General features: G+C 71.4%; 109 protein-coding genes, 1 tRNA gene and 7 pseudogenes (2 of these 117 running past the window's edge). 46 read left to right on the top strand and 71 right to left on the bottom strand.

Annotated features, from left to right (window positions below; translation table 11 throughout):
* The 4 genes from ACQEWB_RS43155 to ACQEWB_RS43140 form a co-directional block, all read right to left on the bottom strand.
* A protein-coding gene (locus tag ACQEWB_RS43155; protein WP_432841203.1) for a thiamine pyrophosphate-dependent dehydrogenase E1 component subunit alpha crosses the window boundary here: on the bottom strand, nt 1-709 show its 5' portion. It extends 269 nt beyond the left edge of the window; only the first 709 of its 978 coding nucleotides appear in the window; it begins with the start codon at nt 707-709; its stop codon lies beyond the left edge, outside the window.
* Nucleotides 709-2067, bottom strand: coding sequence for a M24 family metallopeptidase (locus ACQEWB_RS43150; RefSeq protein ID WP_432841201.1), 1359 nt, complete (start codon nt 2065-2067; stop codon nt 709-711). The genes ACQEWB_RS43155 and ACQEWB_RS43150 overlap by 1 nt, the downstream gene beginning before the upstream one ends.
* Nucleotides 2068-2119: 52 nt before the next feature.
* Nucleotides 2120-2800, bottom strand: a complete 681-nt coding sequence (locus tag ACQEWB_RS43145) for a helix-turn-helix domain-containing protein (RefSeq protein ID WP_432841199.1) — start codon at nt 2798-2800, stop codon at nt 2120-2122.
* 121 nt (nt 2801-2921) lie between these two features.
* Nucleotides 2922-4076 carry a sensor histidine kinase gene (locus tag ACQEWB_RS43140; RefSeq protein ID WP_432841197.1) on the bottom strand — a complete coding sequence of 385 codons (1155 nt, stop codon included), beginning with the start codon at nt 4074-4076 and terminating at the stop codon, nt 2922-2924.
* Between the two features lie 169 nt (nt 4077-4245).
* Here ACQEWB_RS43140 and ACQEWB_RS43135 point away from each other — a divergent pair, with 169 nt between their 5' ends.
* The 4 genes from ACQEWB_RS43135 to ACQEWB_RS43120 are packed head-to-tail and all read left to right on the top strand — an operon-like array spanning nt 4246 to nt 8100.
* A complete protein-coding gene (locus tag ACQEWB_RS43135) occupies nt 4246-4617 on the top strand; it encodes a DUF4333 domain-containing protein (protein ID WP_432841195.1) in 372 nt (123 codons plus the stop codon).
* A 20-nt stretch (nt 4618-4637) separates the two neighbouring features.
* Nucleotides 4638-5321, top strand: coding sequence for an ABC transporter ATP-binding protein (locus ACQEWB_RS43130; RefSeq protein ID WP_432841193.1), 684 nt, complete (start codon nt 4638-4640; stop codon nt 5319-5321).
* Between the two features lie 26 nt (nt 5322-5347).
* Nucleotides 5348-7363 (top strand): FtsX-like permease family protein, encoded by a 2016-nt coding sequence (locus ACQEWB_RS43125; RefSeq protein WP_432841191.1) that lies wholly within the window; start codon nt 5348-5350, stop codon nt 7361-7363.
* Between the two features lie 41 nt (nt 7364-7404).
* Nucleotides 7405-8100: a response regulator gene (locus tag ACQEWB_RS43120; RefSeq protein ID WP_432841189.1), complete on the top strand. Its 696-nt coding sequence runs from the start codon at nt 7405-7407 to the stop codon at nt 8098-8100.
* A 13-nt stretch (nt 8101-8113) separates the two neighbouring features.
* Here ACQEWB_RS43120 and ACQEWB_RS43115 read toward each other — a convergent pair whose 3' ends face one another.
* The gene (locus ACQEWB_RS43115; RefSeq protein ID WP_432841187.1) at nt 8114-9526 is read right to left on the bottom strand and encodes a cytochrome; all 1413 of its coding nucleotides are present in this window, start codon (nt 9524-9526) and stop codon (nt 8114-8116) included.
* Nucleotides 9527-9664: 138 nt separating this feature from the next.
* The gene (locus ACQEWB_RS43110; RefSeq protein ID WP_432841185.1) at nt 9665-10132 is read right to left on the bottom strand and encodes a potassium channel family protein; all 468 of its coding nucleotides are present in this window, start codon (nt 10130-10132) and stop codon (nt 9665-9667) included.
* Between the two features lie 204 nt (nt 10133-10336).
* Here ACQEWB_RS43110 and ACQEWB_RS43105 point away from each other — a divergent pair, with 204 nt between their 5' ends.
* The 7 genes and pseudogenes from ACQEWB_RS43105 (at nt 10337) to ACQEWB_RS43075 (ending at nt 16805) form a co-directional block, all read left to right on the top strand.
* Nucleotides 10337-11176, top strand: a complete 840-nt coding sequence (locus ACQEWB_RS43105; protein WP_432841183.1) for a hypothetical protein — start codon at nt 10337-10339, stop codon at nt 11174-11176.
* A gap of 109 nt (nt 11177-11285) precedes the next feature.
* A pseudogene (locus tag ACQEWB_RS43100) lies at nt 11286-12094 on the top strand (SAM-dependent methyltransferase).
* Between the two features lie 40 nt (nt 12095-12134).
* A complete protein-coding gene (locus tag ACQEWB_RS43095) occupies nt 12135-13538 on the top strand; it encodes a glutamine synthetase family protein (protein ID WP_432841181.1) in 1404 nt (467 codons plus the stop codon).
* Nucleotide 13539: 1 nt separating this feature from the next.
* A complete protein-coding gene (locus ACQEWB_RS43090; protein WP_432841179.1) occupies nt 13540-14670 on the top strand; it encodes an amidohydrolase family protein in 1131 nt (376 codons plus the stop codon).
* Nucleotides 14671-14685: 15 nt separating this feature from the next.
* Nucleotides 14686-15222 (top strand): NUDIX hydrolase family protein, encoded by a 537-nt coding sequence (locus ACQEWB_RS43085; protein ID WP_432841177.1) that lies wholly within the window; start codon nt 14686-14688, stop codon nt 15220-15222.
* Nucleotides 15223-15238: 16 nt separating this feature from the next.
* Complete coding sequence (locus ACQEWB_RS43080; RefSeq protein WP_432841175.1) at nt 15239-16159, top strand: sigma-70 family RNA polymerase sigma factor; 921 nt, start codon at nt 15239-15241, stop codon at nt 16157-16159.
* A gap of 79 nt (nt 16160-16238) precedes the next feature.
* Nucleotides 16239-16805, top strand: a complete 567-nt coding sequence (locus ACQEWB_RS43075; protein ID WP_432841173.1) for a dihydrofolate reductase family protein — start codon at nt 16239-16241, stop codon at nt 16803-16805.
* A 19-nt stretch (nt 16806-16824) separates the two neighbouring features.
* Here ACQEWB_RS43075 and ACQEWB_RS43070 read toward each other — a convergent pair whose 3' ends face one another.
* Both ACQEWB_RS43070 and ACQEWB_RS43065 read right to left on the bottom strand, forming a co-directional pair.
* The gene (locus ACQEWB_RS43070) at nt 16825-17160 is read right to left on the bottom strand and encodes a DUF2218 domain-containing protein (RefSeq protein ID WP_432841171.1); all 336 of its coding nucleotides are present in this window, start codon (nt 17158-17160) and stop codon (nt 16825-16827) included.
* A 92-nt stretch (nt 17161-17252) separates the two neighbouring features.
* Nucleotides 17253-18071: a hypothetical protein gene (locus ACQEWB_RS43065; RefSeq protein WP_432841169.1), complete on the bottom strand. Its 819-nt coding sequence runs from the start codon at nt 18069-18071 to the stop codon at nt 17253-17255.
* Between the two features lie 215 nt (nt 18072-18286).
* Here ACQEWB_RS43065 and ACQEWB_RS43060 point away from each other — a divergent pair, with 215 nt between their 5' ends.
* Nucleotides 18287-20260 (top strand): hypothetical protein, encoded by a 1974-nt coding sequence (locus ACQEWB_RS43060; protein ID WP_432841167.1) that lies wholly within the window; start codon nt 18287-18289, stop codon nt 20258-20260.
* Here the strand turns inward: ACQEWB_RS43060 and ACQEWB_RS43055 are convergent.
* The 13 genes from ACQEWB_RS43055 to ACQEWB_RS42995 all read right to left on the bottom strand — a co-directional run bounded on the left by ACQEWB_RS43055 (nt 20230) and on the right by ACQEWB_RS42995 (nt 36111).
* The gene (locus ACQEWB_RS43055; RefSeq protein WP_432841165.1) at nt 20230-21213 is read right to left on the bottom strand and encodes an aldo/keto reductase; all 984 of its coding nucleotides are present in this window, start codon (nt 21211-21213) and stop codon (nt 20230-20232) included. The genes ACQEWB_RS43060 and ACQEWB_RS43055 overlap by 31 nt on opposite strands.
* A gap of 72 nt (nt 21214-21285) precedes the next feature.
* Nucleotides 21286-21951: an NUDIX domain-containing protein gene (locus ACQEWB_RS43050; RefSeq protein ID WP_432841163.1), complete on the bottom strand. Its 666-nt coding sequence runs from the start codon at nt 21949-21951 to the stop codon at nt 21286-21288.
* Between the two features lie 57 nt (nt 21952-22008).
* Nucleotides 22009-23457 (bottom strand): alpha-amylase family glycosyl hydrolase, encoded by a 1449-nt coding sequence (locus tag ACQEWB_RS43045; RefSeq protein WP_432841161.1) that lies wholly within the window; start codon nt 23455-23457, stop codon nt 22009-22011.
* Nucleotides 23454-26207 (bottom strand): MGH1-like glycoside hydrolase domain-containing protein, encoded by a 2754-nt coding sequence (locus ACQEWB_RS43040; RefSeq protein ID WP_432844317.1) that lies wholly within the window; start codon nt 26205-26207, stop codon nt 23454-23456. Before ACQEWB_RS43040 ends, ACQEWB_RS43045 begins: the two co-directional genes overlap by 4 nt.
* An 86-nt stretch (nt 26208-26293) precedes the next feature.
* The gene (locus tag ACQEWB_RS43035; protein ID WP_432841159.1) at nt 26294-27589 is read right to left on the bottom strand and encodes an ammonium transporter; all 1296 of its coding nucleotides are present in this window, start codon (nt 27587-27589) and stop codon (nt 26294-26296) included.
* A gap of 102 nt (nt 27590-27691) precedes the next feature.
* Nucleotides 27692-28297 (bottom strand): helix-turn-helix domain-containing protein, encoded by a 606-nt coding sequence (locus ACQEWB_RS43030; RefSeq protein ID WP_432841157.1) that lies wholly within the window; start codon nt 28295-28297, stop codon nt 27692-27694.
* A 9-nt stretch (nt 28298-28306) separates the two neighbouring features.
* The gene (locus ACQEWB_RS43025; RefSeq protein WP_432841155.1) at nt 28307-29392 is read right to left on the bottom strand and encodes an FAD-dependent oxidoreductase; all 1086 of its coding nucleotides are present in this window, start codon (nt 29390-29392) and stop codon (nt 28307-28309) included.
* The gene (locus ACQEWB_RS43020) at nt 29389-30708 is read right to left on the bottom strand and encodes an FMN-binding glutamate synthase family protein (RefSeq protein ID WP_432841153.1); all 1320 of its coding nucleotides are present in this window, start codon (nt 30706-30708) and stop codon (nt 29389-29391) included. Before ACQEWB_RS43020 ends, ACQEWB_RS43025 begins: the two co-directional genes overlap by 4 nt.
* Before the next feature lie 16 nt (nt 30709-30724).
* Nucleotides 30725-31399, bottom strand: a complete 675-nt coding sequence (locus ACQEWB_RS43015) for a glutamate synthase (protein WP_432841151.1) — start codon at nt 31397-31399, stop codon at nt 30725-30727.
* A complete protein-coding gene (locus tag ACQEWB_RS43010) occupies nt 31387-32253 on the bottom strand; it encodes a class II glutamine amidotransferase (RefSeq protein ID WP_432841149.1) in 867 nt (288 codons plus the stop codon). The genes ACQEWB_RS43015 and ACQEWB_RS43010 overlap by 13 nt, the downstream gene beginning before the upstream one ends.
* Nucleotides 32254-32264: 11 nt before the next feature.
* The gene (glnT, locus tag ACQEWB_RS43005; protein ID WP_432841147.1) at nt 32265-33572 is read right to left on the bottom strand and encodes a type III glutamate--ammonia ligase; all 1308 of its coding nucleotides are present in this window, start codon (nt 33570-33572) and stop codon (nt 32265-32267) included.
* A gap of 156 nt (nt 33573-33728) precedes the next feature.
* Complete coding sequence (locus ACQEWB_RS43000) at nt 33729-35147, bottom strand: purine-cytosine permease family protein (protein WP_432841145.1); 1419 nt, start codon at nt 35145-35147, stop codon at nt 33729-33731.
* A 25-nt stretch (nt 35148-35172) separates the two neighbouring features.
* Nucleotides 35173-36111 (bottom strand): flavin reductase, encoded by a 939-nt coding sequence (locus ACQEWB_RS42995; protein WP_432841143.1) that lies wholly within the window; start codon nt 36109-36111, stop codon nt 35173-35175.
* Nucleotides 36112-36291: 180 nt separating this feature from the next.
* Here ACQEWB_RS42995 and ACQEWB_RS42990 point away from each other — a divergent pair, with 180 nt between their 5' ends.
* The 6 genes from ACQEWB_RS42990 to ACQEWB_RS42965 all read left to right on the top strand — a co-directional run bounded on the left by ACQEWB_RS42990 (nt 36292) and on the right by ACQEWB_RS42965 (nt 41701).
* Entirely contained in the window at nt 36292-37446 is a 1155-nt protein-coding gene (locus ACQEWB_RS42990) for an LLM class flavin-dependent oxidoreductase (RefSeq protein WP_432841141.1), read from the top strand.
* A complete protein-coding gene (locus tag ACQEWB_RS42985; RefSeq protein ID WP_432841139.1) occupies nt 37443-38057 on the top strand; it encodes an amino acid synthesis family protein in 615 nt (204 codons plus the stop codon). The genes ACQEWB_RS42990 and ACQEWB_RS42985 overlap by 4 nt, the downstream gene beginning before the upstream one ends.
* On the top strand, nt 38054-38605 hold the full coding sequence (locus ACQEWB_RS42980; protein WP_432841137.1) for an amino acid synthesis family protein: 552 nt from the start codon (nt 38054-38056) through the stop codon (nt 38603-38605). Before ACQEWB_RS42985 ends, ACQEWB_RS42980 begins: the two co-directional genes overlap by 4 nt.
* Nucleotides 38602-39360 carry an alpha/beta fold hydrolase gene (locus tag ACQEWB_RS42975; protein WP_432841135.1) on the top strand — a complete coding sequence of 253 codons (759 nt, stop codon included), beginning with the start codon at nt 38602-38604 and terminating at the stop codon, nt 39358-39360. Before ACQEWB_RS42980 ends, ACQEWB_RS42975 begins: the two co-directional genes overlap by 4 nt.
* Before the next feature lie 83 nt (nt 39361-39443).
* The gene (locus tag ACQEWB_RS42970; RefSeq protein WP_432841133.1) at nt 39444-40931 is read left to right on the top strand and encodes an aldehyde dehydrogenase; all 1488 of its coding nucleotides are present in this window, start codon (nt 39444-39446) and stop codon (nt 40929-40931) included.
* A 74-nt stretch (nt 40932-41005) separates the two neighbouring features.
* Nucleotides 41006-41701, top strand: coding sequence for a GntR family transcriptional regulator (locus ACQEWB_RS42965; RefSeq protein WP_432841131.1), 696 nt, complete (start codon nt 41006-41008; stop codon nt 41699-41701).
* A 19-nt stretch (nt 41702-41720) separates the two neighbouring features.
* Here ACQEWB_RS42965 and ACQEWB_RS42960 read toward each other — a convergent pair whose 3' ends face one another.
* Nucleotides 41721-42215, bottom strand: coding sequence for a PaaI family thioesterase (locus tag ACQEWB_RS42960; RefSeq protein ID WP_432841129.1), 495 nt, complete (start codon nt 42213-42215; stop codon nt 41721-41723).
* 108 nt (nt 42216-42323) lie between these two features.
* On the opposite strand from ACQEWB_RS42960, the gene ACQEWB_RS42955 reads away from it, so the two are divergent.
* Nucleotides 42324-42797 (top strand): winged helix-turn-helix transcriptional regulator, encoded by a 474-nt coding sequence (locus ACQEWB_RS42955; protein WP_432841127.1) that lies wholly within the window; start codon nt 42324-42326, stop codon nt 42795-42797.
* 9 nt (nt 42798-42806) lie between these two features.
* On the opposite strand, the gene ACQEWB_RS42950 is transcribed toward ACQEWB_RS42955, so the two are convergent.
* Together ACQEWB_RS42950 and ACQEWB_RS42945 are read right to left on the bottom strand one after the other, a co-directional pair.
* Entirely contained in the window at nt 42807-44990 is a 2184-nt protein-coding gene (locus tag ACQEWB_RS42950; protein ID WP_432841125.1) for a heavy metal translocating P-type ATPase, read from the bottom strand.
* Between the two features lie 46 nt (nt 44991-45036).
* On the bottom strand, nt 45037-46752 hold the full coding sequence (locus ACQEWB_RS42945) for an LCP family protein (protein ID WP_432841123.1): 1716 nt from the start codon (nt 46750-46752) through the stop codon (nt 45037-45039).
* A 178-nt stretch (nt 46753-46930) separates the two neighbouring features.
* On the opposite strand from ACQEWB_RS42945, the gene ACQEWB_RS42940 reads away from it, so the two are divergent.
* Nucleotides 46931-47143, top strand: a complete 213-nt coding sequence (locus ACQEWB_RS42940) for a twin-arginine translocase TatA/TatE family subunit (protein WP_432841121.1) — start codon at nt 46931-46933, stop codon at nt 47141-47143.
* Here ACQEWB_RS42940 and tatA read toward each other — a convergent pair.
* The gene (gene tatA, locus ACQEWB_RS42935; protein ID WP_432841119.1) at nt 47131-47313 is read right to left on the bottom strand and encodes a Sec-independent protein translocase subunit TatA; all 183 of its coding nucleotides are present in this window, start codon (nt 47311-47313) and stop codon (nt 47131-47133) included. The two genes, ACQEWB_RS42940 and tatA, sit on opposite strands and share 13 nt — an antisense overlap.
* A 130-nt stretch (nt 47314-47443) precedes the next feature.
* Here tatA and ACQEWB_RS42930 point away from each other — a divergent pair, with 130 nt between their 5' ends.
* Both ACQEWB_RS42930 and ACQEWB_RS42925 read left to right on the top strand, forming a co-directional pair.
* Nucleotides 47444-47833, top strand: a complete 390-nt coding sequence (locus ACQEWB_RS42930; RefSeq protein ID WP_432841117.1) for a BlaI/MecI/CopY family transcriptional regulator — start codon at nt 47444-47446, stop codon at nt 47831-47833.
* Between the two features lie 6 nt (nt 47834-47839).
* Nucleotides 47840-48772 (top strand): M56 family metallopeptidase, encoded by a 933-nt coding sequence (locus ACQEWB_RS42925; protein WP_432841115.1) that lies wholly within the window; start codon nt 47840-47842, stop codon nt 48770-48772.
* A 17-nt stretch (nt 48773-48789) separates the two neighbouring features.
* Here ACQEWB_RS42925 and ACQEWB_RS42920 read toward each other — a convergent pair whose 3' ends face one another.
* Nucleotides 48790-49335: a hypothetical protein gene (locus ACQEWB_RS42920; protein ID WP_432841113.1), complete on the bottom strand. Its 546-nt coding sequence runs from the start codon at nt 49333-49335 to the stop codon at nt 48790-48792.
* A gap of 236 nt (nt 49336-49571) precedes the next feature.
* Between ACQEWB_RS42920 and ACQEWB_RS42915 the strand changes: the two genes are divergently transcribed.
* The 5 genes and pseudogenes from ACQEWB_RS42915 to ACQEWB_RS42895 all read left to right on the top strand — a co-directional run.
* The gene (locus ACQEWB_RS42915) at nt 49572-49820 is read left to right on the top strand and encodes a hypothetical protein (RefSeq protein WP_432844315.1); all 249 of its coding nucleotides are present in this window, start codon (nt 49572-49574) and stop codon (nt 49818-49820) included.
* 10 nt (nt 49821-49830) lie between these two features.
* Nucleotides 49831-51006, top strand: coding sequence for an SPFH domain-containing protein (locus ACQEWB_RS42910; RefSeq protein ID WP_432841111.1), 1176 nt, complete (start codon nt 49831-49833; stop codon nt 51004-51006).
* Nucleotides 51007-51124: 118 nt separating this feature from the next.
* Nucleotides 51125-51901: a DinB family protein gene (locus tag ACQEWB_RS42905; protein ID WP_432841109.1), complete on the top strand. Its 777-nt coding sequence runs from the start codon at nt 51125-51127 to the stop codon at nt 51899-51901.
* Between the two features lie 5 nt (nt 51902-51906).
* Nucleotides 51907-52194, top strand: a complete 288-nt coding sequence (locus ACQEWB_RS42900) for a DUF1905 domain-containing protein (RefSeq protein ID WP_432841107.1) — start codon at nt 51907-51909, stop codon at nt 52192-52194.
* A gap of 28 nt (nt 52195-52222) precedes the next feature.
* Nucleotides 52223-52551, top strand: a pseudogene (locus ACQEWB_RS42895) (LysR family transcriptional regulator); the annotation flags it as partial.
* A gap of 9 nt (nt 52552-52560) precedes the next feature.
* On the opposite strand, the gene ACQEWB_RS42890 reads toward ACQEWB_RS42895, so the two are convergent.
* Nucleotides 52561-53784, bottom strand: coding sequence for a DUF418 domain-containing protein (locus ACQEWB_RS42890; protein ID WP_432841105.1), 1224 nt, complete (start codon nt 53782-53784; stop codon nt 52561-52563).
* Nucleotides 53785-53958: 174 nt separating this feature from the next.
* On the opposite strand from ACQEWB_RS42890, the gene ACQEWB_RS42885 reads away from it, so the two are divergent.
* Both ACQEWB_RS42885 and ACQEWB_RS42880 read left to right on the top strand, forming a co-directional pair.
* Complete coding sequence (locus tag ACQEWB_RS42885; RefSeq protein WP_432841103.1) at nt 53959-54624, top strand: response regulator; 666 nt, start codon at nt 53959-53961, stop codon at nt 54622-54624.
* Entirely contained in the window at nt 54621-55733 is a 1113-nt protein-coding gene (locus ACQEWB_RS42880) for a sensor histidine kinase (protein WP_432841101.1), read from the top strand. The genes ACQEWB_RS42885 and ACQEWB_RS42880 overlap by 4 nt, the downstream gene beginning before the upstream one ends.
* A 170-nt stretch (nt 55734-55903) precedes the next feature.
* Here ACQEWB_RS42880 and ACQEWB_RS42875 read toward each other — a convergent pair whose 3' ends face one another.
* Together ACQEWB_RS42875 and ACQEWB_RS42870 are read right to left on the bottom strand one after the other, a co-directional pair.
* The gene (locus tag ACQEWB_RS42875) at nt 55904-57088 is read right to left on the bottom strand and encodes an NAD(P)-binding domain-containing protein (protein WP_432841099.1); all 1185 of its coding nucleotides are present in this window, start codon (nt 57086-57088) and stop codon (nt 55904-55906) included.
* Between the two features lie 73 nt (nt 57089-57161).
* Nucleotides 57162-57782: a hypothetical protein gene (locus ACQEWB_RS42870; RefSeq protein WP_432841097.1), complete on the bottom strand. Its 621-nt coding sequence runs from the start codon at nt 57780-57782 to the stop codon at nt 57162-57164.
* Nucleotides 57783-58090: 308 nt separating this feature from the next.
* On the opposite strand from ACQEWB_RS42870, the gene ACQEWB_RS42865 reads away from it, so the two are divergent.
* Nucleotides 58091-59062, top strand: coding sequence for an NAD(P)-dependent alcohol dehydrogenase (locus ACQEWB_RS42865; protein ID WP_432841095.1), 972 nt, complete (start codon nt 58091-58093; stop codon nt 59060-59062).
* A 193-nt stretch (nt 59063-59255) separates the two neighbouring features.
* Here the strand turns inward: ACQEWB_RS42865 and ACQEWB_RS42860 are convergent, their stop codons facing one another.
* The 5 genes from ACQEWB_RS42860 to ACQEWB_RS42840 all read right to left on the bottom strand — a co-directional run bounded on the left by ACQEWB_RS42860 (nt 59256) and on the right by ACQEWB_RS42840 (nt 65463).
* On the bottom strand, nt 59256-60743 hold the full coding sequence (locus ACQEWB_RS42860; protein ID WP_432841093.1) for an aminobutyraldehyde dehydrogenase: 1488 nt from the start codon (nt 60741-60743) through the stop codon (nt 59256-59258).
* A 1-nt stretch (nt 60744) separates the two neighbouring features.
* Nucleotides 60745-61701, bottom strand: a complete 957-nt coding sequence (locus ACQEWB_RS42855; protein WP_432841091.1) for an ornithine cyclodeaminase family protein — start codon at nt 61699-61701, stop codon at nt 60745-60747.
* Nucleotides 61702-61704: 3 nt separating this feature from the next.
* On the bottom strand, nt 61705-62601 hold the full coding sequence (gene dapA / locus ACQEWB_RS42850; RefSeq protein ID WP_432841089.1) for a 4-hydroxy-tetrahydrodipicolinate synthase: 897 nt from the start codon (nt 62599-62601) through the stop codon (nt 61705-61707).
* Between the two features lie 37 nt (nt 62602-62638).
* Nucleotides 62639-64027, bottom strand: coding sequence for a flavin monoamine oxidase family protein (locus ACQEWB_RS42845; protein WP_432841087.1), 1389 nt, complete (start codon nt 64025-64027; stop codon nt 62639-62641).
* Nucleotides 64028-64092: 65 nt separating this feature from the next.
* Entirely contained in the window at nt 64093-65463 is a 1371-nt protein-coding gene (locus ACQEWB_RS42840; protein WP_432841085.1) for an MFS transporter, read from the bottom strand.
* 233 nt (nt 65464-65696) lie between these two features.
* Between ACQEWB_RS42840 and ACQEWB_RS42835 the strand changes: the two genes are divergently transcribed.
* From ACQEWB_RS42835 to ACQEWB_RS42820, 4 genes are all read left to right on the top strand, one after another.
* Nucleotides 65697-66365 carry a GntR family transcriptional regulator gene (locus ACQEWB_RS42835; protein ID WP_432841083.1) on the top strand — a complete coding sequence of 223 codons (669 nt, stop codon included), beginning with the start codon at nt 65697-65699 and terminating at the stop codon, nt 66363-66365.
* Between the two features lie 243 nt (nt 66366-66608).
* A complete protein-coding gene (locus tag ACQEWB_RS42830) occupies nt 66609-67544 on the top strand; it encodes a transporter substrate-binding domain-containing protein (protein ID WP_432841081.1) in 936 nt (311 codons plus the stop codon).
* On the top strand, nt 67544-68515 hold the full coding sequence (locus ACQEWB_RS42825) for an amino acid ABC transporter permease (protein WP_432841079.1): 972 nt from the start codon (nt 67544-67546) through the stop codon (nt 68513-68515). The genes ACQEWB_RS42830 and ACQEWB_RS42825 overlap by 1 nt, the downstream gene beginning before the upstream one ends.
* Before the next feature lie 22 nt (nt 68516-68537).
* A complete protein-coding gene (locus tag ACQEWB_RS42820) occupies nt 68538-69344 on the top strand; it encodes an amino acid ABC transporter ATP-binding protein (protein ID WP_432841077.1) in 807 nt (268 codons plus the stop codon).
* A 93-nt stretch (nt 69345-69437) separates the two neighbouring features.
* Here the strand turns inward: ACQEWB_RS42820 and ACQEWB_RS42815 are convergent, their stop codons facing one another.
* The 12 genes and pseudogenes from ACQEWB_RS42815 to ACQEWB_RS42760 form a co-directional block, all read right to left on the bottom strand.
* Entirely contained in the window at nt 69438-70457 is a 1020-nt protein-coding gene (locus tag ACQEWB_RS42815; RefSeq protein ID WP_432841075.1) for a DUF6454 family protein, read from the bottom strand.
* A gap of 130 nt (nt 70458-70587) precedes the next feature.
* A complete protein-coding gene (locus tag ACQEWB_RS42810; RefSeq protein WP_432841073.1) occupies nt 70588-71829 on the bottom strand; it encodes a cytochrome P450 in 1242 nt (413 codons plus the stop codon).
* The gene (locus tag ACQEWB_RS42805; protein ID WP_432841071.1) at nt 71826-72899 is read right to left on the bottom strand and encodes a fatty acid desaturase; all 1074 of its coding nucleotides are present in this window, start codon (nt 72897-72899) and stop codon (nt 71826-71828) included. The genes ACQEWB_RS42810 and ACQEWB_RS42805 overlap by 4 nt, the downstream gene beginning before the upstream one ends.
* A 19-nt stretch (nt 72900-72918) precedes the next feature.
* A complete protein-coding gene (locus ACQEWB_RS42800; protein WP_432841069.1) occupies nt 72919-73215 on the bottom strand; it encodes an acyl carrier protein in 297 nt (98 codons plus the stop codon).
* Nucleotides 73202-74155: an acyl-CoA desaturase gene (locus ACQEWB_RS42795; protein WP_432841067.1), complete on the bottom strand. Its 954-nt coding sequence runs from the start codon at nt 74153-74155 to the stop codon at nt 73202-73204. The genes ACQEWB_RS42800 and ACQEWB_RS42795 overlap by 14 nt, the downstream gene beginning before the upstream one ends.
* Before the next feature lie 18 nt (nt 74156-74173).
* Nucleotides 74174-75076, bottom strand: coding sequence for an acyl-CoA desaturase (locus tag ACQEWB_RS42790; RefSeq protein WP_432841065.1), 903 nt, complete (start codon nt 75074-75076; stop codon nt 74174-74176).
* Entirely contained in the window at nt 75066-76808 is a 1743-nt protein-coding gene (locus ACQEWB_RS42785; RefSeq protein WP_432841063.1) for a fatty acyl-AMP ligase, read from the bottom strand. Before ACQEWB_RS42785 ends, ACQEWB_RS42790 begins: the two co-directional genes overlap by 11 nt.
* Before the next feature lie 178 nt (nt 76809-76986).
* A tRNA-Pro gene (locus ACQEWB_RS42780) sits at nt 76987-77060 on the bottom strand.
* Nucleotides 77061-77141: 81 nt separating this feature from the next.
* Nucleotides 77142-78454: pseudogene (locus ACQEWB_RS42775) on the bottom strand (MFS transporter).
* A gap of 85 nt (nt 78455-78539) precedes the next feature.
* On the bottom strand, nt 78540-78899 hold the full coding sequence (locus ACQEWB_RS42770; RefSeq protein ID WP_432841061.1) for an MmcQ/YjbR family DNA-binding protein: 360 nt from the start codon (nt 78897-78899) through the stop codon (nt 78540-78542).
* A 72-nt stretch (nt 78900-78971) separates the two neighbouring features.
* Nucleotides 78972-79487 (bottom strand): N-acetyltransferase family protein, encoded by a 516-nt coding sequence (locus ACQEWB_RS42765; protein ID WP_432841059.1) that lies wholly within the window; start codon nt 79485-79487, stop codon nt 78972-78974.
* The gene (locus ACQEWB_RS42760; RefSeq protein WP_432841057.1) at nt 79484-80068 is read right to left on the bottom strand and encodes a helix-turn-helix domain-containing protein; all 585 of its coding nucleotides are present in this window, start codon (nt 80066-80068) and stop codon (nt 79484-79486) included. The genes ACQEWB_RS42765 and ACQEWB_RS42760 overlap by 4 nt, the downstream gene beginning before the upstream one ends.
* Before the next feature lie 383 nt (nt 80069-80451).
* On the opposite strand from ACQEWB_RS42760, the gene ACQEWB_RS42755 reads away from it, so the two are divergent.
* A complete protein-coding gene (locus tag ACQEWB_RS42755; RefSeq protein WP_432841055.1) occupies nt 80452-81465 on the top strand; it encodes a caspase family protein in 1014 nt (337 codons plus the stop codon).
* A gap of 2 nt (nt 81466-81467) precedes the next feature.
* On the opposite strand, the gene ACQEWB_RS42750 is transcribed toward ACQEWB_RS42755, so the two are convergent.
* The 6 genes from ACQEWB_RS42750 to ACQEWB_RS42725 form a co-directional block, all read right to left on the bottom strand.
* A complete protein-coding gene (locus tag ACQEWB_RS42750; protein ID WP_432841053.1) occupies nt 81468-82370 on the bottom strand; it encodes a LysR family transcriptional regulator in 903 nt (300 codons plus the stop codon).
* Between the two features lie 43 nt (nt 82371-82413).
* Nucleotides 82414-83613, bottom strand: a complete 1200-nt coding sequence (locus tag ACQEWB_RS42745; RefSeq protein WP_432841051.1) for a glycine C-acetyltransferase — start codon at nt 83611-83613, stop codon at nt 82414-82416.
* A gap of 14 nt (nt 83614-83627) precedes the next feature.
* Nucleotides 83628-84656 (bottom strand): L-threonine 3-dehydrogenase, encoded by a 1029-nt coding sequence (gene tdh, locus ACQEWB_RS42740; protein WP_432841049.1) that lies wholly within the window; start codon nt 84654-84656, stop codon nt 83628-83630.
* 147 nt (nt 84657-84803) lie between these two features.
* Complete coding sequence (locus ACQEWB_RS42735) at nt 84804-85193, bottom strand: YybH family protein (RefSeq protein ID WP_432841047.1); 390 nt, start codon at nt 85191-85193, stop codon at nt 84804-84806.
* A gap of 32 nt (nt 85194-85225) precedes the next feature.
* A complete protein-coding gene (locus tag ACQEWB_RS42730) occupies nt 85226-85939 on the bottom strand; it encodes an SDR family NAD(P)-dependent oxidoreductase (RefSeq protein WP_432841045.1) in 714 nt (237 codons plus the stop codon).
* A gap of 128 nt (nt 85940-86067) precedes the next feature.
* A complete protein-coding gene (locus ACQEWB_RS42725) occupies nt 86068-86997 on the bottom strand; it encodes a LysR family transcriptional regulator (RefSeq protein ID WP_432841043.1) in 930 nt (309 codons plus the stop codon).
* A 109-nt stretch (nt 86998-87106) separates the two neighbouring features.
* On the opposite strand from ACQEWB_RS42725, the gene ACQEWB_RS42720 reads away from it, so the two are divergent.
* The 3 genes from ACQEWB_RS42720 to ACQEWB_RS42710 are packed head-to-tail and all read left to right on the top strand — an operon-like array spanning nt 87107 to nt 89233.
* On the top strand, nt 87107-87397 hold the full coding sequence (locus ACQEWB_RS42720) for a muconolactone Delta-isomerase family protein (RefSeq protein WP_432841041.1): 291 nt from the start codon (nt 87107-87109) through the stop codon (nt 87395-87397).
* Between the two features lie 56 nt (nt 87398-87453).
* Complete coding sequence (locus ACQEWB_RS42715; protein ID WP_432844313.1) at nt 87454-88614, top strand: YbfB/YjiJ family MFS transporter; 1161 nt, start codon at nt 87454-87456, stop codon at nt 88612-88614.
* A 13-nt stretch (nt 88615-88627) separates the two neighbouring features.
* Nucleotides 88628-89233: a GOLPH3/VPS74 family protein gene (locus ACQEWB_RS42710; RefSeq protein ID WP_432841039.1), complete on the top strand. Its 606-nt coding sequence runs from the start codon at nt 88628-88630 to the stop codon at nt 89231-89233.
* Here the strand turns inward: ACQEWB_RS42710 and ACQEWB_RS42705 are convergent.
* The 8 genes from ACQEWB_RS42705 to ACQEWB_RS42670 all read right to left on the bottom strand — a co-directional run bounded on the left by ACQEWB_RS42705 (nt 89230) and on the right by ACQEWB_RS42670 (nt 95891).
* A complete protein-coding gene (locus ACQEWB_RS42705; RefSeq protein ID WP_432841037.1) occupies nt 89230-89823 on the bottom strand; it encodes a TetR/AcrR family transcriptional regulator in 594 nt (197 codons plus the stop codon). The two genes, ACQEWB_RS42710 and ACQEWB_RS42705, sit on opposite strands and share 4 nt — an antisense overlap.
* A gap of 57 nt (nt 89824-89880) precedes the next feature.
* Complete coding sequence (locus ACQEWB_RS42700; RefSeq protein ID WP_432841035.1) at nt 89881-90462, bottom strand: GAF domain-containing protein; 582 nt, start codon at nt 90460-90462, stop codon at nt 89881-89883.
* Between the two features lie 55 nt (nt 90463-90517).
* The gene (locus tag ACQEWB_RS42695; protein WP_099932743.1) at nt 90518-91117 is read right to left on the bottom strand and encodes a GTP-binding protein; all 600 of its coding nucleotides are present in this window, start codon (nt 91115-91117) and stop codon (nt 90518-90520) included.
* A complete protein-coding gene (locus tag ACQEWB_RS42690; RefSeq protein WP_351469148.1) occupies nt 91095-91466 on the bottom strand; it encodes a DUF742 domain-containing protein in 372 nt (123 codons plus the stop codon). The genes ACQEWB_RS42695 and ACQEWB_RS42690 overlap by 23 nt, the downstream gene beginning before the upstream one ends.
* Before the next feature lie 2 nt (nt 91467-91468).
* A complete protein-coding gene (locus ACQEWB_RS42685; RefSeq protein ID WP_432841032.1) occupies nt 91469-91903 on the bottom strand; it encodes a roadblock/LC7 domain-containing protein in 435 nt (144 codons plus the stop codon).
* A gap of 97 nt (nt 91904-92000) precedes the next feature.
* Nucleotides 92001-94628, bottom strand: a complete 2628-nt coding sequence (locus ACQEWB_RS42680) for an ATP-binding protein (protein ID WP_432841030.1) — start codon at nt 94626-94628, stop codon at nt 92001-92003.
* A gap of 396 nt (nt 94629-95024) precedes the next feature.
* Nucleotides 95025-95435, bottom strand: coding sequence for a VOC family protein (locus tag ACQEWB_RS42675; protein WP_432841028.1), 411 nt, complete (start codon nt 95433-95435; stop codon nt 95025-95027).
* Between the two features lie 63 nt (nt 95436-95498).
* Nucleotides 95499-95891 carry a helix-turn-helix domain-containing protein gene (locus tag ACQEWB_RS42670; RefSeq protein ID WP_432841026.1) on the bottom strand — a complete coding sequence of 131 codons (393 nt, stop codon included), beginning with the start codon at nt 95889-95891 and terminating at the stop codon, nt 95499-95501.
* Nucleotides 95892-95966: 75 nt separating this feature from the next.
* Here ACQEWB_RS42670 and ACQEWB_RS42665 point away from each other — a divergent pair, with 75 nt between their 5' ends.
* Entirely contained in the window at nt 95967-96353 is a 387-nt protein-coding gene (locus ACQEWB_RS42665) for a cupin domain-containing protein (RefSeq protein ID WP_432841024.1), read from the top strand.
* Here the strand turns inward: ACQEWB_RS42665 and ACQEWB_RS42660 are convergent.
* The 10 genes and pseudogenes from ACQEWB_RS42660 to ACQEWB_RS42615 all read right to left on the bottom strand — a co-directional run bounded on the left by ACQEWB_RS42660 (nt 96325) and on the right by ACQEWB_RS42615 (nt 104173).
* A complete protein-coding gene (locus ACQEWB_RS42660) occupies nt 96325-97134 on the bottom strand; it encodes a DUF429 domain-containing protein (protein WP_432841022.1) in 810 nt (269 codons plus the stop codon). The genes ACQEWB_RS42665 and ACQEWB_RS42660 overlap by 29 nt on opposite strands.
* Before the next feature lie 65 nt (nt 97135-97199).
* Nucleotides 97200-97376, bottom strand: a pseudogene (locus tag ACQEWB_RS42655) (MBL fold metallo-hydrolase); the annotation flags it as partial.
* A gap of 230 nt (nt 97377-97606) precedes the next feature.
* A complete protein-coding gene (locus ACQEWB_RS42650) occupies nt 97607-98284 on the bottom strand; it encodes a 4-carboxy-4-hydroxy-2-oxoadipate aldolase/oxaloacetate decarboxylase (RefSeq protein ID WP_432841020.1) in 678 nt (225 codons plus the stop codon).
* Nucleotides 98281-99351, bottom strand: coding sequence for an aminotransferase class I/II-fold pyridoxal phosphate-dependent enzyme (locus ACQEWB_RS42645; protein WP_432841018.1), 1071 nt, complete (start codon nt 99349-99351; stop codon nt 98281-98283). The genes ACQEWB_RS42650 and ACQEWB_RS42645 overlap by 4 nt, the downstream gene beginning before the upstream one ends.
* On the bottom strand, nt 99348-99497 hold the full coding sequence (locus tag ACQEWB_RS42640) for a hypothetical protein (protein WP_432841016.1): 150 nt from the start codon (nt 99495-99497) through the stop codon (nt 99348-99350). The genes ACQEWB_RS42645 and ACQEWB_RS42640 overlap by 4 nt, the downstream gene beginning before the upstream one ends.
* On the bottom strand, nt 99497-100240 hold the full coding sequence (locus tag ACQEWB_RS42635) for an SDR family oxidoreductase (RefSeq protein ID WP_432841014.1): 744 nt from the start codon (nt 100238-100240) through the stop codon (nt 99497-99499). The genes ACQEWB_RS42640 and ACQEWB_RS42635 overlap by 1 nt, the downstream gene beginning before the upstream one ends.
* Nucleotides 100241-100293: 53 nt before the next feature.
* Nucleotides 100294-101607, bottom strand: a complete 1314-nt coding sequence (locus ACQEWB_RS42630) for an MFS transporter (protein WP_432841012.1) — start codon at nt 101605-101607, stop codon at nt 100294-100296.
* Between the two features lie 82 nt (nt 101608-101689).
* Nucleotides 101690-102682, bottom strand: coding sequence for a biotin-dependent carboxyltransferase family protein (locus tag ACQEWB_RS42625; RefSeq protein WP_432841010.1), 993 nt, complete (start codon nt 102680-102682; stop codon nt 101690-101692).
* Nucleotides 102675-103388, bottom strand: a complete 714-nt coding sequence (locus tag ACQEWB_RS42620; protein ID WP_432841008.1) for a 5-oxoprolinase subunit B family protein — start codon at nt 103386-103388, stop codon at nt 102675-102677. The genes ACQEWB_RS42625 and ACQEWB_RS42620 overlap by 8 nt, the downstream gene beginning before the upstream one ends.
* Complete coding sequence (locus ACQEWB_RS42615) at nt 103385-104173, bottom strand: LamB/YcsF family protein (protein ID WP_432841006.1); 789 nt, start codon at nt 104171-104173, stop codon at nt 103385-103387. Before ACQEWB_RS42615 ends, ACQEWB_RS42620 begins: the two co-directional genes overlap by 4 nt.
* A 191-nt stretch (nt 104174-104364) precedes the next feature.
* Between ACQEWB_RS42615 and nac the strand changes: the two genes are divergently transcribed.
* From nac to ACQEWB_RS42590, 5 genes and pseudogenes are all read left to right on the top strand, one after another.
* Complete coding sequence (nac, locus tag ACQEWB_RS42610; RefSeq protein ID WP_432841004.1) at nt 104365-105303, top strand: nitrogen assimilation transcriptional regulator NAC; 939 nt, start codon at nt 104365-104367, stop codon at nt 105301-105303.
* 67 nt (nt 105304-105370) lie between these two features.
* Nucleotides 105371-106363 carry a 2-hydroxyacid dehydrogenase gene (locus tag ACQEWB_RS42605; RefSeq protein WP_432841002.1) on the top strand — a complete coding sequence of 331 codons (993 nt, stop codon included), beginning with the start codon at nt 105371-105373 and terminating at the stop codon, nt 106361-106363.
* Nucleotides 106272-107027, top strand: a complete 756-nt coding sequence (locus tag ACQEWB_RS42600) for an SDR family oxidoreductase (protein WP_432844311.1) — start codon at nt 106272-106274, stop codon at nt 107025-107027. The genes ACQEWB_RS42605 and ACQEWB_RS42600 overlap by 92 nt, the downstream gene beginning before the upstream one ends.
* A gap of 41 nt (nt 107028-107068) precedes the next feature.
* Nucleotides 107069-107578, top strand: a complete 510-nt coding sequence (locus ACQEWB_RS42595; protein WP_432841000.1) for an alcohol dehydrogenase catalytic domain-containing protein — start codon at nt 107069-107071, stop codon at nt 107576-107578.
* Nucleotides 107579-107640: 62 nt separating this feature from the next.
* Nucleotides 107641-107790 (top strand): annotated as a pseudogene (locus ACQEWB_RS42590) (L-idonate 5-dehydrogenase); the annotation flags it as partial.
* Between the two features lie 155 nt (nt 107791-107945).
* On the opposite strand, the gene ACQEWB_RS42585 reads toward ACQEWB_RS42590, so the two are convergent.
* The gene (locus ACQEWB_RS42585; RefSeq protein WP_432840998.1) at nt 107946-109628 is read right to left on the bottom strand and encodes an SWIM zinc finger family protein; all 1683 of its coding nucleotides are present in this window, start codon (nt 109626-109628) and stop codon (nt 107946-107948) included.
* Between the two features lie 112 nt (nt 109629-109740).
* Here ACQEWB_RS42585 and ACQEWB_RS42580 point away from each other — a divergent pair.
* Together ACQEWB_RS42580 and ACQEWB_RS42575 are read left to right on the top strand one after the other, a co-directional pair.
* Nucleotides 109741-109952, top strand: a pseudogene (locus ACQEWB_RS42580) (prevent-host-death protein).
* Nucleotides 109942-109962, top strand: a pseudogene (locus ACQEWB_RS42575) (type II toxin-antitoxin system VapC family toxin); it runs 390 nt beyond the window's last position. Before ACQEWB_RS42580 ends, ACQEWB_RS42575 begins: the two co-directional pseudogenes overlap by 11 nt.

The following is a 109962-nucleotide window of genomic DNA, read 5'->3' as shown; positions in this document are numbered from 1 at the left end:
AGGTCTCGGCCTCCAGCACAGCGGGCCCGTCTCCTGCGCGGGCCCGCCGGGCCAGCCCGGCGACCGCCTCCCGGACGGCGACGACGTCGTTGCCGTCGACGGTCTCGCCGGGGATGCCGTACGCCGGCGCCCGGTCGGCCGCGGGGCGGGCGACGGCCGTGACGTCGGCGATCGGCGTGTACTCCATGTACAGGTTGTTCTCGCAGACGAACAGCACCGGCAGCTTCCATACGGCGGCCAGGTTGAGCGCCTCGTGGAAGGCGCCGATGTTGGTGGCGCCGTCTCCGAAGAAGGCCACGGCGATCTGTTGCGTGCCCCGCAGCCGGGCGGACCAGGCGGCGCCGACCGCCATCGGGAGGTGGGCGCCGACGATGGCGTACGAGCCGAGCATGAAGGCGTCGGCCTTGGTGAGGTGCATCGAGCCGCCCTTGGCCTTGCACAACCCCGTTGCGCGGCTCATGAGTTCGGCGAGGCACTCCTCGGGGGTGGCGCCGCGGGCCATGGCGTGGTGGTGGCCGCGATAGGTGGCGAAGACGTAGTCGTCGGGGCGCAGGGCGGCGCTCGCGCCGACGGCGATCGCCTCGTGGCCTGCGGCGAGGTGGGTGGTGCCCTTGACCAGGCCGGACAGGAACAGGTCGTGGGCGGCCTTCTCGGTACGGCGGATGACGGCCATCTGCTCGTACAGGGCGAGGAGTTCGGTCGCTTCCATCAGCGGTTCCCGGTGTTCGGGTGGGACTGACGGCCACCGTTCCCGGTGTTGAGATGGGACTGCGCTTCCCGCCGGGTGTTCAACTCGCCGCCGACCGTCCAGTACTTGCGGCCCGCGACCAGCAGTTCCTCGGCCGGGAACTTGGTGATGACCTCGCAGCCGTCGGCGGTGACGACCAGCTCCTCCTCGATGCGGGCCGCTGACCAGCCGTCGGCAGCCGGCCAGTAGGTCTCCAGGGCGAACACCATGCCCTCTTCGAGGACTTCGGGGTGGTCCAGGGAGACCAGGCGGCTGAAGATGGGCTTCTCCCAGATCGACAGGCCGACCCCGTGGCCGTACTGCAGCGCGAATGCCGCGGTCTCGTCGGCGAAGCCGAACTCCTCGGCGCGCGGCCAGACTTGGACGATGTCGGCGGTCGTCGCGCCGGGCCGGACGAGGGAGATGGCCTCGTCCATGTACTCGCGGCAGCGGACGTAGGCGTCCCGTTGGGCGCCGGAGGCGCTGCCGACGGCGAAGGTGCGGTAGTAGCAGGTGCGGTAGCCGAGGTGACTGTGCAGGATGTCGAAGAAGGCGGGGTCGCCGGGGCGGATCAGGCGGTCGCTGTAGACGTGCGGGTGGGGTGAACAGCGTTCGCCGGAGATGGCGTTGACGCCTTCGACGTACTCGCTGCCGAGGTCGTAGAGGACCTTGCTGACCAGGCCGACGCACTCGTTCTCGCGGACGCCCGGGCGGAGGTGGCTGTACAGCTCCTCGTAGGCCGCGTCGACCATCGCGCAGGCCTGGGTGAGCAGGGAGATCTCGTCGTGGGTCTTGGTGCGGCGGGCCTCCAGGAAGACCTGCTGGCCGTCGACGACGTCGATGCCCTCGGCGCGCAGGGCGGCGAGGATCGGCATCTCGGCGACGTCGATGCCGAGCGGCTCGCCGGCGAGGCCGTGTTCGCGCAGTTCGCCGGCTATCTTGCGGGCCACGTCCGCGGCGATCCCGGCGTCCGGGTGGAAGGCGCCGCGGAGCGTGGAGATGCCGGCCCGGGCCCCGGTGGGCGGGCCGCCCTTGCCGTCGCTGTAGTCCAGCCAGGGGTTGTAGAGCTGGTGGTGGCGGGCGGCGGAGCCGAAGTCCCAGATGATCGGCTCACCGCCGCGCACCAGCAGGGCGAAGCGGATCAGCTTGTCCATCGCCCAGGTGCCGATGTGCGTGGCGGTCATGTAGCGGATGTTGGCGAAGTCGAAGCTCAGCACCGCGCCGAGCGACGACGCGTTGAGCTTCTCGTGGAGCCTGGCCAGGCGCTCTCGGCGCAGCCGGTCCAGGTCGACGCGCTCTTCCCAGTCGACGGCGTTGGGTCCATATGTGCGGATCGCCACGGCGACCACCCCCACTTCGGAGTAGACGACCGCCGCGCCCGAGTGTCAAGTACTACTGAACACCCTGGCTGAACACGAACCAGACGCCGACGGCCGGCTCGGCTCCATCATTCCGGTAGCGGTGCGGGGTCGTCGACTCGAAGCAGACGGCGTCGCCGGGACCGAGCGTGTACTCGTCGAAACCGAGGGTGAGGACGAGTTCGCCGGAGGTCAGGTAGCCGTACTCGGTACCGGCGTGCCGCATCAGGCCGCCGGAGCTGGAGGAGGAGCCGCCCGGCCGGTAGGTCACCCGCAGGAAGTCGACGTCGGTGCCGGGGACGTGGCCGAGCCGCTCCCACAGCACGCCCGAGTCCAGCTCCAGCGTCTCGTGCGCACCGGCCGCGACCAGCGGCCCGATACGGCGGCCCGGGTCGGCGGCGAAGGCGGCGAGGGCGTGCAGGACGGTGGCGGGGGCGGCGGACGCGGTCACCACCGGCGCCGCGGCGACCTCCTCCTCGTACCCGTCGAAGAGCGACTCCACGGAGATCGACAGCGCGGTGGTGATGGCGTACAGGGTGCTCACCGAGGGCTGGCTCTTGCCGGTCTCGATCTGGGAGACCAGGCTCGCGGAGACGCCGATCTCCCGCGCGAGGGCGCGCAGGCTCACGCCCTTGGCGAGGCGTGCCTGCCGGATGCGCGCGCCCACGGGCGGCACGGCGGCGGGGGACACGGCGGCTCCCTTCTCCGCGGACATGTGCAGCACCATTGAACAGCGGAGGTGGGTCGCCGCACCAGGGGCACCGGTCTCGGCGGGGTGGCGGGCTGGTCGCAGCGTGGAGCCGGATGCCGCCCCGCGGGGCCCAACCTCCGTATCCTCAGGCCCTGTTCACCGGAAACCGTGCCCGCAGCCGCCAGCCGCCGCCGTCCCTCGGCCCCGCCTCGAGTTCGCCGCCGAGCGCGGTCACCCGTTCCTTCAGGCCGACCAGGCCGAAGCCGCCGCCGTGGGCCGCGGCCGGAAGCTGGGTGCCGCCGCGGCCGTCGTCGGCGACCGAGACCGACAGGTGGGTGGCGTCGAACGACAGCGCGACCGTGATCTCCGTGGCGTCGGCCGCGTGGCGGCGGACGTTCGTCAGCGCCTCCTGGACGACCCGGAAGGCGGCCGCCTGGACCTCGTGCGGGAGGTCGGCGGGGACGGCCGGGGCGCAGTGCAGGGTCACCTTCTGGACCGGGCTCGCGAAGCCCTCCGTGAGTTCGGTGATGCCGGCGAGGTCGCCGACCGGGCGGCGGTCGGCCTCGTCCGTGTCGCGCAGGACGCCGACCGTGCGGCGCATCGAGGCGAGGGCCTCGGTCGAGGCGCGTTCGATGCCGGCCAGCACCGGATCGAGGCCTTCCTGCCCGGCGTTCGCCATCATGCGGGCCACCTGGGTCTGCACCAGGATCCCGGTGACGTGGTGGGCGACGAAGTCGTGCAGGTCGGCCGCGATCGCCACGCGCTCCTCGCGCCGCGTCTCGGTGACGGCCACGGTACGGCGGTAGTCCAGGGCACGGAGGTAGGCGGCGAGGCCGGCGACCAGGCCGATCAGGACCAGGGCGCCCACCATGAAGCCGAGGGTCTCGCCGTCGAAGGAGCCGGAGTAGCGGACCGGCATGAACACCAGGGCGGCGCCGGCCGACACGCCGCACACGACGGTCCAGCGGGGCGGGCAGTGCCGTACCGCGATGAAGACCAGGGAGAGGAGGATCGCGATCTCGCCGGGGCCGAAGAGGGCCTCCGAGCCCTCCAGGACCGCGCCGGCCGTGTAGATCCCGGAGAGCAGGGCGGGTACGGCGGTGCGCAGTTGCGGGGTGAACCAGGCGGGCCGGTGCGCGACCGGCCAGAGCAGGGCGGTGAGTCCGGCCAGGAGCACCACGACGGTCGGCCCGACGGGCCGGCCGTCGGCGGCCGCGATCAGGACGTCTGCGACGCCCGCGGCGAGCAGGACGCCGACGGCGATGCCATGGACACAGCCCCGGCCGGAGATGGAGGTCATGCGGATCACCGTAGGTCAGACGGCGGGGCGCCCGGATCGGCCGAAAGGCCGAGGGCCGGCGGCCGGGTCATGGCCGTATGGCCGAGGCGTGCGCCCGTGCCCGCGGGCGAGTGTGGAGCCGCTTCCTCTCCCCTTGCCCCTCGGGGCCCTCAGTCATCAGGAGCACGTGATGCAGCTCAACAAGTTCCTAGTGGGCGCCGTCGGCGGGGCGACCGCCGTGGTCGCCCTGGGCGGCCTCGGCACGTATCTGCTCTCCGGGACGGAGTCCACCTCCGAGCTCGACCACTACAGCACGGCCGAAGTGGACGGTCACAAGGCGCTGGCGGCCCGCATCGTCGAGGGGCGGACGCAGAGCAAGTACCACCCGCTGCCCTGGGTCGGGCGGAAGGTCACCGACGTCAGCTGCCCCACCGGCCTGAAGGCGGTCGCCGGGGCCTCCGTCACCTGCGTCGGCAGGACCGGCGACGGGAAGTCCGTGACCATCCCGGTCTCCGTGGTCAAGGCGACGGACTCCTCCGTCACCTGGAAGTTCGAGCGCTGAGAGAGGCACGGGACACGATCGTGAGCACTGTTCTGGCCGGACTCGGCCTGGTGAAGAAGTACGGCTCCACCACCGCCCTGGACGGCGTCGACGTGGAGGTCCGCGAGCGGGACTCGCTGGCGGTCATGGGCCCTTCCGGCTCGGGGAAGTCGACGCTGCTGCACACCCTCGCCGGGATCATCCGCCCCGACGCCGGCACCGTGCTGCTGCGCGGCCAGGCCATCGACGGGCTGAGCGAGAACCGGCTCAGCGCCCTGCGCCGCAAGCGGTTCGGGTTCGTCTTCCAGTTCGGCCAGCTGCTGCCGGAGCTGCCCGCCGAGGAGAACGTCGCGCTGCCGCTGATGCTGGAGGGCATGGCGCGGAGGCAGGCCGTCCAGCAGGCGCGCCGCTGGTTCGCGCCGCTCGGCCTCGACGGCCTTGAGCACCGGAGGCCCGGGCAGCTCTCCGGCGGCCAGGCCCAGCGCGTCGCGATCGCCCGCGCCCTGGTCGTCCAGCCGGACGTGGTCTTCGCCGACGAGCCGACCGGCGCCCTGGACCAGCGCACCAGCGAGGAGGTCGTACGCCTGCTCACCTCCGTGACCCGCGAGCAGGGCGCCGCCCTGGTGATGGTCACCCACGACGCCGACGTCGCCGCCCACTGCGACCGCGTCCTCCAGGTCCGGGACGGCCGGATCAGCAACTACAGCCAGTACACGGTCAGTTGACCCGCCCGCCCTCCTGGAGCCCCGCCATGCGTTCCCCCGTCCTGCCCCTGACCTGGCATCTGACCAGGTCCGCCGGCCGCCGAGGCCTGCAGAGCCAACTGCTGGCGGCCGGCGCCGCCGCCGTCGGCGCCTTCGTGATGCTGGTGATCGTCGCCGCCACACTCGGCGCCGGCACCCGCGCCGACCACACCAAGTGGCGTACGCCCGACGCCGTTTCGTCCGGGCGGGCCACCGCCGTCCAGGCCCTCGCCACCACCTGGGTCCGCCACGACCCGGTCACCGTCGTCTCCCTCGCCCAACTGCCGGGCCGCGCACGGACTCCCGCGCCGCCGGGCCTGGACTCCTTCCCGAAACAGGGCGAGGTGTACGTCTCCCCCGCCTTGGCCGACCTGCTGCACAAGCTGCCCGCGAGCCAACTCGCCGACCGTTTCCCGAAGGTGAGGTCCTACGGCACGATCGGTGACGCCGGTCTCGCCTCCCCGGACGAGCTGGTCGCCGTCGTCGGCCGGGCGCCGACCGATGCGGCCCTGGCGAAGTCGGCCGCGGACGACAGCCGTTCCTGGTTCGACATCGGGCAGTTGGACCGCGCCGGGATCTCCGGCTTCCGCGGCGACACGGCCAGCATGTTCACCGCGGGCGACCAGGGCATCGCCGCCCTGGGGGTCGTCCTGCTCGCGCTGCCCGTGACCGTGCTCTCGGCCGCCGCCGGGCGGCTCGGCGCGGCCCGGCGCGAGCAGCGGCTGGCCGCGCTGCGCCTCGCGGGGGCGACCCCGCGGCAGATCATCGCCATGACCGCGGCGGAGGCGGCCGTGCTCGGCGCGGGCGGGGCGGTGACGGGTGCGCTCGCCTACGTGCTGTCGCTGCCGGTGCTCGCGCAGGTGCCGTTCGGGGTGGGCACCTGGTTCGTCGGCACTCTGTGGGTCGGGCTGCCCTGGCTGGCGGCGGTCGTGGCCGGGGTCACGGTGCTCATCACCGTCAGCGCGGTCTCGATGCTGCGCCAGGTCGCCAGTTCGCCCCTGGGCGTGGCCCAGCAGGCCGACCCGCGGCGCACCCGCATGATCCGCCTCGCCTTCTTCGTGGCGGCGCTGGCCGTCATCTTCCTGTTCAGCGGCGGAGGCATGAGCTCGAAACAGGCCCTCGCCCTTCTCCTCCTCTTCTACGGCGCGTTCTGGCTGTTCGGGCCCTGGGTGGTGGACCGGCTCGGCCGCCTGGTGAGTCGTTTCGCCAAGCGTCCGGCGACCCTGCTCGCGGGTCGGCGGCTCAGCGACGATCCGCGCGGGGCCTGGCGCACCGTCAGCGGGCTGGTGCTGGCCGGGTTCGCGGCGGGGTTCTTCTCGGTCAGCATGCTCGGCTCCGACACCAGCCAGTACCAGGGCCAGGTCGCGGTGAGCACGGCCAGTGCGGCCGACGCCCGGTCCGCGGCCGTCGAGGCGCGCACGCTGCTGCGCGGGGCGGGCGTCACGGCGACGGTCGCGGCGGGCCGTACCGACGACTACGAGAACCTCCTCGGCGGCAACCCCGGCGTCATCGCCCACGTCAGGGGCGACCAGGTCCAGATCGACACCGCGACCACGGCACTCACGCCGCTCGTGGCGGGCCGGTTTCCCTTCGGCCAGGACTACGCGGGCGGCTCGGACAAGGCCACGTTCGACCGCCTGGACGCCGTCACGATCGGCACGTTGGCGTTGAGCTTCCTGCTGGCCGCGTCCTCCGCGGGGCTGACCGCGGCGGCGAACGTCCTCGACCGGCGGCGGGTGTACGGGCTGTTGCGGTTGGCGGGGACGCCGTTGCGGGTGCTGGACCGGGCACGGGTGCGGGAGACCGTCATCCCGCTGGTCGTGCTGGCCGGCGGTACGACCGCGATGGGGGCCTACGGCTCGTACCAGCTCAACAAGACGGCCGGGGCGACGATCAACACCTCCGGGGTGATCGAGCTCATGGTCTGTGTGGTCATCGGTGCGGTCGCCGTGTTCGCGGCGATCTCCGGGAGCAGGCCGCTGTTGCGGAAGGTGACGACGGATCCGGCCCAGACCGCGGAGTGACCGTCGGGGAACGTTCGGAGAACGTAAGGCATGATCGAGACATGAACGTCCCCGTCCCGTCCGGTGCGCCCATCCGCGTTCTGATCGCCGATGACCAGGACATGGTCCGTACCGGGTTCCGGTTCTTTCTGGATGCTCAGCCGGACATCACCGTCGTCGCGGAGGCGGCCGACGGGGAGGAGGCGGTGGCGCTCGCTCGGCGGCTGCGGCCCGACGTGTGTCTGCTGGACATCCGGATGCCGAAGCTGGACGGGCTGGAGGCCACCCGGCTGTTGGCGGGGCCCGACGTGACGGAGCCGATGCGGGTGGTCGTCGTGACCACCTTCGATCTCGACGAGTACGTGTACGGGGCGCTGCGCGGCGGTGCGTGCGGGTTTCTGCTGAAGGACTCGGGTCCGACGCTGCTCGCGGAGGCGGTGCGGGCCGCCGCGGCCGGTGACTCGCTGGTCTCGCCGTCCGTCACCGTGCGGCTGCTCAAGCACGTCACCGCGGAGCCTCGGCCCGCCGCTGCCCGCCGGGGCGCGCCGCCGGCGGAGGCTCTCACCGACCGGGAACTCGACGTCGTCAGGCTGGTCGCGCTCGGCCGGACCAACGCCGAGATCGCCGCCGAGCTCTACGTCTCCCTCTCCACGGTCAAGACCCACCTCTCCAGCGTCCAGCTCAAGATCGCCGCCCGGAACCGCGTCGAGATCGCGGCCTGGGCCTGGCAGAACGGGTACGCGCAGCCGGGTACCTGACCGGTCCGGGGCATCAGCCGTTCGAGCGGATCAGCCCGGTCAGGTACCGCCACAGCGACGACCGCCGCCTGTTGGCCCGCTCACGCTCCTCCGGTACGTCCGCCGCGGCCGACGTCGCCTCGACCGGGTCCGGCAACTCCGGTACCGGTCCGGCGAGTTCGTACCGCACCGGCAGGGAGCGCAGGCCGCGCATGAACGGTGAGGAACGCCATGGGAGTTGGTCGACCGGGAGGGCCAGTTCCAGGTGGGCGAAGCGTTCGAAGACGCGGCTGACGCCGGCCGCCGCGATGGTCGAGGCGAGTTCGCGGGCGGGGCACTGGCGGGGTCCGGCGCCCCAGGACAGGTGGGCCCGGCTGCTGATGCTGGAGCCCGTGGTCATCTGGCCGGCGAAGAGCGGGTCGGCATGCGCCGCGGCGGATGAGACCCACACCGGGTCGCCGGCCCGGATGGTGTAGTTGCCGAGCTCGGTGTCCTCGGCGGCGAACCTCGGCACGAAGTTGACCAGCGGCGGCTTGCGCATGACCACGCGGTTCATGGTCTCGCGGACCATCCCGGCGGACAGCGCGGTGCGCACACCGCCCTCGGCCTCCCCGGAGATGACCTCGACGACGGTGTTGGAGATCAGGATGCCGACGTGGTCGGAGGTCATGCCGAGCAGCATGAACAGCTCGCGGGCGAGCGCGTCGACCGGCAGGTCGGGGTGGGCGGCGAGGAGGTGGGAGGGGAAGTCGTCACCCGGCTTGGCGATCTTCGCGGCGGCGAGCTCCGAGAGGGTCACCAACAGGCGGGCCAGGGCGGGTTCGGCGTCGGGGCCGGCGTCCAGCACCCGCCACATGTCCATCAGGGCGTCGTCGCCCTGCGAGCCGGGGAAGCCGAGCAGGTGGCTGGCGGCCATCAGCGGGAGGGGCCGGGAGAACTGCGCGGAGAGGTCGGCGAGTCCGGTGCCGCCGCCCTGTGCGAGGAGGGTGATCAGCTCGTCGGCGTAGCCGGTGACGGCGGACTTCAGCCGCCTGGCCTGCGGGTTGCGCGGGTCCTGGAAGGGGCGCAGGGCGGCGTCCCAGGCGGTGCGCAGGGTGCGGTAGGAGGGCCCGCCCTGGATCAGGACGTGGTTGACCTCCAGGGAGGGGGCGAGAGGCCAGTCGGCGGGGACCCGGCCCTCGGTGCGGGCCCGCCAGTTCTCCAGGCCCTTGGGCCAGCCGGCGTCGTCCTGGAGCACCTGGAGCGACTCGCGGTAGCCGAGCACCAGCCAGGCGGGGACGCCGAGCAGGTCGACCGGCGCGACCGGGCCGTGGCGTTCGCGCAGCCGCTCGTAGACCAGCGCGGGACGCGTCTCGTAGTCCCGGGTCAGCAGCGGCTGCGGGTCCAGGGCCTCCAGACGCCTGTCGTCCGCCGCCTTGTCCCCTCCGTCGACCAGGTGGGATTCCATGGTTCCGTCGCCCCCATCCGACACTGCCCGTAGTGGCCCGCAGGCTGTCCGTGCCTGTGGACCGCTGGGACTTTACCCCAGGGGTCACTCCTGGCACACGGTGGGGTACTCGCGAGTAGCGGGAGGATGCCTCCGGTCTCAGTCCCGCCCGTCCTTCCCCGCCACCATCCGCTCCAGCCGGTCGAAGCGCTCGTGCAGAGCGCGGGCCGTCTCCTCGCCCAACTCCCGGGCTCCGGGCCCGAGACGGTGCCGGCGTCGCTGTTCCCGGCCGACGAACCAGGTGGCCAGGGCGGCGGTGACCATGCCGTACGTGGTGATGCCGACGACCATCACGACCGCGCCGATGATCCGGCCGCCCAGGGTGACCGGGTAGAAGTCGCCGTATCCGACGGTCGTCGCGGTCTCGATCGACCACCACAGGGCCTGCGGGTACGTCCTCAGGTTGGCGCCCCGCGCGCCGTCCTCGACGGCGACGACCGCCCAGGAGCCGAGGAGCATGACGACCGCGAGGAGGGCCGTCGCGCCGCCCGCCGCCTTGAGGTGCAGTGAGCGGCCCTCGCGGCCGAGCAGCGACTCGATCGTCCTGGCGAGGAATCCGGGCAGCACGGTCACTCCTTCGCGGGCGTCGGCATGGGGTCAGTGTCGGTGTGGGGGCCGCGGCCCGCCTGCCGGGCGGCGCGTTCGAGTTGCCGTACGACCTGCGGTGTTGCGCCTGCGGGGCTCACCCGTACGGCTCAGTGGCGCTGGTGGGCGGGGGAGGTCGGTGGTGCGCTGGGGGAAACCACGACTTCTGCTTCGGAGGCTTCCGCGATGAGCCGTCGTCCCTCGCCACCCCGGCGCCCGAAGGGCAGGGGAGGCATCCCTCCCGTCCGTGTGCTCGCCTGTGCCCTCACCGCGAGCGCGCTGCTGGCCACCGCGGCCTGTTCGAACGACGGCGACGACGACGGCGGCTCGTCCTCGGCTTCCGACATCGCCGCCTCCCCGCTCGCCGAGGAGTCCGCGACCCCGGCCCGGCTCACCGAGGCCGGGGCGCGGGCCGCGCTGATCACGCCGGCGGACATCGAGGACGACTGGACGCAGGTGAAGGACGCGGCGACCTGGCGCGACAGCCTGCTCGTCGGCAGCGTCGACGTGGCGGACCTCCTCACCGCGAAGACGAACGCCGCCGACTGCCAGAGACTCCTCGACTCGCTGTACAGCGACGACCTGCTGGGCAAGCCGTCCGGCGCGTCCGCGCTGACCGGCTTCGAGGAGGGGCAGTCCCGACTCCTCTATCAGGTCGCCGCCTATCAACGCGCCGACCTGGACGCCTCGTTGGCCTGGCTGAAGTCCCTGCCGGTCAAGTGCGACCAGTTCACCGCGACCGACTCCAAGGGCGGCAGGCGGACCGTCCAGGTGATCGACTCCCCGCCCCCGGAGGCCGGCGACGCCCGGCAGGGGCTGCGGGTGACGGTGAAGAGCACGACGAGCACGCTCACCCTGGACGTGGCCGCCGTCCGCGTCGGCACCGACGCGATCACCGTCACCGCCGGTGGTCTGGACGGCGGCGAGACCGACTCGGCCGAGCAGGCGGTGAAGCAGGGAACGCAGCGGCTCAAGGACGTCCAGGCCGGCAGGACGCCGACGGCGAATCCCGGCCAGTTCGACTGACGGGCCGACAGGCACATTTCTCGCACAACCGGTCGCCCGAATCCCGGGACAGCGTGATCACCCGGCGGCACAATGGCGACGACCGCAGGGTGCGAGAAGGAGCTGAGTCGTGAGGGAGAGCCACACCCCGGGCGGGTCGGCACGGCTGAACACCGCGGTAGCGCACAACGCGCGCGTGTGGAACTACTGGATCGGCGGCAGCGACAACTACGGCGTCGACCAGCGGGTCGGCGAGCACGTCGCCGGGATGTTCCCGGTGATCCGGGAGATCGCCCGCGCGGACCGCTGGTTCCTGGGCCGGGTGGTGCGGTTCCTCGCCGAGGAGCACGGGATACGGCAGTTCCTGGACATCGGGACCGGGCTGCCGACGGCGGAGAACACCCATGAGATCGCCCAGCGGATCACGCCGGACGCGCGGATCGTCTACGTCGACAACGACCCCATCGTGCTCGCCCACGCCCGCGCCCTGCTCACCGGCACCCGTGAGGGCGTCACCGACTACGTCGACGCCGACGTGCACGACCCCGACGCCATCCTCCGAAGTGCCGCCCGCAGCCTGGACTTCACCGAGCCGGTCGCGATCCTGATGCTCGGCATCCTCAACTTCGTCCTCGACACCGAGGAGGCGCGGCGGATCGTACGGCGGCTGACGGCCGCGGTGCCCTCCGGCAGCTTCCTGGCGCTGACCCACCCCACCACCGACGCCGATCTGGGCGGCGGGGCCAGATACCGGCCATGTGGTTCTGGAACGAGAACGCCACTCCCCCGATCACCGCCCGTCCCGGCACGGACATCGCCTCCTTCCTCGAGGGCCTCGACCTCCTCGAACCGGGCCTGGTCTCGTGTTCGCGCTGGCGGTCGGGTTCCGAATCGCCCGCCGTGGTACCGCAGTTCGGCGCGGTGGCCGTGAAACCCTGACGCACGGCACTTCCTGTGCCGACCCCGTCGAGGAGGACGTATGACCACCCTTGCCGACCCCGTTCCCGGCGGCCGCCCCGGCGACGTCGAACGGGCCACCGCGCTGAGCGACGAGCTGTCCGACCGGGGCGTGCACGGCATCGTCCTGTCGTACGTCGACACCGCGGGCGTGGGCAGGGTGAAGACGATCCCGACCGCGAAGCTGGCCTCGGCCGCGGCCTGGGGCGTCGGTATGTCACCGGTGTTCGACACCTTTCTGGCGAACGACTCCATCGTCGCCACCGACGTCCTCGGTTCCCCGGACGGCGACCTGCGCCTGTACCCCGACCTCGACCGACTCGCCGTGCTGGCCGGGCAGCCCGGCTGGGCGTGGGCGCCGGTCGACCGGATCACGCAGGAGGGCGAGCGGCACCCGGGGTGCAGCCGGACCGTCCTGCGCCGGATCGTCGCGGAGGCGGCCGAGCGGCACGGTCTGACCTTCAAGGCGGCCGTCGAGATCGAGTGGGCGGTGGGTCAAGGGGCGGCGGCGGACGGCGAGTTCGTGCCGGCGACCACCGGGCCCGCCTACAGCGCCACGCGCCAGGTGGAGTTGAGCGCATACGGCGTCGATCTGCTGGCCGCGCTGGCGGCGCAGGACGTGGACGTCGAGCAGCTCCATCCCGAGTACGCGGCCGGGCAGTTCGAGGTCTCGGTGGGCGCGCTCGACCCGGTGGCGGCGGCCGACCGGAGCGTGCTGGTCCGGCAGACGATCCGGGCGGTGGCCGCGCGGCACGGGCTGGTGGTGTCGTTCGCGCCGGCGGTCTTCGCGCAGGGCGTCGGCAACGGCGGTCATGTCCATCTCTCCGCCTGGCGCGACGGCGTCAACCTGCACTCCGGCGGCGACGGCCGGCACGGCATGACGGCCGGGGCGGAGTCGTTCGCGGCCGGGATCCTGGATCATCTGCCCGCGCTGACGGCGGTGACCGCGCCGAGCCCGGCGAGCTATCTGCGGCTCAAGCCCTCCCAGTGGGCCGGGGTGTTCACCGCCTGGGGCCGGGAGACCCGCGAGGCGGCGGTGCGGATCGTCACCGGCACCGCGGGCCTGCACGACCGGTCCGCGAACCTGGAGGTGAAGCCGGTCGACCTGGCCGCCAACCCCTATCTCGCCCTCGCCTGTCTGATCGCGGCCGGCCTGGACGGCCTCACGTCCGGCACTCCCCTGCCGGAGGAGATCACCGGTGACCCGGCCCGCCTCGACCCCGCCGACGCGGCGGCCCACGGCGTCCGCCGACTGCCGACCTCCCTTCCCGAGGCCGTGGCGGAGTTCCGCAAGGACGAGCGGCTGCGGTCCGCGCTCGGGCCGGTCCTCGCGGACGCGGTGATCGCCGTACGGCAGGGGGAGAGCGCGGCGGTCGAGGGGCTGGACGACGAGCGGGTGGCGGCCGCCTACCGCTGGAAGTACTGACGTGGGCGCGGTCCAAGAGGCGCTCGACGCACTGAAGTTGACGGACCATCACTGCCACGGCGTGGTCACCGCGGACCTGTCGCGGGAGGAGTTCGAGCCGCTGCTCACCGAGGGCGGTGCCTGGCCCGGCTTCTCCACCTTCGACACCCCGGTCGGCGTGGCCGTCCGCCGCCACTGCGCTCCCCTGCTGGACCTGCCCCGCCACGCGCCCGCCGACGAGTACGTGGCCCGGCGGGCGGCACTCGGCGGGCGCGAGGTGAACCGCCGTTTCCTCACGGCCGCCGGAGCGGACACCTTCTGCGTCGACACCGGCTACGCCCCGGACCGCCTCACCACGCCCGCCGAACTGGCGGCGGGCGCGGGCGGAACGGCGTACGAGATCGTGCGGCTGGAAAGCGTCGCGGAGGCGGTGGCGGCGCAGGGGGTCGAGGCCGGCGAGTACGCGGCCGCCTTCCGCGCGGCCGCCGAGGAGGCGGTACGGCGGGCGGGCGTGGTCGGCGTCAAGTCGGTCGCCGCCTACCGCACCGGCTTCGGCCTCGACCCGGCCCGCCCCTCGGCCGCGGAGGTCACCGAGGCGGCCCGGCGCTGGCTCGCGGCCGGTGGTGTCCGGCTGGCGGAACCGGTTCTCGTACGCCATCTGCTGTGGACCGCCGTAGACCTGGGGCACCCCCTCCAACTGCACGTCGGGCTCGGCGACAACGACATCCGGCTGCACCGCTCGGACCCGGCCCAGCTGACCGACTGGCTGCACCTGACCGCCGGCACGATCCCGGTCCTGCTGCTGCACTGCTGGCCGTACCAGCGCCAGGCCGCCTATCTGGCCGCGGTGTTCGAGCACGTCTACCTGGACGTGGGCCTCGCGCTGCACCACGTCGGCCCCGCGCGGTCGCGGGCCGTGCTGGAGGAGGCCCTGGAGATCACCCCGTACCGCAAACTGCTGTACAGCTCCGACGCCTATGGTGTGGCCGAGTTCCACCACCTGGGCGCCCTGTCGTTCCGCCGGGCGCTGGCCGGTCTGCTGCAGGACCGGGTGGACGCCGACGAGATGGCCCTGTCGGACGCGCTGCGGTTCGCGGAGTGGGCGGGAGCACATAATGCGCGTCGGGTCTACCGCCTTCCCAGCCCCTCCTGAAAGTATGATCAAGCAATGTCTGACATGACCGAAACCACGCCCGGCTGGCTCTCCCCCGACGAGCTGGAGCTGGCGCGCGCCCGCATGCCGATCCTGTACGTCGAGGCCGTGCCCGTGCGTGTCGACGACAGCGGTGAAGTCACCAGCGTCGGCCTGCTGCTGCGCATCGGGCCGGACGGGACGGTCAGCCGGACCCTGGTCTCCGGCCGGGTCCTGCACCACGAGCGGGTGCGGGACGCCCTGCTGCGCCACCTGGAGAAGGACCTCGGCCCGGTGGCGCTGCCCCGGATCCCGGCCTCGCTCCAGCCCTTCACGGTCGCCGAGTACTTCCCGACCCTGGGCATGACGCCCTACCACGACCCGCGCCAGCACGCGGTGTCGCTGGCCTACGTGGTGCCGGTCACCGGCGACTGCCGGCCCCGGCAGGACGCGCTGGACCTGGTGTGGTTCAGCCCGCAGGAGGCCGTGTCGGAGGCGGTGCAGAGCGAGATGCCGGGCGGGCACGGGGTGCTGCTGCGGCAGGCGCTGGCCCACGTGGGCTGCTCGGTCTGAGGGAGGCGGCCCGCGTATGGACCTCGAGCCGTACCGGGCCGAACTGGTGGCCTACTGCTACCGCATGCTGGGCTCCTTCCACGAGGCCGAGGATCTGGTGCAGGAGACGATGCTGCGGGCCTGGAAGGCCCGTGAGCGGTACGACTCCTCGCGTGCGTCGGTGCGGACCTGGCTGTACCGGATCGCGACCAATGTGTGCCTGACCGCGCTCGAGAGGCGGGCGCGCCGGCCGTTGCCGTCGGGGCTGGGGGCGCCGAGCGAGGATCCGGGGGCGCCGCTGACGCCGGCCTTCGACATTCCGTGGCTCCAGCCGTTCCCCGACGCCCGTTACGACGTCGAGGCGCGGGGCGATCTGCGGCTGGCGCTGGTGGCCGCGATGCAGGTGCTGCCGGCGCGGCAGCGGGCGGTGCTGGTGCTGCGGGAGGTGCTGGAGTTCAGCGCGGCCGAGGTGGCGGAGCAGTTGGGGACGACGGTCGCGGCCGTCAACAGTGCGCTCCAGCGGGCGCGGGTGGCGCTTGCCGGCGTGGGCGATCCGGGCGAGGTGGCCGAGCCGGCGGACGCGGGGGCGCGGGAGGTCGTGGCGCGGTATGCGCGGGCCTTCGAGGCGGGCGATGTGCCCGGCCTGGTGCGGCTGCTCACGGACGAGGCCGTGCTGGAGATGCCGCCGGTGCCGTTGTGGTACCGCGGGAGCCGGGACTACGGGCTGTTCATGGAGCGTGTGTTCGCGCTGCGCGGGACCGGGTGGCTCACCCGGGCGTGCGAGGCGGGCGGGCAGCCCGCGTTCGCGGCGTACGCGCCGGTGCCGGAGGGCGGGTTCAGGCTGCACACGCTTCAGGTGTTCACGGTGGTCGGCGGGCGGGTCGCGCGGAACGTGGTGTTCGCGGATCCGCAGGTCTTCGCCGCCTTCCGGCTGCCCCCGGAGATTTCTTCCGACTGATGTCGCGGGCCGCGATGAGCCGGGGCGGTGGCGCCGGTATGTACCGGTGAGCATCGAACGATTCGAGAGGACCACGGCCATGAGCGTCATCGTCATCGAGTTCATCACCCTGGACGGGATCGTCACCGACCCGGACGGCTCCTCGGGTACGCCGGGCGGCGGCTGGGCGTTCCGGCACGGGCGGGAGGAGGTCGCCGGGGACAAGTTCCGGCTCGGGGCCACCCTCGACGAGGGGGTGCTGCTGCTGGGCCGCAGCACGTGGGAGCTGTTCTCGCGGCTGTGGCCGATGCGGGACGATCCCTTCGCCGCGCGCATGAACGCCGTACCGAAGCTGGTCGCCACACGCACCCTCACCGACGTCGCGGCCTGGGGCAACTCGCGGGTCCTGGACGGCGAGCTGGTGGACGCGGTCAAGCGGGAGCGGCGGGATGTCGTCGTCTCCGGCAGCGTGAGCGTCGTGCACGCCCTGACGGCCGAGGACCTGGTGGACGAGTACCGGCTGCTGACCTTCCCCACCGTCGTCGGCACCGGCACCCGGCTCTTCCCGGCCGGCGGCCCGCCCGTGCACCTGGAGTGCCGGTCGGCCGAGCGGACCGGGGCGGCGGTACTCGCGAGCTACGGGCGGGCGGCGCGGGGCGGGATCTGAAGCCGGGCCGGGCCCGAGGTCAGGCGGGGTCCTCGTCCGGCTTGCGCTGGACCGTGCCGGGTTCGCCGGTGTCGCGGTGCCATTCGACGACGAGTTCGTCCTTGGTGCCGAAGCGGACCAGGTGGCGGCCCACGACGTCCTCCAGCAGGTCGAGGTTGCCGGCCTCCGTGTCGACCGACAGCAGCAGGGCGCCGTCGGTCGCGGTGAGCGAGCCGGTGCCGTTCTGGAAGACGATGCTGCCCTCGCCCTTCTCCTCGTCCCAGCTGGTCTGGCTGCGCCGGCCCAGGTGGGAGGCGAGTTGCTTGGCGTAGCGGTGCGGTCGGTCGGTGGAGACGCGGGCTTCGGAGCGGGCCATGGGCACTCCCGGGGTGCGGTGGGCGGGACTTACTCGATGGTGCCGTAGGGACGGACCCTGTGCGCGCGTCCTTCGCCTTCGCGCCCCGCAAGTTATGGATGCGGTCCGATGCCCCGCAGGGCCTGCGCGCGCCACAGCTGGGGGCTCGGGGGCTCCGGCAGCGGGGTGACCGCGCGCAGGTCCGGCAGCGCGGGCTGCCGGGTGGCCGGCCACCAGCGGACGCGGCCGTGCAGCAGGCCCAGGACGATCGCGGCGGCGACCGCGATCAGGTGCTCGCGGCCGGCCAGGTTGGGGACGGCGATCGACTCCCAGACCATCGAGCCGCCGGTGAGCGCGAAGACGACGGGGGCGCGGCGGACGACCGAGATGTAGGTGAAGAGGCCCACGACCGCGGCGGACGGGCCGGTGTCGAGGACCTGGCCGATCTCGGGCGGCAGGCCCACGCCGTGCCGGCCGGGACCGATCGCGAGCATCACCCGCACGGTGAGAGTGCCGGCCAGGGTGGTGGCGTAGGAGATGGCGAGGGTGCGGGCCCGGCCCAGCGTGAGTTCGGCCAGCGCGAACGCCAGGAAGAGCTGGGTGATGCCCGCCCACACCGGCAGGTCCAGGGCGGGCACGTACAGCGAGACCGGGGTGCGCAGCAGGGCCAGCCACAGCGGCAGGTCGGCGTAGACCCCGCCGAGCAGCCGTACGGCCACCGCGCCGCTCGGGTGCTGGGCGATCGCGTGGAAGAAGATGACGCCGAAGGCGGCCAGGAACGCCAGGAACAGCGCGGACGGGCCGCGTCGGCGCAGTTGCCGCACCGGTTCGACGATGATGCCGTACCACTCGCCGCGCAGTGTGCGCCCGACGAACAGCAGCAGCCGCCACAGCACCTCACGCGGCCCCGTGCGCCGCTGTTCGTGAAACAAGGTTCCCCCGTCGGTCGCCCACTGCCCCACCGCCCTTGGCCGGGTACGGTGCGGCTCGCCCCCATTTGTGAGACGACCGCACAGCACAAAGCGTTCACCAACCGAAGGTGAATTCTCAGCTTCCGACAGGTGTACAACCATTCCCGAGCAGCTTGTGTCTCACTGGCGAACAACGGCACCGCCGCTTGTACTTCTGGGGGGAAGTCTTGTCCGTCATGATCCGTTGGCTCTGTGCTGCCCTGCGCGTGCGTGGCAGGGCCGACCTGCTGCTGGTTCTCCTGTTCGCCGCCGGCTTCGCCGCGCTGCCCGTCTTCGCGCTGCTGCCGTCCCTGTGGGGCTTCGCCGCCGCGTCCGCCGTGAGCTACGTCGCGGACGAGGCCCTGCACGTCCGGGCGCCGCACTTCGTCCGCCGGCTGGCGGCGCTGCAACTGGACCGCACGCTGCGGTTCGCCTTCCGGACGCTGATGCTGCTCGCGCTGGCCCAGCGGCTGGACGCCCCGGACCGGGTGCTGGTCGCCGGACTGGCCGTGTTCGGCGCCCACTTCGCGCTGGTGATGCTGTACTCGGCGGTGCACCACGCGATCCGCCGGCGCCGGCTGCTGCCGGTGGCCGTGCGCAACCTCGACATGAGCGGGGCCGGCATCCCGGCGGCCCCGCCCGCCTACCTGTACCGGCGTTTCCTGCGCAAGCTGCTCCACCTCGACCTGCCCGCCCACGCGGGCCTGGTGGCGGCGCTCGCGGCCGGATCCTGGTATCCGGCGGTCGTGGGATACGCGCTGACGGCCGGCCTGGCCGTGGCGGCCGTACTGGCGCTGCTGGTGCAGTTCCGCAGGGCCCGCCGGATGCCGGGGCGGGACGGGGTGATCGCCGAGGTCAACCGGCAACTGGCCGGGTACCGGCCGGAGGTGGCGCTGTACTTCAGCTTCGCCGCGGTGTCCCGGGACTTCATGTACCAGGTGAACATGTGGATCGAGACGCTGGAGAGCCTCGACCGACGGCCGGTGATCATCCTGCGCGAGCAGGCCTCGTTCCGGTATCTGAGCCGCACCCGGCTCCCGGTCATCTGCGTACCCAGGGCCGACGACCTGGCCGAGCTGGAGCTGCCCGAGGTCCGGGTCGTCCTGTATCCGGGCAACGCCGGAAAGAACGTGCACATGCTGCGCGTCGCCGAGGCCAAGCACGTCTTCATCGGCCACGGCGACAGCGACAAGCTCGCCAGCAGCAACCGGGTCAGCAAGGTGTACGACGAGATCTGGGTCGCCGGACGGGCCGGGCGCGACCGGTACCAGCGGGTGCGGCACGCGATCAGCGACGAGGCGATCGTCGAGGTGGGCCGCCCGCAGCTGTCGTCGATCCGGCTGCACGCCGACCACGTGCCGGGCCCGCTGCCGGTCGTCCTGTACGCGCCGACCTGGGAGGGCTGGAGCGACGACGACTGCCACACCTCGCTGATCCCGATGGGCGTACGCCTGGTCGAGAAGCTGCTGGCCGAGGGTGTACGGGTCCTGTACAAGCCGCATCCGCTCACCGGCCGCCGCTCGGCCGAGGCGGCGGCCGCGGACCGGGCCGTGCGGGAGCTGCTGGCCGCGGCGGAAGCCCCGGCACCGCTCTCCTCTGTGGAGCCGAGGCTCGCGGAGATCCGGGCCCGGCTCGACGAGCTCGCCGGACGGGAGAAGGGCGACCCCGCCGAGCAGACCCGGCTGGCGCGGCCGGCCGACCGCGGGGACGCGGACGAATGGCACGCGCTGGTCGCCGAGTGGCACCGGATCTTCCGGGCGGGTCGGGCTGCCGTCCGGCACCACGTCATCGAGGGTCAACTGCCCACGCTGTACGAGTGCTTCGACCAGGCGGACATGCTCATCAGTGACGTCTCGTCGGTGGTCGCCGACTTCGTCGCGAGCCTCAAGCCGTACGTGCTGACCAACGCGCACGGCCTGTCCGACGAGGAGTTCCGGGCCGCATACACCACCGCGGGCGGCGCGTATCTGGTCGACCGGGAGTGCGCGCGGCTGCCGGAGATCCTGCGGTCGGTGCGCGAGCCGCGGCACGATCCGATGGCCGAGCACCGCCGCGCCCTCAAGGAGTACGTGCTGGGTCCGGACCACCCCACCTCCATGGAGCGGTTCAACGCGGCGGTCAACTCGCTGGCCTGCGAGGGTCAGTTGGCCGAGTCGAGCCGGGCCCGCTGATCCGCCGTCAGTTCCAGGTCGATCCCGGCGAGGTTCTCCTCCAACTGGGCCACCGAGGAGGCGCCGGCCAGCGGGATGATCGGCAGTTCGCCGCCCGACTGCCAGGCCAGGACGACCTGGTTGACGGTCGCGCCGGTCTCCCGCGCCACCTCGTGCAGTACGGCGAGGCGGGGCGGGGTGCCGGGGTGGTCGAAGTCCGCGGGCAGCCGGTCCGGGTCGGTGTAGGCGCCCTTGAGCAGCGGTGAGTAGGCGACCAGGGTCAGGGCGGGCTCGGCGCGCAGATAGCCGAGCAGTTCGGGCCCCGCGTGGCCGAGGCTGCCGTCGGGGAACATGGCGTCGGGCACGTCGAGGCGGGGCCGCAGGTGGCTGTGGGCGTACTGGAGCACCTCGTAGCCGGGCAGTCCGGCGGCGGCCGCGATCGTGCGGGCCCGCTCGACCCGCCAGATGGCCTGGTTGCTCACGCCGAGGAGGCCGACGGTGCCCTCGGCGACGAGCTCGGCGAAACCCTCGACGGTCTCGCGCTGGGGGACGGTGGGGTCGTCGATGTGGGCGTAGAGGAGGTCCAGCCTGTCGACGCCGAGGCGTTCGCGGCTGCGTTCGGCGGACTCACGGATGACCTTGGCGGAGAGGCCCTCGGGGTTGTCGATGTAGCCGGTGCCGGGGGCGAGGGGGCGGGCGCCGAGCTTGGTGGCGATGAAGATCTCGTCGCCGATGCCGCGGCTGCGCCGCCAGCGGCCGAGGAGTTCCTCGCTCTGGCCGCCCTGGCCGCCGTCCTCCCAGAAGGCGTAGTTGTCGGACGTGTCGATGAAGTTGCCGCCGGCCTCGACGTACCGGTCGAGGATGGCGAAGGAGGTCTCCTCGTCGGTGCGGGAGCCGAACAGCATGGCGCCGAGGGCGAGCACGCTGACCTCGCGGCGGTGTTCCGGGGTGGTTCCGATGGTGCGGTACTTCATGGGTGTCCCTCCCGTTCGCGCCCGGGTTTTCCGGGCACGAACGGGAGTCTTCATCCTGAAGCGCGCTCCAAGTCAACCCCTCGCGAAGGGTCCCTCCAGGGCGGCCCACTGGAGCAGCATGATGGTCTTGGCGTCGTTGATCTCCCCGGTCCGGACCATCTCCAGGGCCCGGCGGAAGGGCAGTTCGACGATCTCGATGTCCTCGCCCTCCTCGTCCAGGCCGCCGCCCTCGTGGGTGCGGGTCGAGGGCCCGTAGGCGGCGGCGTAGAAGCTGACCCGTTCGGTGACGGAGCCGGGGCTCATGTAGACGTCGAAGACGTGGTGGACCTCGCCGATGGTGTGCCCGGTCTCCTCCACCACCTCGCGCCGCACGGCGAGTTCGGGGTGCTCGTCATCGTCGTCGAGGAGTCCGCCGGGCGTCTCGATCAGCATGCCGTCGGGGTGGCCGTTGACGTAGACCGGGTAGCGGAACTGGCGGGTGAGCAGCACGGTTGCGCGTTCGGCGTCGTAGAGGAGCATGGTCGCGCCGTTGCCGCGGTCGTGCGTCTCGCGCTGCTGGGTGGACCAGGTGCCGTCGGCCTGCTGGAGGTCGAAGGTGGTGGCGCGCTCCACGTACCAGTGGCTGGAGAGGAGCTTCACCTCCCGCACCTTCACTCGGGGGTTGCCGGTCAGGTCGAGGCCGGTGCGGTCCAGGCCGGTGCGGCCGCGGCGGTCCGGGGTGTCGGCGCCGGCGGTCATCGGGGGCCGCCGGCCGTCTGTGCGTAGGTCATGGTCGCTGTCTACCACGGCCGTCTTTCAGGTCAGGGTCAGTACGTGGGACTGCCGGGCCGGCAGGTCGACGTAGAGGCCGGGCGTGAGCAGGGTGTCGCCGTCGCGGTCGTACGTCCGGTCGGTGAGCAGGTCGGTGAGGCGGTGGGGGCGTCCGGCGAGGTCGGGCCAGGGCAGCGGGATCTGTCCCTGGGCCGGGGTGTCGGAGTCGTTGACGATCACCACGTGGCGGGTGTCGGTGCCGGTCCAGCTCCAGGCGAGCAGGCCCCGGTGGGTGTCGTTGTCCGGCCAGCCGGAGGTGGCGAGCAGGTGCCAGTCGCCGTCGCGCACGGTGGCGGCGGCCGGGAGCAACTGCTCGTAGAACACGCGGAGTTGTTTGTCGGCAGGTTCCTGGGGGCGGCGGGCGAGGAAGACCGGTGGGCGGACCTTGCGGCCCTCGAACTGGCCTTCGTGCCAGAGGGTGGCGCCGGGCAGGGTGGCGATGGTGACGGCAGCTGCGCACTCCCGGTCGCCGGGGAGGGTGGCGGCGGCGCGGGGTTCGTCGTGGTTCTCCAGGAAGCGGACCAGGCCGCGCTGGTAGGCGAGGTCGGCCCGGAGGTGGGCGCGGGTCGAGTCGGCGTCCTCGTGCAGGAGGCGGTCGTAGAGGCGCTTGTCGTAGCAGTGGTCGAAGCCCTGGTGCTGGAGGGCCCATTCGAGGTCCCAGTAGGCCTCCGCGACGAAGAGGAGGCCGGGGTGGCGTTCGCGGACGCGGGGGATCACGAACGGCCAGAACTCCTCGGCGGGCGGCGGACCCGCCCGGTCGCCCCAGGTCTTGGCGAACACGTCGTTCATCAGCAGCATCGCCATGTCGCAGCGCACGCCGTCGGCCTGGTCGCCGATGGCGACGAGGGTGTCCACGGCCGCGGTGCGCAGGTCGTCGTCGAAGGCGTTGAGCTGGACGACGTCCGGCCAGGGGGCGAAGTACGGGTCGCGGCCGTTGGCGAAGACCCGTCCGCCGACCTCGACGAAGGCCGCCGGTGAGCGTGCCAGGTCGTCCTGGTCGCCCTGGATCAGGCGGTCGGGGTGGTCGGTGAGCCAGGGGTGGTCGGGGGCCACGTGGTTGGGGACGTAGTCGAGGATCAACCGCAGGCCGCGCGCGGCGAGTCGGGCCCGTGCCTCGGCCAGGCCGTCCGGTCCGCCGAGGGTGGCGTCGACCACGTAGTTCCGTACGCAGTACGGCGATCCGGCGATGTCCGCCTCGGTGAGGTCGGGCAGGGCGGCGCGGAAGGAGGCGAGCAACTCCTCGTTGCGCAGGGCGATTTCGAGTCCGGCGGGGCTGCGCTCCCAGACGCCCATCAGCCAGACCGTGTCGATGCCGGGCCGGGCGACCTCGTCCCAGACCTCGCCGGGGATGTCACCGAGGGTCACCCGGCGGCCGTATCGCCCGCTCAACTCCCCCAGCCAGACCAGGGTGTTGATCTCGTAGATCACCGTCATGAGAAGGGCTCCTGCTCATCGACCGTGAAGTGCTCGTCGGCCACCGGCTGCCGGTCGGTGGCGGGCCGCAGCGAGTCCCGGCCGCCGCGATGCCAGTCGTCGGCGCTGATGGTGTGGAACACGGTCGCGGTGGCCGCCACCAGGCCCGTCCAGCCGGTCTGGTGGGAGGCGCCGAGGCCGGCGCCGTTGTCGCCGTGGAAGTACTCGTAGAAGAGGATCAGGTCCTTCCAGTGCGGGTCCTTGGCGAACTTGGGCTGCGCCCCGTGCACCGGGCGGTGGCCGTCCTCCCCGGTCAGGAAGGTGGCGGTGAGCCGGTCGGAGATCTCGCGGGCGACCTCGTAGAGGTTCAGGTGCCGTCCCGAGCCGGTGGGGCACTCCACGGTGAAGTCGGGGCCGTGGTAGCCGTGCAGGTTCAGCAGGGCGCGGATCAGGAGCAGGTTCATCGGGAACCACACCGGGCCGCGCCAGTTGGAGTTGCCGCCGAACATGCCGGAGTCGGACTCGGCGGGCAGATAGCCGACGCCGTACGTCTCGCCGTGCACCTCGAAGGTGTACGGGTGGGCCGCGTGGTGGCGGGAGAGGGAGCGGATGCCGTGCGGGCCGAGGAACTCCTCCTCGTCGAGCATGCGGGCCAGGACGCGGCGCAGCCGGTCCTCGCCGAACAGGGCGAACAGGTAGCGGCCGTCGTGCGTCGGGTCGGCGTTGAGGTGCTGGGTGACGACCGCCTCGACGGCCGGGTGTCGCCTGATGAACTCCCTTGCACCCTCCGCGAGTTCGGGGAAGCTGCGGTCCGCCCGGCCGCCGATCACGCTGGTCGCCGCCAGCGGTATCAGGCCGACCATCGACCGCACCTTGAGCCGGGCCGCGCTGCCGTCGGGCAGCCGCAGGACGTCGTAGAAGAAGCCGTCCTCCTCGTCCCAGAGGCTGGCGTTGTCCTTGCCCATGCGGTTCATCGCGACCGCGATCCACGCGAAGTGCTCGAAGAGCATCTGCGCCTGCTCGATGTACACCGGGTTGTCGACGGCGAGTTCGACGGCGATGTCGAGGAGGTTCTGGCAGTACAGCGCCATCCACGCGGTGCCGTCGGCCTGGTCGATGTGGCCGCCGGTGGGCAGCGGGGCGCTGCGGTCGAAGACGCCGATGTTGTCGAGGCCGAGGAAGCCGCCCTGGAAGACGTTGTTGCCGTCGACGTCCTTGCGGTTGAGCCACCAGGTGAAGTTCTTCGTCAGCTTCTGGAAGGCGTTCTCCAGGAAGGCCCGGTCGGCGTGGCCGGTGCGGTGCTTCTCCAGCTCGTAGACGAAGAGGGTGGCCCAGGCGTGCACGGGCGGGTTGACGTCGCCGAAGTTCCATTCGTACGCCGGGATCTGGCCGTTGGGATGCAGGTACAGGCGGCGCAGCAGCAGCTCCAGCTGGGACTTGGCGAAGCCGATGTCGACCATCGCGAGGGCGATGGTGTGGAAGGCGAGGTCCCAGGCCGCGAACCAGGGGTACTCCCAGGTGTCCGGCATCGACATGATCTCGTCGTTGACCATGTGGTACCAGGCGCTGTTGCGGATGCCGGGGTCGGCGGCGAGGGGGTCGACGCCGTGCTCGGCGAGCCAGCGCTCGACGTCGAGGTGGTAGTACTGCTTGCTCCACAGCATCCCGGCGAGCGCCTGCCGGACGACCCGGCGCTCGTCCTCGCCCATGCCGTCCGGGACGACGGCCTCGAAGAACTCGTCGGCCTCGGTGCGGCGGACGTCCATCGTCGCGCCGAACTCGCCCCAGGGGTCGGCGAGTTCGGTGTCGCTGAGCCTGAGCCGGACGGTCACGCTCTCACCCGCCGGGACGGTCCTGGTGTCGTGCAGGGACGCCTTGGTGCCGGTCTGCGCGGGGTTGACGGCCGCGGTGTCGCCGTGGACCACGCAGCGGTCGATGCCGTCCTTGACGTACGGGGTGGGGTTCGGGCTGCCGAAGATGCGCTCGTTGTCGGTGTCGTTCTCGGTGAAGAGGGCGGGGGCGTCGGTGTCGCAGTACAGCCAGCGCGGGCCGAGTTCCTCGTGGTCGGCGCGGACGGCGTCCGGCGTTTTGGTGAGGCTCGGTACGGCGGTGCCGCCGGCCCAGGACCAGGTGTGCCGGAACCAGAGGGTCGGCAGCAGGTGCAGGGTCGCCGGATCGGGGCCGCGGTTGTGTGCGGTGATCTCGATGAGGAGGTCCTCGGGGCCGGCCTTGGCGTACTCGACGAAGACGTCGAAGTAGCGGTCCTCGTCGAAGATGCCGGTGTCGAGGAGCTCGTACTCGAAGTCGCGTCGGGTGCGGGCCCGGTTGGTGTCCACGAGGTCGGCGTAGGGGAACTCGCCCTGCGGGTACTTGTAGAGGTACTTCATGTAGGAGTGGGTGGGCGTGCAGTCGAGGTGGAAGTAGTACTCCTTGACGTCCTCGCCGTGGTTGCCCTCCTGGTTGGTCAGGCCGAACATCCGCTCCTTGAGGATCGGGTCGCGGCCGTTCCACAGAGCCAGCGAGAAGCAGAGCCGCTGCTTGTCGTCGCTGACGCCGGCGATGCCGTCCTCGCCCCACCGGTAGGCGCGGGAGCGGGCCTGGTCGTGGGTGAAGTACGACCAGGCGTCGCCGTTCGCGCTGTAGTCCTCCCGGACGGTCCCCCACTGGCGTTCGCTGAGGTAGGGGCCCCAGCGCCGCCAGTCCGCCCGGGCCGCGTCGGCTTCCGCGAGCCGTTGCTGTTCGGCGCCCGTCGCACCGCTGTCCGCCACCATCGCCGCCTCCTCGTCGCCGGGCACTGCTCCAGACTCGGACGCCTGCCACGGACCCGCAATGGCTGGGTGGCGGAGGGGCTACTTCCCTATCCGGCGGCGACGGGCGCGGGTGCCGCTTCGGGGCCCGCGGGGTGGGCGAGGTCGTAGGCGCTCTCGGCGTGCAGGTGCACGTCGACGCCGCCCGCCTCGACCTCGGGGCGGACCCGCAGACCCATGGTCCGGTCGAGGACCTTCGCGATGACCCAGGTGACGCCGAACGAGTACAGGAGGACGGCGAAGGCACCCACGGCCTGCTTGCCGAGCAGGCCGAGCCCGCCGCCGTAGAGGAGGCCGTCCACGCCGTTGGGCGCGTCGGCGGTGGCCAGCACGCCCACGAGCAGGGTGCCGGTGATACCGCCGACCAGGTGGATGCCGACGACGTCGAGCGAGTCGTCGTAACCCAGCTTGTACTTCAGGCCGACGGCCAGGGCGCAGACCGCGCCGCCGATCGCGCCGAGGGCGAGGGCGCCCAGCGGGGAGACCGCGCCGCAGGAGGGGGTGATGGCCACCAGGCCGGCGATCGCGCCGGACGCGGCGCCGAGGCTGGTCGCGTGGCCGTCGCGGACCTTCTCCACCACGAGCCAGCCGAGCATCGCGGAGCAGGTGGCGGTGAAGGTGTTCAGTACGACGACGGAGGCCGCGTTGGACGAGGTGAGCGCGGAGCCGCCGTTGAAGCCGAACCAGCCGAACCAGAGCAGGCCGGCGCCGAGCATCACCAGGGGGAGGTTGTGGGGGCGCTCCGCGCCACCCTCCTTCTTCCAGCCGATGCGCTTGCCGAGGACCAGGATGACCGCGAGGGCCGCCGCGCCGGAGTTGATGTGGACGGCCGTACCGCCCGCGAAGTCGATGGCGCCGAGCTTGTTGACGATCCAGCCGCCCACGACACCCTTGCCGTCGAAGGCGAACACCCAGTGGGCGACCGGCAGATAGACCAGGGTCACCCAGATTCCGGTGAAGGTCATCCAGGCGCCGAACTTGATGCGGTCGGAGATCGCGCCGCAGATCAGGGCGGCGGTGAGGGCCGCGAACAGGGCCTGGAAGGCGGCGAAGACGGACAGCGGGATGACCGCCTTGGGGTCGTCCTTCATCACGCCGCTCATACCGAAGAACTCGGTCACGTCACCGAGGATTCCGGCGCCGCCGATCGAGTCGCCGAAGGAGGCGGAGAAGCCGTAGACGACCCAGATGCAGCCGACGAGGGCGACGGAGCCGAAGGTCATCATGATCATGTTGAGGACGCTCTTGGCGGCGACCATGCCGCCGTAGAAGAGGGCGAGGCCCGGCACCATCAGACAGACGAGTGCCGTGCTCGCGAGCATCCAAGCGGTACTTCCGGTGTCCATGCGCACACTCCGAAGAGAGGTCCAACCCAGGGAAACGGTGTTTCACCGCAGTAGACCGAAGGTGCGTTACAGGACACTTCCATGGCCGATTAAGGCCGGGTTTCAGTGGTGCGGGCTGTCCCCGAAGGACGTCACCGTGAGGAAGCGGATGGGGAGTTCGATCAGGGTCTCCGGGCCGTGCGGGGCCTCGCCGTCGAACTGGAGGGCATCGCCCGGGCGCAGGGTGTAGCTGGACTTGCCGTGGCCGTAGACCATCTCGCCCTCCAGCATGTAGATGATCTCGGTGCCGGCGTGCTGGAAGAGCGGGAAGACCTCGCTGGACTCGGTGAGGGTGACCAGGAGGGCGTCCATCCGCTTGTGGGCGCCCCGGAGCGAGCCGAGCTGGGCGTACTCGTGGCCCACCTTGGTGCCGCGCCGCACGATCCGCGCGCCGTGGCCGGCGGGCACGAAGACCGCCTCGCGTTCGTCGTCCATGCCCCGGAAGAGGGCGGTGACCGGGACGTCCAGGCCGCGGGCGAGCCGGGAGAGCGTGGTGAGGCTGCACGCGGTCTGGGCGTTCTCGATCTTCGACAGCATGGCCTTGGAGATGCCGACGCGCTGTGCCATCTCGCCGACCGAGAGCCCGGCCGCCTGCCGGTACTCGCGGGCCCGGACGGCGATGATCCGCTCCAGGGCCTTGTCGTCGTCCGCTGTGTGCTGCTCGGTCACCGACGCATCCTATGCCGGGCGTTTCAGCCGGAAGGGCTCACGGGGCTCGGCGCGGCCGGTGGCGAGGTCTGCGGCCATCGCACCGATGAGGGGGGTGAACTTGGCGCCCTGGCCGGAGCACGGGGAGACGATGACGAGGGGGCCGTGCCGGTCCAGTACGAAGTCGTCGTTCGGGGCGGTGGTGTAGAGGCAGGTCGCCTCCGCGACCGGGGCGGGGTCGAGGCCCGGGAGGCGGTCCCGGACGAAGTCGCTCACGCGGGTGCGCGAGGCCGGGTCGACGCGGCCCGTCCGGGTACTGGCCGTGGTGGGGGTGCCCTCGCCGTGCTCGGCGACCTTGACGGCGGGCAGTGGGCCGCCGTCGCTGCCGGACGGCAGGCCGTACGCCTGGAGGGCCCCCTCCTTGAAGACCAGGGTCGGCCACTGGACGGACGGCTCCCGCTGCCGGAAGTGGAAGACCTGCTGCTGGGTCACCTCCAGCTCTGGCAGCGATACCGGGAGCCCGAGCTCGGGCAGCCAGGCTCCGGCGGCGACCACCACCGTGTCGGCGGTGAGTTCGCGGCCGTCGTCGGTGCGCAGCAGCACCTTCTCGCCGACGTCGAAGCCGGTGACGCGGACGCCGGTCCACGCGTCCGCCCCATGGTCGACGGCCCGCCGCACACACGCCGCGACCGTCCGGTCGGCATCGATCACTCCCGCGTCCGGTTGGTACAGGACCGGTCCGTCGAAGGTGATGTACGGCCAGCGCTCCGACGCGGCCTCGGCGCCCAGGAGTTCACAGGTCACCCCGGCCTCGCCCAGCACTTCGGACAAGCCCTTCGGGTCGCGCCCCGCCCCGAAGTCGAGCCCACCGACCGTACGCAGCAAGGGAGTCGAGCTGTCGTGCTCCAGCTCACGCCACAGCTCGTGGGCCTGCCCGGTCAGGTCGACGTAGAGCTTCTCGCCGTACACCCGCCGGAAGATCCGTGAACTGCCGTGCGAGCTGCCGTGCTTGTGGCCGATCCCGTACGCCTCGATCAGCGTGACCTCGTGGCCCTGACGGGCCAGTTGCCAGGCGGTGGCCGCGCCCATCAGTCCGGCACCCACGACTGCGATCACAGGCCCTCCCCGGGGATCCAGTTGGTGCCCGCGAGGGGGACGCGGGCCATGGCCGCCGACTCGATGGTAAGGGCGACCAGGTCCTCCGGCTCCAGGTGCAGCAGGTGCGCCTTTCCGCAGGCCCGGGCCAGGGTCTGGGCCTCCATGGTCATCACGCGCAGGTAGTTCGCGAGGCGGCGCCCGGCCTCCACCGGGTCGAGGCGGGCGGCGAGTTCCTCGTCCTGGGTGGAGATACCGGCCGGGTCGCGACCGTCCTGGTAGTCGTCGAAGTAGCCCGCCGCGGAGCCCAGTCGGCGGTACTCGGCGTCGTACTTGGGGTGGTTGTCGCCGAGGGCGATCAGCGCCGCCGTGCCGATGGCGACCGCGTCCGCGCCCAGGGCCAGCGCCTTGGCCATGTCGGCGCCGCCGCGGATTCCGCCGGAGACGACCAGCTGGACCTCCCGGTGCACCCCCAACTCCTGGAGCGCCCGCACGGCTTGGGGCAGCGCGGCCAGGGTCGGGATCCCGACGTGCTCGATGAAGACATCCTGGGTGGCGGCCGTACCGCCCTGCATGCCGTCGACGACCACGACATCGGCACCGGCGTGCACGGCCAGCTTCACGTCGTAGTACGTGCGGGTCGCGCCGACCTTCACATAGATCGGCTTCTCCCAGTCCGTGATCTCCCGCAGCTCCAGGATCTTGATGGCGAGGTCGTCGGGGCCGGTCCAGTCGGGGTGGCGGCAGGCGCTGCGCTGGTCGATGCCGACGGGGAGGGTGCGCATGCCGGCGACCCGTTCGGTGATCTTCTGCCCGAGCAGCATGCCCCCGCCGCCGGGCTTGGCGCCCTGGCCGAGGACGACCTCGATGGCGTCGGCCTTGCGCAGGTCGTCGGGGTTCATGCCGTAGCGGGACGGGAGGTACTGGTAGACGAGGTGCTTGGAGTGGCCGCGCTCCTCGGGGGTCATCCCGCCGTCGCCGGTGGTGGTGGAGGTCCCGACCTCGCTGGCACCCCGGCCGAGCGCCTCCTTGGCCTGGGCGGAGAGGGCGCCGAAGCTCATGCCGGCGATGGTGACGGGGGTGGCGAGCCGCAGGGGGTGCTTGGCGTGCCGGGTGCCGAGGACGACGTCGGTGTCGCAGCGCTCGCGGTAACCCTCCAGCGGGTAGCGGGACATGGAGGCGCCGAGCAGCAACAGGTCGTCGAAGTGCGGGAGCCGGCGCTTGGCGCCCCAGCCGCGGATGTCGTAGATGCCGGTCTCGGCGGCGCGCTGGATGGCGTGGATGGTGGCACGGTCGAAGGTCGACGACTCGCGCAGGCCGTGGGATGCGGGTTCCATGGTCTTTACAACTCCCTCAGTACGCAGTCGTGTTGTCGACCTTGAAGTGGTACAGCTCGCGGGCCGAGCCGTAGCGGCGGAAGTCCACCGGGTCCTCGTCCCGCTCGGCCGCCTTCAGCAACTCGGCCAGCTCGGCGAGGTGTTCGGGGCGCATCTCCTTCTCCACGCAGTCCGCGCCGAGGGACTTGACCGTGCCGCGGACGTAGATGCGGGCCTCGTAGAGGGAGTCACCGAGGGCGTCCCCCGCGTCGCCGCACACGACCAGCCGCCCGGCCTGACCCATGAACGCGCTCATGTGGCCGACGTTTCCGCCGACGACGATGTCGACCCCCTTCATGGAGATCCCGCACCGCGCCGACGCGTCGCCGTCGATCACCAACAGGCCCCCGTGGGCGGTCGCGCCGGCCGACTGGGAGGCGTTGCCGCGCACCCGTACCGTGCCGGACATCATGTTCTCGGCGACCCCGGTGCCCGCGTTGCCGTGTACGGTCACCGTGGCGCGCTGGTTCATGCCGGCGCAGTAGTAGCCGACGTGCCCCTCGACGTCCACGGCGAGGTCCTCCCGGATCCCGCAGGCCACGGCGTGCGCCCCGCGCGGGTTGAGGACGCGCCAGGCGGTGGACGTCGGCTGGTGCAGGGCCTGGTTCAGCTCCCGTACCGGCGTCTCGGCAAGGTCGATCAGCGTCGCCATACGTACACCTCTTCCGGCTCGGGTTCGAAGATGCGGGCGTTCTCGATGCCCGGCAGGACGTCCAGCGCCCGGTACTCGGAGGCCATCGCCACCCACTCCCGGGTCTCCGCGACCAGCGCCGGCTTGCAGGCGATGGCGTCCCGGACGACCGCGAAGGAGTCGTTGGTGGACACCAGCAGCGTGTAGAAGCCGTCGAAGCGCTCGCAGAGCAGTCGCAGCGCCTTCTCCAGGTCGGCTCCCTGCGCCAGTTGGTGCGCGATGAAACGCGCGCCGACCTCGGAGTCGTTCTCGCTGTCGAACTCGACGCCCTGGGCGCGCAGTTCGCGGCGGATGGTGGCGTGGTTGGCGAAGGAGCCGTTGTGCACGAGGCACTGACCGGGGCCGACCGAGAAGGGGTGGGCGCCCTCGGGCGTCACGGCCGACTCGGTGGCCATCCGGGTGTGTCCGACGCCCTGCCGGCCGGTGACGGAGGCGAGTCCGAAGGACTCCGCCAACCGCACCGGGTTTCCGGTCCCTTTGAGTACGGCCATGTCGGTGCCGGAGCCGATGACGGTGGCGTGGGGCAGCGCTTCGGCCACCGCGGCGAGCAGGCCGGTGTCCGCGTGGACGACCGTCGTCGCGTCCGCCGCGACCGCCACCGCGCCGGGCAGCGCCGCCTCCGCCTCGGCCGGGGTGACCCCGAGCAGCGAGACGACCTCGCGTCCCGGCGGTGACAGGCGCGGGTCGCCGTAGACCGCGACCCCCGCGGAGTCGGGCCCGCGCTCCACGACCTGTCCGAGCATCGCGGTGAGCAGTTCACCGAGCCGTGGTTCCAGTGAGGGCTCGCGCAGATGCAGCCCCACGATTCCGCACATCCCAAGTCCCTTCAGAATGCGGTCAGATAGCGGTCGAGCTCCCAGGGGCCGACCGTGGCGTGCCAGTCGAAGAACTCCTCGCGTTTGAGGTCGGCGAAGTAGCCGCTCACTCCGGTGCCGACCGCGTCCAGGGCGCCGCTGATCACGTCGTCGGCCTGGAGTGCCTCGACCGCGTGGAGCAGGGTCGGCGGGAGTTCCGGGCCCTTGCCGGCGGCGCCGGGTTCGCCCGGGTCGAGGCCGCGTTCGATGCCGTCGAGACCGGCGGCGAGGGCGGCGGCCGCGGCGAGGTAGGGGTTGGCGGCGCCGTCCCCGCCGCGCAGTTCGATGCGGTTGCCGTCGGGGACGCGGACGAAGTGGGTGCGGTCGTTGCCGCCGTAACTCGCGATACGCGGCGACCAGGTGGCGCCGGAGCGGGTGGAGACGGCGCCGGTGCGCTTGTAGGAGTTGACCGTCGGCGCGATCACGGCCTGTAGCGCACGCGCGTGCTCGACGATCCCGGCGACGAAGGAGTAGGCGAGCGGGGAGAGGCCGAGGCCGCGCTGGTCGGTGGCGTCGGGGAAGGCGGGTTCCGCGCCGCGCCAGAGCGACATGTGCATGTGCATGCCGGTGCCGGTGCGGTCGGTGAACGGCTTCGGCATGAACGTGGCGGTCATGCCGCGCTGTTCGGCGAGGACCGACACCAGGTACCGCATGGTGATGACCCGGTCGGCGGTGGTGAGGGCGTCGGCGTGCTGGAAGTTCTGCTCGAACTGGCCGTTGCCGTCCTCGTGGTCGTTGGCGTAGTTGCCCCAGCCGAGGGAGTTCATGGCGCTGGAGACGGCGGTGAGGTGGTCGTACATCCGGGTCAGCCCGCGGGCGTCGTAACAGGGTTGAGCAGCCGTGTCCTTGGCGTCGGCGACGCGGAGCACACCGTGCTCGTCCCGGTTGACCAGGAAGTACTCGACCTCGGCGCCGACGGAGAGCGAGAGCCCCCGGTCCGCGGCCCGCTCCAGCAGCCGTCGCAGGATCACGCGCGGGGCGTACGGCCAGGGCTCGCCCTCCACGTACGGGTCGCAGTGCACGAGGGCGAGGCCGGGTTTGACGAACGGGAGCGGTGTGTACGAACGGGCGTCCGGCCGGGCGATGACGTCCGGGTCGCTGGGCTGCTGGCCGAGCGCGCCGGCCGCGTACCCGGCGAACCCGACGCCCTCGTCCCGGAGTTCCTCGACGGCCTGGGCCGGTACGAGCTTGGCGCACGGCTTGCCGGTCAGGTCGACGAAGACGGCGAGGACGAACTCGATGCCGTCGGCCCGGACCAGCTCGGCCAGGTCGGTCGTCATGGGGGCCTCCCGAGAGGTGTCCACTGACATGAATCACTGTTGCACACCAGTAGACACGGCATGCGTTACGGGGGGATTTCCGTGCGGGAAGCTCCGGGTAAGCCGAAGGGCCGGACACCAGCGGGCGTCCGGCCCCGACACAACTCTGATGTACCGTCAGGAGACGGCCACCGACGGCTCGTCGGCGGCCCGGTCCGCCGATGACTCTCGTATCCAAAGGGGCTTGAGGCGGTACGTCAGCAGATACAGCACCGCTCCCGCGCCGGCCGCGACGAACATGCTCAGGTCGCCCGCGCCCGGGAAGGCCTTCGAGAACGGTCCGGTGTAGAAGCTGGACTGCCAGAACGGCACCGAGGCGGCCACGCCCCCGGCCCAGGCGACGAAGCCCCAGTCGAGGACCCGGCGCCGGTCGTAGAGCTCGGCGATGCGGGACGGGTCGGAGCGGCCGCCCAGGTAGAAGTCGAGGAGGAGAACGGCAGCGAAGGGGGCGATGAAGTACGCGGTCAGGTTGAGGAAGACCTTGAACTTGGCCTCCGTGCCCGACTCGCCCCACAGGCTGATCGCGTAGGCGAGCAGACAGATGACGGTGACCGCCTGGGAGCGGGAGACCGGGATCTTCAGGGTCTGTACGGAGATGGCGCCGCCGTAGACGTTGAGGAAGTTCTGTGCGAGGGCGGACAGGCCGACGGCGAGCAGGGCGGGGATCGCGAAGGGGCCGGCCAGTTCGTGCAGGGCGGTGATCGAGTCGGAGCTGCTCGCGCTGCCGCCGACGACCACGCCGAGGATGCCCAGCCAGGCGATGGTGACGAAGTTGCCGAGGCCGGTGTACCAGGCGGTGCGGCCGACGATGTCCGGGGTGTCGGGCAGATAGCGGGAGTAGTCCGAGGCGAAGGGCGCCCAGGCCACCAGGAAGGACAGGAACCAGCCGCCGAAGGTGATCCAGCCGCCGGTGGAGCCGATGTATCCGGACGCCTTCGGGTCGGCGTGGAAGAAGCTGCCGCCGCGCACCACCGCGACCACCGTGATCATCAGGAACAGCGGGGTGAGGATGTAGGTCAGCACCTTCTGGAGGTAGTTGATCATGTTGTAGCCGTAGATCGACACCACCAGCTCGATCGCGGTCAGCACGGCACCGCACAGCCAGTACGGCAGATGCGTCAGCTCCGCGAACGCCTTGCCGCCGAGGATGACCGTGACCGCCGCCCAGCCGACGCCGGCGAACACGTTGATGTACGCCACGGGCAGGAAGTTGCCGAAGAAGCCGAGCGGGCCGCGGGCCTGGATCTGCTGCGGCACTCCGAGCCGTACGCCCATCTTGGACATCACGGCCATCAGCACCGAGCCCACGGCCGCGCCGATGACGATGGCGGCGACGGCCGCCCCGAAGCTCAGCCCGAACCAGGCCGCGCTGAAGCCGAGCAGGATGATCGGGAAGTTGAGACCGGCCGCGAACCAGACGAAGAACTGCGAACTCGGCTTGCCGTGACGCTCGTTGTCGGGGATGTGGTCGACACCGAAGGGTTCGACCTTGGTGACCGCGCTGCCGTAGACCGGCGCCGGTGTTCCTTCTGTCATGCGGTGCTCCTGGGGACGGGGAGGGTCACCACGGCAACGGCGCCGTGTGCGAGATGTCGAAGAAGCCGCCGCCGCTGTAGACCAGCGGGGCGAGGTCGTCGTGGCGGGCGGTGACCACCCGGCCGGTGAACACGGTGTGGCTGCCGGCTTCGAGCCGTTCGCCGATCTCCACCTCCAGCTGGGCGCAGGAGCCGTCGATCAGCGGGGCGCCGAAGTCCCCCGGTGTCCAGCTGACCTGCGCGAACTTGTCGTCGCCCTTGGAGGCGAAGGTCTTCGCCACGTCGAGCTGGTCCGCGGCCAGGATGCTGATGCCGAGGTGGCTCGCCCGGTGCAGCGCCGGATGGGTGCTGGAGCTGTGCTGCACGCAGACCAGGACCATCGGCGGGTCGAGCGAGATGCTGGAGAAGGCGTTGACCGCGAGGCCGCGCGGTGTGCCGCCGTCGTCCGTGGTCACCACCGTGACACCGGTGATGAACTTGCGGTGCACCCCGCGCACGAGGTCGGGGTCCACGGCCGCCTGCTTGGCGGTGGTGATGATCCCGAGCGCCTCCAGGAGCTGCCGGGAGTCGAAGGTGACCCACTCCTCGGCGACCGCCGGCCCGTCGAAGCGGGCGAAGGTCGCGCCGGACACCTCGACGGGCCGGCCGGTGGGCGGCACGCCCAGGAAGGCGCCGGTGTGCCGGCCGGTGCTGCGCCAGCGGATCGCCAGCCGGTCGCCGTTCTCGACGATGTCGTCGATCTCGGTGCGCAGGTCGGGGAAGGCCTCGCGCATGGCGCGGATGGAGTCCTTGAGCTGGTCGCGGTCCTGCGCGGTGGACGCGGGCCCGCGGCGGCGGACGTAGGTCGGGCTGAGCAGGTCGTCCAGGGCCTCGACGTGGCCCTGGTCCCAGGCGGCGCGCCACGCGGAGCGGATCCGGGCGGTGCGGTCGGCGGGGCCGGCGGTGCGGTCAAGAGTGTGGGTCATGACGTTTCCCTCAGTCAGCTCTTGTATGGCAGAGGACGGTAGGGAGGGGGTAGGTCGGTGTCAACACCTCGCTCGGAAATGCCTGGTGATTCCTGGAGCGTCGATCAAATACACAGGTCAGACTTGTTTCGATGCGGTTACCCCTTGACGACCCAGATACGGACTCCTAGCCTCACTGCCATGGCACAGAGCGAGAGGGAAGGTCACGGGATGCGGTTCTCGATATTCCACAACCTCGGAGCGCCCGGACGGCTCGGCGAGTACGCCCAAGTCATGGACGAGGCCCGCGAGTTCGCGATCGCGGCGGATCGGGCCGGGTTCTGGTCCACCTGGTACACCGAGCACCACTTCGGCCACGAGGCGATCGAGATCACCCCGAACCCGGTCCTGATGGGCGCGGACATCGCCGCCCGCACGGAGCGCATCCGGATCGGCCAGGCGGCCTCCATCGCCACGTTCTGGCATCCGCTGCGCCTCGCCGAGGACATCGCGATGCTCGACCAGCTCTCCGGCGGCCGGGTCGAGGTCGGCCTCGGCCGCGGTCTGTACGGCCGCGAGGCGCTCAACCTGAACGCGGCGGCCGACCCGCGCGACCAGGAGCAGAACCGGGCGCTGTACGACGAGACGCTGGAGATCCTGCGCAAGGCCTGGAGCGGCGAGTTCTTCTCCCACAAGGGGCGCTTCTACGAGTTCCCGGCCCCCGGCGTGAAGTGGAACCACCCGCTCTCCCCCGCCACGGACGACTACACGACCGCCGGCGTGATCACGAAGATGCAGGTCACGCCCTTCCCGTTGCAGCGCCCTCACCCGCCCCTGTGGCAGGTCATCGACAGCCCGCGCTCCATCGCGGCGGCAGCGGCGGACGGCGTACAGGGCATGTTCTGGCTCCCGCCGGTCTCCGCCCTGAAGGACCGCTTCGAGCTGTACCGCTCCACGGCGAGCCAGGCCCAGGGCCACCCGTACGCGCTCGGCGAGGGCATCGGCCTGGTCCGGGACGTGTACGTCGCCGACACCATGGAGCAGGCCCGCGCCGACTTCGAGGAGGCGCTGATGACGACGTACCGTTGGATCATGCACTGGCGGGGCCTGTCCAACCTCATGGAGGCGGGCGAGGAGCTCACCGACGCGCACGAGCTGTCCTTCGACTTCCTGATGGACCGCAATCTGCTGGTCGGCACGCCCGAGTACGTCGCCGAGAAGATCGCCGAACTGCGCGACGAGGTCGGCCTCGAACACCTCCTCCTGTGGACCACCCACCCGGGCCTGGAGCATCGCAGGGCGATGCGCAGCCTGGAGCTGTTCGCGGAGAAGGTCATGCCGGAGTTCACCGCATGAGCCGCGCTTCCTGCGACATCCGGAAGGTCGTGACCGTCGTCGACGAGGTGCTGCTGGAGCTCGGCCGCCCGGTGGCCACTCCGGTACGCCGGGTCGCGGCGGCCGCGGTCGTCCGCAACCCCTGGGCGGGCCGCGGTTTCGTGGCCGACCTCCAGCCCGAAGTCGAGGCGGTGGCACCGGAGTTGGCACAGATCCTCACCGGTCGGCTGATCGAGACACTGGGCGGCGTCGACCGCGTGGAGGCCTTCGGCAAGGCGGCGGTCGTGGGCCTGAACGGCGAGATCGAGCACGGCGGCGCACTGATCCACACCCCGTACTTCGGCAACGTCCTGCGGGAGTTGACCGAGGGCACGTCGATCATCGTCTTCAGCGACGACCGCCTGCCGGCCGGCGAGCCGCTCACCGTCCCGCTGTGGCACAAGACGGCGGCCGCGACCCGCTCGCACTACCAGACGGTGCAGATCCGGATCCCGGACGCGCCCCGCCCCGACGAGCTCGTCGTGATCGCCGCCGCCTCGTCCGGCCCCCGCCCCAACGCCCGTATCGGAGACCGCCGTACGGACCCCGCCGTACGTCTCGCCGACCTGGAGAAGCTGGAGAGCGCCCGATGAACGTCCGAAAGATCATCACCTTCACGGAGGACATCCACACCGAGGGCGGCCGCCCGGTCGACCCGCCGGCCCGTACGGCGGTGGTCCTCGCCGTGATCGAGAACCCGTGGGCCGGCCGGGACTTCGTCGACGACCTGCTCCCCGGCATCGACGAAGTGGCCCCGAAGCTGGGCGAGTTGCTGGCGCCGCGGGTGGTAGAGGCGCTCGGCGCACCGGTGGAGGCCTATGGCAAGGCGGCGATCGTCGGCCTGGACGGCGAGATCGAGCACGGCTCGGCCCTGATCCACACGCTGAAGTTCGGCGACCACTTCCGCAGGGCGGCCGAGGCGACGACCCTGCTCCCCGCCGTGGAGAAGCGAGCGGCCGCCGGAACGGTCTTCGACATCCCCCTGAAGCACATCACGGACGCGACGATCCGCTCCCACCACCAGACGATCGAGGCCCGTGTCCCGGACGGCCCCCGCGCCGACGAGATCGTCATCGGCCTGGCAGCGGCGGCCCAGGGACGCCCGCAGGCCCGGCTGGCGCCGCTGTCGACGGAACGATGACCGAGGCAGTGTCCCTGGCCCACGAGGTCCACGGCACCGGCCCCGACCTCGTGCTGCTGCACGGGGTGGGGCTGGACCGCAGCATGTGGTCGCGCTGCCTGCCCGCGCTGGCGGAACGACACCGGGTGACTGTCGTCGACCTGCGCGGCCACGGCACCTCGCCGGCCGCGGCGCCCGGGGTGTCCCTGCGGGAACTGGCGGCCGACGTCTCGGCGCTCCTGGAGGGTCCCGCACACCTGGTGGGCTTCTCACTGGGCGCCTTGGTGGCCCAGCAACTCGCCGTCGAGCGGCCCGAGTCGGTGTCTTCACTCACGCTGGTCAGCTCGGTCGCCGGACGATCCCAGGAGGAGCGGACCGCGGTGCTACGACGCCGGGACCGGGCCCGGGACGACTTCGCGGCCTCGGCACACGCGGCCGTCGAGCGCTGGTTCTCCCCGGAATGGCGGGCACGGGAACCCGAGTTGGCGTGGTCGGTCCTCGAGACGCTGCTGGACAACGACCGGACGTCGTACCTGTCCTGCTACGAGATCTTCGCCACGGCCGACGCGGACCTGTGGCCCCACCTGCCGGAGATCAAGGCCCAGACGCTGGTGATGACGGGCGAGGACGACCCGGGTTCGACCCCGGCGATGACCAAGCTTCTGGCGGACCGGATCCCCAACGCCCGAGCTCTGATAGTGCCGGGAACACGCCACCTACTCCCCCTGGAACGCCCCGAGCAGCTGATAGAAGCGGTGCTGAAAGCGCCCCATTAGGGGCGCGGGGCTGTTTCGATATGCGGCTACCGCCGCGTGCGCGCGAGCAACCACACACGACCCGCAGCCGAGGAGCTACCGTCATGACCCCCCTCCCCCGCCACCAGCACTACATAGCCGGCGAATGGACAGCCCCCACCTCCGGCGAGTACTTCGAAAGCGTCAACCCCACCACCGGCCAACCCTGGTACGAGGCAGCAAACGGCTCCGCCGAAGACATAGACCGCGCGGTCAAAGCAGCCCGCACCGCCTTCGAAGACCCCAGCTGGCGCGACCTCAGCCAGACCAGGCGAGGCCGCCTCCTGCGCAACCTCGCCGACCTCATCGGCGAACACGCAGAAGAACTCGCCCGCACCGAGACCCTCGACAACGGCAAACTCCTCCGCGAGATGCGCGCCCAACTCGCGGGCCTCCCCGAGTACTTCCACTACTACGCCGGCCTCGCCGACAAGATCCACGGCGAGGTCATCCCCGGCCCGAGCCGCGACCTCCTCAACTACACCCTCCGTGAACCGGTCGGAGTCGTAGGCGCGATCACCCCCTGGAACTCCCCCCTCCTCCTCACCGCCACCAAACTCGCCCCCGCCCTCGCGGCGGGCAACACCGTGGTGGTCAAGCCGTCCGAACACACCTCGGCCTCCCTCCTCGCCCTCGCCCCCCTCTTCGAAGAGGCCGGCTTCCCCCCAGGCGTCGTCAACGTCGTCACCGGATTCGGCGCAACCGCCGGAGGCCCCCTCACCGAGCACCCCCACGTCGCCAAGGTGACCTTCACCGGCTCCACCGAGACCGGCCGCCGTATCGCCCGGACCTGCGCCGACCGCTTCGTCCGCTGCACCCTCGAACTCGGCGGCAAGTCCCCCAACATCGTCTTCCCGGACGCCGACCTCGCCTCCGCCTCCATGGGTGTGATCGCCGGCATCTTCGCCGCCGCGGGCCAGACCTGCGTGGCGGGCAGCCGCGTACTCGTGCATCAGGACGTCTACGAGGAGGTCCTGGAGCGGGTGACGGCCCGCGCCGCGACCATCCGTATCGGGGACCCGCTGGAGGAGACGACCGAGCTGGGCCCGCTCGCCCTGGCGGACCAGTTGGTGAAGGTCGAGTCGTACGTGGACCTGGGCTTGTCGGAGGGCGGCAAGGTGGTGGTGGGCGGTGCCCGCCCGGACACCGGTCTCGACGGCTTCTTCTACTCCCCCACCGTCTTCACCGGCACGGACAACTCGATGCGCATCTGCCAGGAGGAGATCTTCGGGCCGGTGGCCACGGTCATGCCGTTCGCGTCGGAGGAGGAGGCCCTCGCCATCGCCAACGACTCGGTGTACGGCCTGGCCGCGGGCGTGTGGACCCGGGACGTCAACCGCGTCCACCGTATGGCGGCGCGCCTGGAGGCGGGCACGGTCTGGGCCAACACGTACCGGTCGATGTCGCCGATGTCGCCGCGCTCCGGCTTCGGCAACAGCGGCACGGGCGTCGAGCACGGCACGGAGGTCATCCGGGAGTACACGCGGCTCAAGAGCGTGTGGGTGAACACCAGCGAGGAACCGGTCGGCGACCCGTTCGTCCTGCGGTCATGAGCTGCCTTGCATGGCAGGCGGAGACGCCGGTGAGTGTTGACGCCGGTCGGGCCCGCGCATTACGTTCACGTACCATGCAAGAACCCACGGGACGAGCGCGGAAGCCGCTGGTGCAGACCAGCATGCAGGCCAGGGTCGCCGAAGAGCTGCGCCAGATGATCATCAGCGGCGAGCTGGCGCCGCGTTCCAGCCTGTCCGAGATGGCGCTGTCGGAGACCTTCGGCGTCAGCCGCACCCCCATCCGCGAGGCCCTCAAGCAGTTGCAGATCGAGGGCCTGGTGGAGGTGCGGCCGAGGGTCGGCACCTTCGTCGCCGTACCGTCGCGGCGGGAGATCACCGAGCTGTTCCAGATGAAGGAGCTGCTGGAGGGCGCGGCGGCCCGGCTGCTGGCGTTCCGGGGGAACGTGCCCGAGGTGGAGCGGCTGGCCGACAACATGCGCGAGGCCGACGAGGCGGTGCGGGCCGGGGACGCCGAGCGGTACGCGAAGCTGGTGCACGAGTTCCACGACCTGCTCGTCGTCGGCGCCGACAACTCCAAGCTGGAGGCGCACTACCGCACGCTCATGAACCAGCTGGCGTACGCGCGCCTGGTGCGGACGTCCCTCGCCCAGCCGGGCCGCCTCAGCGAGTCCGACCACGAGCACCACCGCGTCCTCGACCTGATCCTCGCCAAGGACGGCGACGGCGCGGAGCGGGTGATGCGCGAGCATGTCCGCCGTAGCCACCAGGCCCTGATGGCCGGCATGGACGACCGGCGGCAACCGGACTGAGCCGAACGGCAGTCGACCGTCAGGAGGCCGGCACCGGGAACAGCATGCAGCTGCTGGTGGCGTGCGCGAGGAGGCGGTCGGCCGGGTCGAACAGCTTCGCCTCGGCCAATGCCGTACGCCTGCCGCTGTTGAGGACGCTGCCGACGGCGCGGACCTTGCCCGTATCGGCCGTGATCGGGCGCAGGAACTTCACGGTGAGGTCGAGCGAGGTGTAGCCCATGCCCTGCGGCAGGATCGACTGGACCGCGCAGCCGGTCGCCGAGTCGAGCATCGTCGCGTAGATCCCGCCGTGGACGCTGCCGATGGGGTTGTAGTGCTCCTCACCGGGTTCCAGGGAGAACACCGCGTGGCCGTGGTCCACCTCCTGCAGCGCCATGCCCAGGGTGGCGGCGATCGGCGGGGCGGGCAGTCGGCCGGCGACGATCTCCCGGAGGAAGTGCAGGCCGGAGCCCTGCCCGACGGCGGCCGCCGAGATGCCGGGGTCGTCCCACTCGTACGTACGAGACCGTTCCATGCGCCTGCATCACTCCCTGAGGTACTCCCTGGCTATTTTTTACGAAGCTAGCCTTGGACGAAGCTGACTGTCAATGACAAAGCCAGGCCCCTTCCCTACCATGGCGGCATGAAGTGGCTCGAGATGAGCACCGAGAACTGCACGGTCCAGCGCGCCCTCGAACTGGTCGGCGAGAAGTGGACGCTGCTGCTCCTGCGCGACGCCTTCAACGGCGTGCGTCGCTTCGACGACTTCCGCCGCCATGTGGGGCTCTCCGAGGCCGTCCTCGCCGACCGGCTGCGGAAGCTGGTCGCGGCCGGGATCCTGCGGACGGTCCCCTATCAGGAGCACGGCAGCCGGACCCGCTACGAGTACCGCCTCACCCCCAAGGGCCGCGATCTGTGGCCGGTCATCGTGGCGCTGCGGCAGTGGGGGGAGGCGTACGCCGGCGATCCCGAGGGTCCGGTCCTGGACATCCGGCACAGCGACTGCGGCGCACCGGTGCGGGTCGTGGTCGAGTGCGCCGAGGAGCATGCCGCGCTCTCGCCGCGGGAGGTCACGGTGCGGCCGGGGCCTGCGGCGCGGGTGCGGACGCGGGGCTGAGCTGCCTCTTTACGGTCCGAGGTGCGCCGCGCGGGTCCAGGCCGCCTCCCGCAGCAGCCGCAGCCCGTTGAGGCCGACGAGGACCGTCGAACCCTCGTGTCCGGCGACGCCGAGCGGCAGGGGCAGAGTGCCGGCGAGGTCCCAGGCGACGAGGCCGGCGATGAACACCCCGGCGAGCACGAGGTTCTGCACGACCAGGCGCCGGGCGCGGCGGGAGAGGGCGATCACGGCGGGCACGGTGGCGAGCTCGTCGCGGACGATCACCGCGTCGGCGGTCTCCAGCGCCAGGTCGGAGCCCGCGCGGCCCATGGCGACGCCGGTGTGGGCGGCGGCGAGGGCCGGGGCGTCGTTCACGCCGTCCCCGACGACCATGACCTTTCGCCCCGCACGCTCCAGCGCCGTCACGGCGCCCACCTTGTCCTGGGGCAGCAGCCCGGCCCCGACGTCCTCGATCCCGGCCTCGGCGGCGAGGTGTTCGGCGGCGCGCGGGTTGTCGCCGGTCAGCAGTACAGGGGTACGACCGGTCAACGCCGCCAGAGAAGCGACGGTGGCGGCGGCATCCGGGCGCAACCGGTCGGCCAGGCCCAGGAGTCCGACGGGGGCACCGTCGACGACGACGAGGACGGCAGTACGACCGGACTCCTCCAACTCGGCGGCGAGGGCGGCGGCGTGGGCCGCGGCGGGGTCGGCCGGGACCCCGAGGACGTCGCCGGGGGTGGCGGCCGCTTGCGCGGCGCCGACATCGACGCCGTCGAGGAGCCGGGCGTTGGCGTCGACCGATTGGGCAGGTCCGGCATCCTCGCCTTCGCCAAGTCCGCCCGGTCCGGCGGCCGTTCGCGCGCCTCCCATCACATCGTCACCGAGGAGCCGGCCCGGCGCGCCGACCGTCACCCGCAGTCCGTCGACCGTGGCCGTCACTCCCATGCCCGGTGTGGACTCGAAGTCCCGGGCCGGCGGCAGGGGTAGCCCCCGCTCCCGGGCCGCCGTCACCAGGGCCCGTGCCAGCGGATGCTCGCTGGGGTGCTCGGCCGCCGCCGCGAGCATCGTCAACTCCCGCTCCCCCAGGCCGGATCCGGGCAGCGGTCGTACATCCGTCACTCTCGGCACGCCCTCCGTCAGGGTGCCGGTCTTGTCCAGGGCCACCGCGTCGACCTGGCCGAGCCGCTCCATCACCACCGCCGACTTGACCAGCACGCCGTGCCGGCCGGCGTTGGCGATGGCCGACAGGAGCGGGGGCATGGTGGCCAGCACGACGGCGCAGGGTGAGGCCACGATCATGAAGGTCATCGCCCGTAGCAGCGAGGCCGTCAGCTCCTCGCCGAACACCAGCGGCACCAGGAACACGGCGAGCGTCGCCGCCACCATGCCCAGTGAGTAACGCTGTTCGACCTTCTCGACGAACAGCTGCGTGGGCGCCTTGGTCTCCGAGGCCTCCTCGACCATGCGGACGATCCGGGCGATCACCGAGTCGGAGGCGTCCCGTTCGACGCGGACGCGCAGCGCGCCCGTGCCGTTGACGGTCCCCGCGAACACCTCGTCGCCGGGCTCCTTGGCGACGGGCAGCGGCTCGCCGGTGATGGTCGCCTGGTCGACCTCGCTCGCCCCGTCCAGCACCCGCCCGTCGGCGCCGACGCGCTCACCCGGCCGTACGAGAATCGTGTCGCCGACCGCCAACTCCTCGACCGGCACGGCCTGTTCGGAGCCGTCCGGGGCCGGTCGGCTCGCCGTGGCCGGGGCCAGGTCGAGCAGGCCGCGTACCGAGTCGGCGGTACGTGCCGTGGCCAGCGCCTCCAGGGCACCCGAGGTCGCGAAGATGACGATCAGCAGGGCGCCGTCCATGACCTGCCCGATGGCGGCGGCGCCGAGCGCGGCGACGACCATCAGGAGGTCGACGTCGAGAGTGCGGCCGGCCAGCGCCTTCAGGCCCTCCCAGCCCGGCTCCCAGCCCCCGGTGACGTACGCGAGTGCGTACAGCGGTCCCCAGAGCCAGGCCGGCTGACCGGTCAGGTGCAGCGGCAGCGCCGGCAGGAAGCAGGCGGTGGCCGCGGCGGCCCAGCGCACCTCGGGCAGCGCGCGCATCCGGGTGCGGCGGCGGGGCGCGCGGGCGCCTCCGGCGGGTGCGGAGGGGTCGGCGAGGGGTGGGGTGAGCGTCGAGAGCACCGGCTCACCATACAGGAACACATGAAGACTCATTCATCTCTTCATTGGTCCTTGGCCACCCATGGGGTGCGGGGAGTTCCTAGGGCGCCGAGCCCTTCTTGGTGCTCGCCGCCGCGTACGCCTGGGCCGGGGTCATCGCCACGCCGTTGATCTGCACGGTCTTGTACGGGCTGACCTTCGCGCAGGTCTTGGCCTTGTCGGCGGTCTGCGCATGGGCGTCGGAGACGGCCGCGTGGGTGTCGGCGGGCGCGGCCGAGGAGGTACCGGAGGAGCCGAAGGTCGTACCGCTCGGCCAGTCGGAGCCGATGACGAGGGTGAGCCCGCTGCTGCTGCCCTGGGTGAGGTGGGAGGCAGGCAGACCGAGGGCGGCGGCCGCCGTCTGGGCCTCGGCCTTCTCGCCTGGGCCGTAGGTGAGCTCGGTGGTCGTCGCCTGCCGCGGGGCGTTGCCGGACGTGGTGCCCGAGCCGAAGCCCTTGGCGAGCAGGGCGTCGGCGACGGCCGAGGCGCGGCCGCCGGTCGTGGTGCCGTTCTCGACCTGGACGTCGACCGTGGAGGGTGCGACGGTCGCCGTAGCGGACGCGGACGGGGACGCGGAGGACTTCTTGCCGCTGCCCGAACTGAGCGACTGGTCGCCCGCGATGGCGGCGAACAACGCCTTGGCGGCGGCCGCGGGGACGACCCGGTTGGCGTTGGTGGGGTCGGCGCCGGTCTGCATCGTGGTGAACGTCATCCGCTTCGACGGCACCTTGTTCAGGTCGGTCGCGAGGTCGACGAGTTTGCTGACGCTGCCCAGGCCGGTGTCCACGGTCAGTGCCTTGGTGGCCGCGTCGGCGAGGGAGTAGACCTTGGCGGGGTCGGCGAGGGTGCCCGCGCTCTTGAACTTGCGGATCATGGCGCTGAGGAAGAGGTGCTGGGAGACGGTGCGGCCCAGGTCGCTGCCGTCGCCGAAGCCGTGCCGGGAGCGGACGAACTCCAGCGCCGCGTCGCCCTTGAGGGTGTGGGTGCCCTTGGACAGCTTGAGGTGCGAGTAGGTGTCGTAGACGTTGTCGCTGACGCACACCGAGACGCCGCCCACCGCGTCGGACATCTTCACGACCCCGGAGAAGTCGAGCATCACGAAGTGGTCGATGGTGATGCCGGTGAGCTGGTGGACGGTCTTGACCTGGCAGGCGGGGCCGTACTGGAGCGCGCTGTTGATCTGGCCGTAGTAGCCGGTCGTCGACTGCTTGCTGTCCGGGTCGGTGCAGGCGGGGACCTGGGTCATGGTGTCGCGCGGCACGCTCATCACGGTGGCGTTGGAGCGGTCGGCGGAGACGTGCACCACCATCTCGACGTCGGCGTTGTGCCCGACGGTCGAAGTCGCCGAGCCGCAGCCGCCGCCCAGCTTGCAGTCGGCGGCGTTGTTCCGGCCGTCGGAGCCGATGACCAGGATGTTGATCGGGGTCCGGCCGAAGGCGTCGGCCTTCTCCTTGCCGCCGGCGCCGTCGTCGATCGCGACGCTCTTGATGTTGCCGTTGAGGTGCTCGTACAGCCACAGGCCGCCGCCCGCGGTGACCAGGATCAGCGCGGAGACGGTGAACAGGGCTATGCGGGCGATCCGTTTGCGGCGCGCGACCGGCTTGGCGCGGCGGCCGCCCGCCCGGCGCCCCTGGGAGCGTGCGGCCTGCCGGGCCGCCGCCCGGCCGCCCGGCGCGGGGCGGCCCGGTCCGTCGTCCGTCTCGCGCTGACGTGGCACTCCGGCCCGGCGATCCCGCGTGGTCGCACGGCCGCGGGTCTCGCCCCAGGGGTCGCTCAACTCCCACTCCCTACGCTGTGGCCGACGCCAACCATCGGCGCGACGGCGCACCACTCGGGTTGGATGATTGCGCAATATAGCAACTGACGTACTTGTCGAACGATCACACCTCGGGAGAGACTTCTACAGCGCTGTAGATCATTTGTGGATCGCTGGTTCCCGGGAGAAAGCAGACCTGATGTTCGGCTTGAGCGAACTCGCCCTGATCCTGCTCGTCGTCGTGGCCGTCCTGGGCTTCAAGAAGCTCCCGGAGCTGACCCGCTCGGCGGGCCGGGCGGCCCGGATCTTCAAGAGCGAGGCCAGGGCCCTCAAGGATCAGGACGCGCCGGGTGCCGGGAAGGTGATCCCCGGCACCGTCGTCGAACGGGACAAGCCCTCTCAGCGCCCCTGAGTCGCCTCCGTGGCGTTCTCGTCCTTCATGGCCTTCGCCTCGCTCTTGAGGATGCGCATGGACTTGCCCAGCGCCCGAGCGGTGTCCGGCAGCTTCCGCGAGCCGAACAGCACGATGATGACGATCGCCACGATCAGCAGGTGCCAGGGTTCCAGTCCGTTGCGCAGCATCCCGCCCGCCCCTTCCGCTTCGATGATTGCTACATTGCGCAACTGTACAACCAGGGGGTGGGGGCGGTCGCCATCCGAGTCCCACGGTGATCGGCAAAGCCCTGTCCAAGGCTCTCTATACGATGGGGACATGGCGAAACCGGATCCGCGCCCCCAGCGCCGCGCGCAAGGCGAGTTGGAGACGCAGGTGCTCGGTGCCCTGCAGAAGGCCGACGGCCCGGTGACCGCGGCGTGGGTGCAGGAGCGGCTCGGCGGCGGTCTCGCGTACACGACCGTGATGACGGTACTGAGCCGGCTGCTGGAGAAGCAGGCGGTGACCCGGAAACGGGAGGGGCGCTCGTTCGTCTGGTCGGCGGCCGCGGACGAGGCCGGTCTGGCCGCGCTGAAGATGCACAAGGTGCTGGACCGCGAGCGGGACCGCAGGGCGGTGCTGGCCCGCTTCATCACCGCTCTGCCGGAGGGCGACGAGCAGTTGCTGCGGGATCTGCTGGACCGGGCCGCCGACGAGCCGGCGGACTGACGGCCGGTGGGCGTCTTCGTCTTCCTGCCGCTCGTCCTGCCGTTGACCGCGTGGCCGATAGCCCGGGCGGCCACCCAGCACCTCCATCCGCGCGCCGCCACAAGGCTGTTGACCGGTCTGGCCGCGGTCATGGCGCTGTGCAGCACCCTGTGCCTGGCCCTGCTGATGGTGGTCGGCACCGCCCAACTGCCGGGCAATCCCCTGCCGGACGGCTGGTCGGACCCCGAGGTACGGCAGAGCGTGCCGCACGACGAGATCGCGGGGAAGGCGGCGATTCCCGTGCTCCTGGCGGTCGTTGCGGGGTGCGCTCGGGCCCTCTGGCATCACCACCGCATCCGGCGGCGGGCGCACGCGGCCCTCGCCGGCCTGCGCGACACCGCGGTCGCGGTCCTTCCCGACGGGGAGCCGTACGCGTACGCGCTGCCCGGCGGCCGGCGCGACCGGATCGTGGTGTCCACCGGGCTGCTCGACTGCCTGGAGCCGCGGGAGCGCCGCGCCCTGTTCGCCCATGAGCGGGCCCATCTCGCCGCCCGGCACCACCGGCACCTGCTGATCGTCCGACTGGCGGCCCGCGCCAACCCGTTCCTGCTGCCGCTGCGCACGGCCGTCTCGTACGTCACGGAGCGCTGGGCCGACGAGGAGGCCGCCCAGCACGTCGGCAGCCGCCGGACCGTCGCCCGGGCGATCGGCAAGGCGGCCCTGGTCTCGCGCGCCGCCCCGGCGCCGACGCTCGCCGCCCTCGCGGCCCCGGGCCCGCTCCCCCGCCGGGTCGCCGCCCTGCTGGCCCCGCCGCCCGCGGCCCGCGCCTGGCCGCCGCTGTTCACCACCGTCGGCCTCGCCCTGTGGAGCGCGACGGCGGGCACCGCCCTGTCCGCCATGTTCTCGGCGAACTCCGCGGTGACCCTGCTGCTCCTGCTGCACGCGGCAACGCCCTTGTAGAGGTGGAGCGTCAGGGGTCAGCGGCCCCGTTCCGACGCTCGGGGGTCGTCGAGCTCGCGCAACAGGAACGGCACCATGCCCCGCTCCAGCAGCGCGAGCTCCCAGTCCTCCCGCGCCCGTGCGTCCGCGTCGGAGCGACCGCGGGCCGACGTGGTGAAGAACCAGGCGGCGTCGCCGACCGCCGCGCCGGCCGCCATCGCGCCGACGATCAGCCCGGCCGTGATCAGGCCCTCGCCGATGTAGGGCCGTCCGTCGAGCGTGATCATGCTGAAGCCGAGGATGAGGAAGAAGGCCGCGGTGACGGCGGGCACGCCCGGCACGAGCATCGCCCGCACGGACAGGAAGCGGCAGGCGTCCCGCGCGGGCTCTTCGCGGTGGTCGACGCCGGCCGCCGCGGCGATGGCGGACCGCGCCTGGAGCGCCTGGGCGCGCAGCCGCTCCCGGGCGGGGGTACCGCCGGAGCGGTCCAGCGCCTCCTTGACCTGCCCCGAGCCCAGGGCTCGGTCCAGGACCTGCTCGAACGCGGTACCGGCGTCGGCCCCTGTGCCGTCAGGATCCGGCATGTTTCTCCCCCGATGGACGAAGGCCGCGGCGGCCGGAGCCGGCCGCGCCCACGTGAGCTGTGTGGGGTGGCGAGTGTAATGGTTCTTCGCTTGCGCAAGCATGCGGGTCTTCTGTTCGATTTTGTCGGCGGTCCGGCGAACCGCTCGCCTGGCTGAATCGTCCCTGGTGTTAGGCCCCTGCTACTGGTGGGTCTATCGTCGGAAACATGGGCCAACGCGTGGGAGGTCGGCCGGTGATACCGCAGGACGAAGCCGTGATCGGCTGCACGGGGAAGGTACTCGTCGGAACCCGGGGAGCAGCCGGCCCTGGCGAGATTCTGGTGCGCGTCAGAGGCGGCTCCGAGACCTTCATCGCATGGTCCGAGGATCCCCTGCCGACGGGGGCGACGGTACTCGTGATCGAGTCACGTGGATGTCGTGAGGTCGGCGTCATCGAGTGGGTGGATCCACTGGCCGCGCTCGGCTACTTCGCCGAGGCAGATTAGGAGAAGCAGAATGTTCGGTTACCGCGTTCCCGCTCCCGACGAGGCGATGTTGATCTCGGGCGGGCGGCGGGGACTGGGGGGCGCGCCGTTCCGGGTGGTGACGGGGCACGGCAAGTTCGTGGTCCCGTTCTTTCGCAAGACCCGCTTCCTGACCCTGTCGATGAACGAGGCGGAGGTCACGGAGACCTGTGTCACCCGACAGGGCATCGCGCTGAGCGTCCGCGCGGTGATCGCGTTCAAGGTCGGCAACGACAGCGAGAGCATCATCAACGCAGGCCAGCGCTTCCTCTCCGACCAGGAGCAGATGTCGGTGCTGACGGGGCGCATCTTCGCGGGCCACCTGCGCGCGATCATCGGTTCGATGACGGTCGAGGAGATCGTCACCGAGCGGCAGAAGCTCGCCGCCGAGGTGCTGGACACCTCCAAGACGGAGATGGCGAAGATCGGTCTGATCGTGGACTCGCTCCAGATCCAGTCGATCGACGACGGCGACGCCGGCTACATCGACGCGATGTCCGCGCCGCACCGGGCGGCCATCCAGCGGCAGGCCCAGATCGCCCAGGCCCAGGCCACCCAGACCGCGGCGGAGGCACAGCAGGAGGCGGCCCGTAAGCAGGCCGAGTACGAGCGGCAGACCGCGGTCGTCAAGGCGGAGTACTCGGCCGAGGTGGACCGCGCCCAGGCGCAGGCCGCGCAGGCCGGACCGCTGGCGCAGGCGCACGCCCAGCAGGAGGTGCTCGCCGCGCAGACCGAACTGGCCCAGCGGCAGGCGAAGTTGCGTCAGGAGCAGCTGGTCGCCGAGATCGTGAAGCCCGCCGAGGCGGAGGCCGAGCGGATCCGGCTGCTCGCCAACGCGGACGCGCAGCGGATGAAGATCCAGGCCGAGGCGGCGGCCTCGTACGACCGGGTCGCGCTGGACCGGATGCTGATCGACCAGCTCCCGCAGATCGTGAAGGAGGCCGCGGGCGGTCTCTCCGGCGCCAACGTCAACGTCCTCAACGGCGCGGACGGCCTCGGCGAGATCGCGGCCGGCCTGGTCTCGCAGGGCCTGACGATCCTGGACTCGGTCCGGGCGAACCTCGGCAACCAGGACTCCGAGAGCCGCCCGCCGGCCGGCAACGGCGTACTCGAACTGCGCGCGAAGGACGACCGGAAGTCGAACGACGGCCCGGTGGACGTCGACTGACCCCAGCCCCTCGGGCCCCGAACCCGGGGCCGGACACCCGTGTCCGGCCCCGGGTTTCCTGTTGTCACGAGTGACGACTGCGCCTGCGCGACGGCGCGCCGGCCCTACTCTGACTGCCATGGGCGACAGCGACTTCACCGACCTGCGCGGTACGGAGTTCGAGCGTGCGGACCTGACGGGGGCGCGTTTCACCACGGTGAGCCTCAACCGGGCCTCGCTGCGGGACTGTGCCCTCAAGGGCGTCAGGATGCGCGGTGTCGAGGTCTCCGGCACCACCATCGACGGCGAGATCGAGAGCCTCGTCGTCAACGGCGTGGACGTGGCACCGCTGGTCGAGGCCGAACTGGACCGCCGGCACCCCGAGCGCCCCAGCTTCCGGCCGACGACCGCCGAGGGCTTCCGCGAGGCCTGGACCCTGAACGAACGGCTGTGGGCGACGACCGTGGAGCGGGCTCGCCGGCTGTCCCCCGAGCTGCTGCACGAGTCGGTCGACGGCGAGTGGTCCTTCGTCCAGACCCTGCGCCACCTCGCCTTCGCGACCCAGGCCTGGGTCGACCGCGGCATCCTGGGCGACCCCGCGCCCTGGCATCCGCTGTCCCTCCCCTGGGACCAGATGGACCCCCGCCCCGGCGTCCCGCACGACCTCGCGGCCCGCCCGCCCCTCGACGAGGCGCTCGCCCTGCGCCTTACGGCGATGGCGACGGTACGACGGGTCGTCGCCGAACTCGCCGACGAACAGCTCGACTTGGTGACCGAGCCGCTGGAGGGACCCGGCTGGCCGGACGAGGGCGCCTGCTTCGCCGTACGACAGTGCCTGCTGGTCGTCCTCAACGAGGAGTGGTGGCACCGCAGTTACGCCGAGCGGGACCTGGCCGTCCTGGAAGAACGGAGCTGAGCCGAGTGGAACTCGCCTTCACCGGCCGGGTGATCGAGTGGCGCGGGCCGGCGCCGTACTACTTCGTCCCCGTGCCCGACCAGGAGTCCGCCGACATCCGCGAGGTGGCCGCACTGGCCACGTACGGCTGGGGCGTGATCCCGGTCGAGGCCAAGATCGGCGAACTCGCCTTCGCCACCTCGCTGTTCCCCAAGGACGGCGGCTATCTGCTCCCGCTGAAGAACGCGGTGCGGGGGCCGCAGGGGCTTTCGGCGGGGGACGACGTGGCGGTGCGGATGACGGTACGGCTCTAGGTCGTGTCTTCAGGTGACCCTCGCCGATCTCGCCGATCTCGCCGACCACCCGATCGCCCTCAACACCGTGTCCGGCACTACCACGATGGACCTGTGGCCGACGGGGGCCCGGCCCGTCGCGAGCATCGAGGTGGCCACCACCGACGAGTGGCTGGTGGCCATCGCCGCGGGGCGGGCCGTCGGCATCTCCACGACGGCCACCCCGGGCAACCACACCCACCCCGCGTCGGCTTTCCGCCCGCTTGCCGACGCACCGGCCGTCCCGGTCCTCCTCGCCTGGCGGGAGGGCCCGGTCATCCCGCCCTGCCGGATCTGCCGGCTCTCGCGCGTGAGGTGGTGGCGGGCGCGGGAGCGTAGCGGCGGGGCTCACCTGACGAGCCGCGCGGGCCGGGTGGCCGTGTGCAGCAGGTACTCCAGCGGGCCCCGGCGGAAGTGGCGCGTCCAGGTCGTCGCGAAGAGCATGGCGGCCAGGGTGAAGAGGAGGAGGGACAGCAGGGCCGGGCCCGTCGCGTCCTCCATGCCCACGACCCTGATGGCGAGGATGTGCAGAACGTAGGCGGTCAGGGCGGTCATGCCGACCGCGGTGACCGGGGTGGCCGGGCGGAGCAGGCGCGGCATGCGGGCGGCTGCGCCGCATGCCGCCACGACGACGAGCGCCACCCCTGTGTTACCGAGGATCGAGAACGTCGTCTGGCTGTGCGGCGCGGCCACCAGCAGCCAGTCGGCGGGGGTGCCGTCGGTGACGTCGCCGACCGTGTCCGACCACCAGGCGGAGCCGGCCGAGCCGCCGTCCGTCGCGGCCGCGACCGTGGTGAGGGCGTGCGGGACCAGGTGCAGGGCCAGCCAGGAGCCGCCGTAGCCGAGCAGTGCCAACGCGCCGCCGGTGCAGGAGAGTTGGGTGAACGTGCGGCCCCGGGCGAGGTCCAGGCGGGCGACCGCCATGCCCGCGACCATGAACGACATCCAGGTGAGCACCGGGTATTCGCCCGTGAACAGCAGCTCCATGAAGCCGTCCGTGCCGGTGATCCGGGCCAGTGGGTCCGCGGCGACGACGGCGTCCGCCCAGTCGCCGCCCTCGACCGACTGCCGTACCACGTACAGGACTTGGGGCAGGATCAGCGCGCCCGCTGCGGCGATGCAGGCGAGCGTTCGCGCGCTCAGGCGGTACAGCGGGAGGACCAGGAGGAAGAGGAGGCCGTAGAAGGAGAGGATCACGTCGACGTCCGTGTCCAGGGCGGTGAGCGCGAAGCCCAGTGCCATCAGGACGAGGGCGCGGAGGACGATCCGGCACATCGCCTGCCGGCCCGCGCGTCCCGTGCGCGGGTGCGGGCGGCCGGTGATGAGGACCAGGGAGAAGCCGGCGAGGAGGGCGAACAGCGCGGAGGCGCGGCCTCGTGGCAGCTCCAGGAGGAAGCCGAGGGGGCCGCCGACGGTGGGGTCGGGGCCGACGTGGGCGGCGTACATGCCGAGGACCGCGAGGCCGCGGGCCAGGTCGATGCCGACGAGGCGGCCGGTCGACGGCGGGCGGGGGCGGTGCGCGGGTCGTTCCGTGGCCGGGAGGGCGGGCATCCGGGTCGCTTCTTGCGTCATGGTCCCCAGAGTTGGGGTCGGTGGGGCTGCTGCCCATCCGGCGGGTGACGGGTGTCGCCCCCGCCGACCGGCGGGGCGCGCACCGCCGGTGCGGGGGCGCCCCGCCCAGGAACCGGTCGGCGGTCCGGGGCGTCGTAGCGGTTCAGCGGTGGTCCGGCGGCGAACGGAGCACAGATGATCCGGGTTCTGGTGGTCGACGACGAGGCCATGATCCGTACGGGTTTCCGGCACATCCTCGACACCGCCGACGACATCGAGGTCGTGGCGGCGGTGCACGGCGGCCAGGCGGTGCGGACCGCGCGTCAGGCGCGTCCGGACGTGGTGCTGCTCGACATCCGGATGCCGGACGTGGACGGGCTGACCGTACTGGCCGAGCTGCGCCGGATGGAGCCGCCGCCGGTGGTGGCGATGCTGACGACCTTCGACATGGACGAGTACGTCGCGGCCGCGCTGCGGTCCGGAGCCGCCGGTTTCCTGCTGAAGGACACGGATCCCGAGCAACTGCCGTATCTCATACGTTCCCTGGCCGACGGCGGGGTCGTCCTGTCGGCGAAGGTCACCCGTACCGTCGTCGACGGCTATCTGGACGCCGGTCCCCACAACCCGGCCGCCCTCGGCGTCGACCGGCTGACCGAGCGTGAACGGGACGTGCTCGTCCTGGTGGCCGAGGGGCTGTCCAACTCCGGCATCGCGGGCCGGATGCACCTCAGCTCGGCGACGGTGAAGGACCATGTGAGCGCCATCCTCACCAAGTTGAAGGTGGGCGGCCGGGTGCAGGCGGCGCTGCTCGCGGAGCGGGCGGGGCTGCTCAGGACGGTGCGGGGCGAGGAGGACGGATGACCGCCCGGCGTCCGCCCGCCGCCGCCCTCGACGTGGCCGTCGTCCTGGCGGCCCTGCTGGACGTGAAGGTCCATGTGCACACGCACGACGAAGTGCCCCTGGCCGTCGCCCTGTTGGCGGCCTTCGCACTCGTCCTGCGGCGGCGGCACCCGTTGCTCACCTATCTGCTCGCGTTCCCCACCACCCTCGTCACGGACGCGGTGTTCGCCACCCTGGCCGCGCTGTACACACTGGCCTCGCTGAGCCGTCGGCGCGTGCTGCTGGCCGGCTGCGCCCTGGCCTTCGCCGCCGGCGACACCACCGTATGGTCGTGGCCCGCGCCGGAGTTCGCCGACCTGACCGACCCCACGGCCCTGATCAAGGTGACCTACAGTCTGGCGACCGCCACCGCGCCCGTCTTCCTCGGGCAGTTGGTCCAGGCCCGGCGTGAACTCGCCCTGCGGCTCGCGGAGATCACCCGGGCGCGGGAGAGCGAACGGCAGTTGCTGGCGCAGAGCGTACTGGCCAAGGAACGCGCCCAGCTGGCCCGGGAGATGCACGACGTCGTCTCCCACCAGGTCAGTCTGATCGCGGTGCGGGCCGGCGCGCTCCAGGTGGGCACGCGGGACCCGGAGACGAAGAAGGCCGCGGCCGACATCCGGCGGCTCGGTGTGCAGACGCTGGACGAACTGCGGCACATGGTCGGCGTGCTGCGCGCCGCGGGCAGCCGCCCCACCGAACTGACCCCGCAGCCCTCACTCGACCGCCTGCCCCAACTGGTGGAGGGCAGCGGCATCGAGGCCGACCTCGACACCGACCTGCCCGCGGACCTCCCGCCCGCGGTGCAGCGAGCCGTCTACCGCACCGTCCAGGAGGCGCTGACCAACGCCCGCAAGCACGCGCCCGGCACCAAGGCATCGATCCGCCTGGGGCACACGGACGAGATCGTGACCGTCGTGGTGACCAACTCGGCCCCCGACCGCCCCGCCCTACCCCTCCCCGGCGCCCACCACGGCCTGGCCGGCCTGCGCCAGCGCGCGGAGCTGCTCGGCGGCGGCGTCACGGCGGGGCCGACGGCCGACGGGGGCTACGAGCTGCGGCTGGAGCTTCCGGTCCGGGAGACGTCCTGATCCGTCTGGTCCGTCTGGTCCGTCTGGTCCGTCCAAGCGGAGCATGAGCACAAAGGCCTTCCACGACGACCATCCCCACTTCGGCGACGCCACACAGGTGGGGGCGGGCCAGCGGCACAGCCGCGTCTTGTACGGCGACGCGCTGCACTCGGCCCGCCCCTGAACGGCGGCTAGCCCAATGTGCCCCGCCCCGCCAGCGCCCCCGCGAGCCGAGGCGCCGCGAAAGCCGTCCCGCAGGTGAACCGCATCAGCGGTCCGAAGGTGGCCGCCGCCTGGATGCCGGTGAAGTACAGGCCGGGTACGGAGGACTGGAACCCCGCGTCGAGATGCGGGGAGCCTCCGGTGCGGGTGAGGCCGGCGCGGAGCTCCGGGGCCAGGAAGTCCATGCCGTCCACGCGGACCCGGTAGCCGGTGGCCGCCAGGACGTGTTCCGCCGCCAGGGAGTGGGGCCGTCCTTCCACGTCCCTGGTCGTGATGAGCACTCCGCCGTCCTGTCGCCGCGCATCCGTGATGTGCTCGCCCAGCCGCACGGGGACGACCCCGTCGAGCCGCGGCTTGAGCCACCACGCGCCGAACGGGCCGAGCACCCGCTTCACCAGTCGCAGCCGCGTGGCCGTGGGCAGGTAGCGGAAGGCGGCGGCCTGGTGGACGACTCCGTAGAGGCCCCAGGAGCGGCCCAGCGGAGTGTCCGGCTGCCAGTGCGGCGGCGGGGTCGGCGCCGCACCGAACACCAACTTCCTTGCCCGTACGAGCAGTTGGACCCGCGCTCCGGACTCCTGCAACAGCGCCGCGCTCTCCTGCGCCGACTGCCCCGCGCCCACCACGACCACCTCACGGCCGGCGAAGACCTTGAGGTCGGCGTGGTGCGAGGTGTGCGAGACGAGACCCTCGGGCACGAACTCGGCGAGCGGTTCCGGGACGTGCGCGAAGCCGTCCATGCCGCTGGCCACGACCACGGCCGCCGCACCGAGCTCCTCGCCCGAGGCGAGCTTGAGCCGGAACCCGTCGGCCTGCCGGTCGACGGCGAGGACTCGGACCCGTTCCACCTCGGGCACCAACTCCTCGGCGAACCAGCGCCCGTAGCGCACGAACATCCCCACGGGCACCGGCTCGTGCCCGGTCAGCCGGGGCTCGCCGGTCCGCCGGGCGTAGTCGTCCAGGGTGAACCCCGGACGCGGTGCGGACAGCATCGACGCGCTCGGCGGCGACTTCAGCAGCATGCCCGCGGGCATGTTCTCGGCCCAGCTCGCCATCGGCGAACCGAACACCCGGACACTCAGGCCGCGCGCCTTCAGATGCGCGGCGGTGGACAGGCCGTACGGGCCCGCCCCGATGACGACAACGGTCTCGGACATGAATTCTCCCCTGGCGCGGCGCAGTTGGGGCAGCCCGCGCCCCGGTGTTGTGAGGCAGGTGGGAATGGAGCTTTCAGATGCACACCGAGAGCCGCCGCGAGCGCGGCAGCGGGGAGGGGGAAGGGGGTCCGCGTCGGACGACCGCGTCCGCGAGGAGCGCCGGGCGGGGCACCCCGGGCACGGGCCCCGCATGCGCGCGCCGCCGGGCACCGGGAGACACGGTCAGGTCGGCGGGCGCGTGCACCGGGGTGAACAGCCCGCGCAGCACCTCACGCAGGTGCAGCCACTTGCAGCCCGCCACGTACAGCACGCGCCGACGGGAGTTGTCCACGCCGCGCAGCAGCACCGCGGACAGCACGGTCAGCAGCACATGTCCGACGACGACCGGCCAGCCCGCGTGCACGGAGGACGGCCACATCGCATGCGGCGGTACGGAGATCGCGCCGTCGGCCCGTACGAACCAGTAGCCGACGAGCACCTGCGCGCCGGCCGCGAGCACCAACTGCCGTACCAGCGGCTTGTCGTGGCCCGCGCCGGGCAGCGCGACGCCGAACAGCACGAGGGCCGCGAGCCCCCGCACCAGCAAGGAGGGGCTGGAGTCGAAGGCCAGATGGTGCACCGTGGCCGCGACCGCCGTACCCAGGAGGGAGAACAGCCCCGCCCGGGCAGCCGCCACCGGCACCACACGCGGCATCCGACCACGGTGGCGCACACGGGACACATGCACCGAACCCCCCATTACCCCACCATGATGGGGCGTGGGCCGGGCCCGTGTCACCACCGCATCCGGCCCAAGGCCACGACGTCTGCCTGGCGCACCCAGTAGCCGGTACATCTCCCGGAGACCGATCTGCAGGTTCTGGAGGGCCAGTTGGTGGCCCTGACGCTGGACACCCTGACCGGTTCCTGACCGGCCGTCCGTCAGGCTCTGGCCAACGGCGTGGTCGGTGCAGACGATCAGGAGGAGAGCACCCCGACACGGCCGCGGTGAGGGAGAGCCCGATGAAGGCCATCGTCCAGGACGTCTACGGTTCCGCCGACCGCCTGCGGCTGCGGGACATCGACCCACCGGTCCCCGGCGACGAGGAGGTCCTGGTGCGGGTGCGGGCCGCCGGCGTCGACCCGAGCGTCTGGCATCTCATGACCGGGCGGCCGTACTTCGCCCGCCTCAACCGGCAGATCGGCCTGCGGAAGCCCGCCCACCGGGTGCGGGGATGGGACGCGGCGGGGGTGGTCGAGGCGGTCGGCGCGAAGGTGACCTCGCTCAAGCCCGGTGACGAGGTGTTCGGCCAATGCAACGGCTCCTTCGCCGAGTTCGCGTGCGGCAAGGCCGAGCAGCTCGTCCCGAAACCGACGGGCCTCAGCTTCGAGCAGGCCGCCGCCCTCCCCGTCTCCGCCGTGACCGCCCTCCAGGGGCTGGACCTGGCGCGTCCCAAGCCGGGGCAGGAGGTGCTGGTGATCGGCGCCTCCGGCGGCGTGGGCACGTACGCCGTCCAGCTCGCCGTCCACTACGGCGCCCGGGTCACCGGGGTCTGCGGACCCACCGGCGCCGAACTCGTCCGGTCCCTCGGCGCCGACGACGTCATCGACTACACGCGCGAGGACATCACCGACCGGCCCGTGCGCTACGACTTCGTCCTCGACTCCGCCGGTAACCGCAGCCTCTCCCACCTGCGACGCGTCCTCACCCCGCGCGGCACCGTCGTCTTCGTCGGCGGCGAGGACGGCGGCCCGGTGTTCGGCGGCACCGACCGCTGGATACGCGGCCTGGCGCTCTCCGCCTTCGTCGGGCAGAAGCTCCGGCCGGTCATCGCGGTCACCCGGCAGCAGGACCTGCTGAAGCTTGCCGAACTCGCGGAGGCCGGGACGGTGGTTCCGGTCATCGACCGCACCTATCCACTGACGGAGGCCGCCACGGCCGTAAGGCATCTGGAGTCGGGGCACCCCCGGGGGAAGCTGGTCGTCACCGTCTGAGCGGCGCACTCGCTCAGAGCGTCCGGCAGAGGCGGGCCACATCCAGCATCGCCGCACGGACGGAGGCCGGTGCGCTGTCCCGGCCGACCAGTGCGCTGGCGCCGATCATGGTCAGCCCGTCGCCGCCCCGCGCCTTCTCGACGTGATGGGCGCGGTGGCGGTTCTTGGGCAGGCCGTCCTCGTTCCAAGGGGGTCAGCGTCCGTGGTTGTGCATGACGTGCTTGGTGCGGGAGTAGTCGTCCAGTGCGTAGACCGACAGGTCCCGGCCGTAGCCGGAGCCCTTGAAGCCGCCCCAGGGGACCTCACTGGCCAGCACCAGATGGGAGTTGACCCAGACGGTGCCGAAGTCGAGGCGCGCGGCGATGTCGTGGCTGCGGCGCGCGTCCTCGGTCCACACCGACGCCGACAGACCGAAGGGGACGTCGCCTGCCCGCCGTACCGCTTCCTCCTCCTCGGTGAAGGTCTCGACGGTGATCACCGGGCCGAAGATCTCCTCGCGGGCCGCTTCGGCGCCTTCGGGGACGTCGACCAGGACGGTGGGCGCGATGAAGTAGCCGGGCCCGTCGAGGGCTTCGCCGCCGGTCGCCGCGCGGATGCCGGCCTTCCGGGCGCGCTCCAGGTAGCCGGAGACACGGTCGAAGTGGGCCTTCGAGACCATCGGGCCGACCTCGACGTCCTCGCCGGCCTGCGGATCCCCGACGACCAACTGGCTCACCTCGTCCACGAGTTGCCGGACGAACTCCTCCGCGACGGACTCGTGTACGAGGACCCGGCAGGCCGCCCCGCACTCCTGGCCCGAGTTCCAGAAACCGGCGACGCGCAACGCCTGTGCGGCGGCGGTCAGGTCGGCGTCCGGGAAGACCAGGACCGGTGCCTTGCCGCCGAGTTCGAGGTGCACCCGCTTGAGGGTGTCGGCGGCGGCCCGGGCGACGGCCCGGCCGCTGCCCACCGAGCCGGTCAGGGCGATCATGTCGAGGTCCGGGTGCTCGGCGAGCCGGGCGCCGACGACGGGGCCGTAACCGTTGACCACGTTCAGCACGCCCGGCGGCAGGAGGTCGGCGACGAGTTCGGCGAACTTCAGGGTGGTCAGGGGGGTCTGCTCGGAGGGCTTGAGGACCAGGGTGTTGCCGGCGGCGAGGATCGGCGCGATCTTCCAGGCGGCCATGAGGAGGGGGTAGTTCCAGGGGGTGACCACGCCGATCACGCCGAGCGGTTCACGCAGGATGACCGAGAGGTGGTTCTCGGCGTAGTCGCCGGCGGCGAGGGCGGTGGTGGCGCGGACCGCGCCGGCCATGAAGCGGAAGGTGTCGACGGTCTGGGCGACGTCGTCCCGGGAGACGGAGAGCGGCTTGCCGGTGTTGGCGGACTCCAACCCGGCGAGCAGCTCGGCGTGTTCGGCCACGCGGTCGGCGATCGAGTGCAGTACCTCCGAGCGCTCCCGGGGCAGCCGCCTCGCCCACTCGCCCTTGGCCCTGAGGGCGGCGGACACCGCGCGGTCCACGTCCTCGGTGGTGCCTTCGGGGATCCGGGCGACGACCTTCTCCGTACAGGGGTCGACCACGTCGATGAGGCCTCCGGTGACCGGCTCGACGAAGGTCCCGTCCATGAAGTGGGCGGCCGGGGGAAGGTCGGTCTCGGCGATCAGGGGCGCTGCGTCCACCGCTCGTCGGGCTGTGGTCATGTCATTGACTCCTTGTCTGGGGTGTGGTGCCTGCGGACGTCCGCCGGTGGATGCTCCAGGCCGCCGCCGCGTCCTGGACGCCGATGCCGACGCTGAGGTAGGTCACGATGTCCTCGTCGTTACGGCGTCCGGTCGCGTCGCCGGTAAGGACGTGGCCGAGTTCGACGACCGTCGGTGTACCGGCGGCGATGAGCGGTCCGCAGTTCTGCCGCGCCGTGGGCTCGTGGTCGACGACGACCCGTTCGCTGGCGTGCAGGACGTCGGGGCCGATCTCGCAGCGGTGCCGGTCGAAGGAGCCGACGGTGACGACGGTCGTACCGGGCTTCAACTCACGGGCGGAGAACAGTGGTTCGGTGGCCGAGGTGGCGCAGACGATGACGTCCGCCTCGGCGATCGCCTCGTGCGGCGACTCCAGCGCCTCGACGTCGTGGCCCTCCTCGCGCAGCCGGCCGACGGACGCGTTCAGCGAAGGGCGGCGCGGCGACCACATGCCGGTCCAGGCGTACGTCCCGTTGTGCCGCAGGGCCTCGACGTGCGCGCGTCCCTGCACGCCGGAGCCCAGGACGAGGAGGCGGGTCGCGCCCTTCCTCGCCAGCGCCTCGACCGCGACGGCGCTCGCGGCGGCCGTGCGCAGGGTGGTGATCGCCGTGCCGTCCATGAAGGCCAGGGGGGCGCCGGTGTGCGGGTCGAGCACGGCGACCACGGCGTGGTGGGTCGGCAGACCCGCCGCCGCGTTGCCGGGGTTGACGCTCCCGAACTTGCAGACCGGGCCGCTGGTGCGGTCGAGGCGGGCGGCGTAACAGAACACGGTGTCGGGGTCGTCGGCGTGGCCGCCCAGGATCTTCTCGGGCTGCCACGCCTCGCCCCGCGCGAGGGCGGTGAAGGCCGTCCGCTGGGAAGCGATCGCGGTGTCGAGGTCGAACACTGAGCGGACTTCTTGTTCGTCGAGGAAGCGCATGGCTCAGTGTGTGGCCGGTTGCGGCAGCTTCTGGACGAGGGAGGCGATCCGGGCGGTGGTGTCGGCGTCGAGCGGAAGCAGCGGTTCACGGGGCCCGCCGACGGGGATTCCGACCGCGTCCAGGGCCGCCTTGACCGCCTGGATGAACGGCGCGGACATGATCGCGTCCATCAGCGGGTGGATTCGTGCCCATTCGGCCTGCGCACGGGCGAGGTCGCCGGCGCGCAACGCCCGGTGGATCGAGACGAGTTCGGCGGGCATCACGTTCGCGGTTCCGGCCATGACGCCGGCGGCGCCCTCGGCGAGCGCCTGGAGCAGCAGGCTGTCCCAGCCGACGAAGGTGGAGACGACGTCGCCGTAGCGGTGGATCAGCTGTCCGGCCTGGGCCATGTCGGCGCTGGTGTCCTTGATGTACTGGATGTTGTCGACCTCGCGGGCGAGCCGGCCGACGGTGTCCGGGTCGAGGTTGACTCCGGTGGCGCCGGGGAGGTTGTAGAGCATGATCGGGATGTCCACGGCGTCGGCGACGGTGCGCAGGTAGTGCAGCGTCTCGTCGAGGGTGAGCGGCTCGTAGTACGGGGTGACCACCATCAGGACCGAGGCTCCGGCGGCCTGTGCGTGGCGGGAGAGGTCGACCGCTTCCCGGGTGCTGACGGCTCCGGTCTGGGCGACGACCGGGACCCGTCCGGCCGCCTGGTCGACGACCGTCTCGACGATCAGACGTCGTTCCGCCGCGCTCATCGCGGCGAACTCGCCGGTCGATCCGCAGGCCACGACGCCGTCGACGCCCCCGTCGACGCTGCGGTCGACCAGGCGCCGCAGGGTCTTCTCGTCGATCCGCCCGTCCGACGCGAACGGTGTGGCCAGTGCGGTCAGGACACCGCTCAGCTGTGACGACATTTCTCGAACTCCTCGGGTGAAGCGGGGGGATGGGGGTCTACGACGCCGCGTGCAGCGGCGTCAGGCCGTGCGGCGCCCTGTGCCGGTCGGTGGCCAGCAGGCTCTGCGCCTCCTGCGCGGCGGACAGGCCGGACGAGATCGCGGTCTCGGTGTAGAGGGTGCCGAGGTAGTCGCCGGCCAGGAGCACCCTGCCGCTGCGGCGGGTCAGCGTCTGCTGGAGCTTTCCGCGACCGGGGAAGCAGTACGGGGCACCCGTGGGCCAGCGCTGTACCTCGGCCTCGACCACGTGGTTCGCGAAGCCGGGCAGCACCTGGTCCAGGTCCTCGAGGTAGATCCGGCGGATCTTGTCGTCGTCGTGCTCCAGCAGCTCCCGCGCCAGGCTGCCCGGCGAGAAGGTCATGATGCTGCTGCCGGGCCGGCGCTCGGACTCGTAACCGTGCACGACGTTCGACATGTTGAGGGCGACGTTGAAGGACCGCTTCGGGGTGGCGATGCCGTAGGCGTCGTCCCAGACCTGGCGTCCCGTCTCGTCGGAGAGGAACGCCGCGCTCACGTACGGGCCGTAGACGATCTTCGACAGGGCCTCGCGTACGGCGGGGTCGAGGTCGACGGCGATGCGGTGGCTGACGGTCGCCGGGGTGGCGAGGACCACGCAGCGGGCCTCGACCTCCTGTGCCACGCCGTCCTGCCGGTAACGGACCACGACGGAACCGTTCTTCTGGACGATCTCGTCGACGGCCGCGTTCAGCCGCACCCGGTCGCCGAGGGCCGTGGCGATGGACTCGGTGAGGGTGGAGGGGCCGCCGAGGATGCTCTGCGAGAGTCCGGCGCCGATGTTCCACACGAGGCTGAAGTAGCCGACGCCCGCGCCTGCCGACAGCTGGTCGATGTCGGCGGCGGAGCGGGTCACCGTCGGCTTGAACAGTGCCTCGGCGTCCTCCGGCAGATCGCCGATGAAGTCCTTGAAGGAACGGTCGTTCATGAAGTCGTAGACCCGCTGCTGGCGTTGGGCCTCGGTCTCGCCCCGCCGCCGCTGCACGATCCGGGCGTAGCGGGCCACCTGCACCGCGACCTTGGCGCCTGCCCTGACCATGCCGACGCGCGCCGACATGGGCATCGGGATGCGGAACGGGTACGTCTCCACCCGGCCCTTGAGCAGCAGCTTGCCGTTCATGGAAAGACCGGCCAGCGAGCCGGGTACCGGCACCGAGTCGATTCCCGTGCTGTTCAGCAGCCACGAGGTGGCCGAGTCCCCGCCGGCGTAGACGTGCCCGCCCCAGTTGAGCCAGTACGGCCCGCGGCGCTCGGAACGGATGCGCCCGCCGATCCGTCCTTCCGACTCGAGCAGGAGAGTGTCCCAGTGGCGCAGCCGCCAGCCGGCGGCCAGTCCGGCGATGCCGCCACCAACGATCACTACGTCTTTCATCAGTGCCCTCCGGCAGAAATACGGGTGCGGGTTTGACAGTTCGGGGCGGTGCCCGACCGGTCGGCTCAGACGCGCGCGGGGTGACCGACGGACTCTGAGGTCCGGGGTTTGAGTGCGGCGGCCTCGTGCAGGGCCAGGCCGCGGGTCTCGGGCGCCCAGAAGACGGAGACGACGGCGCCGACGGCGTTGATGGCGGCGGCCGCGAGCATGGTGCCGCCGACGCCCCAGCCGGTCAGGGCCATGGGGACGAGGTAGGTGCCGACCGCGGCGCCGATGCGGCTGGCGGAGGAGGCCAGGCCCACGGCGGAGCCGCGCACCTCGGTCGGGAAGAGCTCGTTCGGATAGACCCACTGAAGGATCTGCGTGCCGCCGATGATGATCGCGTACAGCGCGAACAGGGTCATGATCACGCCCGAGGGGGCGTCGGGGAAGATCCCGAGCAGCAGCAGGGCCAGGCCCGACCAGACGAAGCTGTGGATGACCAGGGGACGCCGGCCCATGCGGTTCACGAAGAGCAGGGCGACCACACAGCCGATCAGGAACATCACGGTGATCATCGCCTCGCCGATGTTGGCGAGGCCGCCCTTGAGCTGGAGCGCGTCCAGGATCTTCGGGCCGAAGGCGTAGATGGCGAAGAGCGGGATGATCGAACAGGTCCAGAAGACGGTGATGTAGAGCATCCGGCCGCCGTACCCGGAGCGCAGGATCGCCTTGATGTCGACGTTCTCGCGCTCCTCCGCCTCGTCGGGCAGGTCGGCGATCGTCACGTCGGAGCCGTAGACCTTCTTGAGGACGGCCTCGGCCTCCTCGGTGCGGCCCTTGTTGGCAAGCCAGCGCGGGGACTCCGGCGTTCCGTGGCGCAGCAGCACGATGATCGTGGCGGGCAGTGCGGCGCTCGCGAGCATCCAGCGCCAGCCGTCGTCACCGGTCCGCAGCAGGATCTCGCCGACGATGTACGCCGCCGCCGCGCCCACGAACCACATGACGACCAGGCCGCCCAGCAGCGGACCGCGGTAGCGGCGCGGGGTGAACTCGGCCAGCAGGGAGGTGGCGATGGGGTAGTCCGCGCCGACCGCGACACCGATCAGCAGCCGAAGGACGAACAGCCACACCGGGTCGTCGGCCCAGAACTGGGCGACCGAACAGGCGATGATGGCGATCAGGTCGATGGTGTAGAGGAGCTGGCGGCCGAACCTGTCGGTCAGCCGGCCGCCGACGAACGCGCCGAGGAAGATCCCGATCAGCGCGGACGCGCCTATGAGGCCCTGGGCGGAGTCGGACAGGTTCTGCTGGTCGCTGATCTGCACCATGGCGACGCCGATGACGCTGAGGACGTAGCCGTCTATGAACGGGCCTCCCGAGGAGTACAGCGCCAGTTTCTTGTGGAAGCGCGACAGGGGCGCGTCGTCCAGTCGGTTTCCTGCGTTTGCGGTCATCACAGCCTCCGGGAGCGGATCCCGGACTCACCGCCCGAGGGGGAGTTCCGGTTTCATCCGGGTTGCCCGCCACCATAAGATGTGATCACAGATCACACAATGGGTTGGAGTGGAGTTCAGGTGGAGTTTTCGAAGGCGGTCGCCCCTCGGGCGGGCCGACCGTCGGGGCCACTGCCGTGATCGTTCGTCGAACCACTGCCGCCGACCAGGGTGTTTATGATTCAGTCGTGCGTATGTCCAAACGTGTCGAGCCGGCGCGCTCCCTCACCGACCAGGTGTACGCGGTACTGCACGAGGCGATCACGAGCGGCGAGTACCCGGCCGGCTATCGGCTGCGCATCCGCGACATCGCCGCCGAGGTCGGAACCAGCGTCATGCCGGTACGCGAGGCCATCCGGCGCCTGGAGGAGGCCGGGTTCGCCGAACGCGTCCAGCACAAGGGCTCGGTGGTGAAGGGCCAGCACCTCGCGGAGCTGCTCCACATCTACGACACTCGCCAGATCCTGGAGGTCGAGGCCGCACGCCGAGGTGTCGCGCGGATCGACGAGCCGGCGGTCGCCCGCATGCGTGAGGAATTCGAGCTGATGCGGCGCGCGATCACCGAGGGCGAGGTCGTCGCCTACCTGGACCACGACGAGGCCCTGCTCACGATCCTCTACGAGGCGGCCGGCAACCCCGTGCTGGTCAACACCATCCGAACCCTCTGGGAGCACTGCCGCGCCTACAAGATCGTCGGCGCCCGTGCGTCCCTCGACACCCCCGGCGACGATTCGCTGTGGCGGTACCAGGAGCAGCTGCTCAAGGCCGCCCATGGGCGCGACGCCGAGGCGGCGGCCCGGATCAACACCGAGTCGTTGGCCAACGCCACCGACCGCATCAAGGCGCAGCTGGTTTCGCCGTAGCCCTTCCGCATGAGCGAGGCGCCCGCGATCGCCCCCGCTAGCACTGGTCCAATTCGTTACTGAAGCATTTTCCCAGCTCAGAGCGGGTCGCATAGCACTCTGGACCAAAAAGATCTGTGATCACATCTTGTCAGACCTCCCCGAAGGTGCGAAGTTACCTGCCATCACCGAGGGCTGAAGACTTCCGAAACAGGCCCTATGTCGTGATTAATCCGCTCGGGCATTTCAGCCACAGGGAGAGTCATGAAGCGTCTTCGCGATTCACGTCTGGTTCGCTTCGGGGCGATCGCCGGATCCGTGGCCCTGGTCGGGTCGACGGCGGCGTGCGGTTCGTCCGACAGCGGTTCGTCCACCGCCGCGGCGGACAGCACCGTGTCGAAGAAGGTCGCCTCGATCGCCGCCCTGGTTCCCAAGTCGATCGCCGACAAGGGGACCCTGACGATCGCCGCCGCCACGTATCCGCCCGCCGTGATCGAACCGGCCGACGGCGCGACTCCCACCGGCTGGGACGTCGAGAACGTACGCCGGATCGCCGCCGTGCTGGGCCTGAAGGTCCAGATCAAGATAGCCCCGTTCAACGGCATCATCGCCGGTCTCCAGGCAGGCCGTTACGACGGAGCGACCGGGGAGATCTACGCGACGGCCGAGCGCACGAAGACCGTCACGTTCGTGACCAACCACGCGTCGGCCGACGCCCTCATGGTGCCGGTCGGCAGCAAGATCACCAGTGCGGCCACCGACACGGCACTCTGCGGTCGCACGCTTGCGGCGTCGCTCGGCTCCGCCGAGGCGGCGCTGGCCGACAAGCTCGCAGGCAAGTGCAAGAGCGCCGGCAAGAGCGCGATCACCGTCAAGACCTTCGAGTCGCAGGCCGAGGTCAACCTCGCCCTGCGGGGCGGCCGGGTCGACGCGGCGGTGAGCAGCGCGAGCCAGGTAGCCTATGTGATGAGCCAGGCCAAGGGCCAGTTCAAGCTGGTCGAGCTGCCGTGGGCCCCCAAGTACAAGACCGGCTTCATCCTCCCCCGCAACAGCGACAGCGCGAAGTTCGCCAAGGCGGTCCAGGCGGCCACCGACCACCTGATCGAGAACGGTGAACTGCAGCAGATCCTCGACAAGTTCAACGCCGGCCAGGGTCTGATCGAGAAGGCCGAGATCCTCCCGTCCACCGGGAGCAACTGATGAAATCAGCCCCCGTCCTGGACTCCACCCGCGTGGCTCCGTCGGCCACCCCGCCCTCGGACCTCGTGCCGATGCGGCATCCCGGCCGGCGCCTGTCCGCCCTGCTCGTTCTCCTCGTGGCGGCGAGTCTGGGCTACTCGGCGATCACCAACCACAACTTCGAATGGCCGGTCGTCCGGGACTACCTGTTCCACCCCAAGATCATGGCGGGCCTTCGCACCACCCTGGTGCTCACCGCGGTCTCCATGTCCCTGGGCATCGTGCTCGGCGTAGTCCTGGCCGCGTGCCGGATGTCGGAGAACCGGGTGCTCTCCACGCTCTCGGGCGCCTACCTGTGGTTCTTCCGGGGAACGCCGCTCCTCGTCCAGCTGATCTTCTGGTTCAACCTGTCGGCCCTGTACCCGCGGTTGTCGCTCAGCGTGCCGTTCGGCGGACCCGAGATCGTCGGCGCGTCCACCAACAGCGTGCTGAGCCTTTGGGCCGTCGCCATCATCGGACTGACCCTCAACGAGTCGGCCTACATGGCCGAGATCGTGCGCGGTGGCCTTCTCTCGGTGCCCAAGCACCAGGGCGAGGCGGCCGTGGCGCTCGGGATGAACCGGTGGCAGACCTTCAGCCGGGTCGTCCTGCCCCAGGCCCTGCGGGTGATCGTCCCGCCGACCGGCAACCAGGTCATCGGCATGCTGAAGCACTCCTCGCTGGTGAGCATCATCGCCCTCTCCGACCTGCTGTACTCGGCCCAGCTGATCTACTCGCAGAACTTCCGCACCATCCCGCTGCTGGTCGTGATCTCGATCTGGTACCTGGTGTGCACGACCGTGCTGTCCTACGCCCAGAGCCACATCGAGCGGCACTACGGGCGCGGTGTCCACGTGGGCCCGCAGCCGACGGGCGGAATCGCGAGACTCCGTGCGCTCGGATCCCGCCTCGCACAGCGGTCCCAGCCGAACGACAACCCCAATCCGGCGTAACGAAAGGACCGGTGAAGATCCGATGAGCGCACCGACATCCGCGCCCGGCGGCACCGACACCGCCACGGCCGATCCGATCGTCCGGATCATCGACCTGCACAAGAATTTCGGACCGGTCGAGGTCCTCAAGGGCGTCGACCTGGAGGTGCACCGCGGGCAGGTGGTCGTCATCCTCGGGCGGTCCGGCTCGGGCAAGAGCACCATGCTGCGATGCGTCAACCACCTCGAACGCCCCTCCAAAGGCACGGTCGTCGTGGACGGAGAGGTGATCGGTTACCGCATCAAGGGCGACAAGCTGCACGAACTGCCGCCTTCCGCCATCGCGAAGCAGCGCACCAAGACCGGCATGGTCTTCCAGGCGTACAACCTCTTTCCGCACATGACGGTGCTGGAGAACCTCATCGAGGCGCCGCGCCGGGTCAAGGGCGTGAGCAGGGCCGAGGCCGTGGCCGACGCGATGCAGGCGCTGGAGGAGGTGGGGATGGCCCACAAGGCCGACGTCTACCCCAGCACCCTCTCCGGCGGTCAGCAGCAGCGCGTGGCGATCGCGCGTGCGCTGGTCATGAAGCCCAGCGTCATGCTCTTCGACGAGCCGACCTCGGCGCTGGACCCCGAGCTGGTCGGCGAGGTGCTGAACGTCATGAAGCGCCTCGCGACCAGCGGCATGACGATGATGGTGGTCACCCACGAGATCGGCTTCGCCCGCGGGGTCGCCGACGAAGTGGTGTTCATGTCCGAGGGCAGGCTCGTCGAGAAGGGCCCGCCGTCCCAGGTCATCGACGCGCCTGTGCACGAGTCCACTCGGACGTTCATCGACAGCATCCTGTGACCACCGGGCCGGTCACGGATGGCGCGGTAGGCGCACCGCCAGCAGCCCACCCCGGGGCCGTCCGGGCCGCCGCTGTTACGACAGCGGCCCGCGTCAGCCGACCGGGGTCACTGTCGCCTGGTAGGTGAGGATCTCGGTGCCGTTGCCCTCGTCGCCGTTGTCGGGAGCGGCCCACATCGTGATCCTGTCGCCGTCGGCGGACAGCTTGAGGGGGTTGCGGGTGGCCACGTGGCCGGCGGTCGACCACTGCTGGAAGGGCACGTCGCGCACGACCTGGTGGGTGCGCAGGTCGATCAGGGCCATGCCGCCGAGTTCGTAGACGGCACTCGTGCCGCCCGCGGCCGTGGTCTGGGGCAGGTTCGTGACACCGCCGCAGAGCATCTTGCGGTCCGGCACGTACTGGCAGTCCTGGTAGTCGACGAAGTAGTCGGGGTTGTCCCACTCGGCGACGAGCCGCCCCCGCGCGTTCCACTCGTAGAAGTGGCGCGAGCCCCAGTTGTTGCCGATGAGGTGACCGGTGACCTTGTCGCGGACAATGCCACCGATGTGGTCCTTGACCTCGAACTCCTTGTGTACGGCAAGGGTCTTGAGGTCGATGCGGTAGATGATGGCGCTGCTGTTCGGACGGTACTGGGCCACCGGGACCCACACCGAACTGCCGTCGGAGTCGATGCCCCCGGGGTGGTACATGTCCCCCTCGCCCAGGACGATGTCGCGCTGGAGGTGGCCGTCCTCGTCCATCACGAAGACGTGGCCGATCCCGCGTCCGGGAGTGCGGTCGTAACCACCCACCGGGGTGGGGTACTTGACCGTGGGTTCGATGATCTGGACCGCGGACAGGAAGATGTGACCGCCGGCCCGGACCATGCCCTCGGTGTGGTACGTCGTGAAGTCGAGCTTGAGCTTGCCGGTGAGCTGCCAGGCGGTGTTGCGGTCGACGGCCTCGAAGGCGCGGGCGAGAGCGCCGTCCGGCCGGCTCGTCCTGGCGACGGCGCTCGTCGCGGGCGAGTCGGTGTGCCGGTTGGAGTCGGCCGCCACCGCCACACCCCCCGCGGCGAGACACGCGGAGAGTGCCGCGGTGGCGGCGATACGACCGGTAGCCATGATCTTCATGCACACCCCTGCGGTTCCGTAGGTCCCCGAGATCGGAGTGAAGCTACGAGGCGGAAGTGAATCCACAGACCAATGGCAGACGACGGACAGCGAAATGACCGGTCAAGGATTGCGCGTCACGGCTTGGGCGTCACGGATTGAGCGTCACGTCCATGCGGGCGAAGCCTCGGGTCACCAGCTGGTCCCGGAAGGTGGGCGGGTCCGCGAGGGCCAGGCGTGGGAAGTGTCGGAGCAGGATCGGCACGGCTACCTCGACCTGCATTCGGGCGAAGGCTGCGCCCAGGCAGTAGTGCGGGCCCAGGCCGAAGGAGAGCGGCCGGTTGTCCTTCCGGGCCACGTCGAAGGTCGCCGGGTCGGCGAACCGGCGGGGATCGCGGTTGGCAGCGGCCAGGACGAGGAGCGCCCTGCTGCCCGCGGCGACGCGATGACCGTAGAAGTCGATGTCGGTCTCGGCGGCCCGGGTCAGCACGTGATTCGGTGTGTCGTACCGCAGGCTCTCGGTGACGAAGGCGGGGACGAGGTCGTCGTCGGCGGTCATCTCCCGGCTCTCGGCGGGGTGTTGCAGTGCGAGGCGCACGGTGTTGCCGATCGCGTCGCTGGGGCTCTGCACGCCGGCGATCAGGAACATCACCAGGCTGGCGACGAGTTCCTCCTCGCTCAGCTCCGCGCCCGCGTCGCGGTCCCGGACCATCGCGCCGGCCAGGTCGTCGCCCGGTCGGCGGCGGCGCTCCCGGACGAGGTCGGCGAGATAGCCGACCAGTACGTCCATCCCCGCGTCGGCGGGCAGCAGTTCGTCGCGGTCGAAGACGGGCTCGAACGCGGTCGTGGTCGCGGTGATGGCGGAGCGCAGCCCCATCTGGTCCGCCTCGGGGATGCCGAGCAGCTCACCGGTGACGGATATCGGCACGCGGACGGCGAAGTTCTCGACGAGGTCGACCGGGCCGCCCTCGTCGAGCTCGGCGAGCCGAGTCGCCCAGTGCTCCGCCCACTTGGCCGCCAGCTGTCGCCGCTCGGTGACCTCGCGGGGTGAGTAGGCCCAGCCCGCGAAGCGTCGCATGCGTTCGTGGTCGGGTGAGTTGCTGAACATCATGATCTTCGTGAAGCACTGCCACGAGGAGTGTTCGTTCATGCCGGTCGTCCGGTGCACATCGGCGTCCGTGACCAGGAAACGGGGGTCGCGGAGGGCGGTGCAGACCTCGTCGTAGCCGAGCACGAGCGTGCCGGAAGGGCCGAGGGGGATCACCGGCCCGAGTTCCCACAGCGCGTCGTAGAGGGGGTAGGGATTGTGCTTCCCGGCCGGGGTGAACAGCTCCGAGAGGGCCTCGGACGGGCCCATGACCCGCTCGGCCGACTGGTGGTCGATCGCTGTCACGACGTTGCCTCCGTCTGCTTCTTCGCCGCCTCGAAGCCGGTGTAGAAGCCCGCCTCCGTGTCGTACAGGTGCAGGCCGCGCAGGATCCGCCACAGCCGGCCGAGACTCAGCCGCTCCTCCCGGACCATCCCCGGATGGGCTTCCTTCAGAGCGAGTTGGGCCTTGGGGAGGTTGTAGAACGGGATCGCCGGGGCCACGTGGTGCGCGGTGTGGGTGGAGATGTTGTGGGTCAGGAACGACAGCGCCTTCGGATACGCGTAGTCCGTGGTCAGCAGCAGCCGGCCGGCGTTGCGGGTCCAGTACTGCGAGGTCAGGAAGGGGACGTCCTCCGCGCTGTGGTGCATGAGGGTCGTGGCGCTGAACCACAGGTGCGTCATCAGCCACGGCAGGACGAAGTAGCTCAGGAGGCCGTGTACGCCGGTGAACACGACGAGCGCCGACAGGCCCACGACGGCGACCGGCCCGGTGAAGGCGATGGACCGCCGGACGTCGCGCCGCATCGACCGCTTGGGGAAGTAGCCCGGCCGGAACCCCGACACGAACCAGTAGCGGACGGTACCGCCCCAGAAGGCCCAGGTGCGGGTGCCCGCGTAGACGGCCTTGGCCAGCGGGGACAGGCGCTGGTAGGCGGCCGGCGGCAACGGCCGCCAGTCGGTGTCGAGTTCGAGGTTGTTGGTGTGCGAGTGATGCAGATTGTGCACATGCCGCCAGGAGTGGTACGGGTACAGCAGCGGGAGCAGCGCGAGGCTTCCGGCGACGGTGTTCAGCCGACGCGACCGGGAGAACGAGCCGTGCCCGCAGTCGTGCGCGATGCAGTGCATGCCCCAGCCCCCGAGGCCGGCCACGAACCACAGCGGGATGTCGAGCAGCCAGGACGGGGAGAACGCGACCCCGGCGATCGCCCCCGCGTAGAGCGCGAGACTCACGGCGAGCCCGAGTACCCCGCGGGCCGTGCGCGGAGTGAAGTACTCGCGCGGGATCGACTGCGTCAGCTGCCGCCCTTCCAGCGCACGGGACTTGTCCAGGAACTCCTCGAACCGCCGGTCCGGGTTGGTCGGTATGCCGTTCATGGTCGCGGTGTCCTCGCTCTCAGTGCCCGCTCTCCTCGGCGAGCTGCCGGCCGAGATAGGTGACGACGGCGTCGATGGACCCGTGCTCGTACAACAGGGCGGGCGACAGCCGGAGTTCGACGAACTTCTCCAGTTTTCCGCACATCTGGATCCCGGTGCGGGAGTCGAGTCCGTAGTCCTCGAAGGACCGGGAGGTGTCGACCGTGGCGGGGTCGACGGACAGCTTGTTCACCATGTAGTCGACCATCCAGGCACGGATGGCCTCCTCGGTGACCGGTCCGTCGGTCGTGGACTCGTTCTTGTTACGCCGAAACACGGTCAACTCCTGTTGTTCTCTGTCGCTTCTGGGCGATGCGTGCGGATGAGGGTTCGCGCAGGCTCCAGACGATGTGCAGCCTGCCGAGGACGGTCAGCACCCAGCCGCTGGCGTCGGGCTCCCACCACCGGGTGGCGTGGCGGTAGGACCCGGGAAAGGCGTGGTGGTTGTTCTGGAGGCCCTCGCCGAAGGTCAGGACGGCGACCCACCAGTTGTTGGTGCTCTTGTCCCCGTTGTCGAACGGCCTGCTGCCGAAGGCGTGGCAGATGGAACCGACGCACCACGCGGCCTGGTTGGCGACGAAGATCCGGGCGAGGCCGCCGAAGACCAGACCCGAGAGGGCGGACATGGCCGTGTGCCCGACGGCGAAGCCGATCGCTGCCGGGAGGACGAGTCCGGCCGACACCCAGGTCGGGTACAGCCGGTGATGCAGGATCAGGCGCCGGTCGCGCAGGATGTCCGGCGCGTAGACGGACCACTTCGACGACTCCTCGCTGAGCATCCACGGCATGTGCGCGTACCACAGGCCGCGCATCCGGGCCCGGAGGCCGGTGCCGTGCAGGTTCGGCGAGTGCGGGTCGCCCTCCTGGTCGGCGAACTTGTGGTGCCGCCGGTGGGTCGCCACCCAGAACAGCAGCGGACCCTGCGCGGCCATGGAACCGGCGGCCATCAGGACGTCCTGGAACCACGGCGAGGTCTTGAACGCCTTGTGGGCGAGGTACCGGTGCAGCCCGATGGTGACTCCACCGAGATGCACGCAGTAGAACACACCGAACAGGACCAGGTCCGTGACCGTGAACTGCCCGGTCGCCAGCAGGTATACGGCCGCGCCGGTGCCGATGAGTGGAAGGGTCATGGTGGTCAGCGCGGAGAACCGCTTGATCCGCAGGCTTCTGGGGTCGAGCCGGACGATGCCCGCCGGGGCACTGGGAGCCGACATGGTCGGGTCTGCCTCCTGTCAGGTTTCGCGGGCCGCGGTCGTACGTCCGGGATAACGCACCTCGGACACCAGTCCCGCCCGGTCCAGGAGGCCGATCACCCCGCCGGTGATGTCGAGTTGCCACCAGCGGTGCCGGTTGTGCGCCAGCGACGGCTGGGAGTGGTGGTTGTTGTGCCAGGACCCGCCCACCGAGACCGGCGCGAGCACGGCGAGGTTCTGGCTGGAGTCCCGGGTGTCGTACGGGCGGCGGCCGAGCGTGTGCCCCAGCGAGTTGACGGTCCAGGTCACATGGTCGAGGACGAACATCCGGGCGAACCCACCCCACAGCAGCCCGCCGAGGGCGTCCACCGGCCGCCCGGTCACCGCCCAGCCCACCGCCGCCGGCAGGGCCAGTCCCAGGCCGATCCACCAGACGTAGAAGCGGTCGATCGTGACGACGTGGCGATTGCGCAGCAGATCGGGGACGAGCTTGGCCCAGCCCTCCCGCCGGACGCCGAACAGCCAGCCGACGTGGCCGTGCCACAGTCCGCGCAGCACCGCCAGCCGCCCCTCGCCCCGCGGGCGTGGCGAGTGCGGATCGCCGTCCCGGTCGGCGAAGGCGTGGTGCTTGCGGTGCACCGACACCCAGAACATGATCGGCCCCTGGGCCGCCATGCTGCCCGCGACGCCCCAGAGGAAGGTGAGCACCGGGCCGGAGTCGAACGAGCGGTGGGAGAAGAACCGGTGCAGCCCGCCCTCGACACCCAGTGACGTGACCAGGTACATGCCGAGGAACAGCCCGAAGTGCAGCCAGGACCAGCCGTGTCGGGCGGTGAAGACGATCGCGGCCACGAAGCCGACGGTGGATCCGCCGACCGTGGCGCAGGCGAGCACGAGCGCGGAGCGGTCCCGCGGTGGCGCGGCGGTGGCTTCAGCGGTCACGGCCGGACTCCCCCACGAGATCACCGGGCACGAGCGCCCTGCCCAGGGTGCCTTCCAGATACGCCGTCCGCGCTGCCCCCCGGCGGATCTTCCCGCTGGTGGTCATCGGGATGGTGCCTACCCGCACGAGGTGTACGTCGGCGGGCCGGACCCCGTGTTCGGCGGCGACCGCCGCGAGCAGGCTGTCCCGCAGGGCGTCGAGTCCGGCCCGGGTCGGGCGGCTCTCGCGCACCTCGGCGACGAGGACGACCTGTTCCTCGGACGCGCCCCGCTGCCCGAAGGCGACCGACCGGCGTACGGCCGGGTGGGCACGGTCGGCGGTGCGCTCGATGTCCTGCGGGTAGAGGTTACGGCCGGCCACGACGAGCAGACCGCTCATCCGGCCGGTGACGAACAGTTCGCCGTCGCGCAGAAAGCCGAGGTCACCGGTGCGCAGATACTTCCGCGGACCTGCCCGGCCGACGGGCGTCGCGCCGAACGTCGGCCCGGTGAGCTCGGGTCGGCGGTGGTAGCCGGCGGCAACGCCCGGCCCGTGCGCCCAGATCTCCCCGACCTCGCCATCGGCCGCCACCCGGCCGGAGTCCGGATCGACGACCAGCACCTCGTGCCCCTCCGGCGGGCCCCCGCAGCCGACCAGGGGCACGGTGTCGCCCTCCGTGTCCACGATCCGGCCGCGCGACAGCTCCTCCCGGTCCGCCCACGCGACGCCGAGGGGCGTCCCGGGCGCCTTGGCCGTCACGAGCAGCGTGGCCTCGGCGAGTCCGTAACACGGGATCAGGGTCTGCTCCCGGTAACCGTGGGCCGCGAACCGCTCCCGGAAGGCGTTGAGTGTGTCGAGCACGATCGGCTCGGAGCCGCAGAAGACGTGCCGCAGCGACGACAGGTCCACGCCGTCCAGATCCTCCTCGTCGACCGCGTCCGTGCAGAGCTGGAAGGCGAAGTTCGGCGCGACGGTGATGGTCACCCGGTGCTCGGTGATCGCCCGGAGCCAGCGGGCCGGGTCCTGGACGAAGTGCTCCGGCGTCATCATGAGCAACGGCCAGCCACCGTGCAGCGCCAGCATGATCGTCCCGATGAGCCCCATGTCGTGGTACGGCGGCAACCAGCTCAGCCCGACGCGATCTTCCTCCGCGCCGATGTGCCGGCCTATGGCCTCGCAGTTGCTCATCAGGTTGGCGTGGGTCAGCTCCACGCCCTTCGGATCGCCCGTCGAGCCGGACGAGTACTGGATCAGAGCGGTGTCGGCCGACCGTACGGATTCCTGCGGGGCTGTCCGGGCCTCCGTCGAGGGAGATTCGTCGTCGTCCAGCGCGATCAGTCGCGGCAGGATGTCTCCGTCGGCCGCCAGCCCGGCGAACCGCCGCTCGTGGCGGGAGTCGGCGAGGATCGCGCCGGGTGCGCAGTCGGCCAGGATCGAACGCAGCCGGGTCACGGCCCGCCGGTTGGTCGGAGGGAACGCCGGGACGGCCGTCGCACCCGCCTGAAGAATGCCCATGAGCCCCGCCACGAACCCCAGTCCGGGCTGCCCGGCCAGCACCACGCGGTCGCCCTGGTGCCCACCGGATGCCAACCGCGCCGCCACGGCGTCGGAGTGACGTTTCAGCTCGCTGTAGGTCCACGAATCGACGCGGTCGCTCGTGCCATCGGCAAGGAAGCGGAACGCGGGGCGGTGGGGCGTTGATCGGGCCCGGACATCGAGGACGTCGGTGAGCGTCACGGCCTCCTGCTCCACCGAACCCCCTCCCGGAGCCACCGAGTTGGGCGCTCCCGCTACTCAGGTAGAACTCGTGGAGCCCGCTGAGTCGATCACTGGGGGCACACTGTAGCTTCTTCAACTTCCGCTCGACCAGACGGTCACGGAAACGCATCCAGCGGGCCTGCCATAATCGGCAGACCCGCTGTGAACACCGTCGGGACGACAGGATTTGAACCTGCGACCCCTTGACCCCCAGTCAAGTGCGCTACCAAGCTGCGCCACGTCCCGGTGCCTGTCTGACCTGGGGTTTCCCCCGGCAGAAGGTGCATGGAAACCATACCGCACTCGGGTCGGTGGTCGCGCACGCCTTTATCCGGGGTCGACAGTGCTGCCCGCCCGGGGTTCCGGGCGGGTTTTCCCGGGCGCGGGTGCGGGCGGCGTCGCGTCGGCCCGGATCAGGTCGCGCACCGCCGGTACCGAGAGCAGGGCGATCGGGATGACGAAGCTGACCGCCCCGGCGACGAGGAGTACCTGGTCGGCGCCGAGGGCCGAGGCGGCCGGGCCGGCGAGTGCCTGGCCGACCGGCATCATCGCGAGGGAGCCGGCCACGTCGTACGCGTGGATGCGGTTGAGGACGTCGGGCGGGACCTGGGTCTGCACGCTGGTCGCCCACATGACGCCCCAGAACGACATCCCGGCCCCGGCGACCGCGGCCCCGGCCGCCATGACCGGCACGCTCAGGCCCGCGCCGACGGTTGCCGGGAACCCCGCGAACACGAACAGGGACACCGCGCCGGCGCGCAGCATGCGGCGGGGGCGCAGGCGCAGCGCGAGGAAGCCGCCGACGACCGTGCCGGCGCCGAGGGCGGAGTTGATCAGGCCGTAGGCGCGTGCGCCGTGCTGCTGCACCACCTCCGTCGCCACCAGCGGGACGGACGGCCCCCAGACGCCGATCATGTACACGCACCAGACGACGATCACCGCCCAGAGCCAGGTACGGGATCTGAACTCCCGCCAGCCCTCTACGAGATCGGCCCGGAAGGTGCCACTCCCGTGTCCCGTCGCCCCGTCCCCGGGAACGACCGGGACAGGCGGAGCAGCAGGAGGCACAGGGCGCTCACCGCGTATGTGGCGGCGTGGGCCGCGAAGACTCCGCCGGCCGAGGCGAACCCGACCAGGACACCGGCGATGGCGGGGCCGCCGAGCTGGGCGGCGGACTCGGCTATGCGTATCGCGCCGTTGGCGCCCTGGATGTCGGTGGCGAGCCGGGGCACGGTGCTGGCCACGCCCGGTTGGAAGACGGCGCCCGCCACACCGTTGGCGAAGCCGATGACGCAGATCTCCCAGAGCACGACGTGCCCCGAGTAGAAGAGGACGGCGGCGAGGGACTGGGTGCCGAGGCGCACCAGGTCGGCGCCGATCATCAGCTTCCGGGTGCTGAAGCGGTCGGCGATGACCCCGCCGAAGACGACGAGACCGGCGAAGGCGACGGACGTCGCGGCCATGGCGAGACCGACCGCTCCCGCCCCGTACCCGTGCTGGAGCAGGCCGGCGGCGAGGGCGACGGGCAGCATGGTGTCACCGAGCCGGGCCACCGCCCGCGCCACGAAGAACAACGCGAAGTCCCGCGACCACACGGGCCGCACGCCGTCGCTCACGCCCGCTGGATCCCCGCCGGTCACCCCTCGCCCCCCTTCCCGTCCCCTCACCTCCGGATCATGCCACCCGGCACTGACAACGCCCGAGCGAGTTTCGGTCCGCCGGGTTTCAGTCCGCGGCCGGGAGCCCCAACTCCGGGTAGGCGTCGAGCAGTCGGGGCGGGGCCGTCTGGCGCCAGGAGTCGGCCAGGATGTCCCGCAGCTCGTCCTCGTCCTCGATCTCCGAGAGACGGGCCCGCACCCAGGCGAACTGCGCCTCGTGCCCGGCGATCCAGAACTTCTCCGGCTCGGCCAGCACCAGTTCGTCGCGCTCCTCCTTGGGGCAGCGCACGGCGATGGAGGTCTCGTCCTCGGGCAGCGTGGCGAACATCTTCCCCGCGACCCGGAACGTGGGCATGCTCCAGGCGACCTTCTCCGTCGTGTCCGGCAGAGCAAGGGCGATACGGCGTACGTCTTCGGCATCCGGCATGCATCGCACGGTAGCGCCAGGCACTGACAATCACCTGGTGAGAGCGGTCACTCGACTACCCGGTGAGAGCGCTCACCCCAGCCGCTTGTAGTAGAGGGTCGTCGGCCGCAGCACCCCGGTCGGGTCGGCCGCGTAGTCGGGAATGACACCGGCCCGGGTCCACCCGGTGGAGTCGTAGAGGCGTTCGGCGGGGCTGTCGGTCTCGGTGTCCAGATGGAGAAGGGTGATCCCGGTCCCGACGGCCGCCTCCTCCGCGGCACCGAGCAGCCGCCGCCCGAGACCCTGCCCGCGCGCGTCCCGGTGCACCATCAACTTCACCAGCTCCGCCCGGTGCCGGCTGTTGGGCTTCGCGGGAAACGCGAGGCTGACGGTGCCCACGACCCGTCGCCCGTCATGCGCGGCCCACACCGCCCACCGTCCCGCGGCCACCTCGGCCGCGCGCTCCTTCCACCAGGCGACGGCCGCGGCCCGATCCATCGGCGAGAGGAATCCGATGGAGGCACCCCCGTCCACGGTGTCCACCAACAGCTGCGCCAACTCACCAACCCAGCCGCCGAGTTGGACCTCGTCCAAGCGAGTGACGATCATGGCAGCACCACCGCCAGCACGTAACGCGCCTCGCCGGGCCCCAGGCACCGGAACCTCGTCGGCCCCCACACCCGCAGCCGCAGGCAGTCCCCGGCATCGAGACGATGCCCGGCATCCTGCGCCGTCACCTCCAGCACCCCCTCCAGCACCCAGATGTGCTGCTCCAGCCCGGGCACGGGCGGCCGGTCGTACGCGATGTCGGCGCCCGCGGCCAGCCGCCCCTCGACGAGCTCGCCGCGCAACCCGGGATGCGGCGGCGACACGGACCGCCGTACGAAACCGGAGGCCCGGTCCTCCCAGACCGTCTGCTCGGCGGCCGGCACGAGCAGTGCGGGCTCGGCCTCCACCTCGCTGAGCAGCTGTGACATCGTCCGCCCGTAGACGTGGCACAGGCGGTTCAGGAGCGAGGCAGTGGGGCTGATCTCCGCGCGCTCGGCACGGGACAGCGTCGACCTGCTCACCCCGCTCCGCTCCGCCAACTCCCCCAGCGACCAGCCGCGTTCGGCCCGCAGCGCGGCGAGACGGGCGCCGAGGCGGGTGTCGACGGGATCGGGGCGGGCTTCAACTTCTTCGCGTTTCACATTCGGGACGCTATCCCAGATATGCAACGCCCGCCTTAGCAATCAAGAGAGGACCGAGACGTCGGACATCGGCATCCACGTCGACGTCGACGTCGACGGAAACAGCGCCGCACACGAGTCCCTGTAGGACTGACTGCGGCAGGAACCAGGACTCCGGGACCATGTGCGGCATGTGGCCCCTCTCGCCGCCCCCAGGACGATGGGTTCGCTCGCCGCGTGGTTGCAGCAGCGCAGATCCCGGGGCGACTCCCCCGCGTCCATCGTCGTCACGACCGCCGACGGCCAGAGCCTGCGCCTCGACGCCCAGTCGGCGGCCGAGACCGAACGGCTGCTGCGACTCGGCCTGCGGGCGTCCGCCCCGCAGGCGGCCGAGGAGGTTGACGATGCGACTGCCCGACCCTCGGCGGTCGTACGCGGTCCTCATCGGTGCCAGCACGTACCGGTCCGACGCGGTCGCCGATCTGCCGGCCGTGCGCAACAACCTCTACTACCTGGCCGCCGTACTCACCCATCCGGGGCTGGGCGGACTGCCCGTCGAACGGTGTGTGGTGGTGCCGGATCCGACGGATGTACGTGCCGTCTACCGCACCCTGCGGAGCTGCGCGAGCGCCGCCGAGGACACGCTGCTCGTGTACTTCGCCGGGCACGGGCAGACAGGGCCGCGCGACGAGCTGTTCCTGGTCCTCGCCGACACGGATCCCTCCGAACTCCGGTTCAGCGCCCTGCCGTTCGACGTCATCCGCGAGGTGATCGCCGACAGCCCCGCGGCCGACCGGGTCGTGATCCTGGACTGTTGCTTCAGCGGACGGGCCGTCCAGGACATGGGGTCGGGCACGGAGACCCCGCTGGGCCAGGTGGGCATCGAGGGCACATACGTCCTGACCTCCGCACCGGTCAACACGGTGGCGCCGGCGCCGGTCGGCGCGACGTACACGTCCTTCACGGGCAAACTGCTGGCGTTCCTGACGGGCGGGGTGCCGGGCGGGCCCGCCCTGCTGACCTTCGGCGAGATCTACCGACGGCTGCTTCGGACGGCGACAGCGAAGGGGCTGCCGGTGCCTGGTCAGCGCGGCACTGGGACCGTCGACATGCCGGGCCTGACACGGAACCCGGCGGCCACGGAGCCAGGAGCCCCGGCGCCTGCAGCGGGTGCCGCGGAGGGACGCGCTACCGGATCCGTCCTGAGCGGCACCTGGCCCTCCCTGAAAGTCCGGCGCCGACTGGGGATCCCGCTGATGCTGCTGGGCGTCACCCTCCCTGTGTTGGCCTGGTCGACGCCCACCCCCACACGGAGTCTGGTCGCCGTACCGATCGTGGGCGCGGTGCTCTGCGCTGCCGGAGTCACGCTGCGGAAGCGGCCGTATCGCACTCTCGCCATTGCGGCCTACGTGCTCTAGCCCTACACCCCCGCCGCCTCCCCCAACGCCTCCAACACCGGCCGGATCAACGGATGCCCCTCCGCCCCCTGCCGAACCGCCGCGAACACCCGCCGAGTGGGCGCCACCCCGTCCACCGGCCGTACCACCACCCCCGCCAGATCCACCCCCCGCAGCGCCGACCGCGGCACCAGCGCAACCCCCGCGCCCGCCGACGCCAGTGCGATCACCGCGTGGAAGTCGTCCGAGGAGTGTTCGAGACGGGGTTGGAAGCCCGCGTTCTCGCAGGCCAGGACCACCACGTCGTGGCAGGGGTTGCCCGGATACGGGCCGATCCACGGGTCCTTGGCCAGCTCCGCGAGCGGCACCTCGGACGAGTCCGCCAGCCGATGGCCCACTGGGACGACCGCCTCGAACGGCTCGGCGTACAGCGGGACATGGGTCAGGCGAGGGTCGTCCGCCGGGGGCGCTCCCCGGTATTCCACCGCCACCGCGACATCGACCTGCCGGTCCAGCACCATCGGCAGGCTCGCGTCGCCTTCCGCGTCCTGTACCCGGATCCGGATGCCGGGCGAGGTCGAGGCGAGCCGGGCCACCGCGGGCGCCACGACCAGCGCGATGCCCGTCGCGAAGGAGGCGACCGTGACCACGCCCGCCGCGCCCGAGCCGTACGCCGCCAGTTCCGCCTCCGCCCGCTCCAGCTGGGCCAGGACCGCGTTGGTGTGCCCGAGCAGGATCTCGCCGGCCGGAGTCAGCCGTACGCCCTTGGCGCCGCGCTCCACCAGGCGGTGGCCCGTCTCCTGTTCAAGGGCCGTGAGCTGCTGCGAGACCGCGGAAGGGGTGAGGTACAGCGCGGCGGCAGCCGCCGTCACCGTGCGATGGTCCGCCACCGCCCGGAGGATGTGCAGCCGCCGCGCTTCGATCATGGGATCGATTGTCTCAAATGCGCCGTCCGCGGAAGCCCGGGCCTCAGCCTGTCGGCTCCAGCTCCGCCCGCGCCGCTACGAAGGCCTCCACGGCCCGGTCGACGTCGTCCGTGGAGTGCGCGGCCGACAGCTGGACCCGGATACGGGCCTGGCCCTGCGGCACGACCGGGTAGGAGAAGCCGATCACGTACACGCCCCGCTCCAGCAGCAGCTCCGCGAGCCGCCCGGCGACCGCCGCGTCGCCGATCATGACCGGTGCGATGGCGTGGTCGCCGGGGAGGATCTCGAAGCCCTCCTCCGTCATACGGCGCCGGAACAGCGCGGTGTTCTCGCGCAACCGCACCCGCAGGTCGTCCGCCGACTCGAGCAGGTCCAGCACCTTCAGGGAGGCCGCCGCGATCACCGGCGCGAGCGTGTTCGAGAAGAGGTACGGGCGGGAGCGCTGGCGCAGCAGGGCGACGATCTCGGCGCGGGCCGCCACGTAGCCGCCGGACGCGCCGCCGAGGGCCTTGCCGAGGGTGCCGGTGATGATGTCGACGCGGTCCATGACGCCGTGCAGCTCGGGGGTGCCCCGGCCGCCGGGCCCGACGAAGCCGACCGCATGGGAGTCGTCGACCATGACCATGGCGTCGTAGCGCTCGGCGAGGTCGCAGATGTCCCGCAGAGGCGCCACGTAGCCGTCCATGGAGAACACGCCGTCCGTGACGATCAGCCGGCGCCGGGCGTCGGACGCGTCCTTCAACTGCCGTTCCAGGTCGGCCATGTCGCGGTTGGCGTAGCGGAAGCGGCGGGCCTTGGAGAGGCGGATGCCGTCGATGATCGAGGCGTGGTTGAGGGCGTCGGAGATCACCGCGTCCTCGGGCCCGAGCAGCGTCTCGAAGACACCGCCGTTGGCGTCGAAGCAGGAGGAGTAGAGGATCGTGTCCTCCTGGCCGAGGAACGTCGACAGGCGGGCCTCAAGCTCCTTGTGCACCTCCTGCGTACCGCAGATGAAGCGCACGGACGCCATGCCGTAGCCCCAGCGGTCCAGGGCCTCGTGGGCGGCGGCGACCACTTCCGGGTGGTCGGCGAGGCCGAGGTAGTTGTTGGCGCAGAAGTTGAGGACCGCGCCGGGGCGGCCGCCCGTGGTGACGTTCACGGTCGCCGACTGCGGGGTGCCGATCACGCGCTCGGGCTTGTGCAGGCCGGCGGCGCGGATCTCGTCGAGGGTGGCGCGCAGGTCGTCGCGCACGGAGTCGAACATCGTTGATCCCTAAGTCAGTTGGTCCAGTCGAGGATGACCTTGCCGCCACGGCCGCTCGCCGCGTCGGCGAAGGCCGCCTCGAAGTCGCGGTGGCCGTACCGGCCGGTGATCACGGGCGAGAGGTCGAGGCCGCCCTCCAGCAGCACCGACATCGCGTACCAGGTCTCGAACATCTCACGGCCGTAGATGCCCTTGATGGTGATCATGGAGGTGACGACGCGGGCCCAGTCGACCGGGAACTCGGCGGCCGGCAGACCGAGCATGGCGATACGGCCGCCATGGGTCATGTTGGCGATCATGTCGCGCATCGCCTCGGGCCGTCCGGACATCTCCAGGCCGATGTCGAAGCCCTCGCGCAGCCCCAACTCCCGCTGCCCGTCGGCGATCCGATGCTCCGCCACGTTCAGCGCCAGACTCACGCCGATCTTGCGCGCGAGCTCCAGCCGCTCCTCGCTCACGTCGGTGATCACGACGTTGCGGGCACCCGCGTGCCGGGCGACGGCGGCGGCCATGAGCCCGATCGGCCCGGCGCCGGTGATCAGTACGTCCTCGCCGACCAGCGGGAAGGAGAGGGCGGTGTGCACGGCGTTGCCGAACGGGTCGAAGATCGCCGCGACGTCGAGGTCCACGGGGACGCGGTGCACCCACACATTGGACGCGGGCAGGGCGACGTACTCCGCGAAGGCCCCGTCCCGGCCGACGCCGAGTCCGACCGTGGCCCGACAGAGGTGGCGGCGCCCGGCGAGGCAGTTGCGGCACTTCCCGCAGACCAGGTGGCCCTCGCCGCTGACCCGGTCGCCGACGGCGATGTCGGCGACGTCCCGCCCGGTCCCGACGACCTCGCCGACGAACTCGTGCCCGATCACCAGCGGCGCGCTGATCGCCTGCCGCGCCCAGCCGTCCCAGGCCCGGATGTGCAGGTCGGTGCCGCAGATGCCGGTGCGCAGCACCTTGATGAGTACGTCGCCCGGTCCGACGGCGGGCTCCGGGACGTCCGCGAGCCACAGCCCGGGTTCCGCCTTCTCCTTGACCAGCGCCTTCAACGCTACGGCTCCTGTGCGTGAGGTCCCGGACGCGGGCACGCCGTGGCGGCCCGCGTCCGGGGAGGGGGGTGGAATCGGAAAGCAATCTGCCGTACGGCACCACCCCGGGTCCATCGAGCTTTTCTTAACCCACGCCGCAGCTCCGCTTCACACCTGCCCGGGCGGCTGATCCAGCCGGGACACCTGGTAGTGGGCGATCGCCCAGTCCTCCTCCGTCCGCCGCACCAGGACGGCGAGCTTGACGGCGAGCGTGGGCCGGTCGGTGAACGTGAAGTCGACGTCGAGGTAGCCGAGGACCAGGTCGTCCGCGAGCCGTCGGGTTTCGAGGATGCGGTACGCCGCTTTCATGCCCAGCGGCTGGGAGTCGTAGTACGCGGCGACGCCCTGCCGTCCGACGCTGTAGGGGTGCAGCCCCTGGAAGATCGCGTCCTCGGTGAACCGGGCGGCGACACGCTCGGGTTGGTGTGCGTCGACGCCGGCCCGCCACTCGTCCAGTACCGAGTTCAGGATCGCCTTGTCGTCGGTCGTGGTGGTCATGTCCGCTCCCTGGTGGGTGATGTGACGATCCGTCAATGTCCGGCGCTCATACCGCCGTCGACGTGCAGGATCTCGCCGGTGACGAACGGGGCCGTCTCCAGGAACAGCACCGCGTCGACGATGTCGCTCACCTCGCCCATCCGGCCGACCGGGTGCAGGGCGGCGAGGAAGTCGTGGGTCTCCGCCGGGTGCATAGGGGTCTTGATGGTGCCGGGCGAGACGGCGTTGACGCGGACGCCGCGGGTGGCGTACTCGATGGCGAGGGACTTGGTCGCCGACTGCAGGCCGCCCTTGGTGAGCGAGGCGAGGACGGAGGGGACGCGGGAGTCCGCGGCGTCGACCAGGCTGGTGGTGACGCTGACGACGTGTCCGCCGCCCTGGGCGAGCAACTGCGGCAGCGCCTGCTGGGTGAGGTGGAAGAAGCCGGCGACATTGATGCCGGTGACGGCGGCGAAGTCCTCGGCCGTGTAGTCCGTGAAGGGCTTCGCGACGAAGACGCCCGCGTTGTTGACCACGGTGTCGATACGGCCGAAACGGTCGACGGCGGCCGCGACGACCCGCTCGGCGGTCGCCGGGTCGGCGATGTCGCCCTGGACGGTGAGGACGTCGGCGTCGTCGACGGGCGCGATGGTGCGCGAGGTGGCGACGACGGCGTAGCCGAGCTTGCGGTAGCCCTCGACGAGGGCGGCACCGATGCCCTGCGAGGCGCCGGTGACGATCGCGACCTTCTGGTTCTGCGTGCTCATGGTGACCTTCTCCGGGTGAGTGACCGGCTACTAGCCGACCGGTCGACTATCTGGAAGGTAGGTCGGGCCGGGCTGGGACGGAAGGACGGGCTTTCTCCGGCCTGAGAGGCGCAGCCTCCCAGGGAAGGTCAGGCCCGGTTCGCGTACGGATCGTCGGCCGGCAGCCAGGCGTCCGGGGCGTGGATGCCGAGGTCGCCGACGCCGTCGCTCAGGGCGTCCACGGCGGCGAGAACGCCGGGGCGGTCCTCGCTGGCGCGCCAGACCAGGGACCAGGTCCAGTAGATCTTCGGCTCGACGATCTCGCGGCGGACCAGGTCGGACGGGAGCGGACTGGTCTGTCCCTTGGGCGAGTTGAGGACCGGGCGGGTGCAGCGGCGGACGTGGTCGAAGTAGGCGGGGCCGGTGACGGCACCGTCGGAGATGCGCACCTCGCGGGCGCCGGTGACCTTGGTGACCTCTTCGGCGTACACGTTCCAGGACGCCCAGGAGGTGATGTCGTCGTCGATGAGGACGTCGGTCTCGCGGGCCGGGATGTCGCTCGTGTCCTTGCCCTTGGCCACGGCGTAGAGCCGGTCGGCGCCGATCAGCCGGGCCCGCAGCCCGAGCCGGGCGAGGTCCTCGTTGCGCAGCCAGCACACCGCGATGTCCAGACTGCCGTCGGCGACCCGGGCGGCCTGGGTGTGGGAGGGCGCGACCCAGGCGTCGATGTGCACCTGGGCCACCGCGGCCGTACGCGAAGTCAGGTCGGGCGGCAGCCAGTTGACGTAGCCGAGCCGCACGGACTGCGAGCCGGAGAGCCGGCTCGCCCGGCGTTTGAGGTCGTCGGCACGCTCCAGCAGCGCGCGGGTGTGCGGGAGCAGGGAGGCGCCGGCCGGGGTGAGGGAGACCGAGCGGCGGTCGCGGTCGAAGAGCCGGACGCCCAGGTCCCGTTCGAGTGCCTTGATCTGCTGGGAGAGCGAGGGGCCCGCGATGAGCAGCCGCTCGGCGGCCCGCCCGAAGTTGAGCTCCTCGGCGACCGCGACGAAGTACCGCAGCTGACGCAGTTCCACGGGCGCCATGGTACGCGCGCTGGGAGGCCGGGCCTATCAGCAGCTAGGCAGCCGGTCGTGGCATCCCAGCTGGTGACGGGCGCACGATGGGGGCACCGAACGACGAATGGAGCGCGTCATGCGAGAGTTCCTGGTCGAGATCGTCACCACCGTCCCCGAGGGCACCGGCCAGGACGAGGTCGACCGGCGCCGGGCCGCCGAGGCCGAGCGCGCCAAGGAGCTGGCCGCCTCCGGACACCTGGCCCGACTGTGGCGCCCCGTGGGCGAGTTGCGCAGCATCGGCGTCTGGCGGGCCGCCGACGAGGAGGAGCTGCACGCGAAGGTGCTCGGCACGCTGCCGCTGCGCCCCTGGATGACGCTCACCGTCACCCCGCTGGAGTCCCACCCGAACGATCCGGGCGAGAAGTGACCGCTCCCTCCCCTTGGACGCATGTCGCCAGGGCCGCCGCCGCGCTCGCCGCGGGCATGGGCGTCGGCCGCTTCGTCTACACCCCGATCCTGCCCCTGATGCACACCCGGGCGGGCCTGTCCGCGGGCGCCGGTGCGAACCTCGCGACCGCCAACTACGTCGGCTATCTCGCCGGGGCGCTCGCAGGCATCATGGCGCCCGCCCTGATCCGCTCGCGCACAGTCCTGCGCGGCTCCCTGCTTCTCCTGACGGCCACGCTCGCCGCGATGCCCCTCACCCACAGCGTGGTGGTCTGGGGCGGGCTGCGGTTGCTTGCCGGGGCGGCCAGCGCGCTGGTCTTCGTCGTCGCGGCCGGTTCTCTCCTGCACCACTTGCGGGAACATCCGCCGCACCTGTCCGGCTGGGCGTTCGGTGGGGTGGGCGGCGGCATCGCGCTGTCGGGCCTGCTGGTCCTGGCGCTGCGTTCCGCCGGCGACTGGCGGGCTGCCTGGTGGGCCTCGGCCGCGCTGGCGGCGCTGCTCACGGCCGGTTCCTGGAACCTGCGCCCGGAGGCCGCGCCCGCCTCCACTCCTCCCGGGACCACCGAGAAGCCCCGCACCCACCGCTGGTTCGGCGCGCTGTTCGTCAGCTACACCCTGGAGGGCGTCGGCTACATCGTCGCGGGCACCTTCCTGGTCGCGGCGATCGGGCAGGGCTCCCCCGGCTGGATCGGCGGCGGCGCCTGGGTGCTCGTGGGGCTGGCCGCCGTACCCTCGTCGGCGCTGTGGGCCCGGCTGGGGCGCCGCTGGTCGCGCCCCGGACTGCTGCTCACCGCGCTGGTGGTGCAGGCGGCCGGGATCGCGCTGCCCGCGCTCGGCGGCGGGACGGCCGCCGCGCTGGTCTCCGCGGTGCTGTTCGGCGCCACGTTCCTGGGCGTGAGCACGCTGGCCCTGGCCACCGGCGCGCACCTGCGTTTCCCCCGCTCGGTCGCCCTGCTGACCGCCGGGTACTCCGTGGGCCAGATCCTCGGCCCGCTGGTGGTGGCTCCGCTCATCCGCCACGGCTACCACGGGGCCCTGCTCCTCGCCGCCCTGCTGGTCCTGGCCGCGGCCGCGGCCGCCGCGGTACTGCGGATCGGCTTCCCGCACCACATGGTCGTAGTACGACACACGAAGCCCGAAAGGCGGCGAGAATCGAGCGAGGGCGCCGACGCGCTCGCCCCGCACTCGGCCAACTGACGTGGAGCCGCTCATGACCACCGCACGGGACCTCGCGATCGTCGCCCTGGACACGGCGACCGGCAAGCCGGTGGAGCAGGGCGACCTGTCGCTCGCGCTCGCCGGGGCCGAGGTGTTCGACCTCATCGAGGCCCGGGCCCTCGTCCTCGACGGCGACCGCATCGTGCCGAGCGCCCAAGCACCCACGGGCGACCGCCTGTTGGACGAGGCCGCCGGAGCGCTCGTACGACAGGAGCCGTACGAGCCGGTGGAGGAGTGGCTGTGGCGCCGCGGGCGGGGACTGGCCTCGGCCTACGTCGACGACCTGGAGCGGATCGGGCTGACGGGCCGGCCGCGGGGGCGCCGCATCCCGCTGCTGAGCGGCCGGACGGAACTGGTCGACTCGCCGGCCCGCCGCGCGGCCGAGGACCGGTGGACGGCCGCCGAACCCGTCCTCACCGCCCTGGCTGCCGCCGCCGGCATCGGCGACGAGCCGCCCGAGGGCAGCGAGGAACTCGCCACCGACACGGCCGCGACCGTGCTGGCGGCGGTCGGTGACGCGGTGATGGAGCTGGAGGCCGTACGCCAGCGGAAGGTGATCGAGGACGCCGCCTTCGACAACGTCTGGCGCGGTTACTAGGAAGCGCCCAGCAGAGCGCGGCAGTTGTCCCAGAGGGGGCCGAGGCGCTGCGGGCTGTTGTAGAGCTTGGCGAACATCACCTGGCCCTCCAATTGGGCCACCACCGCCCGCGCCGCCTCCCGCGCGTCCGCGACCCTGACCTCGCCGCGCTCCCGGGCCTCCGCGACGACCGACTCGACCATGTCGACCTGCGCGCCGAAGATCTCCTGGAGTCGTTCGCGGACGGCCTCGGTCTGGTTGCTCAGCTCCAGGGTGAGGTTGCCGAACAGACAGCCCGACACCGTGCCACAGCCTTCCTGGACCGCCCGCTGCCCGGCCTCCGTCTCCACGAACAACTGCCTTAGCCGCTCCAGGGGTTCGGCGTCCGCGCCAAGGACCCGCGCCCAGTCGCGCCGCTGTGCCGTCCAGTGCTCGTCGACGACCGCGAGGGCGAGGGACTCCTTGGACTCGAAGAAGTAGTAGAAGCTCCCCTTCGGCACCCCGGCCGCCTTGCAGATCTCGGCCACGCCCAGCGCCGAGTAGCCGCGCCCCTCGATCAGCGAGCGCGCGGCATCGAGGATCTTCTCCTTGGCGTTACTGGTTCGTCCCACACGACGAGTGTACGTAGGTACTAGACCGGTCGGCTAGCAACGTGGCGCCGTCCGCCGTCAGAGCAACGGCAGCCCGTCCGCCTCCCGTCGCTCCAGCCGGGCCACCAGCTCCGCCGCCGACGCCTTGATGGTCTCCAGACCGGCCTTGCCCCAGGGCCGCGGTTCCACATCGGTCACGCACACCGTGCCCAGCGCCATCCCCGTGCTGTCGATCAGCGGGGCGCCCAGGTAGGAGCGGATACCGAACTCGTCGACGACCGGATTGCCCGCGAACCGCGGGTAGTCGCACACGTCCTCCAGGACCAGCGCCTTGCGCCGGACCACGACATGGGGGCAGAAGCCGTGGTCGCGGGCGAGTTCCCGGCCCAGCACCGGAGTGGTGCCGTCGGGCTTCACGACGGGCGGTGCGACGTCGGGAAGGTGCAGGCCCGCGAAGAACTGCCGGTTCTCGTCGATGAAGTTGACCATGGCGTACGGCGCACAGGTCAGCTCGGCGAGCCGGTCCGCGTAGGCGTCCAGGTCCGGGTCCGGGCGTTCGCCCAGGTGCAGTTGGCCGAGTCGTCGAGTGCGGGCGGGTGCCTCCTTGTCCTCGGGGGTGAGCAGCAGTCGACCGGCCGGGCGCGCGGGGTCGTACCTCATCGGCGGTCACTGTGGACGTCGGTCATATATCAACTCCATGGCGGGTGTTCGGGGATCACATGTGGGCGCCGTGGCTCGGCGCATGCGCCGGGGCGTGGGCGATGAGGTGCCGTACGAGGGTCAGCAGGGTCTGGACGCCGGAGCTGGAGATCCGGGCGTCGCAGCGCACGACCGGGATCGCCGGATCGAGGTCGATGGCGGCGCGGACCTCCTCGGGGTCGTAGCGGTACGAGCCGTCGAACTCGTTGATGGCGACGATGAACCCGAGGCCACGCTGCTCGAAGAAGTCGACGGCGGCGAAGCACTCCTCCAGGCGCCGGGTGTCGGCGAGGATGACCGCGCCGAGCGCACCCTCGGAAAGCTCGTCCCACATGAACCAGAACCGCTCCTGTCCGGGCGTGCCGAACAGGTACAGCACATGTTCCGGATCCAGGGTGATGCGGCCGAAGTCCATGGCCACCGTCGTCTCGACCTTGTTCTCGATCCCGTCGAGACTGTCGGTCGCGGCGCTGACCGTGGTGAGCAGCTCCTCCGTGCTGAGCGGCGCGATCTCGCTGACCGCGCCCACGAAGGTCGTCTTGCCTACTCCGAAGCCTCCCGCGACCAGGATCTTGAGTGCGGTGGGGAAGGGGTCAGAGCTGTCGTCGTAGTCCATCGAGCACTGCCTCCAGTAGGGCCCGGTCAGTCGGGTTGTGGTGGAACTCGGGTGGCTTGGTGGTGAGCGCCCCGCAGTCGACGAGGTCCGACAGCAGCACCTTGGTGACCACGGCCGGCAGCTTCAGATGGGCGGCGACCTCGGCGACCGAGACGGGCGCGCGGCACAGGTCGAGCGCCTGCGCGTGCTCCGGTCCGAGGTAGCCGAGGGGGGTGGCTCCGGTGGCCATCACGTGCGACAGGAGGTCGAGCGCGATGGTGGGCCGGGTGCGGCCGTTGCTGACCGTGAAGGGGCGCACCAGCCGACCGGCCGCGTCGTCGAGCCAGGGCCCGTCGCCGACCGCCGCCACGCTCAAGGCCTCATCGCCGTGGGTTCGACGGCGTGCTGCCGGGGCGCGGTGACCAGGTAGGGGCGGACGCTCTTGACCAGCATGGCCATCTCGTAGCCGAGGACGGCCGCGTCGGCCTCGCGGCCGGCCAGCACGGCGAGACAGGTGCCGGAGCCGGCGGTGGTCACGAACAGCAGGGTCGAGTCGAGTTCGACGACGACCTGGCGGACGTCCCCGCCGTCGCCGAACCGGACGCCGGCGCTGCGACCGAGGGAGTACAGGCCGGAGGCCAGCGCGGCCATGTGGTCGGCGCTGTCCGCATCGAGGCCGTGGACCGACTTCACGAGCCCGTCGCAGGACAGGAGTACCGCGCTGGTCGTGTGCGGTACGCGCTGCACGAGGCCGCTCATCAGCCAGTCGAGATCGGATACATGGCCGGTCGGCGCTTCGCTCGCCATGGTGGATCGACTCCTTGGGGTACGAAGGTCTGCGGGAGCGGTGGGGGCGGGGCGGGGGTGCGGACGGGGATGCGGGCGGGGGTGGTGACTGGGCTGCTCATCCGGCTGGTGCGCTCCCGTCGTGCCGGTTGGGATGATCGATGCCGCGCGCGGCCGCGGGGCGCGCCTCGGCTATGTGCGCCGGATCCATGGGGGTTACGTCCATGCCGTGCGGCGGGGTGTGGGCGGTGACGTCCGTGTGGAGAGCGTCCAGGTGGGGGGTCGGGATCCTGGGGAGGGAGCCTGTGTGGGCCGGATCCATGGGGGTGCGGTCGGGGTGGGACGGGGTGGACATGTGGAGCAGGTCAGTGTGGAGCGACTCCATGTGGAGCGACTCCGTGTGGCTCGACGACATGTGAGGGGATGACATGTGGGGGGACGCTGTGTCGGGCGAGGCCATGTGGGGCGACGGCATATCCGTGGCCCGATCCAAGGGGCCGGACGCCATGTGTCCCGGATCCGTGTGCCCCAACTCCATGTGCCCCAGGCCCACATGGCCCACGTCCATGTGCCCTGACTCCATGGGCGCCGCGGAGGTGTGTGCGGTCGGCGTCTCCGCGGTCAGTTCGCCCTCCGCCTCCAGGTGCTGCTGGGCCTCCGCCAGGCCGATGCCACGCTGGAATGCCGCCATCAGGCCGGGGTCGTGGCCGGCGGGGTACTCGGAGTCCTGGCGGGGCACCGGGCCGTCGCGCAGCTGGGGTGCGATGTGTTCCTGGGCACGGCGCCGGGGCAGTTGGGGCTTGCCCATGGTGCCGCGGACCGGGCCGGTGCGGGGCGTGGGCGGGGTGGCCGCGTTCTCGACGGCGAGCCGCCGGTCGTCGGGCCGGATACCAGGCAGAGCCTCGGCCGGATTGGCCCGCTCCTCGTGGTGACCACGCACGGGAAGTGGGGCCGGCGCACCGCCGTCGGCCGTCCTGCCCGCGCCGCCTCCAAAGGCACCGCCGCCCGTCATGGCTCCGCCGGGCATGGAGCCCCCCGGTACGGCCGCGTCCGGCGAGCTGCCATTCGGCAGGCCGCCGTTGGGTACCGCGCCATCAGGCACCGGGCCGTTGGACGCACCGCCACCCGGCAGGCCGCCGTTGGGCAGCGCGCCGCCCCGTACCGTCCCGTTGGACGGAGCGCCGCTCGGCACCGTGCCGCCGCCTGCCGTGCCATGGGGCGCACCGCCACCCGGCCTGCCGCCGTTCGACACCCTGCCGCCCCGTGCGACCCCGTTGGGCGCAGCGCCGCCCGGGATGCCGCCGTTCGGCACCGCGCCACCCCGTACCGCCCCGTTGGGAGAGGCGCCGGCTCCGTTCGGTGTCGGAGCGCCGTGTCGGGTGTCCTCCCATCGCTCGCCTCGGCGCGGCGCGGATGGTGGGGGCGCCACGCGTCGCCCGCTCAGCGTCTCGGGGCCGGGTCCGGCCGGGGCCTGGGGGCGCGGCCGGCCTACCGGTGCCGCCACGCCCTGCGGCTGCGGTGCGCCGCCGGGGACGCCCGGCGTCGAGCCCAGCAGCCCCTGCGGGACGACGAGCACCGCCTGGACCCCGCCGTAGATGTTGGTCTGCAGCCGGACGTTGATGCCGTGCCGCCGGGCGAGCTGCGAGACCACGAACAGTCCGATACGGCCGTCCGCCAGCAGGCTCGCGACGTTGACCTGGTCGGGGTCGGCGAGCAGGGCGTTCATCTTCTTCTGCTCGGCGACGGGCATACCGAGTCCCCGGTCCTCGACCTCGACCGCGAGCCCCGAGGTGACCAGGTTGGCGCGGAGCAGGACCTGGGTGTGCGGGGCGGAGAACACCGTGGCGTTCTCGACGAGTTCGGCCAGCAGGTGGATGACGTCGGCCACGGCGTGGCCGCGCAGGGTGCCGTCGATCGGCGGCACCAGCTTGACCCGCGAGTACTGCTCGACCTCGGCGATCGCGGACCGCAGCACCTCGGTCATGGAGACGGGGTGGCTCCACTGCCGACGGGAGACGGCCCCGCCGAGCACGGCGAGGTTCTCGGCGTGGCGGCGGATGCGGGTGGCGAGGTGGTCGACGTGGAAGAGGCCCTTGAGCAGGTCCGGGTCCTCGATCTCGTTCTCCAGCTCGTCGAGGATCGAGATCTCCCGGTGCACCAGGGACTGCAGCCGTCGGGCGAGGTTGACGAAGACCTCCAGCTTCTGCTCGCTGCCCGCCTGGCTGGAGAGCTGGGAGGCTTGTACGACGGCGGTGACGGCGCCGTCGTGCGCGCGGGCCAGGTCGGCCGCGAGCAGCTCGAAGTCGTCCGCGCCCTCGGGCGGCCCGCTGCGCGGCTTGCGCTGGGGCGGGGCCTCGCCCTGGCGCAGGGCGTCGACGAGGGCACGCAGGTCGGCCTCGCCGCGGGCGCTGCTGCGGCGCAGGGCACCGACGCGGTCGCTCACGGTCTTGGCGGCGCGGTCGGCGGCCACGGCCGCGATCACGATGCCGGCCAGGGCCACCGAGAAGGCGCCGGCGAGCACGCCCCACAGGATGAGGCCGGGCCGCGCTCCGGTGGAGCGAACCGTGAACAGCACGGCGGCGCTGGCGCTCAGGGCGACCGCGATGGGCGGCAGCACGGCGAGCCGCAGCAGCTGGGGCCGTATGTGGGCCTCGGGCAGCGAGGGAACGGTGCGGACGACCGGCCGTCCGTGCCGTCCGCCCTCGCGGCGGTCTGCGCGTGCGGCCGGTGCGCGGAGGTGAGACATCGGTGTCCTCGTCGTACTGGTCCGTCGGTGCCTGGGGCGCGGGCTGCGCGGTTCGGGCAGGCGTTGCCCGATGGACACTCACAGTAGTCGCCAACGCATCATGTGCGGTGGGCAGTTGACAAAGTCCCACGCACAGCGTCCCGCTCTGGTATGAGGCGTCGTACGACAGACCGATAAACCCAGCGGACGACCGGTCCCGCTGGACAAAAGAACGATCAGAGCTGGTCGGAAGCGGTCACCCGAAAACGCCGAGGGCCGGGGAGCCATTGCTCCCCGGCCCTCGGCGGATGCCGATATCCGTCCGGTCCACACTCTCTCGTGACCGTTTCGGACCCTCTCGCGCCCTCCGGAGTCATCCCCCGAACGTCACTTTCCGTGTCAACCGCGAAGCCCGTCTCACGCCTTCGGCTGGGTGAAGCGGATGCTGTTGCCGAAGGGGTCGCGCAGCGCGCAGTCGATTCCGTACGGCCGCTCGGTGGGCTCCTCGGTGAACTCGACGCCCTTGGCCTTGAGGGCCTCGTACGTCTTGCGGCAGTCGTCGGTGCCGAGGATGAGGTAGCCGCCCGTCGCGCCCTTGGTGAGCAGTTCGCGGACCTGCTGCGCGGTCTCCTCGGACAGCCGCGGCGGTCCGGGGCGCTCCAGCAGGACCTCGCGGTCGGGGTGGCCGGGGACGCTGACGGTGAGCCAGCGCATGATGCCGAGGTCGGCGTCGGTGTTGACCTCCAGGCCGAGCTTGCCGACGTAGAAGTCGAGTGCCTCGTCCTGGTCGAGGACGTAGATCTGCGAGTGCGTGATGGCTGTGAACATGCTCATCACGCTACGGCCCGAGCCCTGCGAAAACTTATCCAAAACTGCTCTGTCGGGTGGCCGTCAGGCGCCCGGCCGCAGCCACGCCATGGTGAAGCAGGTGGGCACGTCCACGGGCACGGCCTCCTTGCGGTAGTCGCGGGGCGAACGGCCGACGATGTCGCGGAAGGTGCGGCTGAAGGTGCCCGGGCTGCCGAAACCGACGTCGAAGCAGATGTCCGTAACGCTGCGGTCGGTCTCCCGCAGCAGGAACATCGCACGCTCGACCCGGCGGCGCTGGAGGTAGCGGTGCGGGGTCTCGCCGAAGGTGGCGCGGAAGGTGCGGGTGAAGTGGGCCGGGGAGACGTGCGCGATCCGCGCCAGGGCCGGCACGTCCAGCGGCTGGGCGTAGGCACGGTCCATGGCGTCCCGGGCCCGGAGCATACGGCGGTTGCTCTCCTCTGCGGCACGGCTCACGGCGCCATCACATCACGGATCCCTGCTGGTGGTGAGGGATCACGGCTAGCCTGGTGGGGAGTGGAAGGAGCCGTCATGGACCCTCGACACGACGAGGTCGCCGTCGCCCGTCCCGGGGACCGCAGGCCCGGGCCGAGCACGCCGGGCATGAACCGGCAGGAGGCGTTCGCGACCGAGGGCACGTGGTCGGGGTTCGTCCGCACCGAGGCCGGGGCGGTCTCCGGCTGGCACCACCACGGCGAGTACGAGTCGGTGATCTACGTCCTGACCGGGTCCCTGCGGATGGAGTTCGGCCCGGACGGCGCACGCACGCTGGACGCCGGCCCCGGCGACTTCGTGTACGTCCCGAAGGGCGCCGTGCACCGCGAGGGGAACCCCACGTCCGGGCCGGCCGACATCATCGTCATGCGGTCGGGGACCGGGCAGTCCACCTTCAATGTGGACGGTCCCCAGGCGCTCTGAGTACCGCGAGGTCCCCGGTCGGCAGATGGATCCAGCCCTCCTGTCCGGCCGCCGAGCGCTCGCCCGCCGTCTGCGGCCACCGCGTGTTCCTGACCATGACGGCTCGGGCGACCAGGGCGCAGACCAGGGCGTCCAGGTGGTCGTGGCTGTCGACGCACCGGTCGCGCACGGGCTCGGTCAGGGGCAGTCCGAGGCCCGCCTCGATCGCCCCGACGATGTGCTCGCGCACTTCGCGGGCTTCGGGTGCGGCGTTCTTGTAGCTGCGGGCCGGACGGATCCCCCACAACCGCAGGGCGGCCGCGGGATACACCTCGGCGACCGGCCCGGACCCGTCCCGGGGCACCTCGACGCCGGTCGCCTCCAGGACGTCCAGGAGCCGGGCCGCGCGCAGGGCGACCACGCCCAGCAGGTCCGTGGAGACCGACAGTGGCGGCCGCATGGCGGTCGCCTTCCAGGTGAGGTCGTCGGTCAGCCGGAACCGCAGCGGGTCGAGCCCGGCCCTGCCGTCCGCCCGCCCCTCGAACCGCTCCGGAACCGGCAGCCGTACACCCTGGTGGTGGGCCAGCACGGTCGCCACGAAGCCGGACGGCCACCCGAGCGGACAGTCGAGCCCCGTCTTGTCGGCGTCCCGGACGAGCGCCAGCAGCTCCTCGTCCCCGTCCGGCACGGGAAACTCCACGGCCAGGCCGCCCTCGTCACCCCAGACCGCCCGGCACACAGCGGTACGCCGTGCACTCGCGGCCAGATCGACGCCGACGGTGACGGCCTGCCCCAGTCCCATGGCAACCTTCGTCTACGAGGCCTCAGCCCGCGGAAACCGTCTCCGGCCCCCCGTCCGATCCACCGTGGCTCGAAGGGCTCTCCCGCGCAGGGTACAGCGATGTGGGAGCCGGTCGCGTGGGCGGCCGCGACCGTGCCCTCGCCGGGCTCCGCCCAGGGGTGGGTCGCCTGTTTGAAGGTCGCCCAGTGGATCGGCATCATCACGCCGTGCGGCCGCCCGCCCTGGAGGTCGAGGTGCCCTCGCCGGGCTCCGCCCATCGAAACAGGCTTGGACAGTGGGCTCGTCCAGTGCTGGTGGGAGGAATTGACGATGGTGACCTGCACCGCAGCATGGGAAATCCTCTTATGAGAGCCATCCGCCCCTCTGTCAACACACTCCGCATCTCGGGCGAACCTCACACCGAGGCCATGGCCGTCGAGTGCGCGCATCGTCTGAAGTGCCTGGCCAAAACGGACGGCTGGGCGGTCTCCCCTCACTCCTCGTCGATCACCAGGCCCTTCGCCGCCAGGAGCGGTGTCAGCTTGCAGATGTCGATGACGGTGCTGCCCGCTCGGTAGGCGGATATGTAGCCCTCCTCGGCGTCGACTCGCTCCTGGGACGCCACCGCTACTTCCGCGGCGTCCTCTCGGCGTACGACGACGACACCGTCGGCGTCCGCGCGGATCACGTCGCCGGGGCGGACGAGCTGGCCGCCGACGGTGACGGGCTCGCACATCGGGCCGACGGTCTCCTTCACCGTGCCCTTGATGCAGACGCTGTAGGAGAAGACCGGGAAGCCCAAGGCCCGCAGGTCCTCGGTGTCCCGGACGCCGGTGTCGGTGACCAGGCCCGCGATCTCCTTGGCCTGGCAGGCGTTGGCGAGGACGTCGCCGAAGGATCCGGCCTCCCGGTAGGCGCCGGCGGAGACGACGATGACATCGCCAGGGCGGGCGTAGGCGATGGCGGTCTGGAGCATGAGGTTGTCGCGGGGCGCGCACTGGACCGTGAAGGCGGGGCCGCAGACGGACATGCTGTGGTCCACCGGCTTGATGGTCGAGTCCAGCGCTCCCAGCCTGCCCTGGGCCTCGTGGATGGTCGCCGAGGAGTACGCGCCGAGGCGCTCGACGAGCTCCGGGGCGGGGCGGTCGAACTTGGTGCTGACTCGGATCATGACGGCCTCTCGGACAGGGTGGCGCAGGCGGCGGTGATCCGTGCGCAGGCTTCGGTGAGGATCTCCGTGGAAGTGGCGAACGAGATGCGGAAGTAGCCGGGGGCGCCGTACGCGGAGCCGTGGATCACCGCCACCTGCTGGTCCTCCAGGAGGTGGCCGGTGAAGTCCTCGTCGTTCTCGATCCGGGTGCCCGCCGGGGTGAACCTGCCTATGTACGGCTGACAGTTGACCAGGAGATAGAAGGCGCCGCTCGGAGTGGTGCAGCTCAACCCCGGTGTCTCGCCGATGAGTTTGACGGTGGTGTCACGTCGGGCGCGGTATACCTCGACGGTCTCCCGGACGAAGTCCTGCGGGCCCGCCAGCGCGGCGGCGGCAGCGGCCTGGCTGACGGAGGACGGGCAGGAGGAGAGCTGCGACTGGAGGGTGTTGATCGCGGCCACCAGGTCGGCGGGGCCCACGCCGTAGCCGATGCGCCAGCCGGTCATGGCGTACGTCTTGGACACGCCGTTGGTGAGGAACACCCGGTCGGCCAGGCGGGGTTCGACGGCTGCCAGCGAGGGGTGGGCGCAGTCGTCGTACCAGATCTCGTCGTAGATCTCGTCGGTGAGGACGCTGACGTGCGGGTGGTCGAGCAACACCTCGGCGAGGGCCCGGAGTTCGCCGGTGGTGTAAGCCGACCCGGTGGGGTTTCCCGGGGTGTTGAGGACGACCCAGCGGGTGCGGTCGGTGAGGGCCGCGCACAGGCGGTCCGGGGTCAGTCTGAAGCCGTCCGACTCCGGGCAGTCGACGATGACGGGCGTGCCGTCGTTGGCGCGGACCATGTCGGGATACGACACCCAGTACGGGGCCGGGATCACGACCTCGTCGCCCTCGTCCAGCGTGGCCGTCAGGGCGAGGAAGATGACCTGCTTGGCCCCGCCGCCGACGGTGATCTGCGCGTCGGTGTACGCGAGGCCGTGGCGGCGCCGGAGCCGGTCGATGATCGCGGTGCGCAGGGCCGGAGTGCCGTTGACCGGGGTGTACTTGGTCTCGCCCGTCTCGATGGCCCGGATCGCGGCGGCCTTCACGTGCTCGGGGTGTCGAAGTCGGGCTCGCCGACGGTCAGGTCGAGGATGCGCAGGCCCTGGGCCTTGAGTTCGCGGACGCGTTGGGCCGCCGCGACGCTCGGCGAGGGGCTGATCCGGCGGACCCTCTTGGCCGTGGTCGTGCCCATCAGCCCTCCCGGCGTTCGAAGTTGAGGCCGCCGGGGACCTGGAAAGTGGGCAGGATCTCGATGTGGCCGATGTTGACGTGCCGGGGCGAGTCGACGGCGAACTCGATGGCGTCGGCGATGTCCTCGGGCTTGAGGGACTCGTAGCCGTCGTAGAACTGCCGCTGCGCTTCCTCCATGTCGCCGAGGAGCCGGCCGAAGATCTCCGTCTCCACGCGGCCGGGGCAGATCTCGGTGACGCGGAGCCGCTTGCCGTAGCCGTCGACCCGGAGCTGGCGGGAGAGGGTGTGCACGGCCGCCTTGGTGGCGTGGTAGATCGTGTTGCCGCCGAAGTTGTAGACCCCGGCGATGGAGCTGATGTTGACGATGTGGCCGAGGTCGCGCTCCACCATGCCGGGCATGAGCAGACGGACGAGGTGCAGGACGGCCTGGATGTTGACGGCGATCTGCTCGTCGACGGCGAACTCGTCGGCGGTGAGGATGTTGCCGGTGCGGGAGACGCCCGCGTTGTTGACGAGCACGTCGATCTCCAGGCCGTCCAGTACGGCGGTCAGCGCCTCGGTGTCGGTGATGTCGACGGCGTGCGGGACGCAGCCGGTGGCGTCGGCGAGGGCCTGGAGTCGTTCGGCGTTGCGGGCCACGGCGTGGACTTCGAGTCCACGCTTGGCCAGGCGTTCCACGACCACGGCTCCGATTCCGGTGGACGCTCCCGTGACGAGAGCGGTCCTGTAGTCGGAGATGGGCATGCGGGTGCTCCTTGGTTTCCGAAGGGGGTGTGGGGGGCTTTGTGTGCGGGCGGTCAGGCGTCGCGCAGGGGCAGGTGGGCGCGGTCCGTGATCCGTGAGACGGCGAGGAGGGTGCCGAGCGCGGTCAGGACGGCGTAGTAGGCCGGCATGTGGACGTCGCCGGTGCGGTCGATGAGGTAGGTCATCAGCAGCGGGGCGGTGCCGCCGAAGAGGGCGGCGGAGACGTTGTAGCCGAGGCCGTAGGCGGAGTAGCGGACCCGGGTCGGGAAGAGTTCGACGAGCAGGATGTGGATGACGCCGGTGTGTCCGGCGAACACGGCCGCCATGAGGCAGGCACCGAGGACGGCGAGCGGGACGCTGCCGGTGCCGATCAGCAGGTAGCAGGGGACGGCGACGGCGGCCATGCCGATCGCGGCACCGGCGATGACCTTCTTGCGGCCGAGGCGGTCGGAGAGGCGGCCCATGTACGGGATGGCCAGACAGATGACGACCAGGCTGGAGGCGGTGACGAGGAGGCCCTGGACCTTGCTGAAGCCCAGCTCGGTGCTCATGAAGGTGGGCATGTAGCTGAACAGGACGTAGTAGCCGGAGCCGTTCATCAGGGGGATGAACAGGGCCAGCAGCATCGCGCGGCGGTGTTCGGCGGAGGAGAAGGCCTCCTTGAGGGGGTTCTTCGACAGACCGCCCTCTTCCTGGAGGCGCGTGAAGTTGGGGGTGTCGCTGATGCGCTTGCGGATGTAGATGCCGGTGACGCCGAGCGGGACGGCGAGCAGGAACGGGATGCGCCAGCCCCAGGACTCCATGCGCTCGGCGCCGAGCCCGCTGGTCATGGCGGCGGCGATCAGAGTGCCGGTGAGCAGGGAGAGGAAGGAGGCGATCTGGGCGTAGCTGGTGTAGAGGCCGCGCCGGCCCTCGGGGGCGTGTTCGGCGAGGAAGCTCATCGCGCCGGAGGCCTCGCCGCCGACGGAAAAGCCCTGGGCGACGCGGAGCAGGATGAGGAGTGCGGGGGCGGCTATGCCGATGCTGGCGTAGGTGGGGAGGATGCCGATGCACGCGGTGGCGGCGCTGATCAGCAGGATGACGAAGACCAGCATCCGCTGGCGTCCGATGCGGTCGCCGAGGTGGCCGCAGATAACGCCGCCGAGGGGGCGGAAGAAGAACGACACGGCGTAGCCGAGGAAGACGAGCTGGACGGCGTTCTCGGAGCCGGGGAAGAAGACGGCGGCGAGTGTGCCGGCCATGAAGCCGAAGATGCCGTTGTCGTAGAGCTCGGCGAAGATGCCGACGCAGCCGGCGAGGGTGATCTTCCGGGCTGTTCTGGGGTCGACGGTGTTGGGAACGGGTTGAGCGGCGGCCACGGTGCTCATGGCGTCTCCTGACGTGTGCAGGGCGGGGATGAGGGGGCTCGGCTCGGTGCGGGCGGGCCTTTTTCGGGGAGGCGGCTGGGCTTCAGCTGCCGACGGGGACGGGAATGCGGAGGGTGACGAAGGCGGTGCGGACGCGGACCGCGAGGGCGTCGATCGCGGTGCGCCGGGCGCGGTGGGCGGCGACCGCCTGGCCGAGGGTGCGGTGGCGGAAGCGGACGGTCTGGCCGGGCCGGACCTGGCCGAGGGCGGCGAGTCCGGTGGCGGTGACCACGGCGAGGACGGGGTAGCCGGCCGTGACGCCCCGGCCGCGGTGCAGGACGAGGAGTTCGTCCCCGGTGGGCACTTCGACGGCGCCGACGGGCACCCCGCGGGAGAGGACCTCGCCGCCGGTGGTGCGGCGGGGCAGCGGGGTGTCGGTGCGCAGCCGCAGGCCGATGTGGTTGCTCTGCGGGCTCACCGTGTACGGGGTGTCGTACAGGCGGGAGGCGCTGTCGCCGAACTCGGCCCGGTCGGGGCCGTCGGTGACGTCGATGGTCCAGCCGTCGGTGAACGGGGCGGCCGGGGCCCGCAGCCGGAAGAGCGGGATGCGGGAGTAGGGGTGGTCCAGCGGCGGGCAGGCCGTGCGCAGGGTGAGGGTGTCACCGGCGCGCAGGGCGGGGCCGAAGCCCAGGACGGTGTCCGGGGCGCAGCTGCCCTGGAGGTAGTCGGCGTCGAAGGAGCCGAGCACGGCGAGGTAGACGCGCAGCCCGACGCGGATGTCGGTGACGCGGAGCGTCTCCCCGGCCCGGACGGAGACCGGCTCCCACTGGGAGCGGGCGCTGCCGTTGACGGTCAGTCGCGCGGGTGCCCCGGTGACGGCGACGAGGATGTCAGCGGAGGGGGTGCAGGCGAAGTCGAGGGCGGTGATTTCCAGCAGCGGGACGCGTTCGTCGTTGCCGCACAGGACGTTGGCGACGCGTGCCGAGTACTGGTCGAGGGCTCCGTTGACGGGCAGGCCGTGCTGGGAGCGGCCGACGCGGCCGAGGTCCTGCACGGTGACGTGGCCCGCGGTGCGGATGGTGAGGGTGTCAGCCATGGCAGGCCGCCAGGGGCACGTCCACGAGGTCGTCCCACTGGTCCGGGGCGATGGGCACGAAGCGGAAGGTGTCGCCGGGCCGGTACGGGGTGAGCGGGTCGTCGTGCAGGTCGAGGACGCGGACCGGGGTCCGGCCGAGGAGTGGCCAGCCGCCGGGCGAGGGCATCGGGCAGATCACCGCCTGCCGGCCGGCGACGGCGACCGCACCGGCGTCGACCCGGGTGCGGGGCGAGGCCAGGCGCGGCACGGGTGCCGGGAAGGGCGGTCCGTCCATCATGGGCGACCCGGCGGGCGCGCCGAGGCAGCGCACGGTGAGATCGGACCCGGAGTGCAGCTCGACCACCTCGCGCTCGGTCAGGCCGAGTTGGGCGGCGACCTCGGGCAGATCGGGGCCGAACGCGCCGCCGTAGACGACGGGGACGAGGAAGCGCCGGGGCTCTACGGCCGTCGTGGGGTGGGTGCCGAGGCGGCGGGCCTCGTGCCACAGGACGCGGCGGACGGTGTCGTGGTCGATGTCGGCGCAGTCGAACTCCACGAGCAGGGCGTCGTAGGTGGGCACCAGGCCGTGCACACCGTGGAGCCTTACGGCGTCCAGGGCGTCGGCCAAGCCGTGGACGAGCCGCCAGGAACGCTCGGCGTCGAGGCCCACTGCCCGTGCGACGAGGGCGGAGTCGCCGCAGTCGGTGAGGGTGAGGTGGGCATTCACCCGCGGACCCCCTCGCCGCTCACTACGTCGTCCAGCCGGGCGAACTCGACGCCTGCCGCGAGGAGTTGCTCGCGGACCCGGCGGGCCAGCGCGAGCGCTCCGGGGGTGTCCCCGTGCAGGAGGACGGTGTCGCAGGCAATCGGTACGTCCGTTCCGTCCACGCTGCGGATGACGCCTTCGGTGACCATCCGTACGGTCCGCAGGGCGATCTCGTCCGGGTCGTGGATGACGGCGCCGGGTTCGGAGCGCGGCACGAGGGTGCCGTCCGCGCGGTAGGCGCGGTCGGCGATGCCCACAATGCCCACGCGCAGTCCTCGCTTGCGTGCGGCGTCGGCGAGTTCGCCGTCCTGCGCGAGGACGATCAGCGACTCGTCCAGCGCGGCGACGGCGTCCACGACGGCTTCCGCGTAGTCGGCGCGTACGGCGACCAGGTTGCCCAGGCGGCCGTGCGGGGCGACATGCCGCACCCGGGTGCCGTGCGCGACGGCGAACGCCTGGAGCGCGCCGACCTGGTACAGCACGTCCGTGCGAACCTCGTCCGGCGTCAGGTCCATCGCGCGGCGGCCGAAGCCGGCGAGGTCGGGAAAGCTGGGATGGGCGCCGACGGCCACCCGCTTCTCGACGCAGGTCCGGACGGTGGCGTCCATGATGCGCGGATCGCCCGCGTGGAATCCGCAGGCGACATTGGCGGAGGTCAGCAATTCCAGGAGCGCTTCGTCGTCGCCCATCGTGTAGGCACCGAATCCCTCGCCGAGATCGGCCACGAGATCGACCAAGCGCGTCATGACGCCCTCCAGGAAAGGGAGATTCGAAAGGAAAAGGACCACCGGCGTCTTCGCTGGGTTTCCCACAACGTAGTGCGCCGCTCATCCGGCCACCAATACGGGTTCGCTGTGGCGTTATCGCGGACCGCTATGACACCGCTCGCGCCCGTGGCTCCCTACGATGAGGCTCCGCTCGACCGGAGGGCCCGCGCATGGACACCAGACGTCTCTACTCCTTCATCAAGATCGTCGACGCGGGGAGCATCACGCGCGCGGCCGACATCCTGCACATCGCGCAGCCCGCCCTGAGCCAGCAACTGTCGGCGCTGGAGGCGCAGTTCGGTCAGCAGCTGCTGATCCGCAGCAAGCGCGGGGTCGCCCCGACGGAGGCCGGGCGGGCGCTGTACCGGCATGCCCAGTTGATCCTGAGGCAGGTGGACCTGGCGCACGCCGCCGTGGAGGTCTCGGGCCGGGCCCCCGCGGGCGGCGTGTCGGTGGGGCTCGCGCCGTACAGCATGGGCGCGGCGCTCGCGTTGCCGCTGCTCAAGAGCGTGCGCGAGCGGTATCCGGACATCCTGCTGCACGTCAACGAGAACTTCGGCGGTGTGATCAGTGAGGCGATCATGACCGGGCGGATGGACATGGCGTTCATCTACGGTGCCGGTCCGCTGCGGGGTGTGCAGTTCGAACCGGTGCGTTCGGAGGACCTGTTCCTGATCGGCGCGCCCGGTGGCGCGGTGCCGGACGGGGAGGGCGAGGTGAGTCTGGAGGAGCTCGCGGAGGTGCCGTTGCTGCTGCCGAGCCGGATCCACACGGTCCGGCAGGTGGTGGACTCCGCCTTCCGGCAGGCCTCGCTCAGGCCGCGGGTGGTCGGTGAGGTGGAGTCCGCCCTGACCCTGGTGAACGCCGTGGACGCGGATCTCGGGGCGACCGTGCTGCCCTGGTCGGCGGCGCGGGCGATCCTCGATCTGCGCTCGCTGGTGGTGCGGCGGATCGTGGATCCGGTGATCCGGGTACAGCTTTCCATGGTGACCTCGGACAACCAGCCGCTTTCCGAACCCGCGCTGGCCGTGCACGATCTTTTCCTGGAACTGGTCACCGCATTCGAGGCGCCCGCCCGAAACGGGCCGGACGATAAACAGAATCAATAACGTCACATCGAACCGCTATTTGTTGCCGTCGCGTGTCGTGATTACCGTCCTCTGCATGAATATCCGCGTGAATAAGCGTGTACTCCTCACCCGTGGGAATCTGCCGGGTCACGGCCCGGCCCGGCTGTCCGAGGCGGCGGACGTGGCCGCCTGGACGGGGAGCGACAAGCCCACCCCCACCGAACTCGCCGGGCTGGCAACGGGCGTCGACGCGATCCTGGCCCTGGGCAACGACCCCGTCGACGCCGCGCTGATGGACGCCGTCGGTCCCGCACTGGAGGTCGTCGCGCTGGCGAGCATGGGTTTCGACAACGTCGACCGGGCCGCCGCGGCCGAGCGCGGCATCGTGGTCACCCACACCCCGGGGGTGCTCGCGGAGACCACCGCCGACCTCACGTTCGCCCTGATCCTGGCCGCCCGCCGCCGTCTCCCGGCCGCGGGCGCGAGTCTCGCCGCGGGCTCCTGGGACGTCTTCCGGATGGACGACTACCTGGGCTTCGACGTCCATGGCGCCACCCTCGGCCTGATCGGCTACGGCCAGATCGGCCGCGCGGTGGCCCGCCGCGCCCGGGGTTTCGGCATGCGCGTGCTGCACCACGACCCGTACGCCATCGCCGACGACGACCTGTCCACGGCGGTGGGCCTGGCGACACTGCTGGCCGAGTCGGACGTTGTCTCGCTGCACGTACCACTCACCGAGGAGACCCGACACCTCGTCTCCGTACGGGAGTTGGCCGCCATGAAGCCCACGGCCACCCTCGTCAGCACCGCCCGCGGCGGTGTCGTCGACGAGGCGGCCCTGCTGGACGCCGTGCGGTCGGGCCGGCTGCACTCCGCCGGGCTCGACGTGTACGAACGCGAGCCGATGGGACGGGAATTGTCCCCGCTGGTGGCGGAGGAACACATCGTGACGCTCCCCCACATCGGCTCGGCGACAGAGTCCACCCGGGCCGCCATGGTCGACCTCGCTGTCGATAACATCCTGGACGTCCTGTCCGGCCACCCCGCCCGCACCCCGCTGCCCGGCACCCCGGCCTCCCCCGCGAAGGTACGCGTATGAGCCACCGCCTCTTCGACATCTCCGGGACACCACGGCCCTCGAAACGGCCCGCCAGGAACTCGCCGCCGGCTTCGGGGACTTGGTCCGCACGACCGCCTTCGACGTCACCGACTCGGCGGAGGTCTCCGCGGGCGTCGCACGCGTCGAGGACGAGGTCGGCCCGATCGACATCCTCGTGAACAACACCGGCGTCCAACACCGCGCCCCGCTCCTCGACTTCGCCGACGAGGACTGGCATCGGCTGCTCGCCACCAACCTCACCAGCGCGTTCCTCGTCGGCCGCGAGGTCGCCCGGCGGATGGCGCCCCGCGGCCACGGCAAGATCGTCAACATCTGCTCGCTCCAGAGCGAGGCGGTCCGCCCCGGCATCGCCCCCTACTCGGCCACCAAGGGCGGCCTGAAGATGCTCACCAAGGGCATGTGCGCCGACCTCGGCCCGCTCGGCATCCAGGTCAACGACATCGGCCCCGGCTACTTCGACACCGAACCTCGGCGCTCGTCGCCGACGACGAGTTCAGCGCCTGGGTCCGGGGTCGGACCGGCCGGGCGCTGGGGCGAGGTCGGCGACCTCGTCGGCGCGCTGATCTTCCTCACCTCCCCCGCCTCCGACTTCGTGGGCGGACAGGTGCTGTCCGTCGACGGCGGCATGCTCTCCGTCCTGTGACTGTGAACCCACCCTGCGACCTCTAGGAACCCCATGTAGGCGTGTGTCGTCCACGGACCCGCGATCTACGGATCGAGGAGCGGCCGTACGACGATCCCGGCGCCGGTGAGATCGCGGTCACCGTCGCCCTCGGCGGGATCCGCAAATCCGACCTGCACTACTACCGCCACGGCCGGGTCGGTGACTTCGCCGTCCGTGAGCCGATGGTCCTCGGCCACGAGATCGTCGGCCCCGTCGCCGCCCTCGGGCCGGACACCTCGGGACCCGCTGTGGCACTTCGGTGGCCGTCCATCCGGCCGCCCCGTGCGACCGGTGCGCCGAGTGCTCCGCGGGCCGGCGCAACATCTGCGCACACCCGCTACCTCGGCAGTGCCGCCCGCACCCCGCATGTCCAGGGCGGCTTCGCCCGGACCGTCACCGCGCCCGCCGCGCGGATTCGCGTGCTGCCGCCCGGACTCGCCCTGGACCGGGCGGTGTTGGCCGAGCCGCTGTCGGTGACCCTGCATGCCGTGCGGCGGGCCGGTGGCGTGGGGGCAAGCGGGTGCTGGTAACCGAGGCCGGGCAGATCGGCTGCCTGGTGACCGCGGTCCTGCGTCACCAGGGCGCCGCCGAGATGGTCGTAGGCGACCTTCTCGATGCCCCGCTGCGCATCGCCGCGGCTTCGGGGGCCACCACCACGGCCCGCGCCGACAAGCCCGCCAACGCCGATTGGACGGACCCGCTCGACATCGCCGTCGAGGCGTCCGGCACGCCGGCGAGCCTGCGGGCCTGTGTCGAGCGGGTGCGCCGTGGCGGCACGGTCGTCCTCCTCGGCCTGCTGCCTCCCAGCAAGAGGTACTGGCCCGCCCATGCGGTCCTGGGTCCAGGGCCGTCCGGGCTCACGCAGACTGCCCCGGACTCGCCCTCTGGCGACAGGATTCACAGCCCGTGCCGGTCGAGGAGGGTCATCAGCTTGCGCCTGCGCTTCAGCTCCGCCCGCAGCTCTGCGAGATACGCGCTGAACTCGTCCTCGGTCCCCAGGGCCTGGTGGCAGGCGCGGGCATCGAGCAACAGCCGCGCCATCCGCTCGTAGACCCGATCCCCTGTCGGCTCCTTCAAGGGCTCGACCAGCCGCAAGTAAACCGCGAGCGCATCCGCCGGGCGGATCTCACGCAAGTGGTCCGCGAGCTGCTGCCACTGCCGGTCGTCGGCACCATCGGCCGCCTCCCGCCAGGCGGCGTCCAGGTCGCCGTCGTCGAGCAGAGCGTCGATCAGCACGGGCCCGCCGTACCAGCCGCCGTGCTCCCGGTGAGCACCCTCGCGCAGGACGGCCAGCGCCGCGTCCCGCTCGGTCTCCCAGCAGTCCGCCGTCCGCGCGGCGGCACGCAACTGCTGGTAGGCGGCGAGAGACCGCTCGGCCAGGAGCCGGTCCCGGCGGACCGCGACCGCCTCGGCCATCCGGCCCGCCGACTTGTAGCGGGCATACACGTAATCGGCCAAGCGGCCGTCGACATGCGCCTCCTCGGCGGTGTCCCGCAGTCCGCGCTCCGCCCACGCAAGCGCCTCGTCCGCGCGGTCCGCGGCCTCGAGTTCCTCGGCGATGCGCACATGCGTGGCGCCGGAGGGGACCAGGTCCTTCGCATACAGGGCGACCAGCGCGTCCACGTCGCCCTCCGCCTTGACCAGGCGTTCCAAAAGGTATTGCTCCGCCCAACCGTTCGGGCTGCGCCGGCGCGCCTCGGCCGCCAGGTGCCGCAGGCGGGCCAGCCCGGCCGACCCCAGCACGTGGGCGTAGTCGAGCGGATCGAAGTCCGTCGCATCGTTCCCGTCACCGAGCAGCTGACCGACCAGCCATTGGGCCAGCCGCTCCGGATCCGGCCGCGCCGCTTGGCACGCCTCCAGGTGGGCCTCGGCCACCGCGGTGGCGGCCTGCCCGACCACGCCATCCGAGTCGTCGATCTCCCCATATGCCTCACCGAGCACCCGGATCGCTTCCTCGGCCAGATCGACCGCCTGCGCCGCATGCTTGCCGGAGGCCAGGGCTCGCAGCGCGTCCGCCGCCTCCTCGACCTGCCGCGCATACCCGAGGGCGTCCGCGTACCCGACGTACCCGTACCGGGCGAAGGACCGCGGATCGACCAGTGCCAGGACCCGCTCCCGGATCGTGCCCAGGTCCGAATGCGCGGCCGCTGCCCGCAGCTCCAGACGCCGACGCAGCTCCCGGTCCCCGGCAATCTGCTCCCGTACCAGCGCGACAAGCTCATCACGGGACAGCCCCTCCAGCCACTCCTCCAGCCCCACGGCCCGGGCCCTGGCAGCGGCCCGCCGGCGCGGGATCGCCTCCGCTTGCCGCAGAACGGTCAGCCCCACCGCCACGCAGTGCTTGCAGAAGTTGCCTTCCTGCCCGTACGGGCAGTCGCACCACCCGGAGATCCCGGCGCCCCCGCCAAGGGCGAGCTCCACCTCGTAGACATCGGTGCCGTGCACGACGGCGGTGACCGAGGTGTCCCCCACCTCCAGACCAGTCACTGCGTCCAGATACCCCAGCCCCCGCTCGAAGGACCGGGCTCCGGCCAGCGTCCGCAGATCGCCCTCGCCGAATCCCGCCACTTTCCGTGCCACACCGGTATTCAACCGCTTCCGCAGAGTGAGGGACGCCAGATCCGTCGACCTCACCGGAGCACCGAGTGCTACAGGGTGGCACCCCGTAGCACAGGACGGCTCCAAAGAGATCATGGACGCCGTCCAAAGCGGCCGGTCCTTCACCGTCACCCGCGACGGTCACCGCATCGGCGAGCTGATCCCTCTGCGCGGCCGTAGGCGCTTTGTCCCGCGCGGGGAGTTCGCCGCCATGTCCCGCTCTGCCCCCGACGTCTCCCTGGACGCCTCCGCGCCGACCAGGACGCCACCGCCAAGCAGGAGAAGGCGTACCGCTATGCCCGGTGAGCACCAGCCC

The sequence above is a fragment of the Streptomyces sp. CA-249302 genome, assembly GCF_050936785.1.
Classification (GTDB): Bacteria; Actinomycetota; Actinomycetes; order Streptomycetales; family Streptomycetaceae; genus Streptomyces.
This window is presented reverse-complemented; position numbering and strand designations above follow the sequence as displayed.

Coding starts and splice junctions, on each gene's coding strand:
- ACQEWB_RS42845 (WP_432841087.1), bottom strand. CDS start 64,027: ATGAAAGACGTAGTGATCGTTGGTGGCGGCATCGCCGGACTGGCCGCC.
- ACQEWB_RS42985 (WP_432841139.1), top strand. CDS start 37,443: ATGAGCCGCGCTTCCTGCGACATCCGGAAGGTCGTGACCGTCGTCGAC.
- ACQEWB_RS42955 (WP_432841127.1), top strand. CDS start 42,324: ATGAAGTGGCTCGAGATGAGCACCGAGAACTGCACGGTCCAGCGCGCC.
- ACQEWB_RS42930 (WP_432841117.1), top strand. CDS start 47,444: ATGGCGAAACCGGATCCGCGCCCCCAGCGCCGCGCGCAAGGCGAGTTG.
- ACQEWB_RS42805 (WP_432841071.1), bottom strand. CDS start 72,899: ATGAACGGCATACCGACCAACCCGGACCGGCGGTTCGAGGAGTTCCTG.
- ACQEWB_RS42720 (WP_432841041.1), top strand. CDS start 87,107: ATGCGAGAGTTCCTGGTCGAGATCGTCACCACCGTCCCCGAGGGCACC.
- ACQEWB_RS43010 (WP_432841149.1), bottom strand. CDS start 32,253: ATGTGCGGAATCGTGGGGCTGCATCTGCGCGAGCCCTCACTGGAACCA.
- ACQEWB_RS43015 (WP_432841151.1), bottom strand. CDS start 31,399: ATGGCGACGCTGATCGACCTTGCCGAGACGCCGGTACGGGAGCTGAAC.
- ACQEWB_RS43035 (WP_432841159.1), bottom strand. CDS start 27,589: ATGGACACCGGAAGTACCGCTTGGATGCTCGCGAGCACGGCACTCGTC.
- ACQEWB_RS42855 (WP_432841091.1), bottom strand. CDS start 61,701: ATGCGCTTCCTCGACGAACAAGAAGTCCGCTCAGTGTTCGACCTCGAC.
- ACQEWB_RS42635 (WP_432841014.1), bottom strand. CDS start 100,240: ATGCCCATCTCCGACTACAGGACCGCTCTCGTCACGGGAGCGTCCACC.
- ACQEWB_RS43080 (WP_432841175.1), top strand. CDS start 15,239: ATGGACCTCGAGCCGTACCGGGCCGAACTGGTGGCCTACTGCTACCGC.
- ACQEWB_RS42950 (WP_432841125.1), bottom strand. CDS start 44,990: ATGAGTCTTCATGTGTTCCTGTATGGTGAGCCGGTGCTCTCGACGCTC.
- ACQEWB_RS42615 (WP_432841006.1), bottom strand. CDS start 104,173: ATGACGCGCTTGGTCGATCTCGTGGCCGATCTCGGCGAGGGATTCGGT.
- ACQEWB_RS43140 (WP_432841197.1), bottom strand. CDS start 4,076: ATGACCTCCATCTCCGGCCGGGGCTGTGTCCATGGCATCGCCGTCGGC.
- ACQEWB_RS42710 (WP_432841039.1), top strand. CDS start 88,628: ATGACCACCGCACGGGACCTCGCGATCGTCGCCCTGGACACGGCGACC.
- ACQEWB_RS42680 (WP_432841030.1), bottom strand. CDS start 94,628: ATGTCTCACCTCCGCGCACCGGCCGCACGCGCAGACCGCCGCGAGGGC.
- ACQEWB_RS43135 (WP_432841195.1), top strand. CDS start 4,246: ATGCAGCTCAACAAGTTCCTAGTGGGCGCCGTCGGCGGGGCGACCGCC.
- ACQEWB_RS42920 (WP_432841113.1), bottom strand. CDS start 49,335: ATGCCGGATCCTGACGGCACAGGGGCCGACGCCGGTACCGCGTTCGAG.
- ACQEWB_RS42820 (WP_432841077.1), top strand. CDS start 68,538: ATGAGCGCACCGACATCCGCGCCCGGCGGCACCGACACCGCCACGGCC.
- ACQEWB_RS42745 (WP_432841051.1), bottom strand. CDS start 83,613: ATGTTCGACTCCGTGCGCGACGACCTGCGCGCCACCCTCGACGAGATC.
- ACQEWB_RS42725 (WP_432841043.1), bottom strand. CDS start 86,997: ATGGCGCCCGTGGAACTGCGTCAGCTGCGGTACTTCGTCGCGGTCGCC.
- ACQEWB_RS42990 (WP_432841141.1), top strand. CDS start 36,292: ATGGCACAGAGCGAGAGGGAAGGTCACGGGATGCGGTTCTCGATATTC.
- ACQEWB_RS43060 (WP_432841167.1), top strand. CDS start 18,287: ATGATCCGTTGGCTCTGTGCTGCCCTGCGCGTGCGTGGCAGGGCCGAC.
- ACQEWB_RS42770 (WP_432841061.1), bottom strand. CDS start 78,899: ATGCCGGATGCCGAAGACGTACGCCGTATCGCCCTTGCTCTGCCGGAC.
- ACQEWB_RS42885 (WP_432841103.1), top strand. CDS start 53,959: ATGATCCGGGTTCTGGTGGTCGACGACGAGGCCATGATCCGTACGGGT.
- ACQEWB_RS42665 (WP_432841024.1), top strand. CDS start 95,967: ATGGACCCTCGACACGACGAGGTCGCCGTCGCCCGTCCCGGGGACCGC.
- ACQEWB_RS42880 (WP_432841101.1), top strand. CDS start 54,621: ATGACCGCCCGGCGTCCGCCCGCCGCCGCCCTCGACGTGGCCGTCGTC.
- ACQEWB_RS42795 (WP_432841067.1), bottom strand. CDS start 74,155: ATGTCGGCTCCCAGTGCCCCGGCGGGCATCGTCCGGCTCGACCCCAGA.
- ACQEWB_RS42650 (WP_432841020.1), bottom strand. CDS start 98,284: ATGATCCGAGTCAGCACCAAGTTCGACCGCCCCGCCCCGGAGCTCGTC.
- ACQEWB_RS43070 (WP_432841171.1), bottom strand. CDS start 17,160: ATGGCCCGCTCCGAAGCCCGCGTCTCCACCGACCGACCGCACCGCTAC.
- ACQEWB_RS42970 (WP_432841133.1), top strand. CDS start 39,444: ATGACCCCCCTCCCCCGCCACCAGCACTACATAGCCGGCGAATGGACA.
- glnT (WP_432841147.1), bottom strand. CDS start 33,572: ATGACGACCGACCTGGCCGAGCTGGTCCGGGCCGACGGCATCGAGTTC.
- ACQEWB_RS42755 (WP_432841055.1), top strand. CDS start 80,452: ATGCGACTGCCCGACCCTCGGCGGTCGTACGCGGTCCTCATCGGTGCC.
- ACQEWB_RS42965 (WP_432841131.1), top strand. CDS start 41,006: ATGCAAGAACCCACGGGACGAGCGCGGAAGCCGCTGGTGCAGACCAGC.
- ACQEWB_RS43095 (WP_432841181.1), top strand. CDS start 12,135: ATGACCACCCTTGCCGACCCCGTTCCCGGCGGCCGCCCCGGCGACGTC.
- ACQEWB_RS42630 (WP_432841012.1), bottom strand. CDS start 101,607: ATGAGCACCGTGGCCGCCGCTCAACCCGTTCCCAACACCGTCGACCCC.
- ACQEWB_RS43020 (WP_432841153.1), bottom strand. CDS start 30,708: ATGGAACCCGCATCCCACGGCCTGCGCGAGTCGTCGACCTTCGACCGT.
- ACQEWB_RS42735 (WP_432841047.1), bottom strand. CDS start 85,193: ATGACCACCACGACCGACGACAAGGCGATCCTGAACTCGGTACTGGAC.
- ACQEWB_RS42875 (WP_432841099.1), bottom strand. CDS start 57,088: ATGTCCGAGACCGTTGTCGTCATCGGGGCGGGCCCGTACGGCCTGTCC.
- ACQEWB_RS42715 (WP_432844313.1), top strand. CDS start 87,454: ATGGGCGTCGGCCGCTTCGTCTACACCCCGATCCTGCCCCTGATGCAC.
- ACQEWB_RS42860 (WP_432841093.1), bottom strand. CDS start 60,743: ATGACCACAGCCCGACGAGCGGTGGACGCAGCGCCCCTGATCGCCGAG.
- ACQEWB_RS42940 (WP_432841121.1), top strand. CDS start 46,931: ATGTTCGGCTTGAGCGAACTCGCCCTGATCCTGCTCGTCGTCGTGGCC.
- ACQEWB_RS43075 (WP_432841173.1), top strand. CDS start 16,239: ATGAGCGTCATCGTCATCGAGTTCATCACCCTGGACGGGATCGTCACC.
- ACQEWB_RS42825 (WP_432841079.1), top strand. CDS start 67,544: ATGAAATCAGCCCCCGTCCTGGACTCCACCCGCGTGGCTCCGTCGGCC.
- ACQEWB_RS43000 (WP_432841145.1), bottom strand. CDS start 35,147: ATGACAGAAGGAACACCGGCGCCGGTCTACGGCAGCGCGGTCACCAAG.
- nac (WP_432841004.1), top strand. CDS start 104,365: ATGGACACCAGACGTCTCTACTCCTTCATCAAGATCGTCGACGCGGGG.
- ACQEWB_RS42660 (WP_432841022.1), bottom strand. CDS start 97,134: ATGGGACTGGGGCAGGCCGTCACCGTCGGCGTCGATCTGGCCGCGAGT.
- ACQEWB_RS42910 (WP_432841111.1), top strand. CDS start 49,831: ATGTTCGGTTACCGCGTTCCCGCTCCCGACGAGGCGATGTTGATCTCG.
- ACQEWB_RS42980 (WP_432841137.1), top strand. CDS start 38,054: ATGAACGTCCGAAAGATCATCACCTTCACGGAGGACATCCACACCGAG.
- ACQEWB_RS42835 (WP_432841083.1), top strand. CDS start 65,697: ATGTCCAAACGTGTCGAGCCGGCGCGCTCCCTCACCGACCAGGTGTAC.
- ACQEWB_RS43105 (WP_432841183.1), top strand. CDS start 10,337: ATGAGCCGTCGTCCCTCGCCACCCCGGCGCCCGAAGGGCAGGGGAGGC.
- ACQEWB_RS43050 (WP_432841163.1), bottom strand. CDS start 21,951: ATGACCGCCGGCGCCGACACCCCGGACCGCCGCGGCCGCACCGGCCTG.
- ACQEWB_RS42695 (WP_099932743.1), bottom strand. CDS start 91,117: ATGGACTACGACGACAGCTCTGACCCCTTCCCCACCGCACTCAAGATC.
- ACQEWB_RS42625 (WP_432841010.1), bottom strand. CDS start 102,682: ATGGCTGACACCCTCACCATCCGCACCGCGGGCCACGTCACCGTGCAG.
- ACQEWB_RS42750 (WP_432841053.1), bottom strand. CDS start 82,370: ATGATCGAAGCGCGGCGGCTGCACATCCTCCGGGCGGTGGCGGACCAT.
- ACQEWB_RS42765 (WP_432841059.1), bottom strand. CDS start 79,487: ATGATCGTCACTCGCTTGGACGAGGTCCAACTCGGCGGCTGGGTTGGT.
- ACQEWB_RS42830 (WP_432841081.1), top strand. CDS start 66,609: ATGAAGCGTCTTCGCGATTCACGTCTGGTTCGCTTCGGGGCGATCGCC.
- ACQEWB_RS43145 (WP_432841199.1), bottom strand. CDS start 2,800: ATGTCCGCGGAGAAGGGAGCCGCCGTGTCCCCCGCCGCCGTGCCGCCC.
- ACQEWB_RS42730 (WP_432841045.1), bottom strand. CDS start 85,939: ATGAGCACGCAGAACCAGAAGGTCGCGATCGTCACCGGCGCCTCGCAG.
- ACQEWB_RS42960 (WP_432841129.1), bottom strand. CDS start 42,215: ATGGAACGGTCTCGTACGTACGAGTGGGACGACCCCGGCATCTCGGCG.
- ACQEWB_RS42905 (WP_432841109.1), top strand. CDS start 51,125: ATGGGCGACAGCGACTTCACCGACCTGCGCGGTACGGAGTTCGAGCGT.
- ACQEWB_RS42840 (WP_432841085.1), bottom strand. CDS start 65,463: ATGACCGCAAACGCAGGAAACCGACTGGACGACGCGCCCCTGTCGCGC.
- ACQEWB_RS42685 (WP_432841032.1), bottom strand. CDS start 91,903: ATGGCGAGCGAAGCGCCGACCGGCCATGTATCCGATCTCGACTGGCTG.
- ACQEWB_RS43115 (WP_432841187.1), bottom strand. CDS start 9,526: ATGGAATCCCACCTGGTCGACGGAGGGGACAAGGCGGCGGACGACAGG.
- tatA (WP_432841119.1), bottom strand. CDS start 47,313: ATGCTGCGCAACGGACTGGAACCCTGGCACCTGCTGATCGTGGCGATC.
- ACQEWB_RS43125 (WP_432841191.1), top strand. CDS start 5,348: ATGCGTTCCCCCGTCCTGCCCCTGACCTGGCATCTGACCAGGTCCGCC.
- ACQEWB_RS42865 (WP_432841095.1), top strand. CDS start 58,091: ATGAAGGCCATCGTCCAGGACGTCTACGGTTCCGCCGACCGCCTGCGG.
- ACQEWB_RS43055 (WP_432841165.1), bottom strand. CDS start 21,213: ATGAAGTACCGCACCATCGGAACCACCCCGGAACACCGCCGCGAGGTC.
- ACQEWB_RS43045 (WP_432841161.1), bottom strand. CDS start 23,457: ATGACGGTGATCTACGAGATCAACACCCTGGTCTGGCTGGGGGAGTTG.
- dapA (WP_432841089.1), bottom strand. CDS start 62,601: ATGTCGTCACAGCTGAGCGGTGTCCTGACCGCACTGGCCACACCGTTC.
- ACQEWB_RS43085 (WP_432841177.1), top strand. CDS start 14,686: ATGTCTGACATGACCGAAACCACGCCCGGCTGGCTCTCCCCCGACGAG.
- ACQEWB_RS42870 (WP_432841097.1), bottom strand. CDS start 57,782: ATGCCGCGTGTGGTGCCGGTGGCGGCTGCCCGGGCGGGGCTGTTCTCC.
- ACQEWB_RS43040 (WP_432844317.1), bottom strand. CDS start 26,207: ATGGTGGCGGACAGCGGTGCGACGGGCGCCGAACAGCAACGGCTCGCG.
- ACQEWB_RS42815 (WP_432841075.1), bottom strand. CDS start 70,457: ATGAAGATCATGGCTACCGGTCGTATCGCCGCCACCGCGGCACTCTCC.
- ACQEWB_RS42675 (WP_432841028.1), bottom strand. CDS start 95,435: ATGTTCACAGCCATCACGCACTCGCAGATCTACGTCCTCGACCAGGAC.
- ACQEWB_RS42890 (WP_432841105.1), bottom strand. CDS start 53,784: ATGACGCAAGAAGCGACCCGGATGCCCGCCCTCCCGGCCACGGAACGA.
- ACQEWB_RS42995 (WP_432841143.1), bottom strand. CDS start 36,111: ATGACCCACACTCTTGACCGCACCGCCGGCCCCGCCGACCGCACCGCC.
- ACQEWB_RS42975 (WP_432841135.1), top strand. CDS start 38,602: ATGACCGAGGCAGTGTCCCTGGCCCACGAGGTCCACGGCACCGGCCCC.
- ACQEWB_RS42640 (WP_432841016.1), bottom strand. CDS start 99,497: ATGGGCACGACCACGGCCAAGAGGGTCCGCCGGATCAGCCCCTCGCCG.
- ACQEWB_RS43120 (WP_432841189.1), top strand. CDS start 7,405: ATGAACGTCCCCGTCCCGTCCGGTGCGCCCATCCGCGTTCTGATCGCC.
- ACQEWB_RS42700 (WP_432841035.1), bottom strand. CDS start 90,462: ATGAGGTACGACCCCGCGCGCCCGGCCGGTCGACTGCTGCTCACCCCC.